This is a genomic window from Streptomyces sp. 184, from assembly GCF_045781775.1.
Lineage (GTDB): Bacteria > Actinomycetota > Actinomycetes > Streptomycetales > Streptomycetaceae > Streptomyces.
In genome coordinates this window covers 6758266-6873608 of record NZ_CP123230.1, presented here as the reverse complement: position 1 = coordinate 6873608, position 115343 = coordinate 6758266, and the positions used below count along the sequence as shown (strand labels likewise).

The 115343-nt window shown below is 73.5% G+C and carries 95 protein-coding genes, 1 tRNA gene and 1 pseudogene (2 of these 97 only partly in view); 50 read left to right on the top strand and 47 right to left on the bottom strand.

What is annotated here, in order from left to right; all coding sequences use genetic code 11:
- Positions 1 to 517, top strand: the 3' end of a protein-coding gene (locus QBL21_RS29170) for an MFS transporter (protein ID WP_407565219.1). Its footprint begins 875 nt before the window's first position; only the last 517 of its 1392 coding nucleotides appear in the window; the start codon falls outside the window, past its left edge; it ends in the stop codon at positions 515 to 517.
- A gap of 61 nt (positions 518 to 578) precedes the next feature.
- On the opposite strand, the gene QBL21_RS29165 is transcribed toward QBL21_RS29170, so the two are convergent.
- Together QBL21_RS29165 and QBL21_RS29160 are read right to left on the bottom strand one after the other, a co-directional pair.
- Positions 579 to 1553 carry a hypothetical protein gene (locus QBL21_RS29165; protein ID WP_407565218.1) on the bottom strand — a complete coding sequence of 325 codons (975 nt, stop codon included), beginning with the start codon at positions 1551 to 1553 and terminating at the stop codon, positions 579 to 581.
- Positions 1554 to 1675: 122 nt separating this feature from the next.
- Positions 1676 to 2899: an MFS transporter gene (locus QBL21_RS29160; protein WP_407565217.1), complete on the bottom strand. Its 1224-nt coding sequence runs from the start codon at positions 2897 to 2899 to the stop codon at positions 1676 to 1678.
- Between the two features lie 159 nt (positions 2900 to 3058).
- Between QBL21_RS29160 and QBL21_RS29155 the strand changes: the two genes are divergently transcribed.
- Positions 3059 to 3985, top strand: a complete 927-nt coding sequence (locus QBL21_RS29155; protein WP_407566601.1) for a LysR family transcriptional regulator — start codon at positions 3059 to 3061, stop codon at positions 3983 to 3985.
- A 142-nt stretch (positions 3986 to 4127) separates the two neighbouring features.
- Here QBL21_RS29155 and QBL21_RS29150 read toward each other — a convergent pair whose 3' ends face one another.
- Complete coding sequence (locus QBL21_RS29150) at positions 4128 to 4766, bottom strand: TetR/AcrR family transcriptional regulator (protein WP_407565216.1); 639 nt, start codon at positions 4764 to 4766, stop codon at positions 4128 to 4130.
- A gap of 122 nt (positions 4767 to 4888) precedes the next feature.
- Here QBL21_RS29150 and QBL21_RS29145 point away from each other — a divergent pair, with 122 nt between their 5' ends.
- The 3 genes and pseudogenes from QBL21_RS29145 to QBL21_RS29135 all read left to right on the top strand — a co-directional run bounded on the left by QBL21_RS29145 (position 4889) and on the right by QBL21_RS29135 (position 9208).
- Positions 4889 to 5677 (top strand): SDR family NAD(P)-dependent oxidoreductase, encoded by a 789-nt coding sequence (locus QBL21_RS29145; protein ID WP_407565215.1) that lies wholly within the window; start codon positions 4889 to 4891, stop codon positions 5675 to 5677.
- Positions 5678 to 7147: 1470 nt separating this feature from the next.
- The gene (locus QBL21_RS29140) at positions 7148 to 7573 is read left to right on the top strand and encodes a hypothetical protein (protein WP_407565214.1); all 426 of its coding nucleotides are present in this window, start codon (positions 7148 to 7150) and stop codon (positions 7571 to 7573) included.
- 442 nt (positions 7574 to 8015) lie between these two features.
- Positions 8016 to 9208 (top strand): annotated as a pseudogene (locus tag QBL21_RS29135) (helix-turn-helix domain-containing protein).
- Positions 9209 to 9228: 20 nt separating this feature from the next.
- On the opposite strand, the gene QBL21_RS29130 reads toward QBL21_RS29135, so the two are convergent.
- Positions 9229 to 9990, bottom strand: a complete 762-nt coding sequence (locus QBL21_RS29130; RefSeq protein WP_407565213.1) for a helix-turn-helix domain-containing protein — start codon at positions 9988 to 9990, stop codon at positions 9229 to 9231.
- Between the two features lie 64 nt (positions 9991 to 10054).
- On the opposite strand from QBL21_RS29130, the gene QBL21_RS29125 reads away from it, so the two are divergent.
- Both QBL21_RS29125 and QBL21_RS29120 read left to right on the top strand, forming a co-directional pair.
- Positions 10055 to 10603 (top strand): recombinase family protein, encoded by a 549-nt coding sequence (locus tag QBL21_RS29125; RefSeq protein ID WP_407565212.1) that lies wholly within the window; start codon positions 10055 to 10057, stop codon positions 10601 to 10603.
- Entirely contained in the window at positions 10593 to 11753 is a 1161-nt protein-coding gene (locus QBL21_RS29120; RefSeq protein WP_407565211.1) for a methyltransferase domain-containing protein, read from the top strand. The genes QBL21_RS29125 and QBL21_RS29120 overlap by 11 nt, the downstream gene beginning before the upstream one ends.
- Before the next feature lie 80 nt (positions 11754 to 11833).
- Here the strand turns inward: QBL21_RS29120 and QBL21_RS29115 are convergent, their stop codons facing one another.
- A complete protein-coding gene (locus tag QBL21_RS29115; RefSeq protein WP_407565210.1) occupies positions 11834 to 13531 on the bottom strand; it encodes a beta-N-acetylhexosaminidase in 1698 nt (565 codons plus the stop codon).
- 148 nt (positions 13532 to 13679) lie between these two features.
- On the opposite strand from QBL21_RS29115, the gene QBL21_RS29110 reads away from it, so the two are divergent.
- Genes QBL21_RS29110 through QBL21_RS29100 form a run of 3 tightly spaced genes read left to right on the top strand, consistent with a single transcriptional unit; the run spans position 13680 to position 18192 of the window.
- Positions 13680 to 14981 carry an ROK family protein gene (locus tag QBL21_RS29110; protein ID WP_407565209.1) on the top strand — a complete coding sequence of 434 codons (1302 nt, stop codon included), beginning with the start codon at positions 13680 to 13682 and terminating at the stop codon, positions 14979 to 14981.
- Positions 14978 to 16918 (top strand): ABC transporter permease subunit, encoded by a 1941-nt coding sequence (locus QBL21_RS29105; protein ID WP_407565208.1) that lies wholly within the window; start codon positions 14978 to 14980, stop codon positions 16916 to 16918. The genes QBL21_RS29110 and QBL21_RS29105 overlap by 4 nt, the downstream gene beginning before the upstream one ends.
- Complete coding sequence (locus tag QBL21_RS29100; RefSeq protein ID WP_407565207.1) at positions 16915 to 18192, top strand: extracellular solute-binding protein; 1278 nt, start codon at positions 16915 to 16917, stop codon at positions 18190 to 18192. Before QBL21_RS29105 ends, QBL21_RS29100 begins: the two co-directional genes overlap by 4 nt.
- Positions 18193 to 18278: 86 nt before the next feature.
- Here the strand turns inward: QBL21_RS29100 and QBL21_RS29095 are convergent, their stop codons facing one another.
- The 7 genes from QBL21_RS29095 to QBL21_RS29065 all read right to left on the bottom strand — a co-directional run bounded on the left by QBL21_RS29095 (position 18279) and on the right by QBL21_RS29065 (position 28980).
- Positions 18279 to 21209 (bottom strand): glycoside hydrolase family 3 C-terminal domain-containing protein, encoded by a 2931-nt coding sequence (locus tag QBL21_RS29095; RefSeq protein WP_407565206.1) that lies wholly within the window; start codon positions 21207 to 21209, stop codon positions 18279 to 18281.
- 85 nt (positions 21210 to 21294) lie between these two features.
- Complete coding sequence (locus QBL21_RS29090) at positions 21295 to 22347, bottom strand: LacI family DNA-binding transcriptional regulator (RefSeq protein ID WP_407565205.1); 1053 nt, start codon at positions 22345 to 22347, stop codon at positions 21295 to 21297.
- Positions 22348 to 22363: 16 nt separating this feature from the next.
- Positions 22364 to 24661, bottom strand: coding sequence for an alpha-xylosidase (gene yicI / locus QBL21_RS29085; RefSeq protein WP_407565204.1), 2298 nt, complete (start codon positions 24659 to 24661; stop codon positions 22364 to 22366).
- Between the two features lie 27 nt (positions 24662 to 24688).
- Complete coding sequence (locus QBL21_RS29080; protein WP_407565203.1) at positions 24689 to 25510, bottom strand: carbohydrate ABC transporter permease; 822 nt, start codon at positions 25508 to 25510, stop codon at positions 24689 to 24691.
- Complete coding sequence (locus QBL21_RS29075; protein ID WP_407565202.1) at positions 25507 to 26514, bottom strand: carbohydrate ABC transporter permease; 1008 nt, start codon at positions 26512 to 26514, stop codon at positions 25507 to 25509. Before QBL21_RS29075 ends, QBL21_RS29080 begins: the two co-directional genes overlap by 4 nt.
- Positions 26511 to 27815: an ABC transporter substrate-binding protein gene (locus QBL21_RS29070; RefSeq protein ID WP_407565201.1), complete on the bottom strand. Its 1305-nt coding sequence runs from the start codon at positions 27813 to 27815 to the stop codon at positions 26511 to 26513. Before QBL21_RS29070 ends, QBL21_RS29075 begins: the two co-directional genes overlap by 4 nt.
- Positions 27816 to 27948: 133 nt before the next feature.
- Entirely contained in the window at positions 27949 to 28980 is a 1032-nt protein-coding gene (locus QBL21_RS29065) for an NADP-dependent oxidoreductase (protein WP_407565200.1), read from the bottom strand.
- A 100-nt stretch (positions 28981 to 29080) separates the two neighbouring features.
- Here QBL21_RS29065 and QBL21_RS29060 point away from each other — a divergent pair, with 100 nt between their 5' ends.
- Positions 29081 to 29995: a LysR family transcriptional regulator gene (locus tag QBL21_RS29060; protein WP_407565199.1), complete on the top strand. Its 915-nt coding sequence runs from the start codon at positions 29081 to 29083 to the stop codon at positions 29993 to 29995.
- Here QBL21_RS29060 and QBL21_RS29055 read toward each other — a convergent pair.
- The 3 genes from QBL21_RS29055 to QBL21_RS29045 all read right to left on the bottom strand — a co-directional run bounded on the left by QBL21_RS29055 (position 29992) and on the right by QBL21_RS29045 (position 34997).
- Positions 29992 to 31185, bottom strand: a complete 1194-nt coding sequence (locus tag QBL21_RS29055) for a lactonase family protein (protein WP_407565198.1) — start codon at positions 31183 to 31185, stop codon at positions 29992 to 29994. The genes QBL21_RS29060 and QBL21_RS29055 overlap by 4 nt on opposite strands.
- Before the next feature lie 362 nt (positions 31186 to 31547).
- Positions 31548 to 33140, bottom strand: coding sequence for an FAD-binding oxidoreductase (locus QBL21_RS29050; RefSeq protein ID WP_407565197.1), 1593 nt, complete (start codon positions 33138 to 33140; stop codon positions 31548 to 31550).
- Between the two features lie 327 nt (positions 33141 to 33467).
- A complete protein-coding gene (locus tag QBL21_RS29045) occupies positions 33468 to 34997 on the bottom strand; it encodes an MFS transporter (RefSeq protein WP_407565196.1) in 1530 nt (509 codons plus the stop codon).
- 84 nt (positions 34998 to 35081) lie between these two features.
- Between QBL21_RS29045 and QBL21_RS29040 the strand changes: the two genes are divergently transcribed.
- Positions 35082 to 36062, top strand: a complete 981-nt coding sequence (locus QBL21_RS29040) for a LysR family transcriptional regulator (RefSeq protein ID WP_407565195.1) — start codon at positions 35082 to 35084, stop codon at positions 36060 to 36062.
- On the opposite strand, the gene QBL21_RS29035 is transcribed toward QBL21_RS29040, so the two are convergent.
- A complete protein-coding gene (locus QBL21_RS29035) occupies positions 36037 to 38340 on the bottom strand; it encodes a PQQ-binding-like beta-propeller repeat protein (protein WP_407565194.1) in 2304 nt (767 codons plus the stop codon). The two genes, QBL21_RS29040 and QBL21_RS29035, sit on opposite strands and share 26 nt — an antisense overlap.
- A 194-nt stretch (positions 38341 to 38534) precedes the next feature.
- Positions 38535 to 38921 (bottom strand): RidA family protein, encoded by a 387-nt coding sequence (locus tag QBL21_RS29030; RefSeq protein WP_407565193.1) that lies wholly within the window; start codon positions 38919 to 38921, stop codon positions 38535 to 38537.
- A gap of 306 nt (positions 38922 to 39227) precedes the next feature.
- Between QBL21_RS29030 and QBL21_RS29025 the strand changes: the two genes are divergently transcribed.
- The 9 genes from QBL21_RS29025 to QBL21_RS28985 all read left to right on the top strand — a co-directional run bounded on the left by QBL21_RS29025 (position 39228) and on the right by QBL21_RS28985 (position 53090).
- Complete coding sequence (locus tag QBL21_RS29025) at positions 39228 to 42479, top strand: GH116 family glycosyl hydrolase (protein ID WP_407565192.1); 3252 nt, start codon at positions 39228 to 39230, stop codon at positions 42477 to 42479.
- 134 nt (positions 42480 to 42613) lie between these two features.
- Positions 42614 to 43909, top strand: a complete 1296-nt coding sequence (locus QBL21_RS29020; protein WP_407565191.1) for a GTP-binding protein — start codon at positions 42614 to 42616, stop codon at positions 43907 to 43909.
- A 432-nt stretch (positions 43910 to 44341) separates the two neighbouring features.
- Complete coding sequence (locus tag QBL21_RS29015) at positions 44342 to 45727, top strand: nitrate/nitrite transporter (RefSeq protein ID WP_407565190.1); 1386 nt, start codon at positions 44342 to 44344, stop codon at positions 45725 to 45727.
- A 51-nt stretch (positions 45728 to 45778) separates the two neighbouring features.
- On the top strand, positions 45779 to 46921 hold the full coding sequence (locus tag QBL21_RS29010; RefSeq protein ID WP_407565189.1) for a uroporphyrinogen-III synthase: 1143 nt from the start codon (positions 45779 to 45781) through the stop codon (positions 46919 to 46921).
- A gap of 66 nt (positions 46922 to 46987) precedes the next feature.
- Positions 46988 to 47536: a sigma-70 family RNA polymerase sigma factor gene (locus QBL21_RS29005; RefSeq protein ID WP_407565188.1), complete on the top strand. Its 549-nt coding sequence runs from the start codon at positions 46988 to 46990 to the stop codon at positions 47534 to 47536.
- Positions 47533 to 48261, top strand: coding sequence for an anti-sigma factor family protein (locus QBL21_RS29000; RefSeq protein ID WP_407565187.1), 729 nt, complete (start codon positions 47533 to 47535; stop codon positions 48259 to 48261). The genes QBL21_RS29005 and QBL21_RS29000 overlap by 4 nt, the downstream gene beginning before the upstream one ends.
- Positions 48262 to 48392: 131 nt before the next feature.
- Positions 48393 to 50681, top strand: coding sequence for a HelD family protein (locus QBL21_RS28995; protein WP_407565186.1), 2289 nt, complete (start codon positions 48393 to 48395; stop codon positions 50679 to 50681).
- 424 nt (positions 50682 to 51105) lie between these two features.
- On the top strand, positions 51106 to 52539 hold the full coding sequence (locus QBL21_RS28990; protein WP_407565185.1) for an NAD-dependent malic enzyme: 1434 nt from the start codon (positions 51106 to 51108) through the stop codon (positions 52537 to 52539).
- A 269-nt stretch (positions 52540 to 52808) separates the two neighbouring features.
- Complete coding sequence (locus tag QBL21_RS28985) at positions 52809 to 53090, top strand: HU family DNA-binding protein (protein WP_027741684.1); 282 nt, start codon at positions 52809 to 52811, stop codon at positions 53088 to 53090.
- A 152-nt stretch (positions 53091 to 53242) separates the two neighbouring features.
- Here QBL21_RS28985 and murA read toward each other — a convergent pair whose 3' ends face one another.
- Positions 53243 to 54604 carry a UDP-N-acetylglucosamine 1-carboxyvinyltransferase gene (gene murA, locus QBL21_RS28980; RefSeq protein WP_407565184.1) on the bottom strand — a complete coding sequence of 454 codons (1362 nt, stop codon included), beginning with the start codon at positions 54602 to 54604 and terminating at the stop codon, positions 53243 to 53245.
- A gap of 423 nt (positions 54605 to 55027) precedes the next feature.
- On the opposite strand from murA, the gene QBL21_RS28975 reads away from it, so the two are divergent.
- The 7 genes from QBL21_RS28975 (at position 55028) to QBL21_RS28945 (ending at position 64780) form a co-directional block, all read left to right on the top strand.
- Positions 55028 to 55612: a YqgE/AlgH family protein gene (locus QBL21_RS28975; protein WP_407565183.1), complete on the top strand. Its 585-nt coding sequence runs from the start codon at positions 55028 to 55030 to the stop codon at positions 55610 to 55612.
- 30 nt (positions 55613 to 55642) lie between these two features.
- A complete protein-coding gene (locus QBL21_RS28970; RefSeq protein ID WP_407565182.1) occupies positions 55643 to 55957 on the top strand; it encodes a DUF3039 domain-containing protein in 315 nt (104 codons plus the stop codon).
- A gap of 99 nt (positions 55958 to 56056) precedes the next feature.
- A complete protein-coding gene (locus QBL21_RS28965; RefSeq protein ID WP_407565181.1) occupies positions 56057 to 57742 on the top strand; it encodes a beta-N-acetylhexosaminidase in 1686 nt (561 codons plus the stop codon).
- 250 nt (positions 57743 to 57992) lie between these two features.
- A complete protein-coding gene (locus QBL21_RS28960) occupies positions 57993 to 58889 on the top strand; it encodes an FAD binding domain-containing protein (RefSeq protein ID WP_407565180.1) in 897 nt (298 codons plus the stop codon).
- Positions 58886 to 60595, top strand: a complete 1710-nt coding sequence (locus QBL21_RS28955) for a 2Fe-2S iron-sulfur cluster-binding protein (RefSeq protein WP_407565179.1) — start codon at positions 58886 to 58888, stop codon at positions 60593 to 60595. The genes QBL21_RS28960 and QBL21_RS28955 overlap by 4 nt, the downstream gene beginning before the upstream one ends.
- A 100-nt stretch (positions 60596 to 60695) precedes the next feature.
- Positions 60696 to 62969 (top strand): xanthine dehydrogenase family protein molybdopterin-binding subunit, encoded by a 2274-nt coding sequence (locus QBL21_RS28950; protein WP_407565178.1) that lies wholly within the window; start codon positions 60696 to 60698, stop codon positions 62967 to 62969.
- A 245-nt stretch (positions 62970 to 63214) separates the two neighbouring features.
- Entirely contained in the window at positions 63215 to 64780 is a 1566-nt protein-coding gene (locus QBL21_RS28945; RefSeq protein ID WP_407565177.1) for an IPT/TIG domain-containing protein, read from the top strand.
- A gap of 62 nt (positions 64781 to 64842) precedes the next feature.
- Here QBL21_RS28945 and QBL21_RS28940 read toward each other — a convergent pair.
- Positions 64843 to 64914, bottom strand: a tRNA-Cys gene (locus tag QBL21_RS28940).
- Between the two features lie 211 nt (positions 64915 to 65125).
- Between QBL21_RS28940 and QBL21_RS28935 the strand changes: the two genes are divergently transcribed.
- From QBL21_RS28935 to QBL21_RS28925, 3 genes are all read left to right on the top strand, one after another.
- Entirely contained in the window at positions 65126 to 66583 is a 1458-nt protein-coding gene (locus QBL21_RS28935) for an MFS transporter (RefSeq protein WP_407565176.1), read from the top strand.
- A gap of 223 nt (positions 66584 to 66806) precedes the next feature.
- Positions 66807 to 68588: a DEAD/DEAH box helicase gene (locus QBL21_RS28930; RefSeq protein WP_407565175.1), complete on the top strand. Its 1782-nt coding sequence runs from the start codon at positions 66807 to 66809 to the stop codon at positions 68586 to 68588.
- A 111-nt stretch (positions 68589 to 68699) separates the two neighbouring features.
- Entirely contained in the window at positions 68700 to 69341 is a 642-nt protein-coding gene (locus QBL21_RS28925) for a GyrI-like domain-containing protein (protein WP_407565174.1), read from the top strand.
- 87 nt (positions 69342 to 69428) lie between these two features.
- Here the strand turns inward: QBL21_RS28925 and QBL21_RS28920 are convergent, their stop codons facing one another.
- From QBL21_RS28920 to QBL21_RS28910, 3 genes are all read right to left on the bottom strand, one after another.
- Positions 69429 to 70469: a hypothetical protein gene (locus QBL21_RS28920; protein ID WP_407565173.1), complete on the bottom strand. Its 1041-nt coding sequence runs from the start codon at positions 70467 to 70469 to the stop codon at positions 69429 to 69431.
- Between the two features lie 212 nt (positions 70470 to 70681).
- Entirely contained in the window at positions 70682 to 71191 is a 510-nt protein-coding gene (locus tag QBL21_RS28915; RefSeq protein WP_407565172.1) for a DinB family protein, read from the bottom strand.
- 3038 nt (positions 71192 to 74229) lie between these two features.
- Positions 74230 to 74607 carry a winged helix-turn-helix transcriptional regulator gene (locus QBL21_RS28910; protein ID WP_407565171.1) on the bottom strand — a complete coding sequence of 126 codons (378 nt, stop codon included), beginning with the start codon at positions 74605 to 74607 and terminating at the stop codon, positions 74230 to 74232.
- A gap of 106 nt (positions 74608 to 74713) precedes the next feature.
- On the opposite strand from QBL21_RS28910, the gene QBL21_RS28905 reads away from it, so the two are divergent.
- Positions 74714 to 75430 (top strand): NADPH-dependent F420 reductase, encoded by a 717-nt coding sequence (locus QBL21_RS28905; RefSeq protein WP_407565170.1) that lies wholly within the window; start codon positions 74714 to 74716, stop codon positions 75428 to 75430.
- 125 nt (positions 75431 to 75555) lie between these two features.
- Here QBL21_RS28905 and QBL21_RS28900 read toward each other — a convergent pair whose 3' ends face one another.
- Complete coding sequence (locus tag QBL21_RS28900; protein WP_407565169.1) at positions 75556 to 75852, bottom strand: hypothetical protein; 297 nt, start codon at positions 75850 to 75852, stop codon at positions 75556 to 75558.
- A gap of 22 nt (positions 75853 to 75874) precedes the next feature.
- On the opposite strand from QBL21_RS28900, the gene QBL21_RS28895 reads away from it, so the two are divergent.
- Positions 75875 to 76270: a hypothetical protein gene (locus tag QBL21_RS28895; RefSeq protein ID WP_407565168.1), complete on the top strand. Its 396-nt coding sequence runs from the start codon at positions 75875 to 75877 to the stop codon at positions 76268 to 76270.
- Positions 76271 to 76297: 27 nt separating this feature from the next.
- Complete coding sequence (locus QBL21_RS28890) at positions 76298 to 76885, top strand: DUF6529 family protein (RefSeq protein ID WP_407565167.1); 588 nt, start codon at positions 76298 to 76300, stop codon at positions 76883 to 76885.
- 46 nt (positions 76886 to 76931) lie between these two features.
- Here QBL21_RS28890 and QBL21_RS28885 read toward each other — a convergent pair whose 3' ends face one another.
- The 4 genes from QBL21_RS28885 to hppD form a co-directional block, all read right to left on the bottom strand.
- Positions 76932 to 78440: a DUF4246 domain-containing protein gene (locus tag QBL21_RS28885; protein ID WP_407565166.1), complete on the bottom strand. Its 1509-nt coding sequence runs from the start codon at positions 78438 to 78440 to the stop codon at positions 76932 to 76934.
- A 156-nt stretch (positions 78441 to 78596) separates the two neighbouring features.
- A complete protein-coding gene (locus QBL21_RS28880) occupies positions 78597 to 80009 on the bottom strand; it encodes an FAD-binding oxidoreductase (protein ID WP_407565165.1) in 1413 nt (470 codons plus the stop codon).
- 39 nt (positions 80010 to 80048) lie between these two features.
- Positions 80049 to 82169 (bottom strand): acyltransferase family protein, encoded by a 2121-nt coding sequence (locus tag QBL21_RS28875; protein WP_407565164.1) that lies wholly within the window; start codon positions 82167 to 82169, stop codon positions 80049 to 80051.
- A 127-nt stretch (positions 82170 to 82296) separates the two neighbouring features.
- Positions 82297 to 83442: a 4-hydroxyphenylpyruvate dioxygenase gene (gene hppD / locus QBL21_RS28870; RefSeq protein ID WP_407565163.1), complete on the bottom strand. Its 1146-nt coding sequence runs from the start codon at positions 83440 to 83442 to the stop codon at positions 82297 to 82299.
- 125 nt (positions 83443 to 83567) lie between these two features.
- Here hppD and QBL21_RS28865 point away from each other — a divergent pair, with 125 nt between their 5' ends.
- Positions 83568 to 84119, top strand: a complete 552-nt coding sequence (locus QBL21_RS28865) for an Lrp/AsnC family transcriptional regulator (protein ID WP_407565162.1) — start codon at positions 83568 to 83570, stop codon at positions 84117 to 84119.
- Here QBL21_RS28865 and QBL21_RS28860 read toward each other — a convergent pair.
- From QBL21_RS28860 to QBL21_RS28850, 3 genes are all read right to left on the bottom strand, one after another.
- Positions 84097 to 84609 carry an FBP domain-containing protein gene (locus QBL21_RS28860; protein WP_407565161.1) on the bottom strand — a complete coding sequence of 171 codons (513 nt, stop codon included), beginning with the start codon at positions 84607 to 84609 and terminating at the stop codon, positions 84097 to 84099. The two genes, QBL21_RS28865 and QBL21_RS28860, sit on opposite strands and share 23 nt — an antisense overlap.
- Positions 84610 to 84706: 97 nt before the next feature.
- Positions 84707 to 85459, bottom strand: a complete 753-nt coding sequence (locus QBL21_RS28855) for a PDZ domain-containing protein (protein WP_407566600.1) — start codon at positions 85457 to 85459, stop codon at positions 84707 to 84709.
- Between the two features lie 79 nt (positions 85460 to 85538).
- Entirely contained in the window at positions 85539 to 86198 is a 660-nt protein-coding gene (locus QBL21_RS28850; RefSeq protein WP_407565160.1) for an IclR family transcriptional regulator, read from the bottom strand.
- A 309-nt stretch (positions 86199 to 86507) separates the two neighbouring features.
- Between QBL21_RS28850 and QBL21_RS28845 the strand changes: the two genes are divergently transcribed.
- Positions 86508 to 87584: a GlxA family transcriptional regulator gene (locus tag QBL21_RS28845; protein ID WP_407565159.1), complete on the top strand. Its 1077-nt coding sequence runs from the start codon at positions 86508 to 86510 to the stop codon at positions 87582 to 87584.
- 43 nt (positions 87585 to 87627) lie between these two features.
- Here the strand turns inward: QBL21_RS28845 and QBL21_RS28840 are convergent, their stop codons facing one another.
- Positions 87628 to 88098, bottom strand: coding sequence for an SsgA family sporulation/cell division regulator (locus tag QBL21_RS28840; protein WP_407565158.1), 471 nt, complete (start codon positions 88096 to 88098; stop codon positions 87628 to 87630).
- Between the two features lie 184 nt (positions 88099 to 88282).
- Between QBL21_RS28840 and QBL21_RS28835 the strand changes: the two genes are divergently transcribed.
- A complete protein-coding gene (locus QBL21_RS28835) occupies positions 88283 to 90106 on the top strand; it encodes an RDD family protein (RefSeq protein WP_407565157.1) in 1824 nt (607 codons plus the stop codon).
- A gap of 55 nt (positions 90107 to 90161) precedes the next feature.
- A complete protein-coding gene (locus QBL21_RS28830) occupies positions 90162 to 91481 on the top strand; it encodes an RDD family protein (RefSeq protein ID WP_407565156.1) in 1320 nt (439 codons plus the stop codon).
- Positions 91482 to 91629: 148 nt separating this feature from the next.
- Here QBL21_RS28830 and QBL21_RS28825 read toward each other — a convergent pair whose 3' ends face one another.
- Positions 91630 to 91914 (bottom strand): hypothetical protein, encoded by a 285-nt coding sequence (locus QBL21_RS28825; RefSeq protein WP_407565155.1) that lies wholly within the window; start codon positions 91912 to 91914, stop codon positions 91630 to 91632.
- 263 nt (positions 91915 to 92177) lie between these two features.
- On the opposite strand from QBL21_RS28825, the gene QBL21_RS28820 reads away from it, so the two are divergent.
- Together QBL21_RS28820 and QBL21_RS28815 are read left to right on the top strand one after the other, a co-directional pair.
- Positions 92178 to 94637, top strand: a complete 2460-nt coding sequence (locus QBL21_RS28820) for an immune inhibitor A domain-containing protein (RefSeq protein WP_407565154.1) — start codon at positions 92178 to 92180, stop codon at positions 94635 to 94637.
- 115 nt (positions 94638 to 94752) lie between these two features.
- A complete protein-coding gene (locus tag QBL21_RS28815; RefSeq protein WP_407565153.1) occupies positions 94753 to 95058 on the top strand; it encodes a hypothetical protein in 306 nt (101 codons plus the stop codon).
- A gap of 70 nt (positions 95059 to 95128) precedes the next feature.
- Here QBL21_RS28815 and QBL21_RS28810 read toward each other — a convergent pair whose 3' ends face one another.
- A complete protein-coding gene (locus tag QBL21_RS28810; protein WP_407565152.1) occupies positions 95129 to 95716 on the bottom strand; it encodes an isochorismatase family protein in 588 nt (195 codons plus the stop codon).
- A 94-nt stretch (positions 95717 to 95810) separates the two neighbouring features.
- Complete coding sequence (locus QBL21_RS28805) at positions 95811 to 97133, bottom strand: nicotinate phosphoribosyltransferase (RefSeq protein WP_407565151.1); 1323 nt, start codon at positions 97131 to 97133, stop codon at positions 95811 to 95813.
- Positions 97134 to 97269: 136 nt separating this feature from the next.
- Here QBL21_RS28805 and clpS point away from each other — a divergent pair, with 136 nt between their 5' ends.
- From clpS to QBL21_RS28790, 3 genes are all read left to right on the top strand, one after another.
- Positions 97270 to 97578: an ATP-dependent Clp protease adapter ClpS gene (clpS, locus tag QBL21_RS28800; RefSeq protein ID WP_018834043.1), complete on the top strand. Its 309-nt coding sequence runs from the start codon at positions 97270 to 97272 to the stop codon at positions 97576 to 97578.
- Positions 97578 to 98177 carry a DUF2017 domain-containing protein gene (locus tag QBL21_RS28795; RefSeq protein WP_407565150.1) on the top strand — a complete coding sequence of 200 codons (600 nt, stop codon included), beginning with the start codon at positions 97578 to 97580 and terminating at the stop codon, positions 98175 to 98177. The genes clpS and QBL21_RS28795 overlap by 1 nt, the downstream gene beginning before the upstream one ends.
- Before the next feature lie 119 nt (positions 98178 to 98296).
- Positions 98297 to 99736 (top strand): amino acid permease, encoded by a 1440-nt coding sequence (locus QBL21_RS28790; protein ID WP_407565149.1) that lies wholly within the window; start codon positions 98297 to 98299, stop codon positions 99734 to 99736.
- Between the two features lie 80 nt (positions 99737 to 99816).
- Here the strand turns inward: QBL21_RS28790 and QBL21_RS28785 are convergent, their stop codons facing one another.
- From QBL21_RS28785 to QBL21_RS28765, 5 genes are all read right to left on the bottom strand, one after another.
- A complete protein-coding gene (locus QBL21_RS28785; RefSeq protein WP_407565148.1) occupies positions 99817 to 100767 on the bottom strand; it encodes a PLP-dependent cysteine synthase family protein in 951 nt (316 codons plus the stop codon).
- Positions 100767 to 101045, bottom strand: coding sequence for a MoaD/ThiS family protein (locus QBL21_RS28780; protein ID WP_407565147.1), 279 nt, complete (start codon positions 101043 to 101045; stop codon positions 100767 to 100769). Before QBL21_RS28780 ends, QBL21_RS28785 begins: the two co-directional genes overlap by 1 nt.
- Positions 101046 to 101164: 119 nt before the next feature.
- Complete coding sequence (locus tag QBL21_RS28775) at positions 101165 to 101299, bottom strand: putative leader peptide (protein WP_407565146.1); 135 nt, start codon at positions 101297 to 101299, stop codon at positions 101165 to 101167.
- 64 nt (positions 101300 to 101363) lie between these two features.
- The gene (locus QBL21_RS28770) at positions 101364 to 101816 is read right to left on the bottom strand and encodes a Mov34/MPN/PAD-1 family protein (RefSeq protein ID WP_407565145.1); all 453 of its coding nucleotides are present in this window, start codon (positions 101814 to 101816) and stop codon (positions 101364 to 101366) included.
- Between the two features lie 105 nt (positions 101817 to 101921).
- On the bottom strand, positions 101922 to 102371 hold the full coding sequence (locus tag QBL21_RS28765; RefSeq protein WP_407565144.1) for a type II toxin-antitoxin system PemK/MazF family toxin: 450 nt from the start codon (positions 102369 to 102371) through the stop codon (positions 101922 to 101924).
- A gap of 199 nt (positions 102372 to 102570) precedes the next feature.
- Here QBL21_RS28765 and QBL21_RS28760 point away from each other — a divergent pair, with 199 nt between their 5' ends.
- From QBL21_RS28760 to rdgB, 4 genes are all read left to right on the top strand, one after another.
- Entirely contained in the window at positions 102571 to 103323 is a 753-nt protein-coding gene (locus tag QBL21_RS28760) for an MBL fold metallo-hydrolase (RefSeq protein ID WP_407565143.1), read from the top strand.
- 92 nt (positions 103324 to 103415) lie between these two features.
- Positions 103416 to 104174 carry a ribonuclease PH gene (rph, locus tag QBL21_RS28755; RefSeq protein WP_407565142.1) on the top strand — a complete coding sequence of 253 codons (759 nt, stop codon included), beginning with the start codon at positions 103416 to 103418 and terminating at the stop codon, positions 104172 to 104174.
- Complete coding sequence (locus tag QBL21_RS28750) at positions 104174 to 104560, top strand: hypothetical protein (RefSeq protein WP_407565141.1); 387 nt, start codon at positions 104174 to 104176, stop codon at positions 104558 to 104560. The genes rph and QBL21_RS28750 overlap by 1 nt, the downstream gene beginning before the upstream one ends.
- Positions 104557 to 105168, top strand: coding sequence for an RdgB/HAM1 family non-canonical purine NTP pyrophosphatase (rdgB, locus tag QBL21_RS28745; RefSeq protein ID WP_407565140.1), 612 nt, complete (start codon positions 104557 to 104559; stop codon positions 105166 to 105168). Before QBL21_RS28750 ends, rdgB begins: the two co-directional genes overlap by 4 nt.
- An 87-nt stretch (positions 105169 to 105255) precedes the next feature.
- Here rdgB and QBL21_RS28740 read toward each other — a convergent pair whose 3' ends face one another.
- The 4 genes from QBL21_RS28740 to QBL21_RS28725 all read right to left on the bottom strand — a co-directional run bounded on the left by QBL21_RS28740 (position 105256) and on the right by QBL21_RS28725 (position 108860).
- Positions 105256 to 106113, bottom strand: coding sequence for a fumarylacetoacetate hydrolase family protein (locus QBL21_RS28740; protein WP_407565139.1), 858 nt, complete (start codon positions 106111 to 106113; stop codon positions 105256 to 105258).
- Between the two features lie 48 nt (positions 106114 to 106161).
- Positions 106162 to 106971, bottom strand: a complete 810-nt coding sequence (locus QBL21_RS28735; protein ID WP_407565138.1) for a YidC/Oxa1 family membrane protein insertase — start codon at positions 106969 to 106971, stop codon at positions 106162 to 106164.
- A 175-nt stretch (positions 106972 to 107146) separates the two neighbouring features.
- A complete protein-coding gene (locus tag QBL21_RS28730; protein WP_407566599.1) occupies positions 107147 to 107449 on the bottom strand; it encodes a DUF6412 domain-containing protein in 303 nt (100 codons plus the stop codon).
- 118 nt (positions 107450 to 107567) lie between these two features.
- On the bottom strand, positions 107568 to 108860 hold the full coding sequence (locus QBL21_RS28725; protein ID WP_407565137.1) for a DUF445 domain-containing protein: 1293 nt from the start codon (positions 108858 to 108860) through the stop codon (positions 107568 to 107570).
- A gap of 156 nt (positions 108861 to 109016) precedes the next feature.
- On the opposite strand from QBL21_RS28725, the gene QBL21_RS28720 reads away from it, so the two are divergent.
- The 3 genes from QBL21_RS28720 to QBL21_RS28710 are packed head-to-tail and all read left to right on the top strand — an operon-like array spanning position 109017 to position 112599.
- The gene (locus tag QBL21_RS28720) at positions 109017 to 109559 is read left to right on the top strand and encodes a TetR family transcriptional regulator (protein ID WP_407565136.1); all 543 of its coding nucleotides are present in this window, start codon (positions 109017 to 109019) and stop codon (positions 109557 to 109559) included.
- A gap of 56 nt (positions 109560 to 109615) precedes the next feature.
- Positions 109616 to 111232 (top strand): MFS transporter, encoded by a 1617-nt coding sequence (locus QBL21_RS28715; protein ID WP_407565135.1) that lies wholly within the window; start codon positions 109616 to 109618, stop codon positions 111230 to 111232.
- Between the two features lie 56 nt (positions 111233 to 111288).
- Entirely contained in the window at positions 111289 to 112599 is a 1311-nt protein-coding gene (locus tag QBL21_RS28710; RefSeq protein WP_407565134.1) for an SGNH/GDSL hydrolase family protein, read from the top strand.
- Positions 112600 to 112654: 55 nt separating this feature from the next.
- Here QBL21_RS28710 and QBL21_RS28705 read toward each other — a convergent pair whose 3' ends face one another.
- The 4 genes in view from QBL21_RS28705 to QBL21_RS28690 are tightly spaced (at most 34 nt apart) and all read right to left on the bottom strand, a layout consistent with a single transcriptional unit that may run on beyond the window.
- Positions 112655 to 113377, bottom strand: coding sequence for a DUF1707 domain-containing protein (locus tag QBL21_RS28705; protein WP_407565133.1), 723 nt, complete (start codon positions 113375 to 113377; stop codon positions 112655 to 112657).
- A 10-nt stretch (positions 113378 to 113387) separates the two neighbouring features.
- On the bottom strand, positions 113388 to 114326 hold the full coding sequence (locus QBL21_RS28700; protein ID WP_407565132.1) for an ATP-binding cassette domain-containing protein: 939 nt from the start codon (positions 114324 to 114326) through the stop codon (positions 113388 to 113390).
- 34 nt (positions 114327 to 114360) lie between these two features.
- Positions 114361 to 115176 carry an ABC transporter permease gene (locus QBL21_RS28695; protein WP_407565131.1) on the bottom strand — a complete coding sequence of 272 codons (816 nt, stop codon included), beginning with the start codon at positions 115174 to 115176 and terminating at the stop codon, positions 114361 to 114363.
- Positions 115169 to 115343 carry the end of an ABC transporter permease gene (locus QBL21_RS28690; RefSeq protein ID WP_407565130.1) on the bottom strand. The gene runs 671 nt beyond the window's last position, so the window shows 175 of its 846 coding nt (coding positions 672–846); its start codon lies off the right edge, out of view; its stop codon occupies positions 115169 to 115171. Before QBL21_RS28690 ends, QBL21_RS28695 begins: the two co-directional genes overlap by 8 nt.

The following is a 115343-nucleotide window of genomic DNA, read 5'->3' as shown; positions in this document are numbered from 1 at the left end:
GCTGCCGCTGTGGCCGGTGACGCTGGGGATAGTCGGAGGGTGGGGCGTGTTGCTGCTGCTGCCGTACGGGCTCGGGGCCGGGACCGCCGCGGCGATGGTCTGCTTCGCGCTGGGCGGCGCGGTGTACGGCCCGTACCCGGCGCTGTCGTTCACCCTCTTCCAGAACCGCACCCCGGAGGGCTGGCTGACCACGGTGCTCGCCGCGCGCGGGGCGGTGCTGCTCACGTCGACACCGGTCGGGGCGGCGCTCGGCGGCCCGCTGGTGGCGGCGTTCGGGCCGCGGGCGGTGCTGGCGGGGTCGGGGGCGGCGACGGTGGGGGTGGCGGCGGTGGGGACGGGGGTGTGGCTGGCGTCGCGGAGGGGTGGGGCCGTAGCGGCTGGGGGTGACGCGGCGGCGGGGGACGCGACGGAAGGTGAGCGGCCTGGCGGGGGCCCGTCCGCGGGGGACCGGCGCGAAAGGGCCGGTGGCCCGCCCGACGACGGGGCGCCCGGGGACGGGGCGCGTACCTCGGCGTGACGTACGTGTCCTCCGCCGCGATGCCGTCGCCCCTGGCCCTCCGGCCCGTCCGCCCCGCTCCTCAACCCGCCTCCAGGACCCGCCGCAACCGCTCGTAAGTCGGCGCCAGCCTCCGCAGCACCTCCGCCACCCCGGCCCCGTCGCCGCGCACCAGCGGATACTGCACCGCCCCCACCAGCCGCGCCTGCCCGTCCAGCACCCCGGCCGCCGCGACGAGCCCCGCCCGCCCCAGGTACGTCGCCGCGTCCGCGAGCCGGCGGGCGCCGACCCGTACCGCGAAGCCCTCCAGCAACCCCCGCACGTCCGCGTCGAGCCCGGCGGCCGGCCCCGCGTCCATCCCCGCGGCCGGCCCTGCCTCGACCCGCGCCGCCAGCCTCTCCAGCGCCTCCGCCCCGCCCACCGTCCCCACCGGCACCGCCCGGTCCGTGCGCCCCGCGAGCCACGCCACCGCGCCCGGCAGCGCGCCCCGTACCGCCTCCTCCTCCGTCACCGCACGGACGCGCTCGAACCCCGCCCGCATCCCGTACGGCTCCTCCGTGTACTCCACCGCGTCCGCCCGCCACGCCGCCAGGAACTCCGGCACCGGCAGCGTCGCGTACGGGTGGCCGTGCGGGTCGTGCAGCAGCACCGTCTCGTCGTCCGCCGCCAGCGCGACCACGTAGTGGTCGTTGCCGCCGGTCGCCGGGCCCCACGGGGTGCCGGGGTGGTAGAGCAGCAGGCCCATGTCGACGGGCCCGACCAGCACCGGCCCTCGCGCGCACGCCGCCCGCAGCCGAGCCGTCGCCTCGTCCGCGGACCCGCCGGCGGTGTGGTCGCAGCGCAGGCCGAGCAGGGCGACGGCGTCGTCGAGCCCGATCTCGGGGTCCCAGCCGTACGGGTCGAAGAGCGGGGCCGTACCGCCGAGGAGCTGGACGCCGAACGGCGAGCCGGTCAGGGTCTCGACCAGGGCGGGGGAGGGGGCGGGGTGGTCGGTGGGGAGGGTCATGACGAGGGAGTTGGCGTAGCAGTAGGGGCCGGAGCCCGTGTAGTCGGTCATGGGGCCCAGGCAACGCCCTGACACGGGGGGAGAGTCCAGCGCGCCCGGGACGACGAGATCACGGGACGACGGGACGACGGGACGACGGGACGACGGGGCCGCGGGGCCGCGGGGCCGCGGGGCTAAGGCGCGGCACCGGTGTGCGTCGCGGGAACGCGCCCGAGCAGCGTCACCGCAACCGCGCCCAGCGCCAGCGCCCCGCCCAGCCACAGCACCGACCGCGTCCCGAAGCCGTCGACCATCCGGCCGCCCGTGAAGGCACCCAGGGCGATGGCCCCGTTGAACACCGCCACGAACAGCGACGTCGCGCCCTCCCGTGCCCGCGGGGCGGCAAGGCCCAGCCAGGTCTGGGTGCTCACCGACACCCCGCCGTACGCCAGCCCCCACACCACCACCAGGACCGCCGCCCCCGCCACCGACAGCCCGAGCGGCGGTACGAGCAGCAGCGGCACGAGCAGCAGCGAGCCGGCCAGCGTCGCGCCGATCACCAGCACGGTGCCGCGCAGCGACCGGCCCACGCGGGCGCCGACCGCGAAGTTGCCGGTGACACCGGCGATTCCGTACGCGAGCAGAAGGGTGCCGATCATCGAGGCCCCGACGCCCGAGACGTCCTCCAGGAGGGGACGTACATAGGTGTACGCGGCGAAGTGCCCGGTCACCAGCAGGAAGACCACCGCCAGCCCGGTGGCCACGCGGGCGTTGCCGATCAGCCGCAGCACCCCGCCGAGCGCGACCGCCTCCTCGGCGGGCAGCGGCGGCAGCAGCACGGCCATGGCCGCGGCGACGAGCAGCGCCAGGCCGGCGACGGCGAGGAACGCGGCGCGCCAGCCGACGAGTTCGCCGATGTACGCACCGGCCGGTACGCCCACGACGGAGGCGACGGCGATACCGCTGAAGATCAGGGAGGTCGCCGGCCCCACGGACGCGGCCGGGACGAGCCGTACGCCCAGGCCGCCCGCGAGCGACCAGACGCCCCCGAGGCCGACACCGACGAGCACGCGGGCGGCCATCATCACCGCGAAGTTCGGCGACCAGGCGGCCAGCACGTTGGCCGTCGCCAGGAGCACCATCAGGGAGCAGAGGACCACGCGCCGGTCCATCCGGCCGACGGCCGCGGTGACCGGCGGGGCGGACAGGGCGGCGATCAGGCCGGTGACGGTGAGGGTCAGTCCGGCCGTACCTTCGCTGACGTACAGCGATCTGCTGAGAGGTGTGAGCAGGCCCACCGGCAGCATCTCGGACGTGACCACGGTGAAGGTGCCGGCCGCCACGGTCGCCACCGCGGGCCACCCGCCGGAGGCGAGCGGGGCGGGGGCGGGTGGGGACAGCTCGTCGAGTTTCGCCATGCCTTCAGCCAAGCCCGGCGGGAGGGACGGGAACAAGCGCGAACTTCTCATGCTTCGATGAGGTGGGCTCATCGATGGGCGGTGGGGCAGGCACGGTGGAGAAGGGCACGCCACATGGCGATGACAGGTCAGGGGGCCACGGGCGGCGAGCGGGCACCGGTGGGCGGGTTGGAGATCCGCGAGCTGGAATGCTTCCTGGTCCTCGCGGAGGAACTGCACTTCGGACGTACCGGCGAACGGCTGTACGTGTCCCAGAGCCGGGTCAGCCAGCTCGTCCGCGCGCTGGAACACCGCATCGGCGCGCGCCTGGTGGACCGCACCAGCCGCAGGGTCCGGCTCACCCCGCTCGGCGAGGACCTCCTCGGCACGCTGCGCCCGGCGTACGCGGCGCTGCGCGGCGCCGTCGACGGCGCCCGGGCGGCGGCGCTGGGGGTGGGCGGGCCGCTGCGGATCGGGTTCCAGGGGGTGGTGGGGTACGGATTCATGGACGTGGTCGGGAAGTTCGAGGAACGGCACCCGGGCTGCACCACGCGGCTCACCGAACTCCCGCTGTCGGACCCCTTCGGACCGCTGCACCGGGACGAGGTGGACACGGCGGTGGTGCTGCTGCCGGTGGCGGAACCGACGCTGGTGCTGGGCCCGGTCTTCTCCGTCCAGCCGCAGTACGTGGCGGCCTCGCGCCGGCACCCCTTCGCGGCGCGTGCGGAGGTGGACGTAGAGGAGTTGGCCGCGGCGCCTCTGGTGGGGGTGAGCGGCCCGGCGCCACCGTACTGGCGCGAGGCCCAGGCCCCCGCGCGTACGCCGGGGGGCGCGCCGATCCCGCGGGGCCCGGAGGCGGGCACGCTCCAGGAGGGCCTGTCGCTGGTGGCGGCGAACCGGGGGGTGATGCTGCTGTGCCGCCCGACGTCGGAGTACCACCCGCGGGGGGATGTGGCGTACGTGCCGGCGAGGGGGCTGCCGGACTCGGCGCTGGGGTTGGTGTGGCGGGGCGACCGGGAGGGCGCGGCGGTGAGGGCGTTCGCGGAGGCGGTGACGGAGGCGGTGACGGGGGAGGCGCTGGGGGGCGGGACGGAGGGGGGCGGCTGAGGGGTGTCCCGTATGGCCCGCCGTGGCACCGAGGGCTCCGAACGGCTCGGCCTGCGAACACTGCGGTGTTCCAGCCCCGAGACGTCGGCCCCTGCCGGATCGACCAGCCGTCCGCCGGGCTAGCGGTGCGGCACCTGGTGTCTCAGGTGCCGTGGGTCCCAGGCGCGCCGTATCGGGCGAGCATCGTAAGCACCGCTTGGTCGACCGCGTTGGTGAGGGCGGAGTCGTCAGGCTCCCAGCGTGCGAGCAGCATCCGCGGCCAGAACACGTAGTTGGAGATCATCCCGAGGAATTGGGTCGCGGCCATCTCCGCATCGTCAAGCACGGCTGTACCGGCGGCGTTTTCCGCTGCCAGGTAGCGGCGGACCGATTCGAAGTAGGGCATCTTGCCCAGCTTGAACTGGGTCTCGCCCAGCTCCGGGAAGCGCGGTACCTCGGCGATGACGATGCGGAAGAGGGCGGCCATGCCGGGCTGGGTGAGAAGCGCCACGTATCGGCGTCCGATGGTCTCAAGCCCCGCGCGGAGGTTCCCTGGCTCGGGGAGGGGCGCCTCCTCGTCGTCGACCTTCCAGTATTCGGTGACGATCGCCTCGAACAGGGCCGCCTTGGTGGTGAACTGCTTGAACAGAGTCGCCCTCGACACTCCGGCCGCCTCGGCGATGCGGGCCAGCGAGGTGCCGTCGTAGCCGGAATCGAGGAACAGCCTCGTCGCTGCCTCGATGATGGACGTCCGCTTCTGCGCTGCCACGCGCCGGTGGTACTCCGAAGGCTGTGCCGTCATGCCCTCCAGTATGCCTCCCGCTACGAGGTGAGTCACTTGACTCACCTCTGGCTCGACCCTTACCTTGAGAGAGGAGGTGAGCCACTCGGCTCACCATGTGGATAAGTCTGGAAGGAAGCATCATGGGACGCTTTGAGGGCCAGACCGTCATCGTCTCGGGCGGCGGCGGGGGCATGGGCAGCAGCCATGTGCAGGGCTACCACGCCGAGGGGGCGAACGTCGTCATTGCCGGCCGCGACGACGACGCCGGCCGCGATCTCGCTGCCCGGCTCGGTCATCGGGCTCTGTCCGTTCACCTGAATGTCGCCAGCGAGGACGACTGGGCGGCGGTGGTGCGAGAAGTCGAAGGCCACTTCGGGCCGATCACCATCCTGGTGAACAACGCGGGCGTCCAGAACCCGGCGGCCCCCATCGAGCACACTGAACTCCGCACCTGGGAGCACACCTTCAGCGTCAACGTCACCGGCCAGTTTCTCGGCATCAGGGCCGTGGCTCCCTCGATGCGCAGGGGCGGTGGCGGAACCATCGTCAACATCGCCTCGACCATGGCCCACGGCGGCACGGCCTTCTACGCCCCCTACACCGCCAGCAAGTGGGCCGTGCGCGGACTGACCAAGACGGCCGCGCTGGAGCTGGGACGGGACAACATCCGGGTCAACTCCATCCACCCCGGCGTCGTCTCCACACCACTGATCAACGAACCCACCGTCGCAGGTCAGCCAGCCATCGCCGACTTGTACTCGCCCGATCCGTTCGCCATCCCCCGCCTCGCCGAACCCTCTGAGATCACCCGCCTGTTGCTCTTCATCACCTCGCAGGACGCATCTTTCGCTACGGGCTCGGAATTCGTCCTGGACGGGGGCCTTCTGCTCGGCCCCGCACTCCAACCCGAAGCCGACATCGCAGCTTGAGGTCGCCTCAAGGCGACGGCCTCCACCACGCGATGCTCGGCTCGCCCGCCTACACAACCTCGCTTCCGCCGGATAGACGGTCCCGACGAGCAATCCGCGCAGAGCTGAAGTGGCCCGTCAAAGATCATTACGAGACATCCCTAGGCGGGAAAAAGTCGGCCTGCGAGGAGGATTTGCCCGGGTATGCGGCTGATGTTACCGGGAGTTCGTCCCAATCCTGTGCACGGGGGAGGCGGGATGGCGATCGGGTATGCCTGAGGGTCGGGTGGGTGCGTGTGGTTGCGCAAAAGTCGGCTTGCGTGGGCAATTTGGGATGGTTTTGAAGGGGGGTTACCGCCGGTTCGTATCTGTTTCGCGCATCGAGGCCCGCTTGCGTCGTGGTTATCGGCCGCCGGGGGCGGGTGTGTGCGGCATGGGGCAAAACTCGGCCGCGGAGGGTGATTTGCTCGGGTTTGGGAGCTCGCGGCTGCGAGTTTATGCCGGTGGCGCGCATTCCGGGTGGTCTGGGTGGTGGCGGGGAGGCCCGGGCGCGGGTTGGTGCTTCTGAATGGGCGAAACTCGGCCTTCGGGGCCTGAATCGGGCCGGATCGGGGGGTGTTACCGCGAGTTACGACCAGATTTCTCCGCAGGGTCAGGGCGAGGGGCACGTGGTGCGGCAGAAGTGCGCCGCGGGTGTTGCTCTGGGTTGCGGCCGGGGACTTGACCGCGGAGCGTAGCTCGGTGCTCCAGCGGAGACGGTTTGCGCCCGAGGGGGCAAAGGCCGCACGGACGAGACAGCACGGCACCGCTTCATCCCGGGGTGGAGTCGGGGTGGCTCGTCCGTCGTTCGGCTTGCGCCCCGGCGGCGGGGGAGAGACCGGCCCGGCCCCGGGGGCGAGCGGGTGGTCTCGGTCGGGCCGGGCCCGGTTCAGTCCGCGGACCGGCTGTCCCGACACCGGGCGGATGCCCCTCGGCCAGGGCGTCCGCGAGCGGGGAGAGCCCGGCCAACGGGGGCGGCCCCACGGGCCCGGGGCACCGAAAGACGGCCGAGCCCTGGCCCGGGCTCGACTCCGCAACCGGGGCTTTCTGCGCGCGGGGCAGGCCGGGCTCCGGGGGTCGGCCCCCCGTCGGCCGGGGTGCTCTTCGTACGTGGGCTCAAGGGGTGCCGCTCCCCCCGGGCCACCCATAGCCGCCGGTCTTTTACGGGCCGGAGTCCGGTGTCAAGGGTGGGGCGAAGCCCCATCGCGTAGCGACGTTCCCGGAGCGAAGCGGAGGGAGCGCCCTTGACGGCGGACGGAGGCCCGCACACTGAAGAGGCGGGTGGCCCGGGGGGTGCCCTACGACGCCCTACTCCCTTCGCCGTCCCTCCGTCGCCGACCCACCCCACACACCACGCCCACCCCGCTCCCGGCCCCGAACAACCGGGTTCGCAAGCGGGGTCAGCGTGGCGGACGATTACGTGACGATGCCTCGACGGAACAGGAGAAGGCGGTGTCCGAGTCCTACTGGGAACCGACCGGGCGGCCAGGAGACTTCGGGCCGCTGGGTCCGTGGACCCTGGAGCAGACCGACTATCTGGGGTGCACCGACACGGCCGTTCGGTGTCTGCCGGTGGTTCTTCGAGGCCGGGTCATCGGGTACCTGTGGGCCTCGGAAACCGAGGACGCCGCCTCCTACGTCGGCAGAGCCGGTACGGGAGCGGTCGGGTTCGACGCCGGCGGGCCGTGGCATCGCCGGTTGAGGGAGGCCCGGGATGCGGGCTTCTCCGCGTGGGAGGCGCTGCAACTCTGGATCGGCGAACCGGAGGACAGCCGCGCAGGTGCGATCCCGGCTGACGCCGAAACCCTGGTCCTGCCGAACTCCCAGGCCGCACGCGGCCTCGCTTCCCACGCCGACAGCTACGACCATCGGCGATGACGGAACCCAAGACCAGCTATCACGCAGACTCCAGCACGGGCTCTGAGATGATGCGTCGGTGAACGAGCGACCTGTGGTCAAGAACTTGCAGAGCGCCTAGAACACCGCAGGTCGGCAAGTGTCTTCCCCGCGCAAGCGGGGATGGTCCGTACTCGCGCTGCACGGCCGGGTTGTGGCGCGCGTCTTCCCCGCACGAGGGGGGCCGAGGTCCTTGAGGCCGATGCGCGTGTCGCTGGCGTCTTCCCCGCGCGGGCGGGGGTGGTTCGCCATTCGTCTTCGGGTAGTAGGTGTCGAGCGGGTGTTCCCGACGAAAGCGGGGGTGTGGTCGTCTCAGCGCGGATGCGGTTCTAACTTCTACTCTGGCTGTGTCGAGCTACAGAGACGAGGTGTGGCCGTGGCGTCTTTCGAAGGTGTCCCCGAACCGCTCGTGTTCGGCCAGCGCATGCAGATCCTGCGTGAGCGTCGCGGTATCAGTCGGCTCGTGATGGGCGGTCTGCTCGGCAAGTCGCCGTCGTGGGTGAAGCAGGTAGAGGCAGGAAAGATCCAGTTGCCCAAGCTGCCCGTGATCCTGCGGATCGCCGAGATCCTGCGCGTACGGGACCTCGCCGACCTGACCGGTGATCAGTCCATGAGCGTCGACATGTTCACCGGCCCCGGGCACGCCAGGTTGCCCGCCGTGCGTGACGCCATCAACCGTTTCCCGCTCCCCGGCGACCGCGAGGCCCCCAGCCTGCGGCATCTGGGCGCACGTCTGGCCCGCGCCTGGAGCGCGCGGCACTCCGCGCCCAACCACCGCGAAGTCCTCGGCGAGCTGCTGCCCGACTTGATACTCGACGCCCAACTGGCAGCGCGCCAGGCGGACACCGGCGCGCAACGCCGCCGCGCCCAGGCGCTGCTTTCCGAGACGTACTCGCTGTCGCAGTTCTTCCTCGCCTACCAGCCCGACAGCAACCTGCTCTGGCGCGTCGCCGAGCGCGCCATGGTCGCCGCCCAGGAGAGCGAGGACCCGCACGCCATCGGCACCGCCGCCTGGCTGCTCGCCCAGGCCCATCGCGACACCGGGCCGCGCAACTTCGACGCGGCCAACCACGTCAACCGCGCCGCCGTCGACTACCTACGCCCCCTCCTGCCCGATGCCGACGACCGCGTCCGCGCCATCGCCGGCGCGCTCGACTTCGAGTTGGGCTACACCGCCGCGCGCCGAGGCGCATCCGGCGAGGCGTGGGGCCACTGGGACGAAGCCCACCGCAAGGCGGAGCGCCTGCCGACCGGCTACTACCACTCCGCCACCAGCTTCGGCCCGGCCATCATGGGTGCGCACGCGGTGACCGTGGCCGTGGAACTCCACGCCGGGGGCGAGTCCGTACGCCAGGCCGCGCGGGCGGACGCCACCGTCATCCCCAGCCACCCCAGGCGCGCCCGGCACCGCATCGAAGAAGCCCGCGGCGACCAGCTCAACGGCCAACCCGATGTCGCCCTGGCCATGCTGGAGAAAGCCAATGCCGCGGCGCCCGAGACCGTCCGCTACAACGGATACGCCCGCCGGATCATCCTCGAAGAAACCGAGGCGAAAGCTACGACCGCAGACGGCGAGCAGCCGAACTCGCCACGAAGGTCGGCCTTCTGGCCGCGTAGCGAACCGGCGGTCCCTGCGGTCAGGCTTCGGGCGGGCGGTTGTAGCTGTCCAGGGTTGCTTTCGAGGTGGAGGCGTCCTGGAAGACCAGTTCCCACGGTCCGCTGTTGATGTCCAACTCCTTGCCGAAGCCGACCCACTTGCCCGCCATACGGCGGCCGGTGGGCTCGACGAGCAGTTGTACGGCTCCGTGGTAGCGCGCGCCGCGGTAGTAGCCGTCGAGTGCGGTCTGCTCCGTCCAGGTGCCGGTGAGGACGCTGCCGTCGACGCTGATGTCGAGGGTCAGGGGGGAGCCGGGGTTGAGCGAGGCGTTCGGAAGGCTTCGGCCGGTCAGGCGGTTGCCGTGCTGGACCAGGACGACGAAGTGCGCGCCGGTGAAGGTCTGCTCGCGGCCGGAGCTGTAGTACTCGTAGCGCGAGAGCCAGATCCCGGCGTAGTTCGTCGCGGGTGCCGTACGGGGGGCGGGGGTGCCCGAGCCGTGGGGCGTGCCGGTGGGCGAGTCCGTGACGTCGTGTCCGCCGTGGCCGTCGTTGGCGACCCGGGCCTGCGGCACCGTGAAGCCGAGTGCGGCCACCGGTAGACCGGTTACCTCTTCCAGCGCTCGCGCGTAGGCAGGGTGGGGCGAGGCGATGGTGCCCGCTTCCCAGCGCTGGATGAGGCGCTTGTTCGCGCTGTTGGGCCGACCGATGCGTTCGCCGGCGGCGCGGATGGCGCGGGCGAGGTCGTCCTGCGACATCTGAAGTGACAGGCGCGCTGCCTGTAGGGCGCTGTTCGGGATTGCCATACGGATCACCGTAACCATGGTCCAGTAGGAATGACACCTAAATGACGGCATCCATGTCGTCTAAATGACGCCAGTGATGACGCCGCGCGTGGCGACATTCCGGCGTCATTGTGTCCGGGTGACAGAACGTACCAGCACCCAGCGGGTGCCGCAGATGGCGGCGATGGCGCCGCCGCCCGTGACCGCCTACGTGTATGACCGCACCGCCACCCACGCTTCGGGGCCGCTTGACGATCGGCTGGCTCGGTGTTGCGACTTCGCCGAGGCTCGGGCCTGGTTGGTGGCCGGGGTGTGGGTGGATCGGGGGGATGACGCGCTGACGTGTGATCACCGGCCCGCGTGGGATGCGCTGGTGGCCGCCATGCGCAAGGACCGGTCGCCGCGGGCGGTGTGTCTGGTCGAGGGCTGGGACCGGATCGCACGCCCCTGGAGCGCCAGTACGCCGCTGCGAGCCCGGGTTCGGCAGGCGGGTGGCGTCACCTGTACGACCCGGGGCGAGTGCGACCAGGACCAGCACCGTGGGCGGCTGCGTGTACCGGCGTGGTTGTCGGCCCCGGCGTCGTCGTCCCCGGGTGGCGTGGCGCTGACGGAGGTGTCGGCTCGTGACCGTTGAGGAGCATCCGTCGCGGGCTGGGTGGGGGGAGTTGGGGCGGGTGCTGTCCAAGACTCGGGCCCTCGGGGAGGGCTGGGTCGCCGCGTTCGGCGCGGTGGATCGGGCTGCCTTCCTGCCGCCTGTGGTGTGGGTGGACGATCCCGTTGCCGGGGTCCTTCGGGTGGATCGTCGGGTCGAGCCCGCGCGGTGGTATCGGTACGTCGATGCCAACTGCGCCGTCGCCACCCGGCGCGGTGCCTTGCCCGGCCCGCTGTCCGTGCCGTCCGTGGTGATGGGCATGCTGCGGGATCTCGATGTGCGGCCCGGGATGCGCGTGTTGCACGTCGGTACGGGGAGCGGGTGGGTTGCCGGGCTGTTGGCGCACCGTCTCGGGTCTGATCGGGTCGTGACCGTCGACATCGATGGGCGGGTGGCCGATGCCGCGCGGCGGCGGTTGCATGCCGCCGGGTTACGGCCCACCGTGCTGCACGGCGACGGCACCCGCGGTGATCCGTCCGGCGCTCCCTTCGACCGGGTGATCTCGACGTACGGGCTGCCGTCCATTCCCGGCGCCTGGGTGGAGCAGGTGCGGCCCGGTGGCGTCATCCTGGCGCTCTGGGAAACCCCGTTCAGCGGGCAGCGGGCGCCCGTGAAGTTGGTGGTGGAGTCCGAGGGGAAGAGCGCCGGCGGTGATTTCCTGCGGTCGTTGGAGTTCATGCGCGCTCGCGGGTCGTACGGGCCGCGGTCCGGGCACGCGGAGTACGTGCCCGCTTCCTCGCCCGCCTCCGTGCGTCGGTCGCTCACTCGCCTGACGGCCGAGGACCTGACCGGCTGCGGCCCGTACCCCGCTCAGTGCTTCGTGCTCGGGCTCGTGGTGCCCGCGGTCACGCACACCGCGCGTCGTCTCGCCGACGGGTCCGTCACCGCCCGGTTCTCCAGCCTGCGCCGCGACCGCTCCTGGGCCACCGTCACCTGGGCCTTCGACGGCGGGCCGGGGGCGGTCTGCCAGCACGGGGAGCGTTCGCTGTGGGACGAGGTGCAAGAAGCGCTGCACTGGTGGGAGTCCGAGGAGCGGCCCTCCGCCGACTGCTTCGGGCTGACCGTCCACATCGACGGTACCCACACCGTCTGGCTCGACGAGCCGCACCACACCTTGCCGCCCGTGCCCTGACCCCCGTACGGGGGCGGGGGCGACCAACCCCAAGGCAGCCCCCGCCCCGCGGCGACCCGCCCCCGCTCCCGCGCGTCCCCCTACCTGATGTTCCTCGTGTCCGCCTCCACCTCCGCCAGGTACTCCTCCATCGTCACCGGCCTCCCCCGCACCCCCGGCCGCCGTTCCCACGGTCGCGGGCCCTCCGGGCGCCGGTACTCCACCCCCAGCGCCTCCAGCCGCCGTAGGTGGTGCGCCAGCCGCTCCGCGAAGTCCGCCTCGTCCCGTTCCGCCGCGCACCACACCGTCTCCGCGAACGCGCTCATCCGCGGGAACGCCTGGTAGTCCAGCGCCCGGACGTTGTCGATGGCCTCCGTCCACAGGCCGCACTGCGCGCCGATGACGAGGTCCGCCGCCGGGGTGCCGCGCAGTTCCTCGGGGACCGGTTCGTAGGCGTAGACCTCCGCCAGCGGGAGCACCGTGCCCACCGGGACCGGTTCGTCGGGGGAGTCCGAGGCGCGGTAGTCGAGGTAGACCTGGCGGGCCGGGCTGGTGATGACCTGGTGGCCCTCGCGGGCGGCCCGGACCGCGCCGTGGTTGTCGCGCCACGACACGATCGTCGCGGCCGGCGGCAGGCCGCCCTCCAGGATCTCGTCCCAGCCGAGCAACTGCCGTCCGCGCGCCTCCAGATGGTCCGAGACCTGCCGGATGAACCACGCCTGAAGCTCGTCCTCGTTGCGCAGCCCCAGCTCCGCCATCCGCGCCTGCGCCGCCGGGCTCGCCTTCCACTGGTCCTTCGGGCACTCGTCGCCGCCGACGCAGATGATCGGGCTGGGGAACAGCTCGACGACCTCGTCGAAGACGTGCCGTACGAAGTCCAGCGTGCCGTCGGAGACGTTGAGGATGTTCGACTTGACGCCCCAGCCGGTCTCCACCTGCAACTGCGCGCCCGTGTTGCCCAGTTCGGGGTACGCCGTGATGGCGGCCTGCGTGTGTCCGGGCACGTCGACTTCCGGTACGACCAGGACGTGCCGGGCCGCCGCGTACGCGACGATCTCGCGGATGTCGTCCTGCGTGTAGTAGCCGCCGTGCGGGCGGCCGTCGCCCGTCTCGTTCCAGCCCGGCTTCGACTCCGTACGCCAGGAGCCGATCTCCGTCAGCCGCGGGTAGCGCCGGATCTCCAGCCGCCAGCCCTGGTCGTCGGTGAGGTGGAAGTGGAGCACGTTCAGCTTGTGCAGCGCCATCTGGTCCAGTACGCGCAGCACGTCGCGTTTGGTGAAGAAGTGCCTGGCCACGTCGAGCAGGACACCCCGCCAGGCGAACCGCGGCCGGTCCTCGATCTCGACGCAGTCCAGCTCCCACGGGCCCTCGTCGAGGGCGGTACGGCGCAGGGTGTGCGGCGGCAGGAGCTGGCGCAGCGTCTGCACCCCGTAGAAGGCGCCGGCCGGGCCGCCGGCGGCGATGCGGATGCCGTCGGGGGTGATCGTCAGGCGGTACGACTCGGCCCCGGAACCCGAGCCCGCACCAGAACCCACGCCCGAACCCGATCCCGCACCCGAGCCAGAACGCGCACCCGCACCCGCACCCGAACCCGCCCCCGCACCCAGCTCCGCGTCGAGGGCCAGCTCTATCCCGCCCCGCCCCGGCGGCAGCGTGCAGCCCGTGCCGGGCAGGAGCTGTTCGCGCAGGACGCGGGCGACCGGGGCGAGTGCCGGATCGGCGACGTGCAGCGGGGTTTCCGGGCCCAGGACGTACGAGCCGGGGCGGGGAGAGCTGCGCGACGGCGTGGGGATGATCAAGGTCGTTCTCCGTTCGACGGGTTGACGCTGAGTCTCTCCACTCCATATAAAGGGCTCCATCGTAAATATGTAAAGGAGTCCATCGTTACTCCGTCGTGAGTCCTCCGTGGCTGGTCGACGGCCGGTGGGCCCCGGAGGGGCGTGGCGTATGGCATCGGCAGCGGAGCTGGGCGGGGACCTGTCCCGGCTGCGGCACCTGAACTCGCTGGCGGTCGTGGACGTCCTGCGCGGCGCCGAGCCGCTCACCCTCACCGCCGTCGCCGAGCGCACCGGCCTGTCCCGGCCGTCCACCAAGGACGTCGTCGGGCAGCTCGTGGAGCTGGGCTGGGTCCAGGAGATCGGGCCCGCGCAGGGCACCGTGGGCCGGCCCGCGCGGCGGTACCGGTTCCGCGCCGACGCCGGCCACGTCGCCGGCATCGACATCGGCGTGCACAGCGTGCGCGCCGCCGTCGCCGACCTCGACGGCACCGTCCACGCCCAGACGCACCGCCCCGTCAGCCCCGCCACCCCCGTCGACGACCGCATCGCCGCCGCCGGCCAGGCCGTCGCCGACTGCCTGGCCGCCGTCGGTCTGGGAGTCACGGACCTGTGGGCGGTCGGCGCGGGCACCACCGGCATCGTGGACCGCGCCGGCACCGTGCAGTACTGCGCCGGCGTGGCCAACTGGACCGGCGTCGACCTCGCCGACCGCATCGGCGCGCTCTTCCCCTGCGCCGTGCAGATCGACAACGACTCCCGCCTCGCCGCCCTCGCCGAACGCGAGTGGGGCGTGGCCAGGGACGTGGACGACGCCGTGTTCCTGCACGCCGGCCGGCGCACCGGCGCCGCGCTGGTCGTCGGCGGCCGGGTGCACCGCGGCTTCGGCGGCGTCGCCGGGGAGGTCGGCATGCACCCGGTGACGCACTGGGTCACCGCCGCCTCGTACCTCCACGACTGCCCCGCCGTCCCCCCGGACGTGCCCAAGAGCGACGCCGCCCGGCACACCTTCGCCGCCGCCCGCGGCGGCGACCCCATCGCCGTGGCGGCCGTCGAGCGGTACTGCGACGACCTGGCGCTGGGCACCTCGGCGATGGTCATGACCCTCGACCCCGAGCTGGTCGTCCTCGGCGGCGGCTTCTCCCGCGCCGCCGACGTGCTGCTGCCGCGGCTGCGGCGGCGGCTGGAGGACGTGTGCCTGCGGGTGCCGGAGCTGCGCGCCTCCGCCCTCGGCGAGGAGTGCGTCGCCGTCGGCGCGATCGGGCGGGCCGTGGCCCATCTCGACGGGGAGCTGTTCGGCGGTGCCGCGGGGCAGATCGTGCCGCTGCACGACCTCGCCCCCGGCGACATGAAGACGGCAGAACCCCCAGGCCACCCGGGCGATCAGCGCCACCCGGGCGTGCGGGCCCAGCGGCGCGATCCGGGCGATCAGGGCGCCCCGAGACCTGACCGAGCAGCAGGAGGTGCCCGTTGACGACGACGCCCCGGACCGAGGCGACCGCCGGTCCCGTACGGAACGAAGGCGGCGCCCCGCCGACGTCCCCGGCCCCCCGGGCCGGCACCGCGCCGCCGCCGGTGAGCCCGCTCCGCGCCCTGTGGCGGCGGACCGTCCCGGCCCGCTGGCTGGCGCCCAGCACCCTGCTCATCGCGGCCGTGATCGTCTTCCCGGCGGTCTACATGGTCGGGATGTCCTTCGTGGAGATCAACCGCATCGGCCTGACCGACGGCTTCGCCGGGCTGGAGAACTACCGCAGCCTCTTCGCCGAGGACGAGCTGCCCGGCGTGGTCGGCAACACCCTGCTGTGGGTCGTGGTCGTCGTGGGCCTCACGGTCCTCGCCTCCCTCGCGCTCGCGCAGTTCCTCGCCAAGGACTTCTTCGGCCGCCGCTTCGTCCGGCTCGCGCTGATCGTGCCGTGGGCGACGTCCCTGGTGATGACCGCGACCGTCTGGCGCTTCATCTACGAGGGCGGGAACGGCCTGCTCAACCGGCTGCTGATGGATCTGAAGATCCTCGACTCGCCGGTGGACTGGTACAAGGACCCGGACATCGCCTTCTACTCGCTGATGGCGGTCGGGGTCATCACCTCGATCCCGTTCACGGCGTACGTGCTGCTCTCCGGGCTCCAGACCATCCCCGGCGAGCTGATGGAGGCCGCGAAGATCGACGGTGCCGGGCCGTGGACCACCTGGCGCCGGGTGACGCTGCCGATGCTGCGGCCCTCGCTGACGGTCGCGCTCGTGCTCAACATGCTGCACGTCTTCAACGCCTTCGCCCTGATCTGGGTGATCATGGGCAAGACGGCCGGCAACCACGCCGACACCTCCGTCACGTTCATGTACAAGATCGCGTTCACCGGCCGGCTCGACACCGGCGAGGCCGCCGCCCTCGGCGTGCTCAACGTGATCGCGATCAGCCTCCTCATCGCCGTACTCATCCGGCTGCTCAAGGGCCGCGACCCGCTCGCCCCCGGCAAGGAGCGCCGGGGCGGCGAGGCCGCCGAAGCCCTCGGCCGTCGTACGCGCCTCGCCTCGGCCGCGCTCGCCCGCGCCGTACGCCCCGTGACCGGGCCGCTGGCCGCCGGGTGGCGGCGGGTGCGGCACATCGGGCTGCCGATCGCCGGGCTCTGCGTCGCGCTCTTCTTCCTCGCGCCGTACGTCGCGATGTTCCTCGGCTCGCTGAAGACCGACGCCGAGCTGTTCCAGGTGCCCGCCGACTACCTGCCCGACGAGTGGGCCTGGTCCAACTACGCCGACGTGTGGGACAAGATCCCGCTGGCGAGCTACTTCAAGGTCAGCCTGATCGTCGCGCTGGTCTCCACCGTCGTGGTGCTGCTGATCGCCGCGCCCGCCGCCTTCATCCTGGCGCGGACGAGGTTCCGCGGCCGGGGCGCGTTCCTCGGGCTGGTGCTGGTCTCCCAGATGTTCCCCGCGGTGGCGCTGCTCATCGGCCTGTACCGGGAGGCGGTCTTCACCGGCGGGATCCACAGCTACTGGTTCATCATCGCCGTCAACTGCGCCTTCAACATCGCCTTCGCGATCTGGATCCTGCACACCCAGTTCTCGTCCATACCCGTGGAGATCGACGAGGCGGCGATGCTCGACGGGCTCGGCCGCTTCCGGATCATGGTGCGGATGGCGCTGCCGCTCGCGGCCCCCGCGCTCATCACCGTCACCATCTTCACGTTCATCCAGGTCTGGAACGAGTTCGTCATCTCGCTGACCGTCTTCAACGAGCCCACCGAGAACCGGGTGCCGCTCACCGTCGGCGTGCAGCAGTTCGTCGGCCTGTACGAGACGAACTACCAGTACCTCTTCGCCGCCTCCCTGATGGCCATCGTGCCCGCGGTGATCCTGTTCGCGCTCATCGAGCGGTACCTGGTGAGCGGCCTGACGAAGGGCAGCACGAAATGAGCCACCCCACGTTCGGCAGCAGGCCCGGCAGAAGGACCGTCCTGCGCGCCGGCGCCTCGCTCGCCTCCGCGTCGGCGCTCGCCGCGCTGGCGGCCTGCGGCCGGCCCGTCGCGGCCGGCGACCCGAACTCCATCAAGGTCGTCATCGCCCAGTACACCGACGGCACGCAGCCGCACTGGCGCAAGCTCGTCGCGAAGTTCGAGGCCAAGCACCCCGGCAAGCGGGTCAAGCTCCAGATCATCGACTGGGGCAACCTCCAGACCCAGATCAACACCATGGTCCAGACCGGCCAGTTGCCGGACATCGCCAACCTCAACCTCTTCGCCGACTACGCCGACGCCGACCTGCTGCACCCCGCCGAGGACGTCCTGGCCCCCGAGGTCTACGCCGACTTCATGCCGGCCTTCGCCGGCAACGCCTCCTACCGCGGCACGCAGTACGCGCTGCCGTTCCTCGCCACCGTCAACGGCATGTACTACAACAAGGCGATCCTGCGCGAAGCCGGCTTCGACGGGCCGCCCGAGACCCGCGACCAGTTCCTCGACGCCGTCGACCGGATCAAGGCGCTGCCCGGGAAGTACGTCCCGTACGGGCTGGCCCTCGGCATCGAGTCCGGGCACTACGAGTTCGGCACCTGGGCCCGCGCCAACGGCGGCGGCTGGACCGAGAACGGCAAGTGGGCCATCGACAGCGCGCGCAACGTCGAGACCCTCGGCTTCCTCCAGGACCTCGGCAAGCGCGGCTACACCCAGCCCAACCCCGGCCAGACCAACCGCCCCGACGGCACCTGGCCGCTGTTCGCCCAGGGCAAGGCGGCGATGGTCTACGGCGCCTTCGGCGCGCGGGCGTTCCTGGACCTGATCGAGAAGGGCGAGGTCGACTACGGGCTCGCCGTGCACCCGGTCAGCCACGGCGCCGAGCCCGTCGCGCACGGCATCCAGGACTACCTGATGGCGTTCAAGAAGTCCGGCAACCGCGAGCTGATCCGTGACTTCCTCAGCTTCTTCTACCGGCCCGAGAACTACGTGCCGTACCTGAAGACCGAGGGCCTGCTGCCCACCACGCAGTCGGCGGTCGACGTGCTCAAGGACGACCGGCGGGTCGGGCGGTACGTGGGGATGACCGGCCGGGCCCGGTTCGACCCCACCACGCGGCCGGTCTGGGCCGAGCTGCTCGGGGTGATGGGCAACGACCTGGGCAAGGCCGTCAGCCAGAACTCGGCGCCGGAGAAGGTGCTCCGCGAGTTCCAGTCCATCGCGGTCTCCGGGGACTGAGCGCCCCCTGAACGTCCGCGGCGGGCGGCTGTCCTCCCGCCCGCCGCGGACCACCAATCCGGACCACCGACCCGCGGGCCGCCGGCTCAGCGCAGCGAGAAGTCCGCGATGCGCACCCCCTCGCTCGGCACCAGGTACACGTCCCGCCGCCCGGCCGCGCCCCGCAGCACCGCCGTGACCTCCTCGTACGCGTACCGCGACCCCGTGCTCGACACCGCCGCCGTACCCGCGAGGCGGCCGTCCGGCGTGTCCAGCCGGACCTCCACCGTGCCGCCGCCCGGCGACTCCTTCGCCACCCGGGCCGCCAGCCGCCGCGCCCCGCGCCGCAGGTCCGCGTCCGCGAACAGCAGCCACGCGCCCGCCGACTCCGCGCCGACCGCCGTGCCCCGCGGCTTCGACTCGTCGATCAGCCGCACGCCCGCGTAGTCGTCGAAGTTCTCCGCCCGCGTCGTACGCCGCAGGTCCCGCGGCGGCACCGTCTCTCCGTCGACGGCCAGCTCCGCCCGCGCCCGGATGTCCCCGGACGAGGCGCCGACCAGCACGTCGTACGTGCTGCGCTCGACCACCCAGCGCTCGCGGGTGACGTCCCAGTGCGCCAGCGACCCGCGCGCCAGCGGCAGCGTCACCGTCCGCGTCTCGCCCGGCCGCAGCGACACCTTCGCGAACGCCTGGAGCTTCTTCACCGGCTGCTTGACCCGGGAGCTGCGCTGCCGGGTGTAGAGCTGCACGACCTCCGCGCCCGCCCGCCGGCCGGTGTTGGTGACCGCCACCGCCACGGCGCCGCGCAGCAGCCGCGGGCGGCCGTAGCGGAAGGTGGTGTACGACAGGCCGTGGCCGAAGGGGTAGAGCACGTCGCCGGTGAAGTACTGGTACGTGCGCTCGTACTTGATGTTGTCGTACTCCAGGATCGACGGCAGGTCGGCGGCCGAGCGGTACCAGGTCTGGGTGAGCCGGCCCGCCGGGTTCACGTCCCCGAACAGCACGTCCGCGAGCGCGCGGCCCGTCTCCTGGCCCGCGTGGGTCGTCCAGACCAGGGCCGGGACGTGCTCCTGCTCCCAGGTCAGCGTCGTGGGGTAGCTGTTCTCGACCACGACGACGGTCCTGGGGTTGGCGGCGAGCACGGCGCGTACCAGGGCGGACTGGGTGGCGGCCAGGCCCATGTCCTCGCGGTCGTCGGTCTCGCGGGCGTTGATGAACGGCATCGAGCCGACGACGACGATCGCGACGTCCGCGGCCCGCGCCGCGGTCACGGCCTCTTCGACGCCGTCGCGAAGCGTTTCGACGGTGTAGCGGGAGGCGTCGGCGGCGGTGCCGAGGACGAGCCCGCCGTCCCCGTCGCGGGCGCGGAGGTAGACGGCGTCGCCGAGCCAGTTCTCGTAGCCCGCGTAGCGCAGCACCACGGTGCCGTCGTCCTGCTCCTCCGGCCGGAACAACTGCGAGACGAACCAGCCGTTCGGCTGGTCCTGGTCGTTGAAGAACCGGTAGCCCTCGGGCCCGTCGCCGTCCGGGTCGCGCATGCCGACGACCTTGCCGTTGGCGACCGCCCGCAGCGTGACGATGCCCTCGCCCCAGCCGAAGACGTCGAACTGCTCGGTCTCGCCCGCCGCCGTCGCGCCCTCGGCCAGCGCCGCGCCCCCGTCGCCGGTGCCGGCGGTGACGTAGCGGCCGGTCGCGGCGTTCCGCAGCGCGATGCGGTCGACGCCCTCGCTCGTGGTCACCTCCGCGCCCGCGCCGAGCCGGTCGGTGATGCCCTTCAGCGGCGTGATCGCGTACGGCAGGCTGCCCGAGTACCAGTCGGTGTAGAGGGTGTCGGCCAGCGGGCCGACGACCGCGGCCGTCCGCAGCGCACGGGCGTCGAGGGGCAGCGCGCCGCGGTCGTTCTTCAGCAGCACGACCGCCTCGGCGGCGGTGCGGCGGGCGAGCTTGCGGTGCGCGGGGCTGTCGATGACGGACCTGTCGAGGTGCCCGTACGGGCCGCCGTCCGCGGTGAAGTCGCCGAGGCGGGCGCGGATGTCGAGGATGTGCCGTACGGCGGTGTCCACGTCCGCCTCGGTGAGCAGGCCCTGCGCCAGCGCCTCCTTGACGGCTGCGGCGGTCGGGCCGCCGTCGGTGTCGTCGGTGGTGAAGCTGTCGACGCCGGCCTTCAGGATGGCGGCGTCGGCCTCGGCGAGGGTGTCGAAGTACTTCTGTGAGCCGCCGGCCGGGAGGTTGTTGGGCGCCCAGGCGTCGGTGACGTTGAGCAGGGTGCGGTCGGTCCAGGTGCGTACCGAGGAGTTGAGGTCGGTGACCGTGCAGGGTCGGCCGTTGACGAGGTTGTACGCGGTCATGACGCCGCACGCCGCGTCGGCGGAGATCGCCGCCCGGTACGCGGGCTCCTCGTACTCCTTGAGCACCCGCGGGCGCAGGTCGGAGGAGGTCTGGTCGCGCCGGACCTCGTTGTTGTTGGCGAGGTAGTGCTTGACCAGCGGGGCCGTCTTGAGGTTGTCGGGGTCGCCGCCGGTCAGGCCGCCCGCGTAGGCCGTGGAGATCACGCCGGTCAGGTACGGATCCTCGGAGTAGCCCTCCTCGTTGCGGCCCCAGCGCGGGTCGCGCAGCAGGTTGACGACGGGCGCCCAGACGTTCAGGCCCCAGCCGGCCGGGCGTTCGTGCTGGAGGCCGCGCACCTCGTCGCCTACGGCGGCGCCGACCTCGCGGATCAGCGCGGGGTCCCAGGTGGCGGCGAGGCCGACGGCCTGCGGGAAGACGGTGGCGGGGCCGAGCCAGGCCAGGCCGTGCAGGGCCTCGGTGCCGGTGCGGAACGCCTTCATCCCGAGCCGGGGGATGGCCGGTTGCCACTGGTGGAGCAGGGAGATCTTCTCGTCCAGGGTGAGTGCGGCCAGCAGCTCGCGGACCTTGCCCGCGGCGGCCGTGCCTGCCGTGCCTGCCGGGGCCGCCGCGGCGGTGCCGGCCAGCGCCGTGGCGAGAGGCCCGGCCAGCGGGAGGGCCAGCGGGACGGCGAGAACTGTTCTTCGTTTCACGTGCGCGACTCCTTCTGATCTTGTCGAATCGCTTCGACTACGAGATGAGAGTTGCTCCGTTCCGCAACGCGAGGCTCCCGGCCGGCTACCCGGCCCGCGGCGCCGTCGTCGCCCGCCGGGTCAGCCACGGCGCCAGCAGCGTCGCCTCCTGCACCGGAAGCCGGTCGAGCTTGCGCATCAGCAGCTCCACCGCCCGCGCGCCGATCTCCGCGGACGGCACCGCCACCGACGAGATCGGCAGCGGCGCCTGCTCCGCCACCTCGTCCGGGCAGATCGCCACCACCGACAGGTCCTCCGGCACCCGCAGCCCGAGCCGCCGAAACGCTTCGATGAGCGGCTGCACCACCGGCTCGTTGTGCACCACCACCCCCGTCAGCTCCGGGTGCTCGCCCAGCAGCCGCTCCGCCATCGCCTGCGCCGCCGCCGGGGTGGCCTCGCAGGGGTGCACGGTCGACGTCAGCCCGCGCTCGTCGGCCGCCGCGGTGAAGCCCTGCGTGACGCGCTGCGCGAAGCCCGTACGGCGCAGATAGACCTCCGGCGGCGAGCCGACCAGCGCCACGCACCGGTGGCCCAGCTCCGCCAGATGCGTCACGCACGCGCCGCCGGCCGCCGCGAAGTCCAGGTCGATGCAGGTCAGTCCGGCGGCCTCGGCGGGGAAGCCGATGAGCACCGAGGGCCGGTCCAGGGCGCGCAGCAGCGGCAGCCGGGCGTCGTGCAACTGCACGTCCATGACGATCAGCGCGTCGACCAGCGCCGTGTCCGCCACCCGCCGCAGCCCCTCCTCGCCCTCCTCCTGGGTCAGCAGCAGCACGTCGTGGTCGTGCTGCCGGGCCGTCGTCACCACCGACACCGCGAACTGCATCACGACCGGCACATGGATCCCGGTGCGGAACGGGACGACCAGCGCCAGCACGTTGGACCGGCTGCTGGCCAGCGCGCGGGCGCCGGCGTGCGGTCGGTAGCCGAGTTCGCGGATGCTGGCCTCGATGCGCTGCCGCGTCTCCTCGGAGATGGGGCGCTTGCCGCTGAGCGCGTACGAGACGGTGCTCGGCGACACCCCGGCGTGCCGGGCCACATCGGTGATCTTGACCATCAACTCCCCCTGCTCCCGCTGCCTGCCGCGCCGGCCGTTCGACATGCCGGACAGCCGGACCTTAGCCCAGCTCCGCGACGACGACGCCGCGGCCCGCGTCCGCGCGTACCGTGGGGCCGCCCACGACCTCCAGCGCCCACGGCTTCCCGGCCCCCGCACCGCTCCCGGACGCACCCCCGCCCGCCGACGCCCGGACCGTGCCGCCCTCGGCCACGACCGTGAACACCGTCCCCCCGACCGGCACTTCCACCCGCTGCCCGGGCGTGAGCCCGTACGCCCGCAGCGTCACCCCGTCCGCGTAGTCGTAGTCCGGCCGGTCGTCCACCGCGCCCACCGGCAGCACCGCGCCCGGCCGCACCAGCACCGGTGCGCTCGCGAACCCGTGCCGCTCCCGCACCCACCGCGGCCCGTGCACCTCGGTGCCGTCCAGCAGGTGCGTCCACGTACCCTCCGGGACGTAGTACGACACCTCGCCCCCGTCGCTGAACACCGGCGCCACCAGCAGGTCGGGCCCGAGCATGTACTGCCGTTCCAGATGCGTGCACGCCCGGTCGTCCGGGAACTCCAGCGCCATCGGCCGCATCATCGGCACGCCCTGCTCGTGCGCCTCGCGCGCCACCGCGTCCAGGTACGGCATCAGCCGCAGCTTCAGCTTCGTGAACACCCGCAGCACGTCCACGGCCTCCTCGTCGAAGAGCCACGGCACCCGGTACGACGACGAGCCGTGCAGCCGGCTGTGCGACGACAGCAGCCCGAAGGCGATCCACCGCTTGAACAGCGCCGGCGACGGCGTGCCCTCGAAGCCGCCGATGTCGTGGCTCCAGTACCCGAAGCCCGACATCCCCAGCGACAGGCCGCCGCGCAGTGACTCGGCCATCGCCTCGTACGTCGACTCGCAGTCGCCGCCCCAGTGCACCGGGAACTGCTGGCTGCCGGCCGTCGCCGAGCGCGCGAAGACCACCGCCTCGCCCTCGCCGCGGTGCTTCTTCAGCACGTCGAAGACCGTCTGGTTGTAGAGGAACGCGTAGTAGTTGTGCATCCGCTCGGGGTCGGAGCCGTCGAAGTACGCGACGTCCGTGGGCACCCGCTCGCCGAAGTCGGTCTTGAAGCAGTCCACGCCCATGTCGAGCAGCGCCGCGAGCTTGCCCGCGTACCAGGCGCGCGCGTCGGGGTTGGTGAAGTCCACCAGCGCCATCCCCGGCTGCCACAGGTCCCACTGCCACACCCCGCCGTCCGGCCTGCGCAGCAGGTAGCCGGCGTCGCGGCCCTCGGCGAACAGCGGGGAGCGCTGCGCGATGTACGGGTTGATCCACACGCAGATCCGAAGACCCCGCTCTTTCAGCCGGCGCAGCATGCCCGCCGGGTCGGGGAAGACCCGCGGGTCCCACTCGAAGTCGCACCAGTGGAACTCGCGCATCCAGAAGCAGTCGAAGTGGAAGACCGACAGCGGCAGGTCGCGCTCGGCCATCCCGTCGATGAAGGAGGTGACGGTCTCCTCGTCGTACGAGGTCGTGAACGACGTCGACAGCCACAGCCCGAACGACCACGCCGGCGGCAGCGCGGGCCGGCCGGTCAGCGCCGTGTACTTGCGCAGGATCTCCTTCGGCGTCGGCCCGTGGATGACGTAGTACGTCAGCTCCTGCCCCTCGACGCTGAACTGCACCCGCGACACCGACTCCGAGCCCACCTCCAGCGACACCCGCCCGGGGTGGTCGACGAAGACGCCGTAGCCGGCGTCGGTGAGGTAGAACGGCACGTTCTTGTACGCCTGCTCGGTGGCCGTGCCGCCGTCGGCGTTCCAGATGTCCACGACCTGGCCGTTCTTCACCAGCGGCCCGAAGCGCTCGCCGAGCCCGTAGACGTGGGTGCCGACGGTGAGCCCGAGCTGCTCGCGCAGGTAGTGCCGGGCCGGACCGCCGCCGGGGGCGTCGGTCTCCATGATCGCCATGCCCTTGGGGCCCGAGGACGTCAGCGGCTTCAGCCCGTCGGCGGTGAGGAAGTCCAGCCGCCACGGGCCGCCGCGCGCCACCCGCAGGGCGAGGCTGCCGGCGGTGAGCAGGGCGTGCTCGTCGTCGTACGAGACCTGCGCATGGGTGTCGGACTCCGCGAGGTGGAAGCGGGGCCCGGCGTCGGTGCCGCCGTCGAAGTGGGTGAGGGTCACGCCGATCACGTCGGGCATGGGGGAGTGGCAGGAGACCGTCATGACCGGGCCCTTCAGCAGATCGCCGCGGTGCCGGATGGGCTGGGTCGGAGCGTGCACGTCCAGCGTGCCGTCCCCGGCGGTGACGTCGAGCACCTCCGCGGGGTACGCGGCGCGGACTCCCTGACGCAGCATCCAGTAGCCGTCGGTGAACTTCATGCGCAGCCTCTCGGGGTCAGTTGGGGATCACTTCACCGCGCCCACGGCGATGCCGCGGGTCAGGGTCCGCTGGAAGATCAGGAAGAACGCGATCGCCGGCAGCACGCCCAGCAGCGCGGCGGCGTTCGTCATCGTGGCGTCCATGTCCCGCTGCCCCTGGAGGACGCCGAGGGCGACGGACACGGTCTGGTTGTCGTCCGAGACGAGCATGACCAGCGGCAGCAGGAACTCGTTCCACGTCCAGATGAAGAACAGCACCATCAGCACGCCGATCGTCGGCCGGCTGACGGGCACCACCACCCGCCAGAGCACCTGCCACCTGCTCGCCCCGTCGATCCGCGCCGCCTCGATCACCTCGCGCGGGAACCCGCCGAGCACCGAGGCCAGCAGGTACGTACCGAAGGCGGACTGCACGACGGTGAAGACGATCACGACGCTCAGCCGGGTGTCGTAGAGGCCGGCTTCCTTCGACAGGTAGTAGATCGGGTAGACCAGCGCCTCCTGCGGCAGCATGTTCGCCAGCACGAAGAACGCCAGCACGTACGGCCGCCCGCGGATCCGGCCGATGCCGATGGCGTACGCGCTGAGCACCGACAGCACCACCGCGAGCGCCGCCACCGAGCCGGAGATCAGCACCGAGTTCCACAGCTTCTGCCCGAAGTCGACGCGCTCCCAGAAGTCCGCGAGCCCGTCGAGATACACCCCGTCGGGCATGCTCAGCGGCCCGTCGCCGGAGTACTCCTCCGGCGTCTTCACCGCGTTCATCAGCACCACCAGGAACGGCAGCACCATGAACGCCGCGCCCAGCACCAGCGCCACGAGCACGGGGTACTTCCTCACCGCGGTCATCGGTTCTCGTCCTCCGCCCTCGTCTGGAGCTTCAGGGCGACGACCGCCAGCACCAGGATCAGCACGGTGAGGACGGTGGAGATCGCGGCGCCGTAGCCGGCCTGGAAGTTCTCGAAGAAGTTCTGGTACGCGAAGTACGACGGGACGTTCGTCGCCCCGCCCGGGCCGCCGCCGGTCAGGACGTACACCATGCCGAAGACCTTCAGCGCCGCGATCGTGCACCACAGCAGCACCACCGCGATCTCCGGCCGCAGTTGCGGCAGCGTCACGTGCCAGAACCGCCGCCACCAGCCCGCGCCGTCCAGCTCCGCCGCCTCGTGCAGGGCCGGGTCGACGCGCTGGAGCCCGGACATGAAGATCACCAGGGGGAAGCCGATCTGCACCCACACCATCACGGCCATCACGCTGTACAGCGCCCAGTCCGGGTCGCCCAGCCAGTCCTGCTTGAGCCCGTCCAGCCCGGCGGCGCCGAGGAGTTCGTTCAGCGAGCCGCTCTCCGGCGCCAGGATCCAGCTCCACACGATGCCGGCGACGGCGATCGGCAGCACCTGCGGCAGGTAGAAGCAGGCGCGCAGCACCGCCACCCAGCGGCTGCCGGCGTACCGGCCGACGACGTCGAAGAGCGCCGAGGCCAGCACCAGGCCGAGCGCGGTCGGGATCAGCGCCATCGCCGCGACCATCGCCAGGCTGTGCCGGAAGGACTCCCAGAAGTCCTCGTCGCCGAGGAGCCGGTCGTAGTTCTCCAGACCGGTGAACTCGGGAGTGCCGACGCCGCTCCAGTCGGTGAAGCTGATGCCGGTGTTCATCGCGAACGGCACCACGATGACGACGAGGAACGCCAGCGCGCCGGGCAGCAGGTAGAGCGCGTACGAGCCCTCGGTGGACGAACGGCGCGCACGGCCCGTACCGCCGCGGCCCTTGCGCCACCGCCGGCGGGAGGGGGTTCCGCTCCCGCCGGCGGCGCGAGCCGCGTCCTTGGAGACCGCGGTGACCGGGGCGCTCATTCCTGTAGCACGTTCTCGTCGTACTCGGCCTGGAGCGACTCCAGTACGTCGCCCGGCTCCGCGCTGCCGGTGAGGAGCTTCTGCGTCTCGGAGGTCATGGAGTCGTAGAAGCCGTTGGCCGGCCAGTCGGGGTAGTAGGCGAGGCCGTCGCCGTCGGCGAGCGTCGTGTAGTCCTCGATGAGGGACTTCGACTTCGGGTCGGTGATCGCGGCGGCGTCGGCCGCGACGGGGACGCCGCCGTTGTTCCCCAGGACGTTCTGGATGCCCTTCTTCATCGTGAGGTCGATGAAGTCGTACGCCAGCTCCTTGTTCTCGGCGCCCTCCGGGACCACCCACAGGTTGCCGCCGGAGCCGAGGGTCAGGTCGCTCCCGGGCCACAGGAACGTGTCCCAGTCGAACTTCTGCACCTCCGCCTGGAAGCGCCCGTACCACCAGCTTCCGGAGAACAGCATCGGGTGCTTGCCCTGGATGAAGGAGACGCCGGCGTCCTCGGCCTTGGTGCCGGAGGAGTTCTCGGCGATGTACCCCTTGTCGACCCAGTCGGCGAAGGTCTCGGCGGCGTACGTCCAGGCGGCGTCGGAGAAGTCGGTCTCGCCCCCCATCTGGAAGGAGTCGACCCACGCCTTGTCGGCCCGGCTCAGCGCGAGCTGGTAGAGGTACTGCTGCGCCATGTACTCGGCGCCGGCGTTGGCGAACGGGGTGATCCCGGCATCCGCGAACGTCGCGAGCGCGTCCTCCAGCTCCGCGAACGTCGTCGGGACCTGCACGCCGTGCTCCGCGAAGAGGTCCTTGTTGAAGTAGACCATCGTGAACTCGGCGTAGTTGGGGATGCCGTACCAGGCGCCGGAGCCCATGACGCCGCTCTCGTCGTAGCGGCTGGTGGTCGCCACGGTCGGCGGTACGGCGTCTGCCCAGCCGCGCTTCTCGGCCTCCGCGGTGAGGTCGGTCAGCAGGCCCTGGCGGGAGAGCTGGCCGGTGGTGGCGTTGCCCTTGTTGTACTCCATGAGGTCGGGCGCCTGGTCGGAGTTGAGCACCTGCGGGGCGGTCTTCTGGATCTGCTCGAAGCCCTTCTCCTCGAACTCGACCTTCACCCCCGGGTGGCTCTTCTCGAACTCCTCGACGGCCTGCGCCCACGCCTTGCCCATGGCACTGTCCGGGCCCTCGTAGTGCCAGAGCCGGAGGGTCTTCCCGTCGCCGGCCCCGCCGTCGTCGGAGCCGCCGCACGCGGCCAGCGTGCTCAGCGACAGGGCTCCCGCCAGGGCGGCAGCCAGCAGGCGCGCCCTTCTCCGTGCCTTCAACATCCACTGCCTCCGGGAGAGTCGTCTCGTCGAATCGTTTCGATGAGAGGTGTCGAAGCGCTTCGACGGAGGAAAGTAGGGAGGGCCCGGCGGTATGTCAATGGCGTTGACAAAAGGGGGTGGCGGCGGGGTGCCGTCAGGCGTCCGCCCCTGCCGCGCTGTCCGCCCCGGCCGCGCCGTCCGCCCGTACGATGATCTTGCCCTGGTTCTCGCCCCGGAGCATCCCCAGGAACGCGCCCACAATGCCGCCGAAGCCGTCGACCACGGTCTCGTCGAGGGTGACGCGCCCGCTCTGGAGGTGCGGCACGACGAACTCGTACAGTTCCTCCTGCACGTCGGGGTAGTCGCGGACCAGGAAGCCCTCCATGCGCAGGCTCTTCTCCACGATGTCGGGAAGGTTGCGCAGCGCGTAGGGCGTGCCGGTGGCGTTGTACTGGGCGATCGTGCCGATCCGTACGATCCGTCCGTATGCGCGCAGCGAGGAGATCGCCGCTTCGAGGTGCTCGCCGCCGACGTTGTCCAGGTAGAGGTCGATCCCGTCGGGCGCCGCCCCGGCGAGCAGTTCGGCCACCGGCCCCGCGTGGTAGTCGAAGACCTCGTCGTAGCCGACGTGTGCGGTCAGGTAGGCGGCCTTCGACGCCCTGCCCGCGCTGCCGATCAGCCGCCCCGCGCCCATCAGCCGGGCGAGCCGCCCGGCGGCCGTGCCCACGCCGCCGGCCGCCGCCGAGACGAACACGTCCTGGCCCGCGCGCAGTTCGGCGATGCGGGTCAGGCCGACGTAGGCGGTCAGGCCGGTGCCGCCGAGGATGCTCAGGTGCGCGGAGAGCGGTACCCCGTCGAAGCGGGGGACGGGGCGCGCCTGGTCGGGGGTGACGACGGCGTGGGTGCGCCAGCCCTGCCGGTGGAAGACGATCCCGCCCTCGCGGAGCGACGGATGGAGGGAGTGCACGACCCGGCCGAGCGTGCGGCCCTCCAGCGGGGCGCCGAGGGCGAAGTCCCCGTCCATCATCTCGCGGTGGTACGGGTCCACCGACCAGTACAGGTTCTCCACCAGCGCCGTTCCCGGGCCCGGAGCCGGAACCGCGGACTCCACGAAGGCGAAGTCGTCGGCGGTGGGGAAGCCGCGGGGGCGGGCGGTCTGGTGCACGGTGAGCGCGGTGTCGGTCATGGCGGCGACCGTACGGAAGAAATACGGACGCCGGGCAGAGGGTTGCGCTCATGGAACGGTCCGATCCATGAAGGGCCCTCATGGAAGCAGGTGGGACCCCATGGCAGCCGCAGCCCCGCTCGCGTCCGCACCCGGTGCGGCCGCCGCCGGCGACCTGGCCCCGCACGAGCTGCGCATCCTCGTCGCCGTCGACCGCGAGCGCGGGTTCTCGGCCGCGGCCAGGGCCCTCGGGCTGACGCAGTCCGCGGTCTCGCACTCCATCCGCGGGACGGAACGCAAGGTCGGCGCGGTCCTCTTCGAGCGGGGCCGCACGGGTGCGACTCCCACCGCGGCCGGTGCCGCCGCTGCCGCCCATGCGCGCAGGGTCCTGCGGCTCCTCGACACCCTGGCCGCGGAGGCCCGCGGCGCCGGGCGCGGCACGGTCACCGGCCCGCTGCGCATCGCCGCCTTCCGCAGCGCCGCCCTGCACCTGCTGCCGCCCGTCCTGGCGCGCCTCGCCGACCGCCACCCGGGCATCGAGGCGGAGGTGTACGTCGTCCGCGAGCTGGGCGCGGGCACCGCCGGCGAGGTCGCCGAGGGGCGCGCGGACGTGGGCATCGCCACGATCGACGCCCCCGCTGCCCTGCCCGCCGGGCTCCTCGGGGACGTACTCCTCGAAGAGCCCTACGCGCTGGTGCACCCGGCCGGCCACCCCGCCCCGCGCTCCCTGCCGCTGGTGGACTGGCACGAGAACTGCGGCTCCTACACCCGCGAGTGGTGGACCCGGCAGGACTGGATTCCGAAGGCCACCGTCCTGACCGAGGACGACGGCGCGGTGCTCTCCATGGTGGGCAGAGGTCTCGGCATGGCGATCATGCCCGCGCTCTCGCTGGCCGACGTACCCGACGGCGTCACGGTCACCGATCTCGGCCGCGGACGCCCGACCCGCTCCGTGGGCTACCTCACCACCGCCGAGTCGGCCGCCCGCGGCGCCGTGCGCGCCCTGATCCGCGAACTCCGCGCGGCCACCGGCTAGGGCAGTGCGCCCCCGAAGGCGACGCACGCCGGGCTCGGCGCCGCGGCGGTGGCGCCGGTGCGGCGCAGCGCGCCGGAGCGGGTGACGCGGAACGACACCACGTCGTCGCTGTTCTGGTTCGCCACCAGCAGCACGTCGCCGCCCGGGGCGAGCGCGAAGTGCCGCGGCCACGCGCCGCCGGTCGAGGTGGTCTCGCGCAGGTCGAGCCGTCCGTCGGCGTCGACCGCGAACCGGGCGATGCTGTCGTGCCCGCGGTTGGACACGTACACCGTCCTGCCGCCCGGGTGCACCGCCACCTCCGCGCAGTAGCTCTCGCCCCGGAAGCCGCGGGGCAGCGCGCTGAGGGTCTGGAGCCAGCGGAACGTGCCGCGTTCCGCGTCGTACGTGAAGGCCGTCACCGACGACGTCAGCTCGTTGACGACGTAGACGAACCGCCCGCTCGGGTGGAACGCCAGATGGCGCGTGCCGGAGCCGGAGGCGACCTGGAGGAACGGCAGCGGGTTCGGCGTCAGCTTCCCCGCCGCGGGGTCCAGCTTCCAGGCCCAGACGCGGTCGGTGCCCAGGTCGGCGCCGAAGACGTAGCCGTACGCCGGGTCGAAGGCGACCTGGTGCGGGTGCGGGCCGCTCTGACGGTCCGGGTCCGGGCCCGTACCGGTGACGGTGACGGTGTCCGAGACGGGCCCGGGCGTGCCGTCCGCTCGCAGCGGGACGACGGCGAAGGTGGCGCCGCCGTAGTTGGCGACGATCAGGTTCTCGCCGCGCTCGTCGAGCGCGCCGTGCGCGGGGACGCCGGGCACGGGCTGGTCGCCGGTGCGGGTCAGCTCGCCGGTGGCGGGGTCGATGGCGTACGAGACGACGCCGCCGCCCTTCTGCCCGTTCCAGGTGCTGACCTCGCAGACGGCGTACAGCACGGGCAGCCGCGGATGCACCGCCAGCCACGACGGGTTGGGGACGCCGGGCACCTCCTGGACCGGGGAGAGGCGGCCGTCGCCGGCCATCCGGAACACGGCGAGCCCGGCGGGGGCGCCGGGGCCGCCCGCGTAGCCGCCGACGTAGACGGCGCGGGGGCCGCGGGCTGCCGCCGCGGCGGAGGCGGGCGCCGCGGCCGCGGGTGCGGCCGACGCGGGCGAGGCGGAGCCCAGCGCGGGAACGACGCCCGCCAGCGCCGCGGCGCCGAAGACCGGCAGCATCTGGCGCCGGCTCGGGCCTGTGGGGGGCTCGGGAGCGGGAGTGTGATCGGAGGACGAGGACGAGGACGAGGGCGGGGGCGGGGCGGAGGCGTTCAAGGCGGTGCTCCTCTCGTGGCGGGGACGGTCACCGTCGGAGCGGGATCGTGGGGTGCGCGGGGCTGTCGCGGTACGTGAACGGGGTGCGGGGCGCAGGGCGTTCGCGGTGGGTGGCGCTGTCGTCGTACGCGGTGCTGTTGCCGTACGCGGTCCCGCTTGCCGTACGTCCGTAGCCTGCCCGGTCGCGCGGGTTCCGTCGACGGCGCGCGCACCGCCCGGCCCGGGGTCCCCTGCGCCCCGGGCCGGGCGGCGGCGCCGCGTCCGCCCTACTCGGGCAGACGGACGGACTGGGCGTGCCGGAAGACGTCACCCGGGTCGTACGCGGCCTTGACCTGCTGGAGCCGGGCGTAGCCCGCCTTGTAGTACAGGTCGTGCCAGGGGGTGTCGGAGGTGTTCCACCGCGGGTCGGAGAGGTCGATGTCCGCGTAGTTGACGTAACAGCCGTCGTTGACCTCGTTGGGGACGGGGACGCCGCCGGTGTCCGCGTACACGTCGCGGTACATGTTCCGGATCCAGGCGAGCTTGCCCGCCTCCTCGGACTGCTCGCTCCAGTACGCCTGGTACTGGAGCTTGATGATCGAGTCCCGCTGCGCCATCGCCGTCGCGTCCGAGTCGACCGCGTTGACCTGGGCGCCGTACGAGTCGATCGAGACGAGCGCGCTGCGCAGGTCGGTCTCGGTGAGGTTCTTGTACATGGCGGCTATCTGCTCGTCCGGGAACGTCCGCCGCAGGTACGCCGACTTGTAGTCGCCGCGCCCGCCCCAGCCGGAGCCGCCGAGCTGGCGGGTGGCGACCAGCCACGACTTCGCCTGCGGCGCGAACAGCTCGGGCATCGCGCGCATCTCGTTCGTCGAGAGCGTCGTCGGCTGCGCCTCGCCCATGTGGCCGCCGACCTCGGCCAGGAACTCGTCCAGCTTGCGCGCCGCGTCCGGCTGGGTGGCGTCGAACTGGGTGGTCATCGAGATCGAGCCGCTGGCCTTCGTGCTGCACACGAGCATGCTGAACATGCCGGAGTACGGGTTCCCGGGCGCGCTGTACTCCTCGTAGAAGCCGCTGTAGTTGCGCAGCAGGGTGCGGAAGCGGTCCTCGGTGATGTTGTTCCACGACCACGACTGCTGGTGGACGAACACCTCGCCGGGCGGCTGCGGCAGTTGCTTCTCCGGCGCCAGCCGCGCGGTGCCGGGGGCGCGCATGAAGTACTTCGTGACGACGCCGAAGTTGCCGCCGCCGCCACCGGTGTGCGCCCACCACAGGTCGTGGTGCGGGTCGTTCTTGTCGCTCGTGGCCACGATCGCGCGGGCCTTGCCGGAGGCGTCCACGACGACGACCTCGACGGCGTGCACGTAGTCGACGGTCAGCCCGAACTGCCGGCACAGGAACCCGAAGCCGCCGCCCTGGATATGGCCGCCGGCGCCGACGGAGGAGCAGGAGCCGCCCGGGATCGTCACCCCCCAGACGCGGTACAGCTCCATATAGACCTCCATCAGCGTGCACCCCGGCTCGATGACGAAGGCCCGCCGCTTTTGGTCGTAGGAGATGTTGTTCATCGCCGACAGGTCGATGACGACCTGGGTGTCGGAATGGAAGACGAATGCCTCGTAGCAGTGGCCGCCGCTGCGTACGGAGATGCGCTTTCCGGCGCGTACGGCCTCCTGCACCGCGGCCACCACCTGCTCGGTCGCGGTGGCCACCCGGATCGCCTCGGGCTCGGCGCGCCAGCGGCCGTTGCTGCCGGAGACGAAGTCGGGATAGCGGGCGTCGGCGGGCGTGATGGTCGAGGCGGGACCGCCGCGGCCGGCGGCTCCGGCCGAGGTCGCGGCGGCGAGCTGGCCGCCGCCGAGGGCGGCGGCACCGCCCACGGCCGCACTTGAAAGAAGTACTTTCCGGCGTGAGACGTTGTCCATGAGAAAACTCCCGTCGGCGCAGAGGGAAAATGGGCAGCACAAAGTCCGGCGGCACGCATTTGCGTAGGCAGGGGAATTTCGGAGGGGCGGCGCTCGATGCGGGAAGATGCTAATCCGGGGTGGCCGGGACGTAAATGCCGGGTTGGGAATGCCCGTATTCAATTCCCTGATACTCGGCGGGAGTTGCGGCCCTGTCGTGGGGCTGCTGTGGGGCGTTGCGCGGAGCGCAGCCAACGGAATGTAGCAGACCGCCTGGGAAAACGCCGGTGCCGGCCGTCCGCTTCAGGCCGGGCGGTGGCGAGTGGCGCGAAGGGCGGTGGCCGCGAGCGCGGCGGCGGAGGCGGCGGCGAGGGGGACGGCGTACGCGACGGCGGGCGGCTGGGCCGCCCAACTGCCCGCGGCCCAGCCGCCGGTGGCGGATCCGGCGGCGATGCCGGCGAGGAGGGCGGTGACGGCGAGGGTCATGCCCTCGTTGAGGCGGCCGGCGGGGGTGCGGGCCTGGACGAGGGACATGCCGGTGATCATCGTGGGCGCGGTGGCCATGCCGGCGAGGAGGAGCGCGGGGGCGAGGAGGGCGAGGCGGCCGGTGGCGGCGGCGAGGAGGGGGAGGAGCATGAGGGCGGCCATGGCGGCGACGCAGCGGCGGAAGAGGGGTTCGGGGGCGGGGGTGCGGGTGCTGCCTGCGACGGGCGTGCGCGCGGGGGACGGGTCGGCGGGGGACGGGTCCGGGCCGGACGGGTCCGGGGCGGGGGTGTCGGCGGCGGACGGGTCCGTGGGCGGATCCATGGGCGGATCTTCGGGCGGGACCGCGGGCTCCGACGACCGCGCGGAAGGTTCCTCCGTGCCCCCGGCCGCCACCGTGACGGTCGCCTTCGTGACCGGTGTCTCCGCTACGTCGAAGGTGCCCACCGCGTCCCCGGGCCCCGCCGGTTCCGTACGCCCGGGCGCGCCCGGTCCGCGTATGCCGTAGACGAGGCCCGCCAGGCACGAGCCGGCGGCCATGAGCGCGAGGATGCCGCCGGCCGCGGCCGGCCGGCCGAGGCGGTCCGCGTACGCGATCGTGACGACCTCCATCGAGCCGAACACCGCCCCCGCGCAGCCGAACGCCGCCAGCAGCGGCGGGAACCCGGGCCGCCGCAGCGGCGACCGCGTCCGCTCGCCCGGCGCGCGCGGCCGGGGCGGGGGCTCGGTGCTGCGCTGGGCGGCGAAGAGGAGGATGCCGGCGAGCAGGAGCACGGCGCCGGTGACCGTGCCCGCCTCGGGGAAGGCGATGGTGCAGAGCAGGGCGGCGAGGACGGGGCCGGTCATGAAGCACAGCTCGTCGGCGGCCTGCTCGAAGGAGTTGGCGGTGTGCAGGGCGGCGGCGTTGTCGGTGGTCCCGGGGCCGCGGAAGGCGTGGGCCCAGCGGGCGCGGGACATGCCGCCGGTGTTGGGGGTGGTGGCGGTGAGGAGGTAGGCGGCGAAGAGCGTCCACGCGGGCGCGCGGAGGTGGACGCAGAGCGCGAGCGCGAGGGAGCCGAGCGCCGCGATCGCCGCCGCGGGGACGGCGATACGGGCCTGGCCGCGCCGGTCGACGAGGCGGGCGGTGAGCGGCCCGACGACGGCGGTGGCGGCGAGCCCGGCGGCGGGGACGGCGCCGGCGAGGGCGTACGAGCCGTAGCGCTCGGCGATCATGATGACGGCGCTGACGGAGAACATGCCCATGGGCAGCCGGGCGATGAGGTTCCCGGCGGTGAACGCGCGGGCGCCGGGGACGGCGAAGAGCCGGCGGTAGGGGCCGAGGGCGGCGGCGAGCGGGCGCGGCGGGGACATGCCGAAAAGGCTCGCGGCAGGGGTCCGCGCAGGTCCAACACCTGATCGCTGGCCATTCACGCGCGTACGTTGTGAAATGGCCGGATGCCGACCACACCCCGGGACGTCGAGCCCCGGCTGCTCCGCGCCTTCGCGGCGGTCGCCGAGACCCTGCACTTCACCCGGGCCGCCACCCGCCTGTACGTCGCCCAGCAGGCGCTGAGCCGCGACATCCGCAGGCTCGAACGCGAGCTGGGCGCGGAGCTGTTCGTCCGCACCACGCGCCAGGTGCGGCTGACCGCGGAGGGCGAGCGGCTCCTGCCGTACGCACGGCGGGTGCTCGCGGCGTACGACGAACTGGCCGGCGCCGCCGACCCGCGGTCCCGGCCGCTGCTGGTCGACGTCGGCGCGCGCTACAGCACGGGGCAGCGGATCCTGGACGCGGCCCGCGCGGCGGCGCCGGACCTGGAGCTGGTCGCCCGGTTCCACAGCGGGCTGACGGGAGCGGCGGCGGAGATCGCCGCGGGGCGGCTGGACGTGTCGTTCGGCCGGGTGGCCGGGCTGGCGCCGGGGACACGGGCGGCGCTGCGGCACGAACTCGTCCGGCTGGAGCCGATGGCGGTGCTGCTGCCGTCCGCGCACCCGCTGGCGGCCCGGACCACGGTGCCGCTGGCGGCGCTGGCGGGGGAGATGCTGTACGCGGCCGACGGCAACGCGGCGACGGCGGAGTGGACGGACCTGGCCCGCGAACTCTTCGCCGGCCACGGCATCCGCCTCGCGGCGCCGTTCCCGGAGATCGACGGCGAGGCGGAGTTCGTCCGGCTGGTGCACCGGCACGGCTGGTCGGTGCTGGCGACCACGGAGTTCGCGGACATCCCGGACATGACCCTGCGCCCCCTGACGGACCCGGTCCCCCTGTCCCCGGTCTCCCTGGTCTGGCGCCGCGGCCTGACCCACCCGGGCCTACGCGCCCTCCGCACGGCAGCGGCGGAACTGGCCCGCACCCACGCCTGGCTGCACCACCCCCCGGACGCCTGGCTCCCGGAAGCGGACCGCGCGCTCAGAGCGCCATCGCGTACAGGATGAAGTGCCGGCCCTCCGCCTGGTCGTGGGTGCCGAAGTAGACCGTGCCGTCGGCGATGGCCGGAGGCGAGGCGATGACGGACTCGGCGACGGCGTCGAAGGACCAGCGCTCGCCGCCGGTGCGGGCGTCCAGCACGGTCAGCCTGCCCTCGGTGGTGGCGAAGCACACGGAGCCGTCCCCGACGACCGGGTCGAGGTGCACGTCGCCGCCCAGGGGGAAGCTCCAGCGCCGCTTGCCGCTCGCCGCGTCCAGGGCGTACAGACGGTCCGTGAAGTCGTGTACGTAGACGGTGCCGTCCGCGACGACGGGGCCGGAGGGCTGGAGTTCCGACAGCGGCGCGGACCAGCGCCGCCCGCCGCCGGCGGCGTCGACGGCGTACACGCTGCCGTTGTCGGCCGAGAAGTGGACGGTGCCGTCCGCGACCGCGGCCGGGGAGAGGACGACGGCGCCCTTCGCGGAGGGGTTGGTCCAGCGCCTCTTGCCGGTGGCGGAGTCGACGGCGTGCAGGACCCCCTCGGCGTCACCCGTGTAGACGGTGCCGTCCGCGACCACGGGAGCGGGCGGGGAGAGCGAGGGCTCCCAGGGATAGCCGTAGACCCAGCGCCGTTTCCCGCCGGTGGCGTCGAGGGCGTACAGCTTGCCGGTGCGGGTGCTCACGTAGACGGTCCCGGCGGCGACCGCCGGCGCCGTGGCGGGAGCGTCGCCGCCGGGATAGGTCCAGCGCTGCTCGCCGTCGGCGGCGCCGAGCGCGTACGTCCTGTCGTCGGGAACGGTCAGGAAGACGGTGCCGTCGGCGACGGCCGGACGACCGGGCGACTCGTCGAGGGGAGCGGTCCAGCGCTGCTCGCCGCCGGTGGCGTCGAGGGCGTGGAGGCCCACGGCACGGCTCTCGGGGTCCGCCGTACCGACGACGTAGACGGTCCCGTCGGCGACCGCGGGGGAATCCATCAGCGCGAAGTCCGGGAGGGACCAGCGCTCGGTGCCGCTCTCGGCCGTGGCCTTGCCGCCGGGCGATCCTTCGGCGCCCGGGCGGTCGCCGCCGCGGTCGCCGTCGCCGCTGTCGCCACCGAGCTTCCATGCGGTGATGCCGGCGCCGGTCGTGCCCAACGCGAGGGCGGCGGCGAGGATTTGGCGTCGGCTTCGGCGGCTGGGGCGGCGGCCGGGGGCGGTGTCGGCGGGAGGCGCGGCGGGGGAGTCCGGGGCCGGTATCGGCGCCGCCGGCGCCCCGACGGCCGTTGGCGGGTGGACCGTTGCCGGACGGGCCGGCGGCGGGTGGACCGGCGGCGACTGCGCCGGGGTTCTGCCGGTCCGGGTGGGGGTCTCGTGGGCGTCCTCGTCCGCCGGCGGCGGTGCCGGCGGCGGGGCGGGATCGGTGGCCGCCGCGCGGTCGTCGTCCCGGAGGGCCCGGGCGACCGCCGGCGGCAGCCAGCCGAGTGCGGAGTGCGGCCGGGGCGAGTCCTTCCCGCTCTCCTGGAGCGTCTGCCCCAGGTCGTCGAGCAGCGCGGCCACCGTGGGCCGCTCCCGCGGATCCTTGGCCAGGCATCTCGCCACGACGGCACCGAGGCGCGGGGGCAGGCCGCTCAGGGCAGGCCGTTCGTGGACGATGCGGTAGTGCAGGGCGTGCGGCGCGCCCGTTCCGAACGGGCCGGATCCGGTCGCGGCGAAGGCCAGTACGGCTCCCAGCGAGAACACGTCGCTTGCCGGTCCGGCCTGCCCGTCCGCCGTCAGTTGCTCCGGAGACATGAACCCTGGGGTGCCGACGACCGTGCCGGCCTGGGTGAGCACGCTCACCTCGTCGGTCACGGAGATCCCGAAATCGATCACCCGCGGACCGTCCGGCGCCAGCAGGACGTTCGACGGCTTGAGGTCGCGGTGGACGATCCGGGCGGCATGGACGGCCTCCAGCGCCTCGGCGAGCCCCGCCCCGAGCGCAAGCACGGCCGACTCGGGCCACGGGCCGTGCTTCGCCAGCGCCTCCCCGAGGGACATCCCCGGTACGTACTCGGTGGCGAGCCACGCGGGGGAGCCCGCCAGGTCGGCGTCGACGACCGCGGCGGTGAAGACGCCGGTGACCCGGCGGGCGGCGGCCACTTCCCGGGCGAACCGCCGCCGGAACCCGGCGTCCTCGGCCAGCTCGGCCCGTACCACCTTCACCGCCATCGCCCGGCCGCCGGGCGAACGCCCCAGGAAGACCCGGCCCATGCCGCCGGCGCCGAGCCGCGCCACGATCCGGTACCGGCCCACCTGACGAGGATCCCCCGCCTCCAACGCTGTGAGCACCGCCCCACCTTCCGCTAGGTCCCCCGCCGGACCCGTCACGGCGCGGGACGATGCGGGGTGCCGGCTGCCTGGACGATCAAGTGTCTCCCACGTCACGGGTGGGGGCGAGTTCGTCAGGCGCGTGCCCCGGCACGGCCGGTCGGGGCATGGGCGATCGCCGACGCCACCGGCGTTCGCGTTCTCGTTGCCGGGCGTCAGCCCGCGGCGATGACCTCGATCTCGACGAGCCAGTCGCTGACGAGGGTGGTGGCGACGACGGCGGTCGTCGGGACGGGCCTGCCGCCGAGTGCGGCGGTGCGCGCGGCCGCGTTGGCCTCGGCGTAGGCCGGGTCTCGCAGGTAGCTGGTCAGGCGCACGATGTTGTCGACGGTCATGTCGGCCGAGGCGAGGATGGCGCGGATGTTCGCCCAGATCAGGTCGAGTTGCTCCGCCAGGCCGGCGCCGGGCTTGCCGGCCGGGTCCAGGCCCATGGTGCCGGCGACGAACAGAAGCCGTGCGGCGCCCTGGACCTCCATGGCGTGCACGTAGTCGTCGGTGGCCGCGTAGACGCCTTCGGTCGGGTTGTGCGGCACGAGTTCCACTGGCTGCCTGCCTCGCTCTCCGGCGCGGACGCGCACGACTGCCACGGATTATCGGGCACGCCGGGGCGGGGGGGAAACGGTTTCCGGGCGGGGGAGACCGGCTCGGCCCGGCCATGAGCCCCGGCGGGCAACGTGCTTGAGCCCGTAGCCGCGCCGGAGCGGGGGCGGGGGCGCCGGCCTCCGCACGGTCCGCCACCCCCGGCTCCCGCACGGGCCTTTCGTGCGCGGGGGGTTGACGGCATCCTCGGTCGTCCCTAGCTTCCGAAATCGATTTCATACCTGAGTCGAGGGATGCGGAGGGCCGCCATGACCGTCGACCGTGCCGGACGAGCCGGAGATCACGACTGCCGCCCCGGCGCCGGCTGCTGTCCGCCGCGGGGCGGCTGCGCCGGGGCGCCGGAGGGGCTCAACCGACGGGGGTTCGTCGCGCTCGGGGCCGCCGCGGCCGTGGCGTTGGGGCTGTCGCCGGGGAGTGCCGTCGCGGTGCCCGCCGACAAGGGGCTGGACGCGGGGTGGTTCAAGGAGCTGCGGCGGCGGGGCAAGGGGACCGCGTACCGGGGGGACGCGCTGCGCAACGTCGGGATGCCCGTCGGCGGGCTCGCGGCCGGGCAGGTGTACCTCGCCGGGGACGGGCGGTTGTGGCTCTGGGAGGTGAACAACCCCGACAGCTTCCCCTACGGCGGCGCCGACTGGCAGGGCGTCCACTACGCCGAACCGCTGCCGGTGACCGCGCCGTTCGCCACCGGGTTCGCCCTGCGGTGGACGCCCGAGGGCGGAGGGGGCGGGACCCGGGCGCTCGACGCCGCCGGGTTCGCCGACGTCGTCTTCCGCGGGCGCTACCCCGTCGGCACCGTCGCCTACGCCGACCCCGGCGTCCCGCTCGCCGTCACGCTCGACGCGTACTCCCCCTTCGTCCCCACCGCCGTCGACGACTCCTCGCTCCCGGTCACCGTCCTCGAATACACCCTCCGCAACACCTCCGGCCGCCCGCTGACCGCCGAACTCCTCGGCTTCGCCGAGAACCCCGTGTGCCTGCGCAGCCGCACCGCCCAGCCGGTCACCCTCACCGCCGCCCCCTTCGCGGACGACGCCACCGGCGTGCAGTTCGGTGCCCGCAAGGGCACCCTCCCCGAACCCCCGCGCGAGGAAATCGTTTTCGAGGACTGGGAGCGTACGGACTACGCCCGCTGGACCGCCACCGGCACCGCCTTCGGGCCCGGCCCCGTCACCGAGGCCGAGTGCCCGGACTACTTCAAGCGCTTCGGCGACCTCGGCGTCACCGGCACCCGCTTCGTCACCTCCCACCACTTCCGCGCCGGCGGCGACGCCGCCGCGGCCGACGGCCACCGGGGCAAGCTCGTCAGCGAGCCGTTCACCATCGAGCGCCGCTACGTAGCCGTGGCGGTCGGCGGTGGCAGCCAGGCCGGCAAGGCGTGCGTCAACGTCGTCGTGGACGGGGAGACCGTCGCGTCCTTCACCGGCCGCAACGCCGAGCCGATGACCCCCCGCGCGTACGACGTCAGCGCCCACGAGGGCAAGACGGCGACCATCGAGATCGTGGACGACTCGACCGGCGGCTGGGGTCACCTCAACGTCGACCGCATCCGCTTCACCGACACTCCCGCCGCAGAACAGCCCCTCGGTGAGCTGCCCGACCACGGCAGCTTCGCTCTCGCCGCCACCCACCCCGCCGCCCGGGTCCGCCCCTCCGTCGCCGACTGGTCCACCCCCGAGGCGCTCTTCGACTCCGCCGACGCCCCCGCCGAGGCGGACGGCGGCCGGACCACCGTCGCGGGGACCGTCACCGTCCCCGTACGCCTCGCGCCCGGCGGCACCGCCCGCATCCGCTTCGTCCTCGCCTGGCACTTCGACCGCGTCGACCGGCAGCTCTTCGGCTACCTCACCGGCGCCGACTCCCTGCGCCGCCACTACGGCACCCGCTTCGCCGACGCCCGCGCCGCCGCCGCCCACCTCGGCCGCCACGGCGACGAACTCGCCGCGGCCACCCACGAGTTCGTCCGCACCTGGTACGAGGACGCCACCCTCCCGCACTGGTTCCTCGAACGCACCCTCGCGCCCGCCTCCACCCTCGCCACCTCCACCGCCCACCGCTTCCAGGACGGCCGCTTCTACGCCTGGGAGGGCCTGTACTGCTGCGACGGCACCTGCACCCACGTCTGGAACTACGCCCAGTCCGCCGCCCGGCTCTTCCCCGCGCTGGAGCGCGACACCCGCGAGCGCGTCGACCTCGGCCTCGCCTTCCACGAGGACACCGGCGCCGTCGACTACCGGGGCGAGGCCGCCCGGCACGTCGCCCACGACGGCCAGTGCGGCAACGTGCTGCGCACGTACCGCGAACACCTCATGGCCCCCGACGCCGCGTTCCTCACCCGCGTCTGGCCGCGCGTGAAGAAGGCCACCGAGTACCTGATGCGCGCCGACGCGCTCGACGGCCGGCAGCCCGACGGCGTACTCGAAGGCGAGCAGTACAACACCCTCGACGCCTCCTGGTACGGCGAGATCCCCTGGATCTCCGGCCTCTACGTCGCCGCCCTGCACGCCGCCGCGGCCATGGCCGACGAGATGGCCGACGCCGCCTTCGCCGCCGACTGCCGCGAGCTGGCCGCGCGCGGCACGAAGGAGCTGGAGGCGCGGATGTGGAACGAGCGCTACGGCTACTTCGAGCACCTCGTCGACCCCGCCCACGCCGACGCCATCAACTCCAACCGCGGCTGCCACATCGACCAGATGTACGGCCAGACGTACGCCTTCCAGCTCGGCCTGCCGCGCGTCTTCCCCGCGGACAAGGCGCGTACCGCCCTCACCCACCTCTACCGCCACAACTTCCTGCCCGACGCGCAGTCCTACAAGGACGTCTCCGGCATCCCCGGCGGCCGGATCTACTCCACCGAGGGCGAGGCGGGCACCGTCATGTGCACGTGGCCCTTCGGCGGCAGCGACACCGCGCCCGGCAGCGGCGAGCCGTTCGCGATCGGGTACTTCAACGAGGTGTGGACGGGGCAGGAGTACCAGTTCGCCGCCCACCTCATGCACGAGGGCCTGACCGACGAGGCCCTGGCCGTCACCCGCGCCGTGCACGACCGGCACAGCGCCGAGAAGCGGAACCCGTACAACGAGATCGAGTGCTCCGACCACTACGCCCGCGCCATGATGAGCCACGCCGTCTACCTCGCCGCCACCGGCTTCGACTACCACGGGCCGCGCGGCCGGCTCGGCTTCGCGCCGCGGATCGGGGACGGCCGGGACTTCGCCGCGGCGTTCGTCACGGCGGAGGGATGGGGGCTCTACCGCCAGCGGCGCCGGGGCCGCACGCTCACCGCGCGCGCCGAACTGCGGTACGGGGCGCTGCGGCTCACCTCGCTCGCCGCCCCGGCCCGCGGCGGCGCGCGGGCGCGGGCGGAGCTGACCGGGCGGGACGGGCGCAGGCGGCGGGTCGCCGTACGGAGGACGCTCGCCGAGAACGGGCGGGTGGCGGCGGAGTTCGCCGAGGAGGTCGTGCTGCGGGCGGGGGAGACGCTGGAGGTGACGTACCGGTGAGCTCGCGGCGTACGCGGACGGGGGCCGGCGCGGGAGAAGTCCGGCGCCCGGCCGCGGCCCCGGCGGCGTCGCCAGGGGGTGCGTCGCCCGCGGGTGCGGCGGCCGCCGCGCCGGGTGGGTCGGACCCCGGCCCCGTGACCTTCGCCGCCGTCGGCGGCTTCCTCGGCGCCGGGAAGACCACCACCCTCGCCGCCCTCGCCCGCGAACTGAGCGCCCGCGGGCGGCGGGTGGCGCTCGTCGCCAACGACCAGGGCGACGACCTCGTCGACACCCGCCTCGCCGAGGCCGCCGCCGGCTGGGCGGGCGAGGTCACCGGCGGCTGCTTCTGCTGCCGCTTCGAGGACCTGCTCGACGTCGTCACGCGGGCCGTCGAGGAGTACGGCGCGGACACCGTCCTCGCCGAGGCGGTCGGCAGTTGTACGGACCTCCGGGCCACGGTCGTACGGCCGCTGCGGCGGCTGTACGGGGCGCGCTTCCGCGTCGCGCCGCTGGTCACGGTGGTGGACCCGGCCCGCTTCGCGGCCATCGGGCGGGCCGGGGAGGCGGACCTCGCGTACCTCTTCGACCGGCAGCTCGCGGATGCCGACGTGATCGCGCTCAACAAGGCGGACACGGCGGACCCGGCGCTGTCGGCGGCGGTACGGACCGCGCTGGCGTCGCTGCACCCGGGCACGCCGGTGCTGACGTACTCCGCCCGCACGGGCACGGGCCTCCCGGCCCTCACCGAAGCACTCACGCCCCCGCCCCCGGCGTCGCCCGGCAGCCTCCCGGACCGCCAAGCCCCCGCCACCCCCGCGGCTCCCGCGGACCGCACGCACCCAGCCGCCTCCGCGACGCCCGCCGCCCCTGCCGCGCCCGTGGCGCCCGGCGCTCCCGCCGCCGCGGCGGCGCCGCGCGCTGCCGCAGTCCCCGGCGCTCCCGGCGGAACCGGTGCGGGCGCCGACCGGGACCTCGTCATCGACTACGACCGCTACGCCGCCGCCGAGGCCCGCCTCGCCTGGCTCAACCACACCGTCGAGGTCCGCGCCGCCGAGGTGCGCGCCCCGCACCCCGCCCCCGCCGCCGGCTTCCCCTCCGCCCGCTGGGCCGCGACTCTGCTCGCCGAACTGACCGCCGGCGCCGCCCTCGTCGGCCACGCGAAGGTCCACCTCACCGCGCCGGACGGCCGTACGACGAAGGCGTCCGCGGTCGGCGACGGCAGGGCGCCGGCGGTGGACGCCGACGGCGGCGCGATGCGGTCGGCGCGGGTGCTGGTCAACGCGCGCCTGGCCTGCCCGGCGGCCGAGTTGGAGGCGGCGGTGGCCGCGGCGCTGCGCGCCGCCGACGCGGCGGCGTGCGCGACGACGTCGGCGGCGACACCTCCGGCCGCGTTCCACCCCGCCTACCCCCGCCCCGTCCACCGCCTGCCGGCAGCCACACCCCCGCCGTAACCCAGGCCGCACCCGCGCAACACCCGCCGCACCCGCACCGCGAGCCTCGCCGCCCCCGCCGCAACACCTGCCGCACCTGCACCGCGAGCCCGCCGCGCCCCGACCTCCGTGCACCCTCCGCCACGCCGTCCGCCGCACCCGCCCCGCGCCCCGATCCTTGCCATACCCCGCCCCGATACCCCCCGCACCGCGCCCCTGTTACAGCCACGTGAACCCCGGTAAAACCCCTGGTCCAGCCGCCATACCGCGCCCTTCCACCCGCCGCGAACGCTCCTCCCTCACCTGTCAAGGCCGCCTTGAGTGAGGGCAAGGTTGCGCGTGCGTCACTTGTCAACACAGGGTGGAAACCCACCGTCCCTACGGTCACCCTGAACCAGATCCGCCGCCCCCAGCGGGCCGGCGGCCCGCCGACGAAGGGCAGGGACGGCTGCGATGACCGGCTCCGGGCAGACCGCGCGCAGGGGGAAGCGCTGGATCGAGGAGTGGGATCCCGAGGACGAGGAGTTCTGGGCGGAGAAGGGCGAGAAGACCGCCAACCGCAACCTCCTCTATTCCGTCTTCTCCGAGCACATCGGCTTCTCCATCTGGACTCTCTTCTCCGTGCTCGTCCTCTTCATGGGCGACGAGTACGGCATCGACGCCGCGGGGAAGTTCTTCCTCGTCTCCGTCGCCACCTTCGTCGGCGCCTGCGTCCGCGTGCCGTACACCTTCGCCGTCGCCCGCTTCGGCGGGCGCAACTGGACGGTGTTCAGCGCGCTGATGCTCCTGCTGCCGACCGCCGCCGCGTTCGCGGTGATGGAACCGGGCACCTCCTATGGCACTTTCTTGCTGGTCGCCGCGCTCGCCGGCGTCGGCGGCGGCAACTTCGCCTCGTCGATGACGAACATCAACGCCTTCTTCCCGCTGCACCGCAAGGGCTGGGCCCTCGGCCTCAACGCCGGCGGCGGCAACATCGGCGTGCCCGTCATCCAGCTCGCCGCGCTGCTCGTCATCGCCGTCGCCGGCGAGGGCAAGCCGCGGGTGCTGCTGGCGGCCTACCTGCCGCTGATCGTCGTCGCCGCGACGCTCGCGTGGCTGCGGATGGACAACCTGGCGCCCGTACGGAACGACACCGGTGCGGCGAAGGAGTCCGTACGGGACGCGCACACGTGGATCATGTCGTTCCTGTACATCGGCACCTTCGGCTCGTTCATCGGCTACAGCTTCGCCTTCGGGCTGGTGCTCCAGACCCAGTTCGACCGCACCCCGCTCCAGGCCGCGTCGGTGACGTTCATCGGGCCGCTGCTCGGCTCGGTGATCCGGCCGGTCGGCGGGTGGCTGGCCGACCGGTACGGCGGGGCGCGGATCACGCTGTGGAACTTCGCCGCGATGGCCGCGGCGACGACCGTCGTCGTCTTCGCCTCCGTACGGGAGTCGCTGCCCGTCTACCTCGTCGGCTTCGTCGCGCTGTTCCTCTTCTCCGGGCTCGGCAACGGCTCCACGTACAAGATGATCCCGGGCATCTACCAGGCGAAGGCGCAGGCCATGGGGCTGCGCGGCGAGCAGGCCGGCACGTACGCGCGCAGGCTGTCCGGCGCCGCGATCGGGCTCATCGGCGCGGTCGGCGCGCTCGGCGGCCTCGGCATCAACCTGGCGTTCCGGCAGTCCTTCCTCGCCAACGGCAGCGGTACGGCCGCCTGCGTGGCCTTCCTCGTCTTCTACGCTGTGTGTTTCGTGGTGACCTGGGTCGTATACCTGCGCGGCCCGCGCGCGCACGCGGCGCACGACGGCGGCGCGGACGGCACGGAACCGCGGCAGCCCGCGTACGCGGGTGTATGAGCGCAGCAGCATGGCACGGCACGAACGGCACCGACCGGGGAGCAGCGAACCATGACCGTACCCGCCGAGGTCAAACCCCTGGAGGGCTTCTCCGTCGGAGTCACGGCCGCCCGCCGCGCGGACGAGCTGAGCACGCTGCTGGCGCGGCGCGGCGCGATCGTGCACCGCGCGCCCGCGCTGCGGATCGTGCCCCTGCACGACGACGACGAGCTGCTGAACACGACGAAGGCGCTCCTCGGCGACCCGCCGGACGTCGTCGTCGCCACCACCGCCATCGGCTTCCGCGGCTGGGTCGAGGCCGCCGGTGGCTGGGGCCTGGGCGACGCGCTGCTCGACAAGCTGGCGGGCGTCGAACTCCTGGCGCGCGGGCCGAAGGTGCGCGGCGCGATCCGGGCGGCGGGGCTGACCGAGGCGTGGTCGCCGGCGTCGGAGTCGATGGCGGAGGTGCTGGACCGGCTGCTCGCCGAGGGCGCCGAGGGCCGGCGGGTGGCGCTCCAGCAGCACGGCGAGCCGCTGCCGGGCTTCGTGGAGTCGCTACGGGCCGCGGGGGCGGTCGTCATCGTCGTGCCGGTCTACCGGTGGATGCCGCCGGAGGACCCGGCGCCGCTGGACCGGCTGCTGGACGCGGTCGTCGCCCGCGGCGTGGACGCGGTGACGTTCACCAGCGCCCCGGCCGCCGCGAGCTTCCTGGACCGGGCGGCGGCGCGGCACTTCCGCGACGAGGTCCTGGACGCCCTGCGCCACGACGTGCTGCCCGCCTGCGTCGGGCCGCTCACGGCGCTGCCGCTGGAGCGGCACGACGTGCCGACCGCCCAGCCGGAGCGCTACCGCCTCGGGCCGCTCGTCCAGCTCGTCGCCGTCGAACTCCCCGGCCGCGTACGGCCGCTGCCGGTCGCCGGCCACCGCATGGAGATCCGCGGCCACGCCGTGATCATCGACGGCGAGCTGCGCCCCGTGCCGCCGGCCGGCATGTCGCTGCTGCGCACCCTGGCCCACCGCCCCGGCTGGGTCGTCTCCCGCGCCGAACTGCTGCGCGCGCTGCCGGGCGCGGGCAGCGACGAGCACGCGGTGGAGACGGCGATGACCCGGCTGCGTACGGCACTGGGCGTGCCCAAGCTCATCCAGACCGTCGTCAAGCGCGGCTACCGGCTGTCCCTGGACCCCTCCGCGGACGCGAAGTACGCCGTGGTCTGAACGATCGGCACGGGCTGTTGAACGCTCCGGCCGCGCGCTCCGTACTCCTCGACCCGGAGGTGAGGGATGCGGGACGATGCCGTGGTGGCAGCGCAGCGCTCGAAGCCGACTCCCGACGAGGAGTTGATGCGGGTCCTCTACCGCGAGCACGCGGGCCCGCTGTTCGGCTTCGTGCTGCGCCTGGTCGCCGGTGACCGGCACCGGGCGGAGGACGTCGTGCAGGAGACGCTGCTGCGCGCCTGGCGGCACGCCGACGAACTGGCGGCTGCCGACGGCTCCGTACGGCCATGGCTCGTCACCGTGGCCCGCCGGATAGTCATCGACGGGCACCGCAGCCGGCAGGCGCGCCCGCGCGAGACCGACCCCGCGCCGCTGGAGAGCGTCCCGGCAGCCGACGACACCGACCGGGTGCTGCGGCTGATGACCCTCTCCGACGCGCTCGCCGACCTGACGCCCGCCCACCGCGCCGCGCTGGTGGAGACGTACTTCAAGGGCCGGACGGCGAACGAGGCGGCCGAGGTGCTGGGCGTACCGGCGGGAACGGTGCGCTCACGGGTGTTCTACGCGCTGCGTTCGCTGCGGTTGTCCCTGGAGGAACGGGGAGTGGTGCCGTGACCGGGCAACACGGGCAACAGCGGCATCCGGACGTCGGGGCGTACGCGATCGGCGCGCTGGAGCAGGACGAGGCGGAGCGGTTCGAGGAGCACCTCGCCGGGTGCGAGCGCTGCGCCGCCGCGCTGGCGGAGCTGGTGCCGGTCGCCGACATGCTGGCGGACGTGCCGGCGCCGGAGGAGCCGCCGCCGGGCGCGCTCGACCGGCTGCTGGCCGAGCTGACGGCGGTACGGGCCCGGCAGCGGCTCGTGCGCCGGAAGCTGGTCGTCGCGGTCGCGGCGGCGGCCGTGGTGGCGGTCGCGGCGCCGGTGGTGACGGCGGTGGTGCTGATCGGCGACGAGGGGTCGGAGCAGCGTCGCGAGGACGTCGCGGGGCAGGAGGTACGGGCCGTGGACCCCGAGACGGGCGTGGAGGCCAGGATCGGCATGCGCCCGGTGACCTGGGGCACGAGCGTGGACCTGGATCTACGCGGGGTGACCGGCCCGCGCCGCTGCGACCTCCAGGCCGTGGGCAAGGACGGGTCGCACGAGATCGTGACGAGCTGGGGAGTGCCCGCGGACGGCTACGGCGCCGGCACCGGCAGGAACGCGGGCGCGAGCGGCCAGGGCGGCGGGACGAGCCTGCGCACGACCGGCGGCACGAGCATGTCGCCGGACGACATCGACCACTTCGAGGTGGTCACGTCGGAGGGCGACCGCCTGGTGGTGATCCCGGCGGACATCGGCTGACGGTACGCCCGCGGCGTAACGTCAGCCGACCTCACCGACCGCACACCCGTGCCGACCTGGGCTGACCGCCGCCCACCCGTTCGCGAGAGGTAAGATGAACGGCTGCCTTGTCCGCACGAAGGGGGCCGCGGGTGACCGCGCACATCACCGCCCCGGACTCCGTCCGGGATCGCGAGATCCAGGCCGAGCAGGACCATCTGGACCGCGTGTACGACCGCCTTGAGGAGAAGATCCACGAGGCGGAGTTCCTCATGAGCGACGCCGCCAAGCGCGGCCAGGTCGGCACCCCCGGCGCGCTCGCCGAGCGCGACGCCCAGGTCTTCCGCGCCGGCATCCATCTCAACCGGCTGAACAGCGAGTTCGAGGACTTCCTCTTCGGCCGCATCGACCTCCTGCCCGGCAAGGACGGCGTCCGCGGCCCCGACGGCGCGTACACCTCCGTCGAGCCCGCCGACGACGCCGTGGACGCCGGCGCCGCCGGCGGCGAGCAGCGCGCCCGGATCGAGGAGACCCTGCACATCGGCCGCCTCGGCGTCCTCGACTCCGACTACGCCCCGCTGGTCATCGACTGGCGCGCCCCCGCCGCCGCGCCGTTCTACCGCGCCACCCCCGTCGCCCCCGGCCGCGTCGTGCGGCGGCGCGTGATCCGCTCCAAGGGCCGCCGGGTCCTCGGCGTCGAGGACGACCTGCTGCGGCCCGAGCTGTCGGTGACGCTGGCCGGTGCCGCGCTGCCGGTGGTCGGCGACGGCGCGCTGATGGCGGCGCTGGGCCGGGCCCGTACGCACGCGATGCGCGACATCGTCTCCTCCATCCAGGCCGAGCAGGACACCGTCATCCGCGCCCCCGCCGCCTCCGTCACGGAGGTCGAGGGCGGCCCAGGCACCGGCAAGACGGCGGTGGCGCTGCACCGCGCCGCGTACCTGCTGTACCAGGACCGGCGGCGGTACGCGGGCGGGATCCTCGTCGTCAGCCCGACGCCGCTGCTCGTGGCGTACACCGAGGGCGTGCTGCCGTCGCTGGGCGAGGAGGGGCAGGTCGCGATCCGCGCGGTGGGCTCGCTGGTCGAGGGCGCCGAGGCGACGCTGTACGACGAGCCGAAGACGGCCCGGGTCAAGGGCTCGGCGCGGATGGTGCGCGTGCTGCGCCGGGCGGCGCGCGGTGCGCTGGAGGCGGGCGGCGCGCCGCAGCGGCTGCGGGTGGTCGCGTTCGGCGCCCGGGTGGAGCTGGACGCGCGGGACCTGTCGCGCGTACGGCAGGCGGTGCTGGGCGGTACGGCGCCGGTGAACCTGCTGCGGGCGCGGGCCCGCCGGTTCCTGCTGGACGCGCTGTGGCAGCGGTCCGGCGCCCGGCCGCGCTACGACGACGCGGAGCTGGCCGCGGAGGCGCGCGCGGCGTTCGACGAGGACATCGCCACCGAGGACGACTTCATCGACTTCCTCGACGCCTGGTGGCCGGAGTTGACGCCCCGCGGCGTGCTCGCGGCGCTCGCCGACGAGCGGCGGCTCGCGGGCTGGGCGCGGCGCGTGCTGACCCCCGCCGAGGTGCGCCGCCTCGCCCGCTCCCTGGCCCGGGACGGCCTGACCGTGCACGACGTGGCGCTGCTGGACGAGCTGCGGGTGCTGCTCGGCGCGCCCCCGAAGCCGGCCAGGCAGCGGGACCTGGACCCGCTGGACCAGTTGACGGGCCTGGAGGAGCTGACGACGTACGCGGACCGCACCGCGCCCGCGGCCCGCCGGCGCGACGAGGAGCGGCAGGAGTACGCCCACGTCATCGTCGACGAGGCGCAGGACCTCACCCCGATGCAGTGGCGGATGGTGGGCCGCCGCGGGCGGCACGCGACGTGGACGGTCGTCGGCGATCCGGCGCAGAGTTCGTGGCCGGACCCGGAGGAGGCCGCCGCGGCCCGTACGGAGGCGCTGGGCTCCCGCCCGCGGCGCCGCTTCACCCTGACCGTCAACTACCGCAACCCGGCGGAGATCGCCGACGTCGCCTCCCGGGTCCTGGCGCTGGCCATGCCCGGCACGGAGCCGCCGGAGGCGGTGCGTTCGACGGGGGTGGTGCCGGCGTTCCGGGCGGCGGGGGCGGATCCGTACGACACGGTGCGCGAGGAGGTCGGGGAGCTGCTGGCGGACGTGGACGGCACGGTCGGCGTGGTGGTGCCGATGGGCCGCCGCGAGCAGGCCCGCGGGCGGCTGGCGGACCTGGGGGAGCGCGTGGTGGTGCTGGGCAGCCTGGAGGCCAAGGGGCTGGAGTACGACGCGACGGTGGTGCTCTCGCCCGCGGAGATGGCCGACGAGTCGCCTGCGGGCCTGCGGGTGCTGTACGTGGCCCTGACCCGCGCGACGCAGCGCCTCACGGTCGTCGCCACGCCCCCGGACCTCCCGGACGCCGACGGCGTCCCGGACCTGCTGCGCCCGTAGCCCCTCCGGCGGCGGGGTCCTCCAGCGCGGGCGGGCGCGGCCCGCGGCGGGGCGGGGGCGCCGGGGGCCGCCGAGACGGGAATGGCCTTACGGGGATGGTTTGTTAGCCTGGCAGTGGCACCGGCCCGATCCATGCCCCCGGGCCCAACCATCGGCGCTTCGAGCGCCCACTTGCCGCGAGGCGAGCTGGCGGGTCGGTGCCACCAGGCTTCCACGGGCCGGGTGAGCGGTACGGACACCGCGCACCCGGCCCGTCGCCGTCCCTCCGGGCGGCGGGCGTCGCCGCCGGTCACGTCGGGGGAAAAGTGATAGGGCCTTCCTGACCGGTTAGCGGATACCGCACAGTAGGTGCGACCATCGATGCGATCCGCAGCGGGGCGTGTCGCGCCCCGTGGCTACGCCACACAAGAGGGAACACACGGCCATGGCAACGGCGCCAAGCGTCTCCTACTCGAACACGGTCCGGCTGGAGGTCCCCGCGGGGGGTAACGCCGTCAGCCAGCTCACCTCCGCCGTGGAGTCCTCCGGCGGCAGCGTCACCGGACTGGACGTCACCGCCTCCGGCCACGAGCGGCTGCGTATCGACGTCACCATCGCCGCCGCCTCCACGGACCACGCGCGCTCCATCGTCGAGAAGCTCCGCGGCATCGAGGGCGTCAGCGTCGGCAAGGTCTCCGACCGTACGTTCCTCATGCACCTCGGCGGCAAGATCGAGATGCAGTCCAAGCACCCGATCCGCAACCGCGACGACCTGTCGATGATCTACACCCCCGGCGTCGCCCGCGTCTGCATGCAGATCGCCGAGACCCCCGAGGACGCCCGCCGGCTGACCATCAAGCGCAACAGCGTGGCCGTCGTCACCGACGGCTCCGCCGTGCTGGGCCTGGGCAACATCGGCCCCAAGGCCGCGCTGCCGGTGATGGAGGGCAAGGCGGCGCTCTTCAAGCGCTTCGCCGGCATCGACGCCTGGCCGCTGTGCCTGGACACCCAGGACACCGACGCCATCGTGGAGATCGTCAAGGCCATCGCCCCCGGCTTCGCCGGCATCAACCTGGAGGACATCTCCGCGCCCCGCTGCTTCGAGATCGAGGCGCGGCTGCGCGAGGCGCTGGACATCCCGGTCTTCCACGACGACCAGCACGGCACCGCCATCGTCGTGCTCGCGGCGCTCACCAACGCGCTGCGGGTGGTCGGCAAGGAGCTGGCCGACGTGCGCGTGGTGATGTCCGGCGCCGGCGCCGCCGGCACGGCGATCCTCAAGCTTCTGATCGAGGCCGGTGCCAAACACGCCGTCGTCGCCGACATCAACGGCGTCGTCCACTCCGGCCGCGCCGACCTCGTGGACGCCGCGCCCGGCAGCGCGCTGCGCTGGATCGCCGAGAACACCAACCGCGACGGCCTCACCGGCACCCTCAAGGACGCCGTGCGCGGCGCGGACGTCTTCATCGGCGTCTCCGCCCCCGACGTCATCGACGGCGCCGACGTGGCCGCCATGGCGTCCGACGCCATCGTCTTCGCGCTGGCCAACCCCGACCCCGAGGTCGACCCGGCCGCCGCCCGCGAGCACGCCGCCGTCGTCGCCACCGGGCGCAGCGACTTCCCGAACCAGATCAACAACGTGCTCGTCTTCCCCGGCGTCTTCCGCGGTCTGCTCGACGCGCACTCGCAGACCGTCAACTCCGAGATGATGATCGCCGCGGCCCGCGCCATCGCCGATGTCGTGCAGGACGACGAGCTGAACCCGAACTACATCATCCCGAGCGTCTTCAACGACCGGGTGGCCCCCGCCGTCGCCGACGCCGTGCGCGACGCCGCCCAGGCCGCCGGTGTGACGGAGACCCCCACCAGCGGGGCGTAACCGGCCCTGTACCCCGCGTGGGAACGGGCCGGAACGCGGCGCGTCGGCTGGCTTTCGGGCCGCGCGTACGTCATAAGTGTGCGGATGGACGGGCAGCGGTGTACGACGCGCCAGGGCGCCGGATTGGCGTTTCCGCCGCAGGTGAGGGCAGGATGCGTAGTCGGGCGCGAGGCGCTGTCATGGGACCCGGTTACGGGGACTGTCAGCGGGTCCTGGCAGCATCGGCTTTGATCTCACGCCTCAATGGCAAGAAAACACGGGAGACAGATATGAACCGCAGTGAGCTGGTGGCCGCGATCGCAGAACGCGCCGAGGTGACCCGCAAGGACGCCGACGCCGTGGTGGCCGCCCTCGCCGAGGTCGCCGGGGAGGTCGTCAGCAAGGGCGACGAGAGGATCACCATCCCCGGCTTCCTGACCTTCGAGCGCACGCACCGCAAGGCGCGCTCCGCCCGCAACCCGCAGACCGGCGAGCCGATCCAGATTCCCGCTGGCTACAGCGTGAAGGTCACGGCCGGCTCGAAGCTCAAGGAAGCGGCCAAGGGCAAGTAAGGCCCGCAGACGACAAGGAGGGCGGCCGGACCCAGCGGGGTCGGGCCGCCCTCCGCCTGTGCCCGGCCGCCCTCCGTACGGGCGCCGCGGGCGGGGGCGCTGCGGACAGGGAACCGCGGACAGGGAGCTGCGGGTGGGCTTCGGCGCGCGGGTCAGCCGGCCGCGGCGGCGCCGACCGGGACCTCCGGCAGCTCCGCGCGGGCGCCGAGGTCCGCGAGCTTCTGGAGGAAGTTCTCGTAGCCCCGGTTGATCAGGTCGATGCCGTGCACCCGCGAGGTGCCCTGCGCCGCCAGCGCCGCGATGAGGTACGAGAAGCCGCCGCGCAGGTCCGGGATGACCAGGTCGGCGCCCTCCAGCTTCGTCGGCCCGGACACGACCGCGGAGTGCAGGAAGTTGTGCTGCCCGAAGCGGCAGGGCGTGCCGCCCAGGCACTCGCGGTAGAGCTGGATGTGCGCGCCCATCTGGTTGAGCGCGGAGGTGAAGCCGAGGCGGGACTCGTACACCGTCTCGTGCACGATCGACAGCCCCGACGCCTGCGTGAGGGCGACGACCAGCGGCTGCTGCCAGTCGGTCTGGAAGCCGGGGTGGACGTCGGTCTCCAGCGCGATGGCGTTCAGCGGGCCGCCGGGGTGCCAGAAGCGGATGCCGTCGTCGCCGATGTCGAAGGCGCCGCCGACCTTCCGGAAGGTGTTGAGGAACGTCATCATCGAGCGCTGGAGCGCGCCGCGTACGAAGATGTCGCCCTCGGTCGCCAGCGCCGCGGACGCCCAGGAGGCGGCCTCCAGCCGGTCCGGCAGCGCGCGGTGCGTGTAGCCGCCGAGCTTGTCGACGCCGGTGATGCGGATGGTCCTGTCGGTGTCCATCGCGATGATCGCGCCCATTTTCTGGAGCACGCAGATGAGATCCTCGATCTCCGGCTCCACCGCCGCGTTGGACAGCTCCGTGACGCCCTCCGCGAGCACGGCCGTCAGCAGCACCTGCTCGGTGGCCCCGACCGACGGGTACGGCAGCCGGATCTTCGTCCCGCGCAGCCGCTGCGGCGCCTCCAGGTACTGCCCGTCGGCGCGCTTGTCGATCCGGGCGCCGAACTGCCGCAGCACGTCGAAGTGGAAGTCGATCGGCCGGCCGCCGATGTCGCAGCCGCCGAGGCCGGGGATGAAGGCGTGGCCCAGGCGGTGCAGCAGCGGGCCGCAGAAGAGGATCGGGATACGCGACGAGCCCGCGTGCGCGTCGATGTCCGCGACGTGCGCGCTCTCCACGTGCGTCGGGTCGAGCACCAGCTCGCCCGGCTCCTCGCCCGGGCCCACCGTCACGCCGTGGAGCTGGAGCAGCCCGCGCACCACCCGCACGTCGCGGATGTCCGGGACGTTGCGCAGCCGGCTGGGGGAACTGCCGAGCAGCGCGGCCACCATCGCCTTGGGCACGAGGTTCTTGGCCCCGCGGACGTGGATCTCGCCCCTCAGGGGCGTACCGCCGTCGACGAGAAGGACATCGGCGCTGTCAGGAGCTGTCATGGGGCTCGCGATCCTGGAGACGGGCTGGGACAGACAGAAATGCTAATGCCCCGCGGATACCCCTCCCCCGGGCCAGGGCGGGAGTGGGAACGTCATGAATTCGCTACAGAACCCGAAGGGTGACGTCAGGGGACTCTGCGTACGGCGCGCGGATGCGCAGGGTGACGGCGGGGTTGCGCGCCCGGCGCGGAGGGCCGGGGCGGGCGCCGGGGGCGCGGGTATGCGGGGTGCGGGGGCGGAACCGGCGGGGTGGGCGCGCAGCCGCGCGCGGACGGGGCCCGTGCGCCGGGCGGGGCGCCGCGTACGCACCCGGTGGGCCGGGAGGGGCGGCGGGGGCCGCGGGCGCCGGGCGCGGGTGCGCGCTTTGCCGTATTCCTCGGCCGTCCGCTCCCCACGCGCCCGTAACTGCGGGATCATGTCCGCATGACGGAGGTGTCATCCCTCACGGGCCGGTTGCTGGTCGCGACGCCGGCCCTGACCGATCCGAACTTCACCCGGACCGTGGTGCTCCTGCTCGACCACGACGAGGAGGGGTCGCTCGGGGTCGTGCTCAACCGCCCGACGCCCGTCGGCGTCGGGGACGTGCTCCAGGACTGGGCCGACCTCGCCGGCGACCCCGGCGTGGTCTTCCAGGGCGGCCCGGTCTCCCTCGACTCCGCGCTCGGCCTGGCGGTGGTCCCCGGCGACCAGGGCGGCGGACCCGGCGGCGGCGAGGGCCCGCTCGGCTGGCGCCGGGTGCACGGCGCCATCGGCCTGGTCGACCTGGACGCGCCGCCGGAACTGCTGGCGGCGGAGCTGGGCACGCTGCGGATCTTCGCCGGGTACGCGGGATGGGGTCCCGGGCAGTTGGAGGAGGAGCTGGACGACGGCGCGTGGTACGTCGTGGAGTCCGAACCCGGTGACGTGTCCTCGCCTGCGCCTGAGGGGCTGTGGCGGGCGGTGCTGCGGCGGCAGCGCAGCGAGCTTGCCATGGTCGCGACATATCCGGACGACCCGAGCCTGAACTGATCCGCGCCACCGTCGGTACCCTTGGCCACCATGAGCACTCCTCTCCCCGAGCCCGAGCCCCAACGCGGAACCGGCACCGGCACCCTCGTCGAACCGACGCCGGAGGTGTCGCACGGCGACGGCGACCACGAGCGCTTCGCCCACTACGTCCAGAAGGACAAGATCATGGCCAGCGCGCTCGACGGCACGCCCGTCGTGGCGCTGTGCGGCAAGGTGTGGGTCCCGGGGCGCGATCCGAAGAAGTACCCCGTCTGCCCCATGTGCAAGGAGATCTACGAGTCCATGGGCGCCGGCGGCGGCAAGGACGGCAAGGGCGGCGGCAAGGACGGCGGCAAGAAGAAGTAGCGGCACCCCGGCCGCGGCCCCCGGTTCCCGGGCCGCGGCGGGGGCGCGGCCCGCGGGAATGGTCTAGTCCAAATCGCGGTCCTGGGGCAGGATGAGGTCATGGATCTCATCCCCGCGCCACGCAGCGCCGACCGCCCCAGCGACACCGCGACCTTCGCCCTGGGCCAGGGCACCGTCCTCGCCGCAGGGGCCGGGGCCGAAGGCGTCGCGCGGTGGCTGCGCGCCGAGCTGGGCGCGGCCACCGGGCTGCCGCTCGCCCCGGGAGACCCGGTTGCCGACGCCGATGCCGCCGATGCCGCCGACGCCATCCGCCTGGACGTCGACCCCGCGCTCGCCCTCGCCGGCGGCCCCGCGGGCGAGGCCGGCCCCGAGGCGTACCGGCTGACGGTCGGCCCCGACGGCGTACGCCTCACCGGCGGCGGCCCCGCCGGGCTCTTCTGGGGCGCGCAGACCCTGCGCCAGCTCCTCGGCCCGCAGGCGTACCGCACCGCCCCCCTCGGCGAGCGCACCTGGGAGCTGCCGCACTGCCGGATCGAGGACGCCCCCCGGTTCGGCTGGCGCGGCTTCATGCTCGACGTCTCCCGGCACTTCCTCACCAAGCGCGAGGTGCTGCGCCACGTCGACCTGATGGCCGCGCACAAGCTCAACGTGCTGCACTTCCACCTCACCGACGACCAGGGCTGGCGCATCGAGATCAAGCGCCACCCCAAGCTCACCGAGGAAGCCTCCTGGCGCCCGCGCACCAAGGTCGGCCACCGCGCCTCCGACATCTGGGACGAGCGCCCGCACGGCGGCTTCTACACCCAGGACGACATCCGCGAGATCGTCGCGTACGCCGCCGCCCGGCACATCACCGTCGTCCCGGAGATCGACGTCCCCGGCCACTCGCAGGCCGCCATCCACGCCTACCCCTGGCTCGGCAACACCGACGTCGTCGACACCGCGGCGCTCGACGTGTGGGGCGACTGGGGCGTCTCGGAGAACGTCCTCGCGCCCACCGAGGACGTGCTGCGCTTCTACGAGGGCGTCTTCGAGGAGGTCCTCGACCTCTTCCCGGCCGGCGCCGCCGAGTACTCGGCCTTCGTGCACGTCGGCGGCGACGAGTGCCCCAAGCACCAGTGGAAGTCCTCGCCCGCCGCCCAGGCCCGTATCCGCGAACTCGGCCTGGCCGACGAGGACGAGCTCCAGTCGTGGTTCATCCGGCACTTCGACCGCTGGCTCGCCGAGCGCGGCCGGCGCCTCATCGGCTGGGACGAGATCCTCGAAGGCGGCCTCGCCGAGGGCGCCACCGTCTCCTCCTGGCGCGGCTACGCGGGCGGCATCGCCGCCGCCGAGGCGGGCCACGACGTCGTCATGTGCCCGGAGCAGCAGGTCTACCTCAACTACCGTGAATCGGGCGACGCGGACGAACCCGTGCCGATCGCCCAAGTGCGTACGCTGGAGGACTTCTACCGCTTCGAGCCCGTACCGCCGCAGCTCGACGGCGCGGCGGCGGACCACGTCATCGGCACCCAGGCCAACGTCTGGAGCGAGGTGCTGGAGAGCCCGCAGCGCTTCGACTACCAGGTCTACCCCCGGCTCGCCGCCTTCGCCGAGGTCGCCTGGTCCGCCCTGCCGCCGTCCGCGGAGCGGGACTTCACCGGCTTCACGGCCCGCATGGAGGAGCACTACCGGCGCCTCGACGCCCTCGGCGTCGACTACCGCCCGCCCGGCGGCCCGCTGCCGTGGCAGCGGCGCCCCGGAGTGCTCGGACGCCCGATCGAAGGGCCGCCCCCGATCGTGTGAGCCGGACGGCTGCCCCGGAAGTCGTACAAGACTCCCCCAAGAGTGACAATCCCCACTCGGCGCCGACCAGGTCCCAATCCGGGCCCGCGAGTTGGGCGCCGAGCGGGGTACGCTCGTGTTCTTCCGCGCCGCCGGAGGCGGCCCCGGACCGTGACGGATGTGCCAGAGTTGCCACGTCCCGGCCGGGAGCCCGTACCGTACGGCGGAACGGCCGGAACTCCTGGGGGACACTGCGGAAGGGGCAGCCGGGTTGACCACTCATGCACCGCAGGCCGCGCAGACGGTGGTGCTGCCGGACTCGCTCGACGAAGCGGTCGCGGCGCTCACCGCCATGCCCGCCGCCGTGCCCGTCGCGGGCGGGACCGACCTCATGGCGGCCGTCAACGCGGGCCTGCTGCGCCCCTCCGCGCTCGTCGGCCTCGGCCGGATCAGCGAACTGCGCGGCTGGCACTACCAGGACGGCGCCGCCCTCCTCGGCAGCGGCCTGACCCACGCGCGCATCGGCCGGCCCGACTTCGCCGCGCTCATCCCCGCGCTCGCCGCCGCCGCCCGCGCCGCGGGCCCGCCGCAGGTGCGCAACGCGGGCACCCTCGGCGGGAACATCGCCTCCGCCCACCGCACCGGCGACGCGCTGCCGGTGCTCGCCGCGCTCGACGCCACCGTGCTGATCGCCGAGACCACCGGCGGACACCGCGAGATCCCGGTCAGCCATCTCCTCGCGGGTGTCGAGATGCTGCGCACCGGCGAACTGATCGCGTTCGTACGGGCGCCGCTGCTGCACGCCCCGCAGGTGTTCCTGAAGGCCACGGGCCGTACGGGCCCCGGACGGGCCGTCGCCTCGGTCGCGTTGGTGCTCGACCCGGCGCGCCGCGCGGTGCGGTGCGCCGTCGGCGCGGTGGCGCCGGCGCCGCTGCGGCCGATGGAGGCCGAGCAGTGGGTCGCCGGGCTCATGGACTGGGACGGCCACCGCGGGCTGCCCCCGGAGGCGCTGGCCGCCTTCGGCGAGTACGTCGCCGCCGCGTGCATCCCCGACCCGCCGCCCGCGGCCGAGGGCGAGGAGCCGCCGCGGCTGCCGGCGGCGGCGCTGCACCTGCGGCGTACGGTGTCGGCGCTGGCGCGCCGCGCACTGGGGAGGGCGCTGTCGTGAGCCGGGACCACGTGGACGACCAGCAGCCGCCGTACGGCACCGGGGGCTGGCAGCCGATGCCGCAGGGCGCGGACGGCGACCCGGACGCCACGGCGTTCGTGCAGTTGCCGCCGGAGGTGTTTCCCGAGGCCGACGCGGGCGCGCCGCTGGCGGCGCCGGGGCACGGGTACGTACCGCCGCCGATAGCGGTTCCGGCGACGGACCCGGGGCAGACGGGGCAGTTCCAGATCCCGGAGGGCCTGAGCGGGCAGACGGGCCCCGGGGGCCAAGGGGTCCCGGTCGCTCCTGAGGAGTACGGGCCGGGCGAGCCGTACGGGTACGAGCAGGGCCCGGCGGGTCGGGACCACGGAGGCGGCCAGGGCCACGTCCATGGCCAGGGCCACGGACGCGGACACGACCAGGGCCACGACCACGGCCAGGCCCCGGGGCGGCGTCCCGGCGCCGGGGGCTTCGGGCAGGCGGGCATGCGCGCGGTGGCGGAGAGCCGGCGCGCGGCCACCGCGGACGGCGCCCAGGGGTACGCGCAGGGCCAGGCGGGAGCCGGGCAGCAGGACGCGTACGCACCGCCGCAGGACGCGGGCCCGCACGGCGCCCAGCGGTGGGCGGATCCCGCCTACCCGGCGGACCACGACCCGGGTACGGGCACGTGGCCCGGCGCCGCCACGCACGCGGACACCGGCGACGACCCGTACGGCGAGGTGCCCCCGGGCCCCGCGCCGCACCCCGCCGACAGCGCAGGGGCGCCCGCCGAGGGGCAGATCAGCGCGTGGCACGCGGTACGCCAGAGCGGCGGCGGCACGGCGCCGTCCTGGGCGATCCCGACCGCCCCCGACGACCTGCCGGAGGACTCCGGCGAGTACGCGCTGCACGACCGTTCCGCCGGCGCCGAGCAGCCTGACGGCGACGCGCGGCAGCACGCGGCGCCGGAAGCGGAGGACGTGGCGCAGCCGCCGGAGACCGGCGAGGAGCAGGACGCGGGCCCCGACGCCGACTCTCCCGAGAGCGAGCCCGGCGCCGAGCCCGAGGCCGCCCCGCCGCCGTCACCGGCCCTCGCGCCGGACGAACACCCCCTGGCCTCGTACGTGCTGCGCGTCAACGGCGCCGACCGCCCGGTGACCGGCGCGTGGATCGGCGAGTCGCTGCTGTACGTGCTGCGCGAGCGGCTGGGGCTGGCGGGCGCGAAGGACGGGTGCTCGCAGGGCGAGTGCGGCGCGTGCTCGGTGAAGGTCGACGGCCGGCTCGTCGCGGCGTGCCTGGTGCCGGCGGCGACGGCCGCGGGCGCCGAGATCCGTACCGTCGAGGGCCTGGCCGACCAGGGCGTGCACTCCGACGTCCAGCGGGCGCTGGCCGCCTCGGGCGCGGTGCAGTGCGGGTTCTGCGTGCCGGGCCTGGCGATGACGGTGCACGACCTGCTGGAGGGCAACCACACGCCGAGCGACCTGGAGGCCCGCCAGGCGCTCAGCGGCAACCTGTGCCGCTGCACCGGCTACCGCGCCGTCCTCGACGCCGTCCAGGACGTCATCGCGGGCCGCCGCGCCCCGGCCGCCCCGGACGCCGCGGAGACCGCGGACAGCGCGGGCGACACCGAACGCGCCCGTATCCCGCAGCAGGCGGGCCCGGGCGAAGGCGGCGCCCACCCCCCGTCGGACGCCGTCCGCATGCCACCGCCCCGCCCCCCCAACCCCCGCGAGGGAGGCCCCCAGTGAGCCACCTCCCCGTCCCCCACGCCCCGCGGGCCGCCCGCCGGAGCCGCCCCGCGGCCCCGCCGCGCGGCCTCCGCTCCCCGCACCCGAGGGAGCGCGTGTCGTGACCCTGCCGCAGGAGCCGGACACCGTCGCGCCCGCCGCAGGCGGCCCCGCGCACGGCATCGGTGCCTCCCTCACCGCCACCGACCTCGTCGCCAAGACCGAGGGCACCTTCCCGTACGCCGCCGACCTGTGGGCCGAGGGCCTGCTGTGGGCGGCCCTGCACCGCTCCCCGCACGCCCACGCGCGGATCGTCTCCGTCGACACCTCCGCCGCCGAGGCCATGCCCGGCGTCCGCGTCGTCGTCACCCACCGCGACCTGCCCGACGCCGCCTCCCACGGCCGCGGCGTCCGCGACCGGCCGGTCTTCGCGCACGACGTCGTACGGCACCACGGCGAGCCCGTCGCCGCCGTCGCCGCCGACCACCCCGACACCGCGCGGCTCGCCGCCGCCGCCATCGCCGTCGAGTACGAGATGCTCGACCCCGTCACCGACCCGCAGGCCGCCTTCGAGGCCGAGCCCCTGCACCCCGACGGCAACCTGATCCGGCACATCCCCCTGCGCTACGGCGACCCGCAGGCCGCCGGCGAGGTCGTCGTCGAGGGCATGTACCGCATCGGCCGCCAGGACCCCGCGCCCATCGGCGCCGAGGCCGGCCTCGCCGTGCCGCGCCCCGACGGCGGCGTGGAGATCTACGCCGCCGCCACCGACCCCCACTCCGTACGCGACCAGGTCTCCGCCTGCCTGGGCCTGGCCCAGGACCGGGTCAAGGTCGTCGTCACCGGCGTCCCCGGCGCCACCGGCGACCGCGAGGACGGCTCCATGCAGCTCCCCCTCGGGCTGCTCGCGCTGCGCACCGGCTCGCCCGTGAAGCTCCTCGCCACCCGCGAGGAGTCCTTCCTCGGCCACGCCCACCGCCACCCCACCCTGCTGCGCTACCGCCACCACGCCGACGCCCGCGGCAAGCTCGTCAAGGTCGAGGCGCAGATCCTGATGGACGGCGGCGCCTACGCCGACAGCTCCGCCGACGCGCTCGCCGCCGCGGTGTCCTTCTCCTGCGGCCCGTACGTCGTGCCGCACGCCTTCGTCGACGGCTGGGTGGTCCGTACGAACAACCCGCCCTCCGGCCACGTCCGCGGCGAGGGCGCCATGCAGGTCTGCGCCGCATACGAGGGGCAGATGGACAAGCTCGCCGCCGCCCTCGGCATGGAGCCCGCCGAGCTGCGCGCGCGCAACGTGATGGCCACCGGCGACCTGCTGCCCACCGGCCAGACCGTCACCTGCCCCGCACCCGTCGCCGAACTGCTCACCGCCGTACGCGAGGCGCCGCTGCCGCCCGAGGGGGACAAGCTGCTCCCCGGCGGCCCCGAGGGCGCGGGCGAACCGGGCGTCGTACGCCGGGGCGTGGGCTACGGGCTGGGCATGGTGCACATGCTCGGCGCCGAGGGCGCCGACGAGGTGGCCACCGCGACCGTGCGCGTCAGCGGCGGCGTCGCGACCGTCATCTGCGCGGCCGTCGAGACCGGCCAGGGCTTCACCACCCTGGCCAGGCAGATCGTGCAGGAGGTCCTCGGCGTCGACGAGGTGCACACCGCGCCCGTCGACACCGAGCAGCCCACCGCGGGACCCGCCTGCCACGGCCGCCACACCTGGGTCTCCGGCGGCGCGGTGGAGCGGGCCGCGAAGATGGTCCGTACGCAACTGCTCCAGCCGCTGGCGCAGAAGTTCGGGATGTCCGCGGAACTGCTGACGATCGCCGACGGCAAGATCACGTCGTACGACGGCGTGCTGTCGACGACGGTCGCGGAGGCGCTGGAGGGCAAGGAGCTGTGGGCCACGGCGCAGTGCCGCCCGCACCCGACGGAGCCGCTGGACGGCAACGGGCAGGGCGACGCGTTCGTGGGCATGGCGTTCTGCGCGGTGCGCGCGGTGGTGGACGTGGACGTGGAGCTGGGCGCGGTGCGGGTGGTGGAGATGGCCGTCGCCCAGGACGTCGGCAAGGTCCTCAACCCGCGGCAGCTCGCGGCCCGGATCGAGGCGGGCGTCACGCAGGGCGTGGGCGCGGCGCTGATGGAGAACCTGCGGACGAACAAGGGCATCGTCCGCCGCCCCGACCTGACCGGCTACCCGCTGCCCACGGCGCTGGACGCGCCGGACGTGCGGATCGTGAAGCTGGTCGAGGAGCGGGACGTGGTGGCGCCGTTCGGCGCGAAGGCGGCGAGCGCGGCGCCGGTGGTCACGTCGCCGGCGGCGGTCGCGGCGGCGGTGCGGGCGGCGACGGGGCGGCCGGTGAGCCGGCTGCCGATCCGGCCGCAGTCGGCGGCGGTGCAGTAGGGGCGTTGCCGTAGGGCCGACGCGGCCGACTCGGCCGACGCGGCAGCGGCCGCGCGGCGAGGGCGGTGCAATAGGGGGCACCCGCGGGCACACGGGAACCTCAATGCCCGCTATCTCCCATATAGGGCGATACGGTCCGCGGGAAGAGCCGCGGCCGTACGCGCCCACCCCCGCCGTACCGCCGAGACGCGCTCCTCCGGGGCCTGCCCGCCCCGCCCCCGACGCCGCGCAGGCAAGGAGCACGTATGAAGACCTCGGCCCGGCCCACCCCCTCGACCTCCTCGTCCCCGCTGACCCCCCAGGTCACCATGACCCTCGCCGCGCTCGCCGCCACGGCGGCGACGCCGCGCCCGTCGGGGGAGACGGTGGCGGAGCAGACCGTACGCGTCCGGAGCGGCATCGAGGCGCAGTTGCGGAACTCCCCGATCGTGGCCGGCTGGCAGTTGCTGTGGCTGGCGATGAGCCCGGACAACGCCAACCTCGTCTACGTCGCCCTCAACACCGACGGCTCGAACCAGATCGCCGTCGTCGTCCGCGGCACCGTCGACAACCCGGCCGACATGCTCGAAGACCTCGACGTCGGCACGCTGGTGACGTTCACCCCGGCCGGCGGAGTGGAGCTGCTGCCCGTCTCGGCGGGCGCGATGGCGGCGTTCACCCAGGTCACCACGGCGCGCGGCGCGGTGGGCCTGCCGGGGGACGGCCCGGCCGGCGGGGACGGCCCGATCCCGCTGACGGCCACGCTCGCGGAGGAACTCGGCACCCTCCTCCAGAACCTCCCGGACTCGCCGCAGCCCACCGTCTGCCTCATCGGGCACAGCCTCGGCGGCTGCGTCGCCACCATGCTGGCGCCGTACCTCCAGGCGTGGAACTGGCCGGCGAACCCGCCGAAGCTCGGGCTCGTCACGTACGCCGCACCGACCGCCGGCCTCCAGAGCTTCGCCACCTACGTCGACTCCCTGGCGCTCACCCCCTACGAGCGCCACGTCAACGCGTACGACCTGGTCCCACTGGCCTGGTCCGACCTGTCGGAGGCCATGTCCTGGTACCCGTCCCCGGGGCCGACGGCGACCGACGAGGTGAAGGCGATGCTGCTCGTGATCGACGGGCTGCGGAAGGGCAACGTCTACGTCCAGCCCAGCGCGAACAACCCGATCACGGTGAACGCGAACTACCAGAAGAACGACCCCGCCCTCGTCAACCAGACGCGGGCGGACTTCCTCGGCCAGGTCGCCTTCCAGCACGCCAACGCCACCTACCTCGCCCTGCTGGGCGCCCCGCCCCTGCCCGCCGGCCCGGTGGTGACCGGCCTGAGCCCCACCACGGGCGGCGACGGCACCCAGGTCGCGATCACCGGCAGCGGCTTCGACCCGTACAGCGTGGTCGACTTCGGCACGGTCCCCTGCACGGAGTTCACCGTCGACTCCGCCACCGCCATCACCGCCTACGTCCCCGAAGGAGCCGGCATCGCGAACGTCCGCGTCACCAACCTCCTCGGCACGTCCCCCGCCGCCCCGGCGGCCCGCTTCGCGTACGGCCCCACCGCGCCGGTGGCGATCACCTCGATCTCCCCGACCCGCGGCAGGGTCGGCGTCATGGTCACCATCGACGGCACGGGCTTCACCCAGCAGTCCCAGGTGCTCTTCAAGAACCACGCCTCGGCGGAGGTCGACCACGAATCCTCCACCCGCCTCACGGCCAAAGCCCCCCGCCGCCTCCCCACGGACCCGACCACGGTGGACATCACCATCGCCACGGGCTTCGCCACGTCCCCCACGGGCCCGTACGACGAGTTCACCTACGGCGACTGAACCGAAGAGGGCGACACCCGGACGGGGCGCCGCCCTCTTCGCTCGCCTGGTCACCGGCGCAGAGGCCGTGGCGGGAATCGAACCCGCGTAACTCGCTTTGCAGGCGAGCCCCTCAACCACTCGGGCACACGGCCTTGGTTCTGGGTCGAGCGTAGGCGGGGGAGGGGGCGGGTTCAATGTGGGGCGGGGGGATGTCACACGGTGGCAACAGCGTGTGCACACCGGTGACGTGCCGGAGGGCGGCCGAGTGCGTGACGGACCGCGGTGGGCCTAGGACCAAGGGACCGCGCGGTGCCCGACTACCGACAGGGGCTCTTGTCGGTGTCGGGCCTTACGCTGCTGCTCATGGCCAGCCTCGAATCGCGCGACACCGACGTCGCCCCCGCCGGCGCTCCGCCCGCCCCCGAGGGCGTGCTGCGGCGGCCGTACCGGGCGCTCAGCATCGGGATCGTCACCGTCGTCCTGCTCATCGCCTTCGAGGCCACCGCCGTGGGCACGGCCATGCCCGTCGCCGCGCACGACCTGGACGGCATCGGGCTCTACGCGTACGCCTTCTCCGCCTTCTACACCACCGCGCTCTTCGCCATGGTCTTCTCCGGCCAGTGGTGCGACCGCAGCGGGCCGCTGCATCCGCTGACCGCCGGGATCACCACGTTCGCCGTCGGGCTGCTCATATCCGGCACCGCACAGGCCATGTGGGCGTTCGTCGCCGGGCGGGCGGTGCAGGGGCTCGGCGGCGGGCTGGTGATCGTCGCGTTGTACGTGACGGTGAGCCGGGCGTATCCGGAGCGGCTGCGGCCGTCGATCCTCGCCGCGTTCGCCGCGTCGTGGGTCGTGCCGTCCGTCGTGGGGCCGCTCGCCGCCGGGGGTGTCACCGAGCACCTGGGGTGGCGCTGGGTCTTCCTCGGCATACCGCCGCTGGTCGTCGTACCGCTGGCCGTCGCCCTCCCCGCCATCCGCCGGCGCGCCCGCGGGCCCGTCGACCCCGCCGCACCCCCCGCCCTCGACCGGCGCCGCATCCGGCTCGCGCTGGCCATCGCCGCCGGCGGCGGGCTGCTCCAGTACGCGGGGCAGGACCTGCGCTGGCTCTCGCTGCTGCCCGCGCTGGTCGGCGTCGCGCTGCTGGTCCCGGCGGTGCGTGTGCTGCTGCCGCGCGGTACGTACGCCGCCGCCCGCGGGCTGCCCACCGTCGTGCTGATGCGCGGCATAGCGGCGGGGTCGTTCATCGCGGCGGAGAGCTTCGTGCCGCTGATGCTGGTCACCCAGCGCGGGCTGTCCGTGACCGAGGCCGGCATGTGCCTGGCGGTCGGCGGCGCCACCTGGGCGCTGGGCTCCTGGACGCAGGCCCGGCCCCGGCTGGACCGGCACCGGACGCGGCTCGTCCGCATCGGCATGCTCCTGACGACCACGGCGATCGCCACCGCGCCGCTGGTGCTGATCGAGGCGCTGCCGGTGTGGATCGTCGCCGTCGAGTGGGCCTTCGGCTGCTACGGCATGGGGATGGTCATCTCCGGTACGAGCGTCCTGCTGCTGAAGCTCTCCGCCCCCGAGGAGGCGGGCACCAACTCCGCGTCCCTCCAGCTCTCCGACAGCCTCGCCAACGTCGTCCTCCTCGCCGTCGCCGGCGTCGTCTTCGCCGCCCTCGGCGGCGCGGCCGTCGGCCACGGCGCGCTGGGCGCGGGCGGCGACGCGCAGCCGGGGGCGTTCGTCGCGGTGCTGCTGCCGATGGCGGCGGTGGCGCTCGTCGGCGCGGCGGTGGCGGGACGGCTGCGGGTGGGGGGAGCGGGGGCGGTGGGGCGTTGAGCCTTGCGGAGGCGGTACGGGTCGTGTGGGGGCGTACCGCGCGTTGATCCGTTCCGTATCGGTTCGTACCGGATTCGCGCGTCAACGCGGCGGCTCCCGCCCCGGCTTCGTGTGACCCTCCTCTCGTCCGGTCGCCCCGGCCGCGGCGCGCGGGGCACCGGTAGGCTGACGCGGTTGCCTCACCGCGACCGCCACCGCCGCCGACCGACCCCACCCGGAGACCGTGAGCACCACCTCTCATCACCTCTCACCGGCCTTCCCCGGCCGCGCCCCCTGGGGCACCGCCGGCAAGCTGCGCGCCTGGCAGGAAGCGGCCATGAACCGCTATCTCCAGTCCCAGCCCCGCGACTTCCTCGCCGTCGCCACCCCCGGCGCCGGCAAGACGACCTTCGCGCTCACCCTCGCCTCCTGGCTGCTGCACCACCACGTCGTCCAGCAGATCACCGTCGTGGCGCCCACCGAGCACCTCAAGACGCAGTGGTCCGAGGCCGCCGCCCGTATCGGCATCCGCCTCGACCCCGAGTACAGCGCGGGACCGGTCGGGAAGAGTTACCACGGCGTCGCCGTCACCTACGCCGGCGTAGGCGTACGGCCCATGCTGCACCGCAACCGCTGCGAGCAGCGCAAGACGCTCGTCATCCTCGACGAGATCCACCACGCCGGCGACTCGCGCTCCTGGGGCGAGGCGTGCCTGGAGGCGTTCGAGCCCGCGACGCGGCGGCTCGCGCTCACCGGCACGCCGTTCCGCTCCGACACCAACCCCATCCCCTTCGTCGTCTACGAAGAGGGCAACGACGGCATCCGCCGCTCCTCCGCCGACTACACCTACGGCTACGGCAACGCCCTCGGCGACGGCGTCGTGCGCCCCGTCATCTTCCTCTCCTACAGCGGCAACATGCGCTGGCGCACCAAGGCCGGCGACGAGATCGCCGCCCGCCTCGGCGAGCCGATGACCAAGGACGCCACCGCCCAGGCGTGGCGCACCGCCCTCGACGCCCGCGGCGACTGGATGCCCAACGTCCTCAGCGCCGCCGACCGCCGCCTCACCGAGGTCCGCCGCGGCATCCCCGACGCCGGCGGCCTCGTCATCGCCGCCGACCAGGACTCCGCCCGCGCCTACGCCAAGCTCATCAAGGAGATCACCGGCCACCGCGCCACCGTCGTGCTCTCCGACGACGCCGGCGCGTCGAAGCGGATCGACGAGTTCACCGACTCGGAGGACCGGTGGATGGTCGCGGTGCGGATGGTGTCGGAGGGCGTGGACGTGCCGCGGCTGGCGGTCGGGGTGTACGCCACGACGATCTCGACGCCGCTGTTCTTCGCGCAGGCGGTGGGCCGGTTCGTACGGTCGCGGAGGCGCGGCGAGACCGCGTCCGTGTTCCTGCCGACGATCCCCGCGCTGCTCGGCTTCGCGCACGAGATGGAGGTCGAGCGCGACCACGTCCTCGACAAGCCGAAGCGGGACGGCGAGGAGGACCCGTACGCGGAGAGCGAGAAGGAACTCGCGGAGGCCGAGAGGCAGCAGGACGAGGAGACCGGCGACCAGGACGAGTTGCCCTTCGAGGCGCTGGAGTCGGACGCGGTCTTCGACCGGGTCGTCTACGAGGGCGCCGAGTTCGGCATGCAGGCCCACCCGGGCAGCGAGGAGGAGCAGGACTACCTCGGCATCCCGGGGCTGCTGGAGCCGGACCAGGTGCAGATGCTGCTCCAGAAGCGGCAGGCGCGGCAGATCGCGCACAGCCGGAAGAAGCCTGCGGAGGACGCGGACCTGCTGGAACTGCCCGCCGACCGGCGGCCGGTGGTCACGCACCGGGAGCTGATGGAGTTGCGCAAGGAGCTGAACTCCCTGGTCGGCGCGTACGTCCACCAGAGCGGCAAGCCGCACGGGGTGATCCACACGGAGCTGCGCCGCGTCTGCGGCGGCCCGCCGAGCGCGGAGGCGACACCGGGGCAGATCCGGCAGCGCATAGCCAAGGTGCGGGAGTGGGCGACGAGGATGAAGTGAGTAGGGGGGCGGGGGCCGCTGCCTGCTCGTCAACCTGCTCGGGACGGCGGCCAGGGCCTGTCACACCCGGCGTCTAGGCTGATCCACCAGCCGACGCCCGGGGATGTGCGGATGCCTTCTTCAGACAGCAAGTACGACGTCAAACGTGCGCTGAAGCCGTTCTACGCGCCGACGAACACCGACTGGGCGCTCGTCGACGTACCGGCGCAGCGCTTCCTCGCCGTGGACGGCCGGGGCGACCCCAACACCAGCGCCGAGTACACGCAGGCCGTCGAGGCGCTGTACGCGGTCGCGTACACGGTCAAGTTCGGCAGCAAGGGCACGCTGGGGCGGGACTTCGTCGTCGGGCCGCTGGAGGGGCTGTGGTGGTCGGACCGCCCGGAGGTGTTCGTCGCGCGTGACAAGGCCGCGTGGCAGTGGCGCATGCTCATCAGCCTGCCCGAGTGGATCACCGACGACTTCGTGGAGGAGAGCAGGCAGGCGGCACTGGCGAAGAAGGGCCTCGCCGCCCTCCCCGCGCTGGCCCGCCTCCGCACCGAAACACTGCACGAGGGCACCAGCGCGCAACTCCTGCACGTGGGCCCGTACGACGACGAGGGACCGGCGCTGGCCAGGCTCCACGACGAGTACCTGGCCGCGAACGGCCTCCGCATGACCGGGCACCACCACGAGGTCTACCTCAGCGACCCGCGGCGCGCCCGGCCGGAGAGGCTGAAGACGGTGCTGAGACAGCCGGTCGCACGGGCGGCCTGACCGCCGGCCGCGGGGCCGCGCCGGTCGCCGGGCCACGGGCCGTTGGGCCGCTGGGCCGCTGGCCGCTGGCCGCTGGTCGCTGGCCGCCTAGGAGCGCAGCAGGGCGGAGGTCCTGCCGGTGACCGGGTCGCGCTCCAGGACGACGTAGCGGCCGAGGACGGCGAGGGCGACGACGCAGGCGCCCATCTCCAGACCCTCTTCCACGAGGGTGCCGAGCATGAGCGTGAGGCTGTAGTCGTTCTTGTGCGCCCAGCCGTTGAACGCCTCGACGACCAGCGCACCCCCCAGGTACACCCCCAGCGCACCCAGCAGCCCGAACCGCAGATCCCGCGGCAGCCGCCGCGCCCACAGCACGAAGCACACCGTGCCCGCCAGGGCGAGGAGCGCACCGGGCAGCACCCAGGCGTGCGACGGCAGCGCGACCCCGGCGGTGTCCTTCCACGACTTGCCGACCTCGCCGAGCCGCTCGTGGAGCGAGACGGTCTCGTCGATGCTGAGCATCGCGGTCGCCGCGGCGAACCCCAGCCACGACAGCCGCCCGGGCCGGTCGTCGCGCCCGCTGAGCAGCGCGGCGGCCAGCGCGACGCCGGCGACGGCGAGGAGGAGGGTGCTGTTCCACCAGGTGGCGAGGTTGGCTTCGAGGTCGACGTTGAGCATCCGGCGGACGCTGGGTATGTCCTCGTAGGCGTTGATGGCGCGCGATATGAGGTCGGCGGCGAGTACGGCGAGGGTGATGCCGCCGGCACCCAGGAGCACCCATCGCCGACCGCCGGGCGGGGCTTCGGGGGGGTGGGGGGTGGACTGGACGGTGGGTGTGGCGGACGGGTCCTCGGGGGTGGACCGGGTTTTCGGCGTCGGCTGGGGGTCGGGCTTGGGCTCGGGTACGGCGGCTGCCTCGGCAGCGTCGCGGGTCGGGTGATCTCCGCGGTCGGTGCCGTCGGTGCCGTCGGTGGGGTCCCTGCCCTCCGTGCCGTCCTCGTCGTCTCCGTCGGCCCTGCGGCCCCCGTTTGTCCCGCTGCGCACGTCCGTCCCTTCGACTTCGGCGGCAGCCTTGGTCTTGGACGCGGAATCGGCGGGTTCGCCGCCGGTGCCGTCCGCGTCCGGCTGATGGATCTGAAGCTCGGTCATGTCGCGGAGATTAACGGCACACCCCGGGCGGGAACCTCCCGGGGTGCCCTTGTATGAAGCAGTTCTCACGCCTCCTTCATCCATGAGATGAACCCGGCGCCCGGCGGCGGAAAATCCGGCAACGAGGGCGAAAGCCGGTTTCATCAGCCCGTTGTCGCGAAGGAGGGGTGGTCCGGCATGACGGGTACTGATCCACTTCCGCGCTGGAGGGCTCAGGCGCCCACGGTGCCGTCGATGCCTTCGCGCAGGAAGTCAGCGTGTCCGTTGTGCCGGCCGTACTCCAGGAGGACGTGCACCATCACCATCCGCAACGACACCTCCTGGCGCCATCTCGGCTGAAACCCGGTCCGGGCCAGGGATTCGGCCTCCCGCTCGATACGGCGCGAAGTCGCCACCTCGGCCTCCCAGGCGGTGAACGCCTCGGCTCTGGTGGAGGCGCGGGCGTCGTACGCGGCCTGGAAGTCGACCTTGTCGGACCAGACCATGGGTGCGTCGTTGTCCTCGAAGACCCTCCGGAACCAGGCGCGCTCGACCTCGGCCATGTGCCGCACGAGACCGAGCAGCGACAGGGTGGACGGCGGCATGGACTGCTGCCGCAGCTCTTCGTCCGTAAGTCCCTCGCACTTCATGGCGAGGGTGGCGCGGTGGAAGTCGAGAAAAGCCCGCAGGGTGTCGCGTTCGCTGCCGGAACGGGGCGGTTCGGGGCGGTCGTGGCTGGACACGGGCGGTGCTCTCCTCGTACGTCGCGGACGTCGGGGCCAGTATCCACGGGGGGTGGGGAGCGGTGGTCGGCCGGTGGTCGGTGACGGGACGGGGGCCGGGGACGGGGGCCGGGGCGGGGTACCGGCGGTGGCCGGCGGCGGGGGTGCGGTGTCGGGTGGGCGGTGAGGCGTGGCGGTCCCGGCGTCGGGCGGGTGGGGTCGGGTAGGCGGTGGCCCGTGGGGTGTCTCGGTGTCGGGGGTGCGGGGTGGGCGGTGGTCCGTGGGGTGTCCCGGTGCCGGGTGAGTGGTGATCCGCGGGGTGCCCCGGCGCCGGGGGTGCGGTGATCCGCCCGGCCCTCGCACGTCCCCACGTGTCCCCTCACGACATGTCCCCTCACGACATGTCCCCTCACGACATGTCCCCTCACGACATGTCCCCTCACGCCCGCCCAAGGGTATGCGCCTGCTCTGACAGTGCTGGTTCTACGGGGCGGGCGGTGGCCCCGCCCGGTTCGGTGGGGCGGGGCCGGGGGATCAGTGCCGGGGTGGGCGGTGGTTCGCGGGGTGGGCCGGTGGTCGGGGGGACCGTGTCGGGGTGGGCGGTGGTTCGCGGGGTGGGCCGGTGGTCGGGGGGACCGTGTCGGGGTGGGCGGTGGTTCGCGGGGTGGGCCGGTGGTCGGGGGGACCGTGTCGGGGTGGGGCGGTGTCGTTGTGGCTCCCCCCGGGCCACCCCACTCCTTGAGTGTGCGGGCCTGCGTCCGCCGTCAAGGGCGTCCCCTCCGCTTCGCTGCGGGGACGTCGCTTCGCGATGGGGCTTCGCCCCACCCTTGACGGCGGACTCCGGCCCGAAAAGACCGGCGGCTATGGGTGGCCCGGAGGGAGCGGGCACCCTAACGCGGCGCTACGGATGCAGACCCCGGCCGACGGGGGGCCGGATATCCGGAGGCGGGGAAGGCCGGGTCCCGGATTCACCCGGCGGACGGAGGGCCGGGCCGCCGGAGAGGTGCCCGCCCCGATCGCGGACGTTCTCGGGCGGACGGGGGCCGGGCCGGGAGACGGGTCCGCCTCGATCGCGGAGGGTCCTGGAGGACGGGGGTCGGGTTGCCGGAGGTGGGCCTGCCCGGTTCGCGCAGGGCCGCGGATCGCGGGGGCGGCAGACCCGCGGGGGGCGGCCTGGTCTGAGGGCGGTGCGCGGTGTCGGGGTCGTGCGTCGGGGTGCGCTGCGTCTTCGGGTGGGTGTATCGAGGCGCCGAGGGGTCAGTGGGTGCGTACGGATGGGCGAAACTCGGCCCCTGGGTCCCGAATCGGGCCGGATCGCCGGGCGTTACCGCGAGTTACGACCCATTTTCTCCGCCCGGACCCTGCGGGCGGCGGTATTGGGCCCGGATGCCGGCCGGGGTGCGTGCAGGTGGGCGAAAGTCGGTCCGTGTGGGCGTTTTGGGGTGGTTTTGGGGGTGGGTTACCGCGAGTTCGTCTCGCCGGCGTGCACTCGGGTCGCCTTGAGCCGCGGAGGGAGGGTCTGCGGGTGGGTTCGTGCGTGTTGGGGGGCGAAGCTCGGCCCCTGAGGGGGATTTGGGGCGGTTTGGTGGGCGGGTTACCGGGAGTTCGTGTCGGTAGCGCTCATTCCGGGCCGCTGCGGGGGTGGCGGGCGGGGGCTGGGGCGGTCGGTGCGTCTGGATGGGCGAAAGTCGGCCTGGGGGGCCCGATTCGAGCCGGATCGGGGGGTGTTACCGCGAGTTACGACCAGATTTCTCCGCTCGGGTGGCGTGGCGCGTGGGGCTGCCGCCCCCGTCGCCCGTCCCCGTCCCGGTCGTGAACAGGACAAGCCCGCTCCGGCCTGCGGCCCCCTCCCCGGTCGGCCAGGGCATCCGAGATCGGGCGTCGCCCGGCCCCGCCCTGCCCGGGGGCGGCGCCCGCCCGCAAGCCGGGCCTGCCCGGTACCGGGCTGCCATCCCCGTCCGCCGAGGCACCCGCGATCGGGGCAGGCCGGCTCGGGTGGTCCGACCCCCGACAGTCGGAAGCGCCCGCGATCGGGGCCGGTCCGCCTCCGGTGGCCGGGCCCTCGGTCGTCCGGGCCCTTTCGCGACCAGGGCAGGCCCGTCCCCGGCGTCCCGGTCCTCGCTGTCCGGACCCCTCCGCGGTGGGGGCGGGTCCGTCTCCCGCGCCGGGCCCCCGTCCGCCGGGGGCATCCGGGATCGGGAGGGGCCCATCTCCGGTGGCCGGGCCCTCGTCGTCCAGGGGCATCCGCGATCAGGGCGGGGTCAACTCCGGTGGTCCGGCTCTCCGTCCGCCGGGGGCGCCCGCGATCCGGCCTTCCCCGCCTCCGGATATCCGGCCCCCCGTCGGCCGGGGTCTGCATCCGTAGCCCCGCGTTAGGGTGCCCGCTCCCTCCGGGCCACCCATAGCCGCCGGTCTTTTCGGGCCGGAGTCCGCCGTCAAGGGTGGGGCGAAGCCCCATCGCGAAGCGACGTCCCCGCAGCGAAGCGGAGGGGACGCCCTTGACGGCGGACGCAGGCCCGCACACTCAAGGAGTGGGGTGGCCCGGGGGGAGCCACAACGACACGGCCCCACCCCGATGCGGGTCCGTGCCGTATCCGGCCCACCCGGCGAACCACCGCCCACCCCGGCACTGATCCCCCGGCCCCGCCCCACCGAACCGGGCGGGGCCACCGCCCGCCCCGTAGAACCAGCACTGTCAGAGCAGGCGCATACCCTTGGGCGGGCGTGAGGGGGATGTGCTTGGGGGCGGGTGGGACGCGCGGTGACCCCGTAGCCGGGTGGGACGGCGTGGGGTAGTCCCCGTGGGGGTGATCTCCGTGGCAGGGTGACGTCCGCGGCGGGGTGACGCCCGTGGCTGACCCCCTGGACGGACCTGACACCGTGGAGGGACCTGCGGCGGGACCCGAGCCCGAGCCCCGTCGAGGGATCTGAGACCCGTGGACGGACCTGGCACCGTAGAGGGACTTGTGCCCCGTGGGCGGACCTCCGGCCCGTGGAGGAACCTGAGTCCGCGGACGGAGCGCTCCCCGTGGGCGGGGGGTGGCTGCCACGGAGTTCCCCTAACCCGCACCGCCCCGCTCCCCGGCCGAGTCGCACGCCGCCTCCTGTGCCGCCATGACCTCGTCCCCGTGCGCGAAAGCCCACGCCCCGACGGCGTCGATCGGTGCCAGCAAGGTCTCCCCCAGCGCGGTCAGCCCGTACTCCACCCGTCCGCGCCCCTCCAGCCCCACCCGCCTCTCGATCAGGCCGTTGAACTGAAGCCGTCGCAGCGTCTCCGTCAGGACCTTGGAGCTGATGCCCCCGATCCGCTCCCGCAGTTCCACCGGCCGTCTCGGCCCGTCGCGCAGTGCCCACAGCACCACGGCGTTCCAGGTGTTGGAGAGCAGGTCGAAGGCCAGGCGGGCGCGGCAGTCGGCGAGGAAGGCGTCGGTCGTCACGTACCAAATGGTGCCCGAACCGCCTTCTAGCGTCTGTGTGAACGGTCGCCGACAGCCGACCGCTGGCACCAGGCACCAGGCACCACACACGGAGAGGGAACGCCTCATGAGAATCGGCGTACTGGGAACCGGCAACATGGCCGACGCGCTTGCCACCCACTGGGCGCGCGCCGGGCACCACGTCACCATCGGCGGCCGCGACCCCCGCAAGGCGCAGCACCTCGCGGCCCGCATCGGCGGCGGCGTGAGCGCCGGCGGGCTGCGTGACGCCGTCGAGTCCGGTCGGGACGTGGTGCTGGCCGCGTTGCCGTTCGAGGCGGGGGCGCACGTCGTACGGGACCTGCGTGCCGCCCTCGACGGCACGGTCCTGCTCGACTGCTCCAACCCCGTCGGCCCCGGCTTTCGGCTGCTGACGGGCGGCGGGCCCTCCGCCGCGCAGCGGCTCGCCGCGGCGGCGCCGGGCGCCCGCGTGGTCAAGGCGTTCAACCTCTGCCACGAAGACGTGTGGCGCATGCGCCCGCCCGTCTTCGACGGCCGGCCGCTGGCCGTGCCGGTCTGCGGGGACGACGAGGCGGCTCTCGTGCGCGTACGCCGGTTGATACGGGACGTCGGCTGCGCACCCGTCGCGGGCGGTGGGCTCGAACGGGCCGGGCTCCTGGAAGCCACCGCCGCCCTGTTCATCGCCCTGTGGGTCGGCGAAGGCGCCGACGCGCAAGCGATCGCCCCGCCGTTGGCCTACGCGGCCGGGCCCCCCCGGCCCGACCAAGCCGACCGGGCCGACCCAGCCGCCCCGCCCGGCCGGGGATCACGACGTCGCAGATGACGCGGAGGCGGGTCTTCGCTGACTGCCAGTCCTCACCCCCCCCGGTCTCCCCGGTCTCCCCGGTCTCTCCGCACTCTCCGCACTCTCCGCACTCCCCGCGCTTCCCGGGCTTCCCGCCCCCCATCTCAGTGAATCTTGGCGACGCCCCTGGCGTCCCGTCCGGTCGCGAAGGCGTAAATCATGGAATATGCCTTTATTCGGCCCCTCGAACGTGCGGGCCTCACGAGTTGTGGAGCTGAGATGAGGCGTTTCCGCCTGGCCGTCGCGGGTGCGGCCACGATTGTGTTGATCACCACCGCCGCTGGTTGTTCCGACAGTGACAGCGGCTCCTCCGCCTCCTCGGCCGAGGCTTCGGCCAAAGCGTCGGCCGCAGCCTCCGCAAAGGCGTCGGCCAAAGCCTCCGCCAAGGCGTCGAGCGTCACGCAGGCCGACGACAAGGCCATCGTGAAGACCGCCTCCGCCGACAAGCTCGGCACCATCCTGGTCGACGAAAAGGGCCGCACCCTCTACCTGTTCGAGAAGGACACGTCGACCACCTCGACCTGCGACGGCACCTGCGCCAAAGCCTGGCCGCCGCTGCTGACCTCCGGGACGCCCAAGGCCGAAGGCTCCGCGCAGGCCAAGCTGATCGACACCTCGAAGCGGTCCGACGGCAAGATGCAGGTCACGTACGACGGGCACCCCCTCTACCGGTACCAGGCCGACACCAAGCCCGGCGACACCAACGGCCAGGGCCTCGACCAGTTCGGTGCCAAGTGGTACGTGCTCGACGCCGACGGCAAAGAGGTCAAGGCCGGCGGCTCGGGCGGCTCCGGCGAGACGAGCGGGCCCGGTTACTAGTCACAGCCCGGCGAACGGGCCATCGACATGACGTCGAAGACCGGTCCCCGATCCCACCGCCGTCCCTCCCCGGCGCGCGGCGCCTTCTTCCTGCTCGGCGCCGCGCTGCCGGTGGCCGCGGGGGTGGCGATCTGGCTGGTCGGTCAGCACCACACCCCCGAGTACACGACCGGTCTCTTCGGCGAACAGGGCGACGCCGCGGTCACCCTCAAGGCCCGCCTCGGCACGGCCCTGTTCGGCCTCGCGGTCGTCCAGCTCCTCCTCGCCGCGGGGATGTACGCGCGTCTCCCCGGCCGTGCCGCCGCCTCCTCCCGCATCCGCATCACGCACCGCGTGATCGGCTGGACGGCTTTCCTGCTCTCGGTGCCCATCGCCTACCACTGCGTCCGCACCTACGGCGTGGAGACCACCGACACCCGCGTCCACCTGCATTCCATTGCCGGCTGCGCGCTGTACGGAGCCTTCGTGGCCAAGGTGCTGGTCGTCCGCAGCCGCCACCTGCCCGGCTGGCTGCTCCCCGCGGCGGGCAGCGCGCTGTTCGTCGCGGTCGGGCTGCTGTGGTACTCGGCCGCGCTGTGGGCCCTCAACGACTACAGCGTTCCCGGTCTCCCCTGACCCCGCCGCAGCCGCGGCGGCTCCCCCTACGGCCGCCCGCGACGGGTCAGTGCTCGCACAGGGAGAACTCCCGCTCGTAGAGCTGCTCGTTGTGCTCGTCTACGAAGAACTTGCGTTCCTGCATGAGTTGCTCCCGAAAGCTCTTTGCCTGTTCCAGCGTCATGGTCGACGTCGCGGACCACGGCTGCTGCGGCGGCACATCGGATGTCGACACGATCTTCTCCGACGGATCGACCAGGAAGAACACGAGAATCTTGCGATATCCCGGGCGGGTGGCATCCGTGAGACCGAAAGGGCTGACGCGGTGTTGCAGGATGTTCGGGAACGCCAGACAGCGGCCCGCCGGGGTCGATATCGAGCCCAGCATCTGGTTCAGCGCGTCCTCGTCCTCCAGGCCGTAGACATCGCGCAGGCCGTTGTCGTCGTTCTGCTCGTAGGTCGGGTCGTCGAGTGCGGCCCGGAAACCCAGCCGGCTTTCGGTGATGTTCTCGCTGTCCCAGTAATAGATTCCGGTCGAGACTATCCGCTCGTTCAGCATTCCCTCGACGTGCCAGGAGCCACCGGCGTACTCGGGCTTCTCCGGGGTGAGATGAATGGTGGCGAGTTTGACGATGACCTGGAGACGGCGCCCGCGCAGGTCGACCCGGGCGGATTCGTCCGGCAACTCCGGCGGGGTGAACTCCGGGGCGTCCGGGATGACCGGGCTGCGGTTCTGCCACCAGTCGTCCTGGGCCTCTTCATACAGGCGGACGGCCTCCTGGTATGCCCCGTCATCGCCGTAGGAGGCTTTGTCCGGGTACTCCGGCTCCGAGTCGTACCACCCGTACGGATCGGCCACGATCCGCGGGGGCCGCGGGTGGCGCAGGTCGGTGAGCACGTTCTCCAGCAGCGGCCGCAGGCGCGCGAACAAGTCCGGCAGGACCGAGGCGAGTTCGCCATGCGCCTCGGGGTGAAGGTTGTTGACGTACGACCGGAAGGCGACCTCGCCGTCGTCGCTCACGTCGACGTCCGTGGGCAGCCACTGGAACCTCTCCGAGAACTCGTACCGCGAATAGCGGTCGGTCGGATTCTGCCAGGCCCGCTCCGGCGCGCCGCTCACCCCGTTCACCAGGCAGAAAAGGGAGGGGTGCACCAGATCCAGCACCTGGCCGTCGGATCCGGGATGCCAGTCCAGCTCCGCTTCCGGGACCTCTTCCAGAACCCGGACCGCCTCGCGCAGCCGGGACCTGAGCCCGTCGTCGACCAGCGTGTCCGAGTGCCACACCCCGTCGACGGCGGACACCTCGACGCCGGTTCGCCCGTCCCGCAGCGCGGCGTAATGCGCGAGTTCGGCGAGGACGTAGCGAACCTGCGCGTCGGTCAGACCCTGGTCAACCGCTTCTCGCGTCCATCGGGCGACGATGTCGGCGTCGTTCATCTTCTCGAACCACCCCGGCTTCGCCCGGATATGGGCGCTGCACTGCATTATCTGAAGCTCCCGCAGTGTTCGCGGCTTTGCGAACGACAGGGAACGTGCAGCGTGAAAGGGCAACGGGAAAGCGGACTGGCCGGTCAATTCTCTCGATCCTCCCGGTTCGGTGTGAGGCTCGGAAGGATACGACAGCCGACTGACACCGCACGGGACGGCAGGGGCACGGTGCAGCACGGTGCAGCAGGGCGCGGCACAGACGAGCAACACCGGCGCCTGCCCCGCCACTGGGGGCGTCCCGTGTCAGAACAGTTTGCCCGGGTTCATGATGCCCAGGGGGTCGAAGACCTTCTTGATGTCCCGTTGCAGCTCCAGGCCCACCGGGCCCAGTTCCTTCGCCAGCCACTCCTTCTTCAGCAGCCCCACCCCGTGCTCGCCCGTGATCGTGCCGCCCAGTTCCAGGCCGAGCGCCATGATGGCGTCGAACGACTTGCGGGCGCGGGCCGACTCGTCCTCGTCGCCCGGGTCGAAGCAGACGTTGGGGTGCGTGTTGCCGTCGCCCGCGTGGACGCAGGTGCCGATGGTCAGGTCGTACGTGGCGGCGATCTCGGCGACGCCGTCGAGGAAGGCGCCGAGACGGCTGCGGGGGACGCAGACGTCGTCGATCATCGTGGTGCCGCTGACCGCCTCCAGGGCGGGCAGTGCCGCGCGGCGGGCGGCGAGCAGCAGCTCCGACTCCGCGGCGTCCGCCGCCGGGACGACCTCCGTGGCTCCGGCGGCGGTGCACAGGGCGCCGAGGGCGGCGAGGTCGGCGGCCGGGTCGGGGGTGTCGAAGGCGGCGAGGAGGAGGGCTTCGGTGGTTTCGGGCAGGCCCATCTTCGTCAGCGCGTTGACGGCTCGTACGGTCGTACGGTCCATCAGCTCCAGCAGCGACGGCACGTGCCCGCCCGCCATGATCCGGCAGATCGCGTCGCACGCGGCCGACGCCGACGGGAACTCCGCCGCGAGCGCCAACTGCGGGCCCGGCGCCGGCTTCAGGGCCAGCGTGGCGCCGACGACCGCGCCGAGGCTGCCCTCCGAGCCGACGAAGAGCCGGGTGAGGTCGTAGCCGGCGACGCCCTTGGCCGTGCGGCGGCCGGTGGTCAGCAGGCGGCCGTCCGGGAGGACGACGTCGAGGCCGAGGACGTACTCCGCGGTGACGCCGTACTTCACGCAGCACAGCCCGCCCGAGCCCGTACCGATGTTGCCGCCGATCGTGCACATCTCCCAGCTCGACGGGTCGGGCGGGTAGAACAGGCCCTGTTCGGCGACGGCGCGGGAGAGCGTGGCGTTGACGACGCCGGGTTCGACGACGGCGATCCGGTTGACCGGGTCGATCTCCACGATGCGGTCCATCTTCACGAAGGACAGCACGATGGCCCCGTCGTCCGCGTTGGCCGCGCCCGACAGGCCCGTGCGGGCGCCCTGCGGGACGACGGGGACGCGCAGCTCGGTCGCCGTACGCATCACGTGCCGCACCTGCTCGACCGTCTGCGGCAGCACCACCGCCGCGGGCGTGCCGGAGGGGCAGAACCCGGCCATGTCGCCCGCGTACGACGCGGTGACGTCCGGGTCGGTCAGCACGGCCGCGGCGGGCAGGCCCGTGCGGAGTGCGTTGATCAGTGCCTCGTCCCCGGCTGCGTCCCGGTCCGCGTCCCTGACTGCCTGCTCGCTCATGTCTTCAGCGTGCAACGACTCCGCCTCCGGCGAAACCCCTCACGTCACCCGCGGGAGCTGGCTGTCCAGCCAGTCCGTCAGGGTCTCCATGTACGACGCCGTGATGTGCGCCCCGTTGCGGTACACGATGACGTTCCCGATGACCGCCGGGCAGGTGCCGTCCTTGCACATCACCGGCTTGGGGTCGATGAGCGCCACCTCGTCGAACTTCGCGTTCGCCCGCGCGCTCACCGGCTCGTACCCGTACCCGTCCGCCTCCGAGAACGCGCAGTCCTCCAGCTTGTGCACGGCGCCGGAGACGCAGGAGGGGATGTCCTCGGGCGGGTAGGGGTTGTCGGCGAGGGTGAGGACGGTGGCGCCGGTGCCGAGGAGGTCGTCCATGGTCTGCTCGTAGCCCTCCTGGTGCGCCTGCGCGCTCTCCCTGCCGCCGAGCCGCTCGCCGTCCTCGACGACGGTCTTGACGTCCTGCGTGCCCGTGATGATCAGGGCCGGGCTCTCGTCCTCGATCCGCTCCAGGGCGTGGTCGCGCCACTCGTCGCACTCGGTGTACGTGCGCTGGAGCTGGTTGTTGAAGACCGTGACCTGGGCCGGGGTGCAGGCCGACTTCGTCAGGGTGACGAGCCGCAGGCCGCGCCGCTCGGTGACCTTCTCCAGCGCGGGCGCGTACTGCATGGCGTGCGAGTCGCCGAAGAGGACCACGGTGTCCGTGCCGCGCGGGTTCCCGTACGCGCAGTCGCCGGACTCCGTCTCCTGCTGCCCGGCCAGGCAGCCGTCGTCGTGGACCTTGCCGCGGTCTGCGGTGGCCTTCTCCGGGAGCGGGCGCAGGGCCTTCGCGGTCTTCTGCGGCTGCTCCTCGTCGGCGAGCGCGGCGGCGCCGCGGGCCTGGTCGGCGGAGGCGAGGGCTATCGTCGGGGCGGAGATCCAGGAGCCGGCCGCGACGAGCACCGTGGCGGCCGTGCAGGCGGCGCCGACGGCGAGGGCCCGGGGGGTGGGGAGCAGGACGCGGGCGCGGCGTACGGGCTCCTCCACCAGCCGGTGCGTGAGCGCCGCGGGCAGCGCGGCGGCGGCGACCACGACGAGCATCCAGCGGACGGGCAGCTCGCGGTCCAGCGCGAGGGGTACGAAGACGACGGCCGGCCAGTGCCACAGGTACCAGGAGTACGAGATCCGCCCGGCGTACCGCAGCGGCGCGACGGACAGCAGCCGGGCGACGGGGTGGGCGGCGGGCCCGCAGCCGGCGGCGACGACGGCCGCCGTGCCCAGCACCGGCAGCAGGCCCCACGGGCCCGGGAAGAGGGTGGCGTCGTCGAACCGCGTCCCGGCGTACGCGACGGCCGCCAGACCGGCCGCCGCCAGCGCACCGGCGGCGAGCGCGCCGGTCCGGGCGGCGGGCAGCACGCGGCGCCAGGCGGCGGCGGGGACGAGGGCGAGGAGCCCGCCGACGGCCAGCTCCCAGCCGCGGGTGAAGGTGGAGAAGTAGGCGACCCCGCCCTCCTCGGCGCTCAGCCGCACGGCGTGCACGAACGACACCGCGGCCAGCGCGCCCAGCACCACCGCCAGCCGCGCCCGCAGCCCGTAGCGGCCCGGACGTACGGTACGCCGGCGGCGTACCGTACGGGACGTCCCCAGCACCGCCAGCACGAGCAGCGGCCACGCCAGGTAGAACTGCTCCTCCACCGCCAGCGACCAGTAGTGCTGGAGCGGGCTGGCCTCCGCGTCGGCCGCCGAGTAGTCGACCGCCCGGCCCGCCTGCTGCCAGTTCGTCACGTACAGCGCCGCGCCCACCGCGTCCTCGGCGACGTTCCGCCGCTCCAGCGGCGGCATCCACTGCACCGCCGCCAGGCACACCGCCAGCACCACGACCGCGGCGGCTGGCAGCAGCCGGCGGGCCCGGCGGCCGTAGAAGCGCAGCAGCGACACCTTGCCGTGCCGCTCCGCCTCGCGCAGCAGCAGGCCGGTGATGAGGAACCCGGAGAGGACGAAGAAGACGTCCACGCCGACGTAGCCGCCGGGCAGCCACGGGACGCCCGCGTGGTAGAGCAGGACCAGGCCGAGCGCGACCGCCCGGAGCCCCTCCACGTCGGGGCGGAACGCCGGGCGGCGCCGCTCGTCTTGCTCCTCCTGTCGCGCAGGCTTCTGCTGCTGCCGCTCGGTACGCATCACAATTGCGTATCATCCCGATCGCGGAACGGCCAAGCCCGGGTGGGGAAACCGACGGCGATCAGGCATAGATCACCCGGCGATCACGCGGGGATCACCCGGCGATCACCCGGTGATCACGCGGGGATCAGAGGTTGCCGCGCTTGTCCTGCTCGCGCTCGATGGCCTCGAAGAGCGCCTTGAAGTTGCCCTTGCCGAAGCCCATCGAGCCGTGGCGCTCGATGATCTCGAAGAACACCGTCGGCCGGTCCTGCACCGGCTTGGTGAAGATCTGGAGCAGGTAGCCGTCCTCGTCGCGGTCGGCGAGGATCTTCAACTCCCGCAGCTCGTCGATCGGTACGCGGGTGTCGCCGACCCACTCGCCGAGCGTGTCGTAGTACGCGTCCGGCACGCCGAGGAAGGCGACGCCGGCCGCGCGCATGGTCCGTACCGTGCCGACGATGTCGTTCGTGGCCAGCGCGATGTGCTGCACGCCGGGGGAGTTGTAGAACTCCAGGTACTCGTCGATCTGGGACTTCTTCTTGCCCGGCGCCGGCTCGTTGATCGGGAACTTGACCTTCAGCGTGCCGTCCGCGACGACCTTCGACATCAGCGCGGAGTACTCGGTGGCGATGTCGTCGCCCACGAACTCCTTCATGTTCGTGAAGCCCATGACCTTGTTGTAGAAGGCCACCCACTCGTCCATCTTCCCGAGTTCGACGTTGCCGACGCAGTGGTCGACGGCCTGGAACGTCCGCCGCGCCGGGGGGGCGACCATGGGCTCGGCGGCCGTGTAGCCCGGCAGGTACGGGCCGTCGTAGCCGGTGCGCTCGACGAGGGTGTGGCGGGTCTGGCCGTACGTCGCGATGGCGGCGAGCACCACGGTGCCGTGCTCGTCCTTCAGCTCGTACGGCTCCTCCAGGCCGGTGGCGCCCTGTGCGACGGCGTGCGCGTACGCGGCGCGGGCGTCGGGGACTTCGAGGGCGAGGTCGACCACGCCGTCGCCGTGCTCGGCGACGTGCGCGTCGAGGGACCGGCCGCGGTCGCTGGTGGCCTTGATGACGGAGGTGAGGACGAAACGGGCGGAGCCGTTCTCCAGGACGTAACTGGCCGTCTCGCGGCTGCCGTTCTCCGGCCCGGAGTACGCGACCAGCTTCATGCCGAACGCCGTGGAGTAGTAGTGGGCGGCCTGCTTGGCGTTGCCGACCGCGAACACCACGGCGTCCATCCCCTTCACCGGGAAGGGGTCGTCCTGCCGGATCTGCGGAGCGGGCTGACTAATGGTCTCGGTCATGCTCAAAAGGGTCCCTCTGGTTGGCAAGCTGTGCAATAGTTGCCGAAATCACTGGACAGGTTGACCGGTGAGACGCGGTGCGGGCCGGGCTATCTGTACAAGCTGACCAACGAGGAGCGCGCGAGATGATCGATCAGCTCGACGGCCGGCTGCTGGAACTGCTCGCGAACGAGCCGCGGATAGGCGTGCTGGAGGCCAGCCGCCGCCTCGGCGTCGCCCGCGGCACCACGCAGGCCCGCCTCGACCGGCTCCGGTCGGGCGGCGTCATCCGCGGCTTCGGCCCCGACGTCGACCCGGCGGCCCTCGGCTACCCGGTGACCGCGTTCGCCACCCTGGAGATCAAGCAGGGCCAGGGCACGGACGTACGCAGCCACCTCGCCCGCGTCCCGGAGGTGCTGGAGCTGCACACGATCACGGGACACGGCGACATGCTGTGCCGGCTGGTGGCGCGGTCGAACGCCGACCTCCAGCGGGTCATCGACCTCGTCGTGGGGTTCGACGGCATCATGCGGGCGTCGACGGCGATCGTGATGGAGAACCCGGTGCCGCTGCGCATCGTCCCGCTGGTGCGGCAGGCGGCGGGCGGGCCTCCGGGCGGCCCCCCGGTCAGTCCGCCGGCCGGCCCCTCGGGCGGTCCCTCCTCCGGCGAGGGCTCTACCGAGCGGCCGGGGCGGTGACCTTCGTGATGAAATCCTCCAGGTTGCCCCACATCCGGGCGACACGCTCGGCCTCGCTCAGCGACTCCTCCTGCGGCACCGTGCGCAGCTTCGGCTGCCGCTTGCCGCGCAGGTAGAGCGAGCAGGCCAGATCGGCGCACACGTACACGCCGACCGTGTTCCCCTGCCGCCCGCGCGGGCCCGCCAGCGGGGCGGCGAGCAGGCGGACGCCGGAGGAAGAGTGCGCGGTCAGGCAGAGCTGGCACATCCGGGAGCGCACGGCGCTGGCGCGGCCCGCCGCCGGGACGCGCAGGGCGATCCCGAGGGGCCCTTCGGCGCGCGGGACGACGAGGTGGGCGCGCAGCGGCGCGCCGGGGTCGACCCAGCCGAGGAAGTCCAGGTCAGCCCAGGGCAGCGCGGCGAAGTCGAGCGGCAGTCTGAGCCGGGCGGCGTCGCCTTTGGTGCAGTTCACGAAGGACGTACGGATCTGTTTCTCGCTGAGCGGTTCCACGCCGGCCGACCTTACGGAGATCGGGTACGGACCGCACGCGAATTCCGTGCCGTGCGGTCGCACGGCCGCACCGACGTACGGTCGTGCGGCGCGATCGTCAGCAGCTCGGTACGTCGCCGCCGGACGCCAGCGCCTTCAGGGACTTCACCGCGTCCGACAGCTCCGCCACCGGCACCAGCCGCAGCCCCTCGGGCAGCTCCGACTCCGCGTCGCCGCACTCCGCCTCCGGCACCAGGAACACCGTCGCGCCGTCGCGCCTGGCGGCCTGCGTCTTCAGCGGCACGCCCCCGACCGCGCCGACGGTGCCGTCCCGCTCGATCGTGCCCGTACCGGCGATGACCTTGCCGCCCGTCAGGTCGTCGGGCCCGAGCTTGTCGACGATCCCGAGGGCGAAGAACAGCCCCGCGCTGGGCCCGCCGACGTCGGTCAGGCGCAGCTCGACGTCCACGCTGCCGGGGTCGCGGCCGAGGTGGTTCAGGGCGGCGGTGACGGCGGTGTTCTGGGACTCGCGCATCTGCTCCGCGTTGTACTCCCGGATCTCCTTGCGGGAGTCGCCCACCGGATACACCGCGTCCTTGGGCATCACGGCCTCGTCGGTGGCGAACCAGCCGGAGGCGATGTCCGCGACGCGCAGGTCGACCTCCGGTCCGGTCGCGGCGATCGTCGTCATCCGCAACTCGCCGTCGGTCGGATGCTGTTCCGCCCCGGAGACGGAGATGACGGGGTCGCCCCGGTGCTCGCCGAGCACGTCGGCGGTCATCCCGGGCTTGGCGAGCGAGAACGGCAGCGGGACGAACGCCGCGGCGGCGAGCAGCCCGGCCACGGGCACCGCGGCGAGCGCGAGGGTCACACGACGAGAGCGCACGGCCCCAATCTACGGTGCCCTCGCCGGCCCGGCTGCGCGGGACCTCGCCGGGCGGGCCGCGCGGCTACCTCAGCGCCTGTGCGACCTCGCGGGCCGCCGAGACCACGCGGGGGCCCACCTCGCCCGGCACGATCTCGTGCAGCATCACCACGCCCACGCTGCCCTCTATCCCCGACACCCCCAGCAGCGGCGCCGCCGCCCCGCTCGCGCCCGCCTCCAGCTCGCCGTGCGTCAGGGCCAGCGCCAGCTCCGCGTCGTTCTCGCCGGCGCCCGGGCCGAGGCCGCGGCCCTTGAGTATCGCCCGGCCCGCCGCGCCCTGGTCCAGGGCGTGCCGGAAGCCGGCGCGGTAGGCGACGTGGTAGTCGGTCCAGCTCGGTTCGACGACCGCGACGGCCAGCGCCTCGCTGCCGTCGACCAGCGTCAGGTGCGCCGTCGCGCCGACGTCCTCGGCGAGCGAGCGCAGCGCCGGCAGCGCGGCCTCGCGTACCAGAGGGTGCACCTGCCGGCCCAGCCGCAGCACCCCGAGCCCGACCCGTGCGCGGCCCCCGAGGTCGCGGCGGACGAGGGCGTGCTGTTCCAGGGTGGCGAGCAGGCGGTACACCACGGTGCGGTTGACGCCGAGTTTGTGCGACAGCTCGGTGACGGTCAGGCCGTGGTCGGTGTCGGCGAGCAGCTTCAGCACGCGGAGTCCACGGTCGAGGGTCTGGGAGGTCTCTGCGGGCACGCCGCCTCCTCAAGTGATGTGCGGCCCTTCCCGCGCCGGTGCACCTGTCCCATGCAGCGCCGGCGCCTGGAGCCGCCGGTCGAAGCTGGCACCGGCTTTTGTTCCGCGGCGGCTCTGCCACGGATCTCGGAGCCCCGCCTCCGCCTGCTCGGCGGGGGTGTGCGGAAACCTAGCGATCGGCACCGCTCAGCGGAAGACCCCGTCCAGAATCCGGTCAGGATCTTCCATTGCCGGTCGCTGTCCGTGATCGTTGCGCGCGGCGCAATGCCCTCGAATGGCCGGATTAACCGCACATGAAAGAATCGTGCCATGACCGGTTCCGCAGAGAGTCCGCCCCCAGGGCCGCACCGCGTCGCCGTCCTGGTCCGGGACGGTGTGATGCCGCTCGAACTCGGCCTCGTCCACCAGATGTTCGGCTCCGCCCGGGCCGCCGGGCAGCCGCTGTACGAGGTCGTCACCTGCGCGCTGCGGCCGGGCCCGGTGCGTACCGACGCGGACTTCCCGGTGCTCGTCGAGCGCGGCCCGGAGGCGCTGGACGACGCCGAGACCGTCGTGGTGCCCGCGTCGCACGCCGAGGACGCCGTCGAGGGCGCGCGGCTGCGCGAAGGGCAGGGCGAAGGGCAGGGCGGAGGGCAGGGCCCAGGGCACGGTGAGCCGTCGCCCGCGCTGCGGGCGGCCCTCGGGCGTGTACGGCCCGACGCGCGCGTCGCGTCCGTGTGCACCGGCGCGTTCGTGCTCGCCGCCGTGGGGCTGCTCGACGGACGGCGGGCCACGACGCACTGGAAGTCGGCCGAACTGTTCCGCCGCCGCTTCCCGGCCGTACGGCTCCAGCCCGACGTGCTCTACACCGAGGACCGCGGCGTCCTCACCTCCGCGGGCGAGGCCGCCGGCATCGACCTGTGCCTGCACATGATCCGCTCCGACCACGGCGCCGCCGTCGCCAACGACGTGGCCCGCCGCACCGTCGTGCCCCCGCACCGCGACGGCGGGCAGGCGCAGTACGTGCCGCGGCCGGTGGCCGAGCCGGAGCTGTCCACCACCGGCCGCGCCCGGGCCTGGGCGCTGGCGCACCTCGACCGGCCCATCGCCCTGCGGGAGTTGGCCGCGCGCGAGTCGATGAGCGTACGGACCTTCAGCCGCCGGTTCCGCGAGGAGACGGGCGTGACGCCGTTGCAGTGGCTCACCCGGCAGCGCGTCGAGCGGGCGCGGCAACTGCTGGAGGAGACGGACCGCAGCGTCGACCGGGTCGCGGCCGACGCGGGGTTCGGCACGGCGGCGTCGCTGCGGCAGCACATGCACGCGGCGCTGGGCGTCTCGCCGACCGCGTACCGCGGCACGTTCCGCGGCCCGGGGCAGCTTCCGGCGGGCGCGGGGGAGGCGGCGTAACGGATGGCGGTGCGGCGGGTGCCGGTGCGGCGGGCCGCGGTGGTCACGTGTCGCCGGACTCGTCCGACGGCCACGGGTCGCTCAGCCACAGCTCGTCCCGCGCCGCCGGCCCCAGCAGCTCGCGCAGCCCCTCCTCCATGCCGAGCTGCGTCGTCTCCGCACCCGGGGGCACGGCCCGTAGCGTGCGCTCCAGCCAGGTGGAGACCACGGCGGCCGGCGCCTCGATCAGCGCGTCACCGTCCGAGGACGTCAGCGCCAGGCAGATGACGCTCCCCGCCCCGGACTTCGTCGGCCAGACGCGCACGTCCCCGTGGCCGCACGGCCGGAACACCCCCTCCACCAGCAGCTCCCGGGCGAACGACCAGCTCACCGGCGTCGCCGAGCCGATGTGGAAGCTGATGTGGACGGCGTACGGGTCGGCCGACCGGTACGTCAGCCTGGACGGAACCGGAACACTTCTTTCCGGCGACAGCACGAGCCGCAGCTCCAGCTCGCGTTCCACCACGGTCTGCATGGTGTGGCACCTCTCTTGTCGAACGTCGTGCAGGTCCGGCGGGCCTGCACGGGGAGAGAGGGCCGAACCGCCGTGCTCTTACGCGACTTCCGCAGACTTCCGCAGATCCTTTGACAAGTCTCTTAAGGCGGAACGGGGGTGAGGCGGACCCGGGTGTCCGCGGGTTCTGGTAGATGTGGACCCCATGAGCGCCCCGACACCACCCTCCGGCGGCGGGATCCCCGGCCCCGGTTACTACCCCGACCCCTCCATCCCGGGCTACGTCCGGTACTGGAACGGTGCGGCGTGGGTTCCCGGCACCAGCCGCCGCGCGCAGGCGGGCGAAGAGCAGCAGGCCGCGTCGGCGGAGTCCGCGAGCGCGGGCGGTGCGGAGAGCCCGGAGGCTCCCGGCAGCCCCGCGGACGCCGCCCCGGCGGAGCCCTCCGCCGCGTCCGCCCCGCCGCTGAGCGAGACCGGCCCGGTCTTCCTCGACGAGGAGGAGCCGCAGGACGCCCCGCCCGCCCCCCGCGGGCGGCACGCCGCGCGCGGTGGCAGCGACGCGGTCGGCGCGTCCGGTGTGGCCGGCGCGGCCGGTGTGGCCGACGCCGACGTACGGGACGCCGCCGAGCGGGCCGCCGCCGAGGAGCCGGCGGACGCCGCCGCCGAGGGCGCGTGGCAGGCGGTCGACGTCGTGGACGTCGCCGAACGGGCCGACAGCCGCGTCGCCTGGGGCGCGCAGGCCGCGCAGGACCCGCCGGCCCTCACGGTGCCGGCCGAGCTGGGCGGCGGTGCGCCGGAGCCGGGCCGCGCCGAGGAGGAGCCCCGGCTGCCGGCGGCGCGGTGGGCGGAGGACGCCGAAGCCGCGGGCGGCGCCGGGCCGGGGGGCGGACAGGCCGGCCCCGGGGCGTACGAGCAGGACCGGCCGGGCGGCGTGCTCGGGCGTGACCCGCGCGTCGGCGGGGGCTCGTGGGGCGAGCAGGTGCGGCGGCTGGCCGGGCCCGCGCCCGTACCGGCGCCCGGCACGTCCGAGCCGCACGAGACGCACGAGACGCACGAGACGCACGAGCGGCATGAGCCCGAGCCCCGGGCCGGAGCCGGTGCCGGAGTCGGGATCGAGCCCGCGGCCGGGGCGGCGGACCCGCGGCGGGCCGCGAGCGGCTACGTGCCGGCGCCGACCACCCCCGACGTACCGAGCGTCCTCCCCGCGCCGACCACCCCCGACCTGCCGCGCGCGCAGCCGGCGCCCACGACGCCGGACCTGCCGGCGGCCCGGCCGGCGCCGACGCCGACCACGCCCGAGCTGCCGCAGCCCCGCCCCGGGCAGCCGCAGCTCGCGCCGCAGGCGGGGCACTCAGCCCCGCCGCTGACCCCGGCCGCGCGCACCGCCCCGCCGCCCGCCACCCCGCAGCAGCCCGCCGCGCAGCTCCCCGAGCGGGCCGCCCGCGCCGAGCTGCCGCAGGGCGGCGCCGGGGCCGGGGAGCCGCCGGTCGTGCCGTGGCGCCCTCCTGCCAGCGACCCCTTCCTCAGCGCCGCGCAGGGCACCGCCCCGCCCGCCGGGCTCGGCCGCAGGCTCGGCGCCCGGTTCGTGGACGGGCTGCTGGTCGGCGGTGTCGTCGCCGCGGTCGCGGTGCCGCTGGTGGGCAAGTCCGTGGACCACGTACAGGACAAGATCGACGCCGCCGAGGCGTCCGGCAAGACCGTCACGGTCTGGCTCATCGACGGCACCACGGGCCCGTATCTCGCGCTCGTCCTCGGCCTCTTCCTCGTCCTCGGCCTGCTCGTGGAGGCGCTGCCGACCGCGAAGTGGGGGCGTACGCCCGGCAAGCGCCTCTTCGGCGTGCGGGTGCTGGACATCGAGTCGCAGGACCCGCCGGCGGCGGGGTCGGCGCTGCGGCGCTGGCTGACGTACGCGGTGTTCCTGCTGCTGCCGCTGATCGGGCTGCTGAACGTCCTGTGGTGCGCCTTCGACAAGCCGTGGCGGCAGTGCTGGCACGACAAGGCGGGGCGTACGTACGTGGCGCGCGGCTGAGCCGTTCGGCCGCGCCCGGGATGCGGGGCGGTGACAGCCGGGGTCGACTCGATGCATGAAGAGCTCCGACCACGGCGACGGCGCCGACCCGCACCGCAGCAGGCCCACGCGCTCGCAGCAGCCGCCGCAGGGCGGTGCGCCGTCCGACGGCACGCAGCGGCCGGAGGGGGAGACGCAGCCGCCGCAGGGCGGTGAGCACAGCGAGCACAGCGAGCGCCGCGAGCAGGGGGCGCACGGGGCGCCCTCCGGCGGCGACGGTACGACGCGGCCGGTGGGCGGCCCGACGACGTCGGAGAAATCCGGCACGGGCCCCCCGCAGCCGCCGCCGGCCGGACCGGCGCCGGGCGCGGGCACCCCGCCGTACGGCGGCGGGGGACCGGCGCAGGGCGGCCCCCCGCCGTACGGCGCCGGGCCGCCGCCCACCGGGCCCGACGCCACGTCGTCCGCCGGTCCGGGCGAGACCCCGCCCACCGGTGCGGACGCCTCCTCGCCGGCCGGCCCCGGCGAGACGCCGCCCACCGGTCCGGGTGCGTCCCGGTCGTCCGGCCCCGGCACGACCCCGCCGACCGGTCCGGGCGGCTCCTGGTCGTCCGGCCCCGGCGAGACGCCGCCCACCGACCCGGGTCCCTCCTGGCCTTCCGACCCCGGCGCGCCCCCGCCCACCGGTCCCGACGCCTCGTCGCCGTCCGGCCCGGGCGCCACCCCGCCCCCGGGCTCCGGCTCCGGCGGCTCCCCGTACGACCGGCCCTCCGGCACCGGCCACGGCGGCCCCCCGCCCTCCGGCGCCGGCCACGGCGGTTCCCCGTACGACCAGCCCCCCGGCGCCATGCCCCCGCCCCCGCCGCCGTACGGCGGCCCCGGCGGCGGCTACGGCAGCGCCCCCTATGGCGCCCCCGATCCGCGGCTCGCCGGGATGCCCCCGCTCGCCGGCCTCGGCCGCCGGCTGCTGGCGCGCATCATCGACGCCCTGATCGTCTACGTCCCCTTCTCGATCTTCCTCACCCTCATCGGCAGCATCGACGACTTCGGCGACACCGACGCCACCGGAACCCAGTACGGCTGGGGCCTGTTCGGCGTCCTGATCTACCTCGTGTACGAGGGCCTGATGCTCACCCGCAGCGGCCAGACCGTCGGCAAGAAGCTGATGAGCATCCGCGTCGGCATGCTGGAGAACGGCGCCGTCCCCGCAGGCAACCCGGGCTGGATCCGCGCCGCCGTCTACTCGCTGCCGCAGCTCGTGCCGTGCGTCGGCGCCCTTTTCTGGCTCTACAACGTGCTCTCCTGCACCTGGGACAAGCCGTACCGCCAGTGCCTGCACGACAAGGCGGCCAAGACCGTGGTGGTCTCCACCGAGGGCCAGCGCTTCACCCCCTGACCCGGCCCGCCCGCCGCCCACCCCGGCGGCCACGGCAGGCACATCGCGCGCACACCGAAGCGGTCGGCGACCAACCGGTCGCCGACCGCTTCACATCGGTGCCTCGGCCGTCCCCCGTCGGCGCCCTCGCGGGCGCCGTCGTGCCGTCTCAGCGCGGCGCGGACTGCGCGCCGACCGGCCGCCGGTCCGCCGCGGTTGCGGCGGTCCCGTCCCGCCGCGGCACACCCGGATGCTCCGCCCGTAAGGCGGGAGCACGGCGGGTGCGCGGTGCGGCTGCGGTCAGTGCGACGAGCACTCCGAGCGCCAGGGCGGTGACGCAGATCGCCACGAGGGCGATGGCTGCGCCGGCCTGCGAGAGCAGCAGCATGGCTGCGGCTGAGGCGATGACTGTGGCCGACCCGTACAGGATTTGGGTGAGAGTCGGACGCGGCATGGCAGCCCCCCTGGTGGGCTCAGCATCGGTACGGACGGGTGAACGTGCCAAAGGGCGGCCCCGTGCGTGCAGCCGCCCCCCTACTACCCAAGGCGGTGCCCGCCCCGGGACGCAAGTAAGCGTGACCTTACCCACTCGGGGGGTGCACGAGGGGGCGCACGGTGTCATGCCGGGGTGGGCAACGACGTCACCAGGGGCTCCGGTTCCGTAGTCCTCTGAAGTGTGCAAGTCAAGACTGTCATTTCTCTGTTCACTCCGGTCGAATGCAGGCACACCTATTCGTGCGGCGACGCGGGAGGGACAGCGCAAACGTGAAGAGCAGGCAAAGAAAGTTGTCAAAAACTGCCGTTACCACGGTGGTTGCAGCCGCACTCGGCGCGGCTCTACTGCCCTTGGGGCAGGCAGCCGCCGACAACGGCGACGGAGCAGCCCAGCTTGAGCGCCGTGATCCGGCGCGGGCGCCGAAGCACCAGGAGCACGATCTCGACGGCCCGTTCAGCAAGCAGCAGGAGGCGCGCGAGAAGGCCGCGCTCCAGCAGTTGCTCGCCGGCGAGACCGAGACGAAGCCGCGGGTCAGGAAGAACGGCTCGACCGTGGTCAAGCTCGACGACGGCAAGTACGCGGAGCTGGGCCGGGGGACGAAGACCGACAAGATCTTCACCGTGCTGGTCGAGTTCGGCGACGGCGTCGACAACGAGACCATGTACGACCCGGACGGGCCCGACGGCCCCGAGCCGCCCGTCGTGAAGTACGGCGGCGACCCCGGCCCCGCCCACAACCGGATAGCCGAGCCTGACCGGGAGGTGGACAACTCCACCGACTGGCAGGCCGACTTCGACCGGCAGCACTACCAGGACCTCTACTTCTCCAAGGACTCCGACAAGCAGTCCGTGGCGAAGTACTACGAGAAGCAGTCCTCCGGGAAGTACACGGTGGACGGCGAGGTCAGCGACTGGGTCTCGGTGAAGTGGAACGAGGCCCGCTACGGCTCCAACTACTGCGGCGACTCCACCTGCGCCTCCGTCTGGGACCTGGTGCGCGACGCGACCGCCAAGTGGGCCGAGGACCAGAAGGCCGCCGGCAAGACCGACGCGGAGATCAAGGCGCAGCTCGCCGAGTACGACGCCTGGGACCGCTACGACTTCGACGGCGACGGCAACTTCGACGAGTCCGACGGCTACATCGACCACTTCCAGCTCGTGCACGCGGGCGAGGACGAGTCCGCCGGCGGCGGCGTCCAGGGCGAGGACGCCATCTGGGCGCACCGCTGGTACGCCTACGGCACCGACGCGGGCAGCACCGGACCCGGCGAGAACAAGGCCGGCGGCGCCCAGATCGGCGACACCGGCGTGTGGGTCGGCGACTACACCGTCCAGCCGGAGAACGGCGGACTCGGCGTCTTCGCCCACGAGTACGGCCACGACCTCGGCCTGCCCGACCTGTACGACACCGCCGGCGGCGAGAACTCCACCGCCTTCTGGTCGCTGATGTCCTCCGGTTCCTGGCTCGGCCGCGGCAAGGACGCCATCGGCGACCTGCCCGGCGACATGACCGCCTGGGACAAGCTGCAACTCGGCTGGCTGGACTACGAGACGGCCAAGGCCGCGAAGCGCTCGAAGCACGTCCTCGGGCGTGCGGAGGAGCAGAAGGACGGCAACCCGCAGGCGCTCGTCGTCGAACTGCCGGAGAAGGCCGTCACCACCACCATCACCGCGCCCGCCGAGGGCACCAAGCAGTGGTGGAGCGGCATGGGCGACGACCTGTCCAACACCCTGACGCGTACGGTCGACCTGACCGGCAAGTCCACCGCGTCCCTGGGCCTTGCGGGCTGGTGGGACATCGAGGAGAACTACGACTTCCTCTACGCCGAGGTCTCCACGGACTCCGGCGCCACCTTCACCCCGCTCGACGGCACCGCCGACGGCGCGCAGATCCCGCGCGACGGCGGCGACCGGCCGGCGCTGACCGGCGTCTCGGGCGAGTACCGCGACCTGGTGTACCCGCTGGACGCCTACGCGGGCCAGGAGATCCAACTGCGGTTCCGCTACCAGTCCGACGGCGGGGTGGCGCAGAAGGGCTTCGCCGCCGACGCGCTGACGATCACGGCGGACGGCGCGGAGGTCTTCGCGGACGGCGCCGAGGGCGACGACGCGGGCTGGACGGCGGACGGCTTCTCGCGCGTCGAGGAGTCCTTCACCAAGGACTACCCGCAGTACTACATCGCCGAGAACCGGCAGTACTTCTCGTACGACAAGACCCTCAAGACCGGTCCGTACAACTTCGGTTGGACGACCGACAAACCGGACTGGGTCGAGCACTTCCCGTACCAGAACGGTCTGGCCGTGTGGCTGTGGGACACCTCGCAGCTCGACAACAACACCAGCGTGCACCCCGGCGAGGGCCTGGTGCTGCCCGTCGACGCGCACGCGAAGCCGGAGAAGTGGGCGGACGGCTCGGTGATGCGCAACCGCATCCAGGCGTACGACTCCACCTTCAGCACCCAGCGGACCGACGGCTTCACCCTGCACAAGGACGGGGAGCCGACGAAGATCTCCTCGAAGCGGGGTGTCTCGGTCTTCGACGATCACAAGGGGACGTACTGGTACGAAGGCAACAAGGGGGGCAGCGTGAAGGTGCCCGACACCAACACGAAGATCTCCGTCGTCAAGGAGCCCGGCCATGGCCGGACCATGACAATCCAGGTGGCGCCTTCCGTGCGGTGACCCGATAGAACCGCAGGTCAGAGACGTATCGGCCGCTGCCCCTGGCGGGGCGGCGGCCGATCGCGTAAAGATGACGTGAGGAGACGGGCCGACGGACGACCACGCGAGGAGCGCCATGGGCGATGGAGGATTCACCAGGCTGCCGGACGGCAGCATGGTCGTCGCCGTCTCCCTGCCGGCCCCCGTGGAGGGCCGGCGGATACGTGTGCTCGTGCACGCCGTGAACCGGGCCCGGGCCCTGACCCGGCTGCGCAACCTGGGCCTGCGCTCCGTCTACCTCCGCGGCAACGCGCACCCGCCCACGCCCGACGAGGTGACCGCCGTGCTGTGCCACCCGGACGGGCTGGTCTGGCGCGGCTCGCTCGACGACGACACGGAGTCCTGGCACCCGATCGTGGCCCTCTTCCGCCTGGCGACGTAGGCCGGGACGCGGGCAGGCCAGGGCAGCCGCGGGCCGCGCGGACCCGGCAGGCGCCCGGCGCGCCCCCGCGTCAGCCGACGACCGGCTTGCCCGTCAGCTCCACGCCCGCCTCCGCCAGCTCCCCCAGCGCCCGGTGCGTGGTCTCCTCCGCCACCCCGGCAGTCAGGTCCAGCAGCACCTGCGTCCGGAAGCCCGCCGCCGCCGCGTCCAGCGCCGTCGCCTTCACGCAGTGGTCGGTGGCGATGCCGACGACGTCGACGTCCGTGACCTCCCGGGCGCGCAGCCAGTCCGCCAGCGGCACGCCGTTCTCGTCGGCCCCCTGGAAGCCGCTGTACGCCGCCGCGTACGCGCCCTTGTCGAAGACCGCGGAGATCGCGCCGGAGGCGACGGTCGGGGCGAAGTTCGGGTGGAAGCCGACGCCCTCCGTGCCGGCGACGCAGTGCCGCGGCCAGGAGTGGACGAAGTCCGGGTGGGTGGCGAAGTGGTCGCCCGGCTCGATGTGGTGGTCGCGGGTGGCGACGACGTGCTGGTAGCCGGCGGTGGAGCGGCCGATCAGGTCGGTGATCGCGGCGGCGACGTCCGCGCCGCCGGTCACCCCCATGCTGCCGCCCTCGCAGAAGTCGTTCTGCACGTCAACGACGATCAGTGCACGATGCATGGTGCGGATGCCCTTCGTGGGTCGGCGTCGGAAGGACGGAGCGCCGGGGTCCCGAGCGCTGCGCGTCCCGGTTGTCTGCCCGCTGGACCGGGCCTCATACGTACTCCGTCGGCAGGACCGGCTCGCCCCTGGAGAGCTGGGTGGCGGACAGCGGCAGCCCGTCCCTGGCCTCGATGTGCCGGGCCCTGGCGTCGTCCATCGGCTCCCGCCCCACGACCTTCCCGCCGCGCACCAGCGGCACCAGCAGCTCCCGCCCCGCCAGCTCCGCGGGCACCTCCCCGGTGCCGACGACCTCCGCCTCGGCGACGCCGTCCGCGTCGAGCCGCCGGGCCGCCCACTTACGGCCGCCGATCGACGTCTTCCCGCCCGACGACCTCTTCGCCACCGGCACCAGCGGGGCGTCCGCGGCGTCGGAGGCGGCGCGGGCGACCAGCTTGTAGACCATCGAGCACGTCGGGTGCCCGCTGCCGGTGACCAGCCGGGTGCCCACCCCGTACGCGTCCACGGGCGCGGCGGCGAGCGAGGCGATGGCGTACTCGTCGAGGTCGCTGGTGACGATGATCCGGGTCCGGTCCGCGCCCAGCTCGTCGAGCTGCTGGCGCACCCGGTGCGCGACCAGCAGCAGGTCGCCGGAGTCGATGCGCACGGCGCCCAGCTCCGGCCCCGCGACCTCCACGGCGGTACGGACCGCGGAAGCCACGTCGTACGTGTCGACCAGCAGGGTCGTCCCCACGCCCATGGACTCCACCTGGGCGGTGAACGCCTCCCGCTCGCTGTCGTGCAGCAGCGTGAAGGCGTGCGCCGCGGTGCCGACGGTGGGGATGGCGTAGCGGAACCCGGCGGCCAGGTCGGAGGTGGAGGTGAAGCCGCCGACGTACGCGGCCCGGGAGGCGGCCACCGCCGCCAGCTCGTGGGTGCGCCGGGCGCCCATCTCGACCAGTGGCCGGCCGACGGCGGCGACGGCCATCCGGGACGCGGCGGCGGCGATGGCGGAGTCGTGGTTGAGGATGGACAGCACCACCGTCTCCAGCAGCACGCACTCGGCGAAGCCGCCCTCGACCCGCAGCACCGGGGAGCCGGGGAAGTACACCTCGCCCTCGGGGTAGCCCCAGATGTCGCCGGTGAAGCGGAAGTCCGCGAGCCAGTCCAGCGTCGGGGCGTCGACCACGTCGTGCTCCCGGAGGAAGCTCAGCACCTCGGGCTCGAAGCGGAAGCTCTCCAGCGCGTCCAGGACCCGCCCGGTCCCGGCCACGACGCCGTAGCGGCGGCCCTCGGGCAGCCGCCGGGTGAAGGTCTCGAAGACCGAGCGCCGGCCGGCGGTGCCGGCGTGCAGCGCGGCCTGGACCATGGTCAGCTCGTAGTGATCGGTGAAGAGGGCCGTCGAGGGGACGGTGACCGGCAGCTTCAGTTCCGACATGCACCTGATCCTACGCCCATACTCGTCACATTGACGATTTCAGGTGTCCGAATGGCTGCGGCACCGCCTCGGGTGGCAGCATGGGGGCGTCAGGGCTGCGGTCGCAGCCGGAGCTAACGAGGAGTTGCCGCCAACCGTGAGCGTCGCACCCACGGAGATCGAGCGCCCGGAGACCGTCGAGTCCCAGTCACCCGCGGCGGTGCCTGAACCGGACGTCCCCTGGGTGACGATCGTCCACAACGACCCGGTGAACCTCATGAGCTACGTGACGTACGTCTTCCAGGCGTACTTCGGATATCCCAGGGAGAAGGCCCGCAAGCTCATGATGGACGTACACACCAAGGGGAGGGCCATCGTCTCCAGCGGCTCCCGCGAGGAGATGGAGCGCGACGTGCAGGCGATGCACGGCTACGGCCTGTGGGCCACCCTCCAGCAGGACCGCTGATGGCGGGGCACTTCGAAGCGGTCCCGGGCGGCGGCGCCGCCGTCGCCCTGGACGAGCTGGAGATCTCCATCCTGCGCACCCTGACCGTGCAGCTCCTGGAGCTGATCGGCCCCGGCGACGCCCCCGCGGACGCCCCGCCGGCCGCCGACCCGCTGGACGCGCTCTTCACCGAGGGCCCCAGCAAGCCGCCGTCCGACCCGGCGCTGGCGCGGCTCTTCCCGGACGCGTACGGCGAGCCGGGCAACGGGCCGGACGACCGGGAGCGGGCCCGCTCGGCGGAGTTCCGCCGCTACACCGAGCCGGATCTGCGGGAGAGCAAGCGCGAGAACGCCCTGGCCGTCGTCCGCGCGCTCGACCTGCTGACCGTGCAGGGCGAGGGCGGCGCGGTGCTCAAGCTCGACCCGGAGGAGTCGCGGCAGTGGCTCGGGACGCTGAACGACCTGCGGCTGGCCATAGGCGCGCGGCTCGGCATCCGGGACGACGACGACGGCGAGGTGCTGTTCCGGCTGCCCGACGAGGACGAGCGCAAGCCGATGGTGATGGCGTACCTGTGGCTGGGCGGGCTCCAGGAGACCCTGATCGAGACGCTGATGCCGTAGCCCGCGGTCCCCGCCGCGGTCCCGTTGCGGCCCCCGTTCGGGTTAATTTGTACATAATCGCCCTTTTCCCGTGGTAAAGCTTCAGTCGGGGTACTGCACGGGAAAGGGCACAACTTCACATGACCACTGCGAAGGTCCCGGAGGGCGGCCGCGCGGCGACCGCCTCCGACGAGGGCTACGAGCGCGGGCTCGGCAGCCGCCAGGTCCAGATGATAGCCATCGGCGGCGCCATCGGAGTGGGCCTCTTCCTGGGCGCCGGCAAGATCATCGAGAAGGCCGGCCCAAGCCTCGTCTTCCTCTACGCCCTCGCCGGCGTCGTCATCTTCTTCATCATGCGGGCGCTGGGCGAACTGCTCCTCTACCGCCCGGTCTCGGGCAGCTTCGCCGAGTACGCGCGCGAGTTCCTCGGCCCGTTCTTCGGCTACGTCACGGGCTGGACGTACTGGCTGATGTGGGCCGTCACCGGCATGACCGAGCTGACCGCCGCCGCCATCTACATCAACTACTGGTGGCCCGCCGTCCCGCAGTGGCTCAGCGCGCTCGTCTTCCTCCTGCTCCTCTTCGGCGTCAACCTGATCTCGGTGAAGATCTTCGGGGAGCTGGAGTTCTGGTTCTCGATGGTCAAGGTCACCGCGATCATCGGCATGATCGTCATCGGCGTCGGCGTCCTCACCCTCGGCTTCTCCTCGGCCGGCAGCACCGCCACCACCGCCAACCTCTGGAGCCACGGCGGCTTCTTCCCCAACGGTGTCGGCGACAGCCTGATGACCCTCCAGGGCGTGATGTTCGCCTACCTCGCCGTCGAACTCGTCGGCGTCACCGCGGGCGAGAGCAGGAACCCGGAGAAGACCCTGCCCAAGGCCATCAACACGCTGCCCTGGCGGATCGTCATCTTCTACGTCGGCTCGCTGGTCGTCATCCTGTCGGTGGTCCGGTGGACGGAGTTCGGCGAGGGCATCAGCCCGTTCGTCGCGGCCTTCGGCAAGATCGGCATCCCGCTCGCGGCCGGCATCGTCAACTTCGTCGTGCTCACCGCGGCCCTGTCGTCCTGCAACTCCGGCATGTACTCCACCGGCCGCATGCTGCGCGACCTGGCCGCCAACTCCGAGGCGCCGAAGCTCTTCGGCAGGCTGAGCCCGCGCCGGGTGCCGGCCGCGGGCATCGCGATGTCGGTGGTGGTCATGTCCGTCGGCGTGGTGCTCAACTACCTCGTACCGGAGAAGGCGTTCGGCTACGTCATGTCCGTGGCCACCGCCGCCGGCATCTGGACGTGGTCGATGATCCTCGTCAGCCACATCCGCTACCGCCGCGCGGTCGTCGCCGGCCGGCTGCCCGCCTCGTCGTTCCCGGCGCCGGGCGGGGTGGTGTGCAGTTGGCTCGCGCTGGCGTTCCTCGCCTTCGTCACCGTGCTCACCGCGCTGGACTCCGACGCCCGCGTCTCGCTGTACGTCGGCGCCGGCTGGGCGGTGCTGCTGTCGGGGGGCTGGGCGGTGAGCAGACGGCGGGTCGCGGCCCGCGCGGGCGAGCCGGCACCGGAGTACGCGGCCGGGGCGCAGTAGGCCGCGGCGGGGCCGTCGCCCGCGCCGCGGCCGCCCGTTCCCGGCGCGAACGGGCGGCGCCCGGTGCGTACGCCCGTGCGCTACGCCCAGAGCTGGCCGTGCAGCGCGGCGACGGCCTCCTCGGTGGTCGCGGCGGTGTAGATGCCCGTCGACAGGTACTTCCAGCCGCCGTCCGCGACGAGGAACGCGATGTCGGCGCTCTCCCCGGCCCGTACCGCCTTGCGGCCCACGCCGATCGCCGCGTGCAGCGAGGCGCCGGTGGAGATGCCGGCGAAGATGCCCTCCTCGCGCAGCAGTTCGCGGGTACGGGTCACGGCGTCCTCGGAGCCGACGGAGTAGCGGGTGGTGAGCACCGACTCGTCGTACAGCTCGGGCACGAAGCCCTCTTCGAGGTTGCGCAGCCCGTAGACGAGGTCGTCGTAGCGCGGCTCGGCGGCCACGATCTGCACGTCCGGGCGCTGCTCGCGCAGGAACCGGCCGGCGCCCATCAGGGTGCCCGTGGTGCCGAGGCCGGCGACGAAGTGGGTGATCGACGGCAGGTCCGCGAGGATCTCGGGGCCGGTGGTGGCGTAGTGCGCGCCGGCGTTGCCGGGGTTGCCGTACTGGTAGAGCATCACCCAGTCCGGGTGCTCGGCGGCCAGCTCCTTGGCGACCCGCACCGCGGTGTTGGAGCCGCCGGCGGCCGGCGAGGAGATGATCTCCGCGCCCCACATGGCGAGCAGTTGGCGGCGCTCGTCGCTCGTGTTCTCCGGCATCACGCAGACGGTGCGGTAGCCCTTGAGGGTCGCGGCCATGGCCAGCGAGATGCCGGTGTTGCCGGAGGTGGGCTCCAGGATCGTGCAGCCGGGGGTGAGCCGGCCGTCCTTCTCCGCCTGCTCGATCATGAAGAGCGCCGGGCGGTCCTTCACGGAGCCGGTGGGGTTGCGGTCCTCCAGCTTCGCCCAGATCCGCACCTCGGGGGCGGGGGAGAGGCGGGGCAGGAGGACCAGGGGCGTGTTGCCGACGGCCGCGAGGGGGCTGTCGTAGCGCATCAGCCGGCGCCGCCGGCGACGGCGGGCAGGATCGTCACGCTGTCGCCGTCCGCGAGCTTGGTGGCGATCCCGTCGAGGAAGCGGACGTCCTCGTCGTTGAGGTACACGTTGACGAAGCGGCGCAGGTCGTCGCCTTCGACCAGGCGCGCGCGGATCCCGGTGTGCCGGGACTCCAGGTCGTCGATCAGCTCGGCCAGCGTGGTGCCGTCGCCCTGGACGGCCTTCTCGCCGTCGGTGTAGCTGCGGAGGATGGTCGGGATGCGGACCTCGATGGCCATTTCGGGGCTCCTGTGGGATGCGGGGAGTCGGGCTGCGCCTGCGGGCGCGGTGTCGGCCGTGCCGCAGGCGGGCGGGGACGTACGCGGCCGGGCACCGGACGCCGGAGTCGGGCTGGGCGTCAGGCGCGGTCGGCCGCGCGGGGCGGCGCGGACGGACAGGCGGCGCTGGCGAGACGGCAGAGGTCGACGTGCAGACGGGCCACGAGCAGCACCTGCCGGCCCGGGTGTTTCCGGGTCACGTCCTGGTCAACCATGGGCTCATCGTATCGATTCCCCGTCCGCGTGCCGGAGCGCCGTTCCATGATGCGGACCGGGGACTCACTGCGCGGACGCGTCGTCGTACGACGCGACCACGGTGACGTCCTCCTCGGTGATCACGCCGTCCACGATGCGGAACGAGCGGAAGGAGACCGGCCCTTCGTCGTTGCCGGACTCGGCGGTGGAGACCAGGACGTAGTGGGCGCCGGGCTCGTTGGCGTAGGAGACGTCGGTGCGCGAGGGGAACGCCTCGGTGGCGGTGTGCGAGTGGTAGATCACCACCGGCTCCTCGTCGCGGTCGTCCATCTCCCGGTAGAGCCGGAGCAGGTCCTGCGAGTCGAACTCGTAGAACGTGGGGGAGCGGGCGGCGTTGAGCATGGGGACGAAGCGTCGCGGCCGGCCGTCGGCGGGCGCCGGCGCCGGGCCCGCGACGACGCCGCACGCCTCGTCGGGGTGGTCCTTGCGGGCGTGCGCGACGATCTGCTCGTACAGCTCCTCCGTGATGGTCAGCATGGCCGCAAGGATGACACGGCCCCGGAGGGCTTACCTCGTACGTTCCGCAAGCTGAGACGGATCCGCTCGGATTCCGGACGGGCGACGGACCGGGGCGCCGGGTCCTCAGGTGTCGGCCAGGTGGCGGACCCGGTCCCACACTCCGGGGTCCACCGGGCCGGCCTTGCGGCGGAAGTCCGCCACGGCGACCTCGTGCAACTCGTCCGTCTCCAGAAAGCCCGGGCGTTCCAGTCCGCCGCCGGCCGAACCCGGCGGCAGCGGGATCACGCCGGGCCGCCCCTCGACCCGCCTGGTGGTGATCGGGGCCACCGTCACCGTCCCGTCCGCGGTCTTCAGCACCAGGCACGGCCGGGCTTCCCCGTCGCCCCCGGCGCCCTCGGCATCCCCGCCACCGTCCCCGTCCCGGTACGGAACGCGGGCCCACCACACCTCGCCCGGCCGCGGCCCGGCCGGCCGGGCGTGCGCGCGCCGGACCCGCCCGAAGCTGTCGGCCACAGTGGCGATCAGGGCCAGCACCACCACGACCGCGACGGCCGGCCACCAGGAGGCGTCCATGCGCCCGATCGTAGGGGCGCCCCGCGCCCGCGGGCGACACCGCGCAGGTGGGCGGGCGGGCCGTACCCCGTCGGCATACTGGTGATTCCGCCCACAACCGGGATGGCCGGGGGACCGCTGCGGCCCATCCCGGCTTACCCTCGGCAGAGCCGGCGGGGCATTGTCGCCCCGTCCCGACCGTGCCGGAGGTCCCTCCCCGATGAAGCTCACCGTCGTCGGTTGCTCGGGCTCGTTCCCGTCCGCGGACTCCGCGTGTTCGAGCTACCTGGTCGAGGCGGAGGGCTACGCGCTCCTGCTCGACATGGGCAACGGCGCGCTGGGGGCCCTTCAGCAGCACTGCGGACTGTACGACCTCGACGCCGTCCTGCTGAGCCACCTGCACGCGGACCACTGCATCGACATGTGCGCCTACTTCGTCGCGCGCTACTACCGCCACGACGGCGGCCCCGCGGAGGTGCTGCCCGTCTACGGCCCCAAGGGCACGGAGCAGCGGCTGACCACGGCGTACGCGGACACCCCCTCGGAGACGTCGATGAGCGAGGTTTTCGACTTCCGGGCGCTGGAGCGCAGCGCGTTCGGCATCGGCCCCTTCACGGTGCACGCGGACCGGGTGAGCCACCCGGTCGAGGCGTACGCCTTCCGCATCGAGCACGGCGGGCGCAGCCTCGTCTACTCCGGCGACACCGGCCCCTGCGGGGCGCTGACCGAGCTGAGCGCGGACGCCGATCTGCTGCTCTGCGAGGCGGCGTTCACGCACGGCCGGGAGGAGATTCCGGACCTGCACCTCAACGGCCGCGAGGCGGGCGAGGCCGCGGCGGCGGCCGGGGTGCGCCGGCTGGTGCTGACCCACATCCCGCCGTGGACGGACCCGCAGGTGAACCTCCGCGACGCCAAGGAGGCGTACGAGGGACCGGTCGAACTGGCGCGCGCGGGCGCGGTGTACGAGGTCTGAGCCCCCGCCCCGCCCGGGCGGTCCACCGGGCCTTCCGGACCCGGCCGGGGACGGCGCGCCCGCCTTCACGAAGGCCCTATAGGGTCGGAACCATGCCTACCTCTGAGACCTCCGCCGGCTCCGCCCGCATCGACGGACGTACCCCCGCCGAACTGCGCCCCGTGGCGCTGGAACGCGGCTGGAGCATGCACGCCGAGGGGTCCGTGCTGGTGTCCTTCGGCGACACCCGGGTGCTGTGCACCGCCAGCTTCACCGAGGGCGTGCCGCGCTGGCGCAAGGGCAGCGGCGAGGGGTGGGTCACCGCGGAGTACTCGATGCTGCCGCGGTCCACGAACACCCGGGGCGACCGCGAGTCCGTCCGCGGCAAGATCGGGGGCCGGACGCACGAGATCTCCCGGCTCATCGGCCGCTCGCTGCGCGCCGTCATCGACTTCAAGGCCCTCGGCGAGAACACCGTCGTCCTCGACTGCGACGTCCTCCAGGCCGACGGCGGCACCCGTACCGCCGCCATCACCGGGGCGTACGTGGCCCTCGCCGACGCGGTGGCGTGGGGGCGCCGGAACAAGCTGATCAAGTCCAAGGCGACACCGCTGAGCGGCACCGTGGCCGCCGTCAGTGTCGGCATCGTCGGCTCCGTGCCGCTGCTCGACCTCTGCTACGAGGAGGACGTGCGGGCGGAGACCGACATGAACGTCGTGTGCACCGGAGACGGGCGCTTCGTCGAGGTGCAGGGCACCGCCGAGGGCGAGCCGTTCGCCCGCGCCGAACTCGACGCGCTGCTCGACCTCGCGGTCGGCGGCTGCGCGCAGCTCGACGAGTTGCAGCGCAAGGCACTGGAGGGAGACCAGTGATGGGGAAGAAGCTCTGGACGCGTGCGGGGGTCGCACTCGCGGCGGGCGCCGCCGCGGTGACGCTCACCGGCGCCTGTGACGCGGTGAGCAAGGCCATGGACTGCGGCCGGCTCGCCACCGAGATCGCGGCCGACGTCGACCGGTTGCAGGAAGCCGTCTCCGGTGCGGACGAGAGCCCGCAGGCCGCCGCGGACGCCCTCGACGAGATCGACAGGAACCTCGACGACTTCGGCGACAAGTCCGACAACGCCGACGTCGGCAAGGCCGTCGACGACCTCCAGCAGGCCGTCGACAACGCCCAGCAGGCCGCCGACCGCGGTGAGGTGCCCGACTTCCGGCCGGTCGGCAACGCCGCCGGCGAGCTGACGAACGTCTGCACCCCGTGACCGCGGACCGCCTCGTCCTCGCCACCCGCAACGCGGGCAAGGTCACCGAGCTGCGCGCCATCCTCGGCGAGGCCGGCATCGGCGCCGGGCTCCTCGGTGCCGACGCCTTCCCCGGCGTCCCGGACGTGCGCGAGACCGGCGTCACCTTCGCCGAGAACGCCCTGCTCAAGGCGCACGCGCTGGCGCAGGCCACCGGCCTGCCCGCGGTCGCCGACGACTCCGGGCTCTGCGTCGACGTGCTCGGCGGCGCACCCGGCATCTTCTCCGCGCGCTGGGCCGGCCGCCACGGCGACGACGCCGCGAACCTCGCGCTGCTCCTCGCCCAGCTCTCCGACGTCGGCCCCGGCCACCGCGGCGCGCACTTCGCGTGCGCCGCGGCGCTCGCGCTGCCGGACGGCACCGAGCGCGTCGCGGAGGGGCGGCTGGAGGGCACGCTGCGGTACGAGCCGGCGGGCAGCGGCGGCTTCGGGTACGACCCGGTTCTCCAGCCGCTCGGCGAGGACCGTACGTGCGCGGAGCTGACCCCCGCGGAGAAGAACGCGATCAGCCACCGCGGCAAGGCGTTCCGGGCGCTGGTCCCGGCGGTGCGGGAGCTGATCGAGGTCTGACCGGGCGGGGAGCCCCGCCCCTGCGGCACGCAACACCGCGGGCGCCACCGGGAAGCCTCCCGGCGGCGCCCGTACGCGGTCCTGCCGCTACGCGCCCTTGATCTCCTGGCGCTGCCGCCCGAGGCCGTCGACCTCCAGCTCCACCACGTCACCGGCCCGCAGGTACGGCTTCGGCTCCGCCATCCCCAGCGCGACCCCCGCCGGCGTACCGGTGTTGATCACGTCGCCCGGGTAGAGCGTCATGAACTGGCTCAGATACCGCACCACATGGGCCACCGCGAAGATCTGGTCCGCGGTCGTGCCGTCCTGCCGCTTCTCGCCGTTCACCCACAGCCGCAGCCCCAGGGCCTGCGGATCCGGCACCTCGTCGGCCGTCACCAGCCACGGGCCCAGCGGGTTGAACGTCTCGCAGTTCTTGCCCTTGTCCCACTGCCCGCCCCGTTCGAGCTGGAACTCCCGCTCGGAGACGTCGTGCGCCACGGCGTAGCCGGCGACGGAGGCGAGCGCGTCGGCGTCGGACTCCAGGTAGCGGGCCGTACGGCCGATGACCACCGCCAGCTCCACCTCCCAGTCCGTCTTCTCGCTGCCGCGCGGCACGAGGACCGGGTCCTCGGGACCGACCACGGTGTCCGGGGCCTTCATGAAGACGATCGGCTCCGCCGGGATGGCCGCGCCGGTCTCGGTCGCGTGGTCGTGGTAGTTCAGCCCGATACACACGATCTTGCCGATCCGGGCCACCGGCGGACCGGTGCGCAGGCCCTCGGCATCCAGCACCGGCAGGTCGCCGCCGGCGGCGGCGTCCCGTACGCGGGCGAGCGCCGCGTCGTCGGACAGCAGCGCTCCGTCGACGTCGGACACGACGCCGGACAGGTCCCGCAGGGCCCCTCCGTCGTCCAGCAGGGCCGGGCGCTCGCTCCCCGGCGGTCCGACACGCAGCAGCTTCATGTGATGACTCCCCTCTCCACGGTCGATCGATCATCCGTTGACCGCTGTTTAGTCCGCAAGACCCTGTTCAGCCCGTGGACCCGGGCGGCGGTAGAGGAGGGTGCGTTCCGCGGCGGTCCAGGCGGTCGTGGTCGCCAGGTACAGGCCCGCGGCGAGCGGCACGATCGCGGCCGTGACCAGGGTGCCGAAGGACAGCAGGGGCAGCCACCGGGTCAGCCCCGCCGCGGGGTCGGGGAGCCCGGCGGGCGGCGGCGCGGCCTTCGCCTTCCTCCCCTTCCCCGTCCCCTTCGCGGTAGCCGCCGCCTTGCGTGCGGCCTCCGCCTCCGCCTCTCGCTCCGCCAGCATCCGCCGGCCGCGCCGGAACGTGTACGCCGCCACCCCCGCGATCACCGCGAACAGCCCCGCGTAGACCATCCCGTGCGCCCCGAACACCCCGCCGTCCGCGAGCGCGTCGGACCACCGGCCGCCCAGCGGGGCGCCGAACAGGGTGTGGGTGAGCAGGTCGTGGTCGTGGCCGGTGAAGAGCCGGTACATCACCATGAACACCGGGATCTGGAGCACCATCGGCCCGCAGCCCGCCAGCGGCGAGGCGCCGGCGTTCGCGTACGTCTCGCCGAGCGCCCGGCGCAGCCGCTCGGGGTCGTCGCGGTGCCTGCGCTGGACCTCCGCCACCTGCGGCGCGAGGTCCCGGCGCACCCGGTCGCCGCGGGCGGCGGCGCGGGCGAGGGGGTGCAGGGCCAGGCGTACGCACAGGGTGAAGACGATGATCGCGACGGCGGTGGCGGAGTCGCCGAAGAGCGGGTCGAGGGTGTCTGCGAGCGTGGACAGGAGCGAACTGAGCGCGCCGAATACGGACATGGAAGGGCTCCACAGGTCTCGTCGTGCCGGATGAGGGGCGGCGTGACGAGCCGTGCGGGGCGCCCGGCGGGCGGCGTCGCGGGGGCAGCGGGCAGCGGACGGCCTCGTACGGCCGGGTGCGGCCGGGTGCGGCAGGAAACGGGCTGCGGGCTGCGGGCGGACGGCGCCGGTGCGCCTACACGGCCGTCGCGGTGCGACGGCCGGGCGCCCGGGGCCGCGGCCGGCCCGCGGCGTCGGGGTCCCGCTGGGGCAGGAAGGCGGTGCGCAGCGCGCGTTCGCGCAGCGCGGTGCGGATCCCGGCGGCGGACTCGGGCGCCGCCGCGGCGGCGCAGAGCGCCAGCCCGGCGAGCAGGGTCAGGGCGGCGGACGCCGCGGAGGCCGCGGCGCCGGCGAGGCCGGTGGCCACGCCCGTCTCGTCGAGGACGACGTCGGCGGCGAGGAGCAGCAGGGCGACGGCGAGCGCACGGCCGCGGGTCATGGCGCCCAGGACGCGGAGCGCCGCCGGGGGCCTCCCGTCACCGGTGCGTGCCTCGCCGTGCATGAGCGCATCCTACGCCGTACGCGCCCCGCCCCCCAGCGGCCCGTACGCCCCGGGCTCAGCCCGCGATGGCCCGGTACACGGTGTAGATGAACAGGCCCGCGAGCGCGCCCACCACCGTGCCGTTGATGCGGATGAACTGGAGGTCCCGGCCGATGTGCGCCTCGATCTTGCGCGAGGTGTGGTCCGCGTCCCAGCCCGCCACCGTGTCCGTGATCAGGGAGGTGATCTGGTGCTGGTACGTCGTCACCACGTGCGTCGCGACGTCCTCGGCCCAGCCGTCGACCTTCGACTGGAGCCGCTGGTCCGCCGCCATCCGCTGCCCGAACGACAGCAGCGCCGCCCGCGCCCGCAGCCGCAGCTCGCTGCGCTCGTCCTCGGCCGCGCCGACGATCATGCCGCGCAGCGACGTCCACGCCGAGGCGATGAAGTCCTGCACCTCGTCGCGCGCCAGGATCTCGCCCTTGAGGCGCTCGACGCGCGCCCGGGTCGCGGTGTCGCCCTGGAGGTCGGCGGCGAAGTCGGCGAGGAACCGGTCGAGCGCGCCGCGCGCCGGGTGCTCCGGCGACTCGCGCATCTCGCCGATGAACCGCAGCAGTTCCTTGTAGACCCGCTCGCCGACCCGGCGGTCGACGAACTTCGGGGTCCAGCCGGGCGCGCCGCCGGCGACCGCGCCGACGACCGAGGGGCCGTTGAGGATCAGCCAGCTCTCGGCGCGCTCGCAGACCATGTCGACGACGCGGCGGTGGCCGCCGTCCGCGACGACCTTCTCCAGCAGCTTGCCGAGCCCCGGCCCCACCTCCAGGGCGGCGGCCCGGCGGTTGATGGCCTCGCCGACGACGGCCTGGACGTCGTTGTCCCGCAGCACGGCGAGCGCCCCGCGCAGCACGGTCGACGCCTCGGCGGTGACGCGGTCGGCGTTGGCGGGTTCGGCGAGCCAGGCGCCGACGCGGCTGCCGAGGCCGAGGGCGTGCAGCCGGGTGCGTACGACGTCGGCGGAGAGGAAGTTCTCGCCGACGAAGTCGCCGAGGCTCTGGCCGAGCTGGTCCTTCTTGGTGGGGATGATCGCGGTGTGCGGGATGGGCAGCCCGAGGGGCCGCTTGAAGAGCGCCGTGACCGCGAACCAGTCCGCCAGCGCGCCGACCATGCCCGCCTCCGCCGCCGCGGCGAGGTAGCCCGACCAGGCGCCGGCGCCGTTGTGCTGCGCCCACCGGGCGAGCGTGAAGACCACGGCGGCCAGCAGCAGCAGGCCGGTGGCGATGGTCTTCATCCGGCGCACGCCGCGCCGCTTCTCCTCGTCGGCGTCCGTATAGGCAACGCCGCCCGGTCCGTCCGCCGCCCGCAGATCCATCCCGCTCCGTCCGCTCGCACCGTGCTGTGACGGCCATTGTCCCCGGGCCCGTCCCCGACTTTCACTTCAGGACCGGCCCGCGGGTTGTCGGTGTCCCCTGCGGGGGCGCGGGTCGGGCTCCGTAACTTTACCTTCCGGATGGTAAAGTTACGTTCCATGCGACCCAGCTCCCGCACCCAGATCCTCGAAGCCGCCGTCCGCGTGGTCGAACGGGCGGGCATCACCGCCCTCACGCTCGACGCCGCCGCGGCCGAGGCCGGGCTGACCAAGCCCGGGCTGATGTACCACTTCCCGAACCGCGACGCGCTGCTCGTCGCCATCCAGCGGCACCTGACCGAGACCCTGGACCGGCACCTGCGCACCGAGCTGGGCAAGCCGTACGAGGAGGCCACCCCCCGCGAGCGGGCCGCCGCCTACGCGCGCTGCTGCGGACAGAGCGGCGGCACCGCGGACTTCGCCTTCATGGTCGCCTCGGCGACCCGGCCGGAGCTGGCCCGGCTGTGGGACGAACTGGCGGACCGCTGGGCGCCGGAGCCGGCCGGCCCGGACCCGGACCCCGAGGCCGTCGACCTGTTCCTGGCCCGGCTCGCGGCGGACGGGCTGTGGCTGTTCCACGCCACCGCGCAGTCCACGCTCGCCCCCGGGGTGGCGGAGGCGGTGCGCCGGCGGCTCGCCGCGCTGACCGACCCGGCGCCCTGAGACCCGCCCCGCCCGGCCCCCGTACGTACGCACAGAGGCAGAAAGCAAGGTGCTCCATGATCAAGGCGCGACGCTGGTGGGTGCTCGCCACCGTCTCGGCGGGCCTGCTGCTCATCTCGCTCGACATGACGATCCTCTACACGGCGCTGCCCACCCTCACCGCCGACCTCGACGCCGACGCCTCCGCGAAGCTCTGGATCATCAACGCCTACCCGCTGGTGATGGCCGGGCTGCTGCTGGGCGCCGGCACGCTGGGCGACCGCGTGGGCCACAAGCGCATGTTCCTGACCGGGCTCGTCCTGTTCGGCATCGCGTCCACCATCGCCGCGTTCGCGCCCTCGGCGGCGGTGCTGATCGGCGCCCGCGCGTTCCTCGCGGTCGGCGCGGCGGCCATGATGCCGGCGACGCTCGCGCTGATCCGGCTCACCTTCGACGACGAGCGCGAGCGCGGCATCGCGATCGGCATCTGGGGCACCGTCGCCGTCGTCGGCGCCGCGCTCGGGCCCGTCGTGGGCGGGCTGCTGCTGAACCACTTCTGGTGGGGCTCGGTCTTCCTCGTCAACGTCCCCGTCGTGCTGGCGGCGCTCGTCGCGACCGCGCTGCTCGCGCCCGGCGGCTCCGGCAGCAAGGACCGGCCGTGGGACCCGGTGGCCTCCGTGCAGGTCATGGCCGGTCTCGTCGGCCTGGTGTACGCGATCAAGGAAGGCTCGCGGCCGGCGCCCGACCCGCTCCAGATCGTGCCGGCGCTGCTCGTCTCCGCGGCCGGCTTCACCCTCTTCGTACGCCGCCAGCGCACCCGCACGTACCCGCTGATCGACTTCACGCTCTTCCGCAACCGGCAGTTGCTCGCCGGTGTCCTGGGCGCCGGGCTCTCGATGTTCGCCACCGCCGGCATCGAGCTGATCCTCGCCCAGCGCCTCCAGCTCGTGCTCGACCTCAGCCCGCTGCGCGCCGGTCTGCTCGTCGCCTCCTCCGCCCTCGGCGCGCTGCCGGCCGGCATCATCGTCGGCGGCCTGGTCTACCGCGTACCGGCGCGCCACCTCATCGGCGGCGGCCTGCTGCTGGGCGCCCTCGGCGTCGCGCTGACCCTGCTGCTCACCCCGGGCGCCGGCCCGCTGCTGGCCGCCGGGCACTCCGCGGGCTGGGTCGTCCCCGGCATGATCCTGGCCGGGCTGGGCCTCGGTACGGTCATGACCGCCGCCTCCGCCGCGATCATCGGCGGCGCGCCGCCGCACCGGGCCGGCATGGCGTCGTCGGTCGAGGAGGTCTCGTACGAACTGGGCAGCCTCACCGGCGTCGCCGTCCTGGGCAGCGTCATGACCGCCGTCTACACCGCCACCGTCGACCTGCCCGCCGGCGTGCCCGAGGCCGCCTCCGACAGTCTCGACGAGGCCCGCGAGGTCGCCGCCGGACTCCCGCCGGGCGGCTCCCGGTCGCTGCTGGACACCGCCGTATCGGCGTTCGACAACGGCTACACGCTCACGCTGGCCGTCACCGCCGCCGTGCTGGCCGTGGGCGGCATCGCCACCCGCGTCCTCCTCGGCCACCGCACCGCCGCCGCGGAGCCGGACGGAGACGGCCCCGGCGGCGGCGCTCCCGGTGGCGGGGATCACGGCGGCGACGGCCCGGACAACGCCGGGGCTGTGACCGGAACGACTCCCTCCCCTCGCTAAGATGGCGGACCGCCGGCAACGGCGCGCACAGACGAACACCGGGGGAGCAGGCTGACGTGACGACCAGGACGGGGTACGCCGTGCTCGCCGCCCTGGTGGCGGTCGTGGTGCTGCTGACCGCCGGCGTCCACGCCGTCACCGACCGCCCCGACGTGCCCGCGCCCCCCGGCGCCGGCGGCGGCGCGGACGCCGCCGCCCCCGCGTCGGTGGGCGGCTGGGCCGGCACGTGGGCCGCCGCGCAGGCCGCGGCCGAGCCGGGGACGCGGGACGGCTTCGCCGGGATGTCCATACGCAACGTCGTGCACACCTCCATCGGCGGCGCCCGGGCCCGGATACAACTGTCCAACGAGTACGGCGACATCCCGCTGACCCTCACCCGCGCCAGCGTCGCCCTCGCCGCCGGGGCCGGCGCCCCGGCGGCGGAGCCGGCGACCATGCGCCCGCTGACCTTCGCGGGCGCCGACGCGGTGACGATCCCCGCCGGCCGGACGGCGACCAGCGACCCCGTGCGGCTGCGGGTGCCGGCCGACAGCGACCTGCTGGTGACGACGTACGCGCCCGCGCCGGCCGGCCCGGTCACGTACCACCCGCACGCGCTCCAGACCTCCTACCTGGCTTCCGGCGACCACACCCGGGACACCGAAGGGGCGGCGTACGACCGGGAGTTCCGGTCCTGGCGGTACGTCACCGCCGTCGACGTCTGGAGCGAGCACGCCGCCGGCGCCGTCGCCGTCCTCGGCGACTCGCTCACCGACGGCACCACCTCCACCCACGGGGCCAACCGCCGCTGGACCGACTACCTCGCCGTGCGGCTGCGCGAGGAGCCCGGCGCCCCGCGCTACGGGGTGCTCAACCTCGGCCTCAGCGGCAACCGCGTCCTCACCGACGGCGGCACCGCCTACCCCAGCAACGGGCCCTCCGGGCTCAGCCGCCTGGAGCGCGACGTGCTCTCGCGCACCGGCGTCAAGGCCGTCGTCGTGGAGCTGGGCATCAACGACATCCTCAAGTCCCCGAAGACCGCGGACGCGGACGCCATCGTCGCCGGCCTGCGCGAGACCGTCCGGCAGTCCCGCGACCGGGGCCTGCGGGTGCTGGGCGCGACGCTGATGCCGTTCCGCGGCCACGAGTCGTACACGCCGCGTGGGGAGCGCGTACGGCAGGAGGTCAACCGGCTGATACGCGCGGGCGACGTCTTCGACGCGGTCCTCGACTTCGACGCGGCCCTGCGCGACCCAAACCGGCCCGCGCGCCTGCACGAGGCGTACGACTCGGGCGACCACCTGCACCTGACGGACCAGGGCTACCACGAGATGGCCCTGACCCTGGACCCCGCCGACCTCAAGCCCCGCGCCCGGGCCGTCCTGTGACCCGCCGGCCCCCGGCCCAGTAAGTCCGCGAGTCCGCGAGTCCGTAGGTCCCGGGCTACTCCAGGCGCTTGCGGCGCTGCTCGCGCGTCAGGCGCCGCTCCTCGCGGGCCAGCCGGCGCTGCTCCCGGGCCGCCTCCGCCTCCGCGCGCCGGGCCGCCCTCGTCTTCTTCCGGCTCGTCCCCACCCCGCCCCAGAAGGCGAAGCCGGTGAGCGTGACGCGCGGGGTGCCGGGGGTGTGGGGGACGCCGGTCTGGGAGTGGTCGAAGCCGCCCATGATGCCGATGCCGCGGACCTCCAGCGCCATGTCCGGGGGCAGGACCACGTTCGCGCCGCCCATGATGGAGATGCAGCGGATCTCCACCTCCGCGGTCTCGAAGTCAGCCTCGCGCAGGTCCAGTTCGCCGCCACCCCAGAACGAGAACATCGTGAAGCGCCGCGGCACCGTCCAGCCCCCCTTGCGCTGGAAGCCGCTCATGATCGCGATGCCCCTGCGCGTCGTCGCCTCGCCGCCGATCCGGCCGGCCCAGCCGGACGCCGGCCGGCCCGGGGCCGCCGCGCGCGGCGCCACCTCGGGCAGGGCGGCCCCCGCCGCGGGCAGGTCGCGGGTGAGCGGGGCGAGCTGGGCGTAGGTCTTCGCCCGGTACGCCTCCTCCAGCCGCTCCTCGAACTCGTCCATGGCGAGCCGGCCCTCGGCCAGCGCGTCCCGCAGGACGTCGGCGACCCGCTCCCGGTCGGCGTCCGAGGCGCGCAGCTCCGGCAGGTGCTCATCGCTCGTCATGGAAACGAGCCTAGGCGTACATGCGGGCGATGACGTCCTCGATGTCGGGCTCCCGCACCGACAGGTCCACCAGCGGCCACCGCTCGGCCACCTCCGCGACCAGCGGCGCCGCGCTGGCCCCGGCCGGGAACGCGAGCCACTGCCGCGGGCCCTCGACCTTCACGGTGCGGCAGCCGGAGACGTCGATGGGCGGCAGCTCCCGCTCCAGGTCGACCACCAGCATCCGCTCGCTCTCGCCGACCGCGTGCAGCCCGTCGAGGTCCCCGTCGTACATCAGCCGGCCGTGGTCGATGACCATGACCCGCTTGCAGAGCTGCTCGATGTCGGACAGGTCGTGCGTGGTGAGCAGCACCGTCGTGCCGCGCTCCGCGTTCAGCTCGCGCAGGAACTCCCGCACCTTCGCCTTGCTCAGCACGTCGAGGCCGATCGTCGGCTCGTCCAGATACAGCACCTCGGGGTCGTGCAGCAGGGCCGCGGCGATGTCGCCGCGCATCCGCTGGCCGAGCGAGAGCTGCCGCACCGGCACCTCCAACAGGTCGCCGAGGCCGAGGAGTTCGGTGCAGCGCTCCAGGTTGGCGCGGTAGCGGTCGTCGGGGATGCGGTACATGCGGTGCATCAGCCGGTACGAGTCGAGCAGCGGCAGGTCCCACCACAGGGTGGTGCGCTGGCCGAAGACGACGCCGATGCGCCGGGCCAGCTTCGTCCGCTCGCGCGCCGGGTCGATGCCGGCGACGCGCAGCCGGCCGCCGCTGGGGGTGAGGATGCCGGTCAGCATCTTGATGGTGGTGGACTTGCCCGCGCCGTTGGGGCCGATGTAGCCGACCATCTCGCCGCGCGGCACGGAGAAGCCGATGCCGTCGACGGCGCGCACCTCGTGCCGCGTACGGCGCAGCCGGCCCGCCCGGCGGCGTACGACGAAGACCTTCTCCAGGTCCTCGACCTCGATCACGTGCCCCTCCTCGCTCCCTGTGCTTCCGTCAGCTTCAGCTTCCGGTGCTGCGGTAGCCGCGCAGCCCCGTGCGCCACGCCAGCCCGGCCAGCGCGCAGCAGGCGGCGGCGACCAGCGGCGAGGCGAAGTCCACCCAGCCGGGCAGGCCCAGCGGGTCGTCGTGGCCGAGCACGTGCAGCGCCGGCAGCCAGTTCACGAAGGCCAGCGGCACGACGAACGTCACGCCGCGCACCAGCTCCTTGCTGAAGATCGTCGGCGGGTACTGCGTCATCGTGTTCCCGCCGTACGTGAACGAGTTCTGCACCTCCGCCGCGTCCGTGGCCCAGAACTGGAACGCCGCGCCGCACGCGAACACCGCCCCGTAGATCGCCGCCCCCGAGAGCACCATCACCGGGACCAGCAGCACCGAGACCGGCGTCCAGGCCACGCCGTCCAGCGCCACCAGCGACCAGACCAGCACCACCAGCCCCTGGAGCATCCGCCCCACCCGGCGCAGCGCGAAGCGGTCGGCGGCTATCTGCGCGAACACCGGCACCGGCCGGACCAGCATCGTGTCCATCGTGCCGTCGCGGATCCGCCGGCCGATCCGGTCCAGGTTGCCCAGCAGCAGGTCGGCCAGGCCCAGGGAGGTGGAGGTGGTGCCGTAGAGGAGGGCGACCTCGGCGAAGGTGAAGCCGCCGAGCACGTCGGTGTGCGAGAACATGATCGAGATCGCGGCGAAGTCGGCGGCGGTCATCAGCATGTTGCCGAGGGCGGTGATCGCGAACGACATGCGGTACGTCATCGTCGTACGCACCCACATGGCGACGATCAGCCCGTACCCCCGCACCCCCGCGACCGCCTCAGCCACCCTGCACCACCATCCTGCGGGTCGCGCACGCCTGCATCGCCCGCCCGGCGGCCAGCAGCGCCGCCGCCCACCCCGCCTGGAACGCCAGCGCCCCGGCGAGGCCCGCGCCGGTGTGCCGGCCGAGCAGCACGTCGGCGGGGACCTGGAGCATCGCCGCCCACGGCAGC

Excerpts from the sequence above, each read along its gene's own strand:
- QBL21_RS29165 (WP_407565218.1), bottom strand. The coding sequence starts at position 1,553 with ATGACCGACTACACGGGCTCCGGCCCCTACTGCTACGCCAACTCCCTC.
- QBL21_RS29160 (WP_407565217.1), bottom strand. The coding sequence starts at position 2,899 with ATGGCGAAACTCGACGAGCTGTCCCCACCCGCCCCCGCCCCGCTCGCC.
- QBL21_RS29150 (WP_407565216.1), bottom strand. The coding sequence starts at position 4,766 with ATGACGGCACAGCCTTCGGAGTACCACCGGCGCGTGGCAGCGCAGAAG.
- QBL21_RS29145 (WP_407565215.1), top strand. The coding sequence starts at position 4,889 with ATGGGACGCTTTGAGGGCCAGACCGTCATCGTCTCGGGCGGCGGCGGG.
- QBL21_RS29130 (WP_407565213.1), bottom strand. The coding sequence starts at position 9,990 with ATGGCAATCCCGAACAGCGCCCTACAGGCAGCGCGCCTGTCACTTCAG.
- QBL21_RS29125 (WP_407565212.1), top strand. The coding sequence starts at position 10,055 with ATGACGCCAGTGATGACGCCGCGCGTGGCGACATTCCGGCGTCATTGT.
- QBL21_RS29110 (WP_407565209.1), top strand. The coding sequence starts at position 13,680 with ATGGCATCGGCAGCGGAGCTGGGCGGGGACCTGTCCCGGCTGCGGCAC.
- QBL21_RS29100 (WP_407565207.1), top strand. The coding sequence starts at position 16,915 with ATGAGCCACCCCACGTTCGGCAGCAGGCCCGGCAGAAGGACCGTCCTG.
- QBL21_RS29090 (WP_407565205.1), bottom strand. The coding sequence starts at position 22,347 with ATGTCGAACGGCCGGCGCGGCAGGCAGCGGGAGCAGGGGGAGTTGATG.
- yicI (WP_407565204.1), bottom strand. The coding sequence starts at position 24,661 with ATGAAGTTCACCGACGGCTACTGGATGCTGCGTCAGGGAGTCCGCGCC.
- QBL21_RS29080 (WP_407565203.1), bottom strand. The coding sequence starts at position 25,510 with ATGACCGCGGTGAGGAAGTACCCCGTGCTCGTGGCGCTGGTGCTGGGC.
- QBL21_RS29075 (WP_407565202.1), bottom strand. The coding sequence starts at position 26,514 with ATGAGCGCCCCGGTCACCGCGGTCTCCAAGGACGCGGCTCGCGCCGCC.
- QBL21_RS29070 (WP_407565201.1), bottom strand. The coding sequence starts at position 27,815 with ATGTTGAAGGCACGGAGAAGGGCGCGCCTGCTGGCTGCCGCCCTGGCG.
- QBL21_RS29065 (WP_407565200.1), bottom strand. The coding sequence starts at position 28,980 with ATGACCGACACCGCGCTCACCGTGCACCAGACCGCCCGCCCCCGCGGC.
- QBL21_RS29060 (WP_407565199.1), top strand. The coding sequence starts at position 29,081 with ATGGCAGCCGCAGCCCCGCTCGCGTCCGCACCCGGTGCGGCCGCCGCC.
- QBL21_RS29055 (WP_407565198.1), bottom strand. The coding sequence starts at position 31,185 with ATGCTGCCGGTCTTCGGCGCCGCGGCGCTGGCGGGCGTCGTTCCCGCG.
- QBL21_RS29045 (WP_407565196.1), bottom strand. The coding sequence starts at position 34,997 with ATGTCCCCGCCGCGCCCGCTCGCCGCCGCCCTCGGCCCCTACCGCCGG.
- QBL21_RS29040 (WP_407565195.1), top strand. The coding sequence starts at position 35,082 with ATGCCGACCACACCCCGGGACGTCGAGCCCCGGCTGCTCCGCGCCTTC.
- QBL21_RS29025 (WP_407565192.1), top strand. The coding sequence starts at position 39,228 with ATGACCGTCGACCGTGCCGGACGAGCCGGAGATCACGACTGCCGCCCC.
- QBL21_RS29015 (WP_407565190.1), top strand. The coding sequence starts at position 44,342 with ATGACCGGCTCCGGGCAGACCGCGCGCAGGGGGAAGCGCTGGATCGAG.
- QBL21_RS29010 (WP_407565189.1), top strand. The coding sequence starts at position 45,779 with ATGACCGTACCCGCCGAGGTCAAACCCCTGGAGGGCTTCTCCGTCGGA.
- QBL21_RS29005 (WP_407565188.1), top strand. The coding sequence starts at position 46,988 with ATGCGGGACGATGCCGTGGTGGCAGCGCAGCGCTCGAAGCCGACTCCC.
- QBL21_RS28990 (WP_407565185.1), top strand. The coding sequence starts at position 51,106 with ATGGCAACGGCGCCAAGCGTCTCCTACTCGAACACGGTCCGGCTGGAG.
- QBL21_RS28985 (WP_027741684.1), top strand. The coding sequence starts at position 52,809 with ATGAACCGCAGTGAGCTGGTGGCCGCGATCGCAGAACGCGCCGAGGTG.
- murA (WP_407565184.1), bottom strand. The coding sequence starts at position 54,604 with ATGACAGCTCCTGACAGCGCCGATGTCCTTCTCGTCGACGGCGGTACG.
- QBL21_RS28975 (WP_407565183.1), top strand. The coding sequence starts at position 55,028 with ATGACGGAGGTGTCATCCCTCACGGGCCGGTTGCTGGTCGCGACGCCG.
- QBL21_RS28970 (WP_407565182.1), top strand. The coding sequence starts at position 55,643 with ATGAGCACTCCTCTCCCCGAGCCCGAGCCCCAACGCGGAACCGGCACC.
- QBL21_RS28965 (WP_407565181.1), top strand. The coding sequence starts at position 56,057 with ATGGATCTCATCCCCGCGCCACGCAGCGCCGACCGCCCCAGCGACACC.
- QBL21_RS28945 (WP_407565177.1), top strand. The coding sequence starts at position 63,215 with ATGAAGACCTCGGCCCGGCCCACCCCCTCGACCTCCTCGTCCCCGCTG.
- QBL21_RS28935 (WP_407565176.1), top strand. The coding sequence starts at position 65,126 with ATGGCCAGCCTCGAATCGCGCGACACCGACGTCGCCCCCGCCGGCGCT.
- QBL21_RS28925 (WP_407565174.1), top strand. The coding sequence starts at position 68,700 with ATGCCTTCTTCAGACAGCAAGTACGACGTCAAACGTGCGCTGAAGCCG.
- QBL21_RS28920 (WP_407565173.1), bottom strand. The coding sequence starts at position 70,469 with ATGACCGAGCTTCAGATCCATCAGCCGGACGCGGACGGCACCGGCGGC.
- QBL21_RS28905 (WP_407565170.1), top strand. The coding sequence starts at position 74,714 with ATGAGAATCGGCGTACTGGGAACCGGCAACATGGCCGACGCGCTTGCC.
- QBL21_RS28890 (WP_407565167.1), top strand. The coding sequence starts at position 76,298 with ATGACGTCGAAGACCGGTCCCCGATCCCACCGCCGTCCCTCCCCGGCG.
- QBL21_RS28880 (WP_407565165.1), bottom strand. The coding sequence starts at position 80,009 with ATGAGCGAGCAGGCAGTCAGGGACGCGGACCGGGACGCAGCCGGGGAC.
- QBL21_RS28875 (WP_407565164.1), bottom strand. The coding sequence starts at position 82,169 with ATGCGTACCGAGCGGCAGCAGCAGAAGCCTGCGCGACAGGAGGAGCAA.
- hppD (WP_407565163.1), bottom strand. The coding sequence starts at position 83,442 with ATGACCGAGACCATTAGTCAGCCCGCTCCGCAGATCCGGCAGGACGAC.
- QBL21_RS28865 (WP_407565162.1), top strand. The coding sequence starts at position 83,568 with ATGATCGATCAGCTCGACGGCCGGCTGCTGGAACTGCTCGCGAACGAG.
- QBL21_RS28845 (WP_407565159.1), top strand. The coding sequence starts at position 86,508 with ATGACCGGTTCCGCAGAGAGTCCGCCCCCAGGGCCGCACCGCGTCGCC.
- QBL21_RS28840 (WP_407565158.1), bottom strand. The coding sequence starts at position 88,098 with ATGCAGACCGTGGTGGAACGCGAGCTGGAGCTGCGGCTCGTGCTGTCG.
- QBL21_RS28835 (WP_407565157.1), top strand. The coding sequence starts at position 88,283 with ATGAGCGCCCCGACACCACCCTCCGGCGGCGGGATCCCCGGCCCCGGT.
- QBL21_RS28830 (WP_407565156.1), top strand. The coding sequence starts at position 90,162 with ATGAAGAGCTCCGACCACGGCGACGGCGCCGACCCGCACCGCAGCAGG.
- QBL21_RS28825 (WP_407565155.1), bottom strand. The coding sequence starts at position 91,914 with ATGCCGCGTCCGACTCTCACCCAAATCCTGTACGGGTCGGCCACAGTC.
- QBL21_RS28820 (WP_407565154.1), top strand. The coding sequence starts at position 92,178 with ATGCAGGCACACCTATTCGTGCGGCGACGCGGGAGGGACAGCGCAAAC.
- QBL21_RS28815 (WP_407565153.1), top strand. The coding sequence starts at position 94,753 with ATGGGCGATGGAGGATTCACCAGGCTGCCGGACGGCAGCATGGTCGTC.
- QBL21_RS28810 (WP_407565152.1), bottom strand. The coding sequence starts at position 95,716 with ATGCATCGTGCACTGATCGTCGTTGACGTGCAGAACGACTTCTGCGAG.
- QBL21_RS28805 (WP_407565151.1), bottom strand. The coding sequence starts at position 97,133 with ATGTCGGAACTGAAGCTGCCGGTCACCGTCCCCTCGACGGCCCTCTTC.
- QBL21_RS28795 (WP_407565150.1), top strand. The coding sequence starts at position 97,578 with ATGGCGGGGCACTTCGAAGCGGTCCCGGGCGGCGGCGCCGCCGTCGCC.
- QBL21_RS28790 (WP_407565149.1), top strand. The coding sequence starts at position 98,297 with ATGACCACTGCGAAGGTCCCGGAGGGCGGCCGCGCGGCGACCGCCTCC.
- QBL21_RS28785 (WP_407565148.1), bottom strand. The coding sequence starts at position 100,767 with ATGCGCTACGACAGCCCCCTCGCGGCCGTCGGCAACACGCCCCTGGTC.
- QBL21_RS28780 (WP_407565147.1), bottom strand. The coding sequence starts at position 101,045 with ATGGCCATCGAGGTCCGCATCCCGACCATCCTCCGCAGCTACACCGAC.
- QBL21_RS28775 (WP_407565146.1), bottom strand. The coding sequence starts at position 101,299 with ATGGTTGACCAGGACGTGACCCGGAAACACCCGGGCCGGCAGGTGCTG.
- QBL21_RS28770 (WP_407565145.1), bottom strand. The coding sequence starts at position 101,816 with ATGCTGACCATCACGGAGGAGCTGTACGAGCAGATCGTCGCGCACGCC.
- QBL21_RS28765 (WP_407565144.1), bottom strand. The coding sequence starts at position 102,371 with ATGGACGCCTCCTGGTGGCCGGCCGTCGCGGTCGTGGTGGTGCTGGCC.
- QBL21_RS28760 (WP_407565143.1), top strand. The coding sequence starts at position 102,571 with ATGAAGCTCACCGTCGTCGGTTGCTCGGGCTCGTTCCCGTCCGCGGAC.
- rph (WP_407565142.1), top strand. The coding sequence starts at position 103,416 with ATGCCTACCTCTGAGACCTCCGCCGGCTCCGCCCGCATCGACGGACGT.
- QBL21_RS28750 (WP_407565141.1), top strand. The coding sequence starts at position 104,174 with ATGGGGAAGAAGCTCTGGACGCGTGCGGGGGTCGCACTCGCGGCGGGC.
- QBL21_RS28740 (WP_407565139.1), bottom strand. The coding sequence starts at position 106,113 with ATGAAGCTGCTGCGTGTCGGACCGCCGGGGAGCGAGCGCCCGGCCCTG.
- QBL21_RS28735 (WP_407565138.1), bottom strand. The coding sequence starts at position 106,971 with ATGTCCGTATTCGGCGCGCTCAGTTCGCTCCTGTCCACGCTCGCAGAC.
- QBL21_RS28730 (WP_407566599.1), bottom strand. The coding sequence starts at position 107,449 with ATGACCCGCGGCCGTGCGCTCGCCGTCGCCCTGCTGCTCCTCGCCGCC.
- QBL21_RS28725 (WP_407565137.1), bottom strand. The coding sequence starts at position 108,860 with ATGGATCTGCGGGCGGCGGACGGACCGGGCGGCGTTGCCTATACGGAC.
- QBL21_RS28720 (WP_407565136.1), top strand. The coding sequence starts at position 109,017 with ATGCGACCCAGCTCCCGCACCCAGATCCTCGAAGCCGCCGTCCGCGTG.
- QBL21_RS28715 (WP_407565135.1), top strand. The coding sequence starts at position 109,616 with ATGATCAAGGCGCGACGCTGGTGGGTGCTCGCCACCGTCTCGGCGGGC.
- QBL21_RS28705 (WP_407565133.1), bottom strand. The coding sequence starts at position 113,377 with ATGACGAGCGATGAGCACCTGCCGGAGCTGCGCGCCTCGGACGCCGAC.